Source organism: Roseibium sp. (assembly GCF_965276855.1).
In the GTDB taxonomy this organism is placed as follows: Bacteria; Pseudomonadota; Alphaproteobacteria; order Rhizobiales; family Stappiaceae; genus Roseibium.
The window spans coordinates 1,309,674-1,425,016 of record NZ_OZ255700.1 but is presented as its reverse complement, the minus strand read 5'-3'; the positions used below and the strand labels follow the sequence as shown (position 1 = coordinate 1,425,016).

The following is a 115,343-nucleotide window of genomic DNA, read 5'->3' as shown; positions in this document are numbered from 1 at the left end:
TCTTTGTTTTCGACGGCGATCATCTGCTCATCCAGAAGCGCGCTGCCGGGAAGTATCATTGTGGCGGCCAATGGGCGAACACATGTTGCAGTCATCCCCATTGGGATGAGAGCGTTGAAACCTGCGCAGAGCGCCGGCTGATGGACGAGCTCGGCTTCACGCTGCCACTGACGCGGCATCAAACGGTTGAATACGAAGCCAGCGTCGGTGAGGGCCTGAAAGAGCACGAGCGCGTCACGCTCTTTAGTGCACAAGTGGATCGCAATAAGCTCATCGTGGCGCCCAATCCGGACGAGGTGGAAGACGTGCGGTGGGTTACCGCGGCGGACCTTCATCGTGAAGTCCTGGAAAATCCGAATACCTTCACACCCTGGTTCCGAATTTATCTAGGTCGCTTTCCGGGGCTGAAGTTCCAAGCAGCAGCTTGAACTTCCCGCAAATCAAACTCCTACAGAGCCAACACGGAATTCAATGGCTGCGTGAATCGCGCTAGTTTGGCGCGGGACTCCGGCCTTCCCGGCCGCGGACTTTGGCCTCTGACCGGTTTCTACATTTACAAGTGAACCAAACGGCGTGAGGGCCTCTGTGACAGTGTTGCGGGTTTCGAAGTCCGCTGTCTAGTGTATGTCGCGTTTTATCGAACACGATGGTCCCCGGATTTTGCGTTGAAAATTTCGATATCGGGCAGCGAAAACCGGGTCCTGCTCAACGCGACTTGCTCCAATCACCGAACTCCAAAATGGTCACTCAGAGCTGCATTTCCGAGCAAAAAAGCAAAAAAATTGGGAGCCCGAGAGCTCCCAAAGTGTCCTCGGCGGATGCCGCGCTCATTGCTGAGTGGCAGCAACCGTCGTTTTCGCCGGGAGGGCGGAGGAGTTGGTCGGTCCGTCCGGCGCCATGGTCTGGGTCTCGCCGGGGACGTATTTCGAATAGTCAGGTACCGCAGTCGGTCCTTTCTTATCCAGAGCGTCTACGTAGTTTTGAAGCATGGAAACGCCGTAGAGCGGTTTTTGAACGCCTTGGTGGCAGGTCGAACAACCGATCTTGAAGACATCGCCTTCCGGTCCCTTACGGTTGTCCGGGAAGACTGGGGTCAATCCGACCATGTAGTCGTTGTTGAGGGCCCGTGTCATTTGAATGCCGTGCCAGGCGGTAACCCGTTGCGGCGGGCTCTGATCCCAGTCGTTAAAGGCCCGGGAGTTGTGACAAGTCACGCAGTTGACGCCAAGACCCTCTGACATGTGCATCATCAAGGCCCAGGTGCTTTCCGTTTCCTTCGTTCCCGCAGGGTTTGGATTTGCAGGGTCAGGCAAAGCGGTCAGGGAGTGTACGCGGATTTCCTTGTCGCCCAGCAGATACTCTGCCAACGCATTTTGCGGCATGGATGTGTTGCCGACAAACTGACCGACAACGTTCTGTCCGCCCCGGCCGGACGCACTGGCCGGTTTGGGCTCCTGATCGTCATACCAGTAGTAGGCGGGAACAGCCTGGCCGCGGTGGCAGGTGTAACAGGTGACCCCCACATCACCGACATGCGGTTCCCAGTCCACGTTGATGGTCTGGTTCATCTGGATCATGCGCCGGGAAACGACCTTGGTGTAGACCTCGTCAGAGGCAAGGTTCTCCAAATTGTGGCAATAGCCGCAGCCTTCTTCCGGTGCGATCCATTCCGTGATGGCCGCCATGAACAGGTTGAACTGGTCATCGGACAAATCACCCAAGACCTGAATGTTTTCATAGATCTCACCAGCGCGGTCACCTTCCGGGTCCGCTTCCCAGAGCGGTTCTGGAACCGCATTCAGGGCTTTCAGGGCCTCCACCTTGTCAGCGTCCTTGATGATATTCATGCCTGTGCCGCGATATCCCATCTGGGTTGTCTCGACAGGTGGAGCATCCCAATCGGCTCCAACGAAGCTCGCAATACCGAGAAGTGTTCCGGCGGCGGCTGCAAAAGGTATCCAAAGTTGCATTTTCCTTCTCCTTATTGCGCCGCCGGATCAACAACACCCGGCCAGACGTCCGGTGTCGGAGACACGATCCCGTGCTCGATGCCCCACAGGTACCAATTGTCGACGACAGTGCCTGTGAGAAGGATGCCGATCCCTCCGGTCAGAGGGGTCAAAATGGCGAACCACCACGCCCAGCGGTGAACCGATTCCATGGTGGCGTTGAAGCCCATGGTCCAGCGCCAGAAGAGCGCTGCACGTTCGGACGCGGTCCCGCGGTCGGTGATCTGCTCAAGCTCCCGCTCGCCGCCATACTTGCCGACAGCAAGGATTGTTGCGCCATGCATTGCAAACAGCAGAACCGAGCCATAGAGGAAGACGATCGAGAGACAGTGGAACGGGTTGTAGTAAAGGTTGCCGTAGCGGATGGAGAAGGCTGCGGTCCAGTCAAGGTGCGGGAAGATCCCGAAAGGGACGGCTTCAGAAAAATCGCCCATCAGGATCGGACGGATGAAGCCAAGCACCAGGAACAACCAGATTGCTGAGGCAAATGCCCAGGCAATATGGGTGCCGAGCTCCAACTGGCGTGCCCGCCGGTAGACGCGCACCCACCACAACAAGATGGAAGCTGTCAGAAAGAAGCCGGCAATTTGCCACCAGCCACCTTCATTGAGAGGTGCCATTGTCAGGCCGTATTCCGCTGGCGGCGGTTCCAGGCCAAGCCAGAACAGCTGCCGGACGAACTGGATCGGATCCCAACCCACAGAGGCCAGCATGTTCAAACCGATGATCTCGAATGCGATCAGTCCAAACACAAGGGACAAAGACCCGAGAAAGCCCAGGTAAATTGGCCCGATTTGCGCGTTCCCCAACCAACCGGCAAGACGCGACATGATTGGCGTGCCGACACGGTCACTGTCGCCTTTGGGAAGCGGCATGCCCTCTTCGGCCGGGCCGCTGACCTGAATGATGGTGAGGATGTTTTGATATTGGGTCATTGTCGTGTCCTCAGCTCCAGATCGGCAGGTTCAGCCACCAGTTCCACCATTGCGGCCAGCCCTGGTTCCAGAACGGCCCACTGATGACGATGCAGACAGCGCTCCAAAAACCGGCGTTCAGCGCAAGGATCAATCCCAGGCGGTGAATGCCGAGGGTCCCGATGGAGTAGCCGATGATGTCGCGGAAAAAGGTGTCTTCATATTCCGGCGTTTTCACTTCCGCCTGCTTGCCGCCACCTTCCATCGACACGCCCGGATTGGCTGCCGACAAAATCAGGCCACCGTGCAAGGACAGAGCGAGTGTCGTCGTAAAGAAGAACGTCACGGCGATCATGTGTGCGGGGTTGTAATGGAAGTGGAGATATTGGTAGCCGACGTTCGAGACCCAGTCGAGGTGACTGAAAATCCCGTATGGAAACCCATGTCCCCAAGCGCCCAGCAGTAGCGGGCGGAAGACGACCAGAGTGGCGTAGGCAAAGATCGCGAAGGAGAAAGCGAAGGGCACATGATAGCCCATGCCAAGCTTGCGGCAAATCTCGACTTCGCGCAAAGCCCAGGATCCGAAAGACCCGAGGGCGCAAATGGTTATGATCTGCCAGAGGCCGCCTTCTTTTAGCGGCGCCAAGGCAAGCCCGTAGGAGATATCAGGCGGAGCGATCGAGATCTGCCAGATGTTCCAGGTTGGGCCGATTGCAGCGCCGTAAACGACAAGTGCCGTTCCAACGAACATGAAAAACGCGCCGGTAATTCCAAAGAAACCGACATAAAATGGGCCCACCCAGAAATCGAACAAGTCACCGCCGATCAGTGTGCCCCCGCGTACGCGGTACTTCCTTTCGAAGCTGAGCAAAGCCATAGAGTCCTCCTTAGCCGCGTATTGCCAATGCGCGTGCTGCGGCTAACCATTGAAAGCAAGGCTTGGTGGCGGAGAGTGCTGACTGTCGTCCAGGCGTCGGCCAATATGCAGCCTCCGCCACCGATGATGTTGAACCGTAAGCGTCCGTCAGACCAAAGCTGACGGGCCGTCCGGTAGGAACATTTCGATATGCGCGTTGCCACCGCCCGACGTGTCTAACTGTGCAAGCCAGTTGAACTTTTCGGTGCTTAGCAGGATGAAGTGAATCAAGATTGCCAAGCTGAAAAGGAAGACCGTCAGGAGGACGAGCACCCGGCGCGGATCGAATATAAGCCACATTTTCCACATGTCTTTAGATCCTTGTCTGGTGTGAGCTCGTCAGAGCCACGGGTTGTAGAGCCACATCGAAATGTGTGCGAGGAAGGGTGCAAGCGACATTGCGATCGCAAACTTCACAAAGAGCCGGTGAAACTCTTGTGCTTCCTCACGAGAAAGACCGGTAAGGGTCTCCTTGTCCGAAGCCATTTGCATGACCTCCACTTCTTGCCTTTCGGCGGTTACCGCGCAGAACCCTCGCGGCGGGGTCCCAGTCAAGCCGGTTGGAAGGGCTCACTGAGCAATTGCCGATGCCAAAGCAGCAGCAAAAGGCGTTGGGATCACGCGTGAAACGCGTATCCCAATGCGGCGTATGCCGAGGCCTTGGCTTCGGCGTATGCAGATTGTGTCGTGCCTTCATGGGCGCCCAAGACGCGGCCGAGGCGGCCGAGGACGGTGGACATGAGGCAAAATGGAAACACCACGAGAAACAGACGCTTCATCAAGATCCGCTGGGATTCGCGTTCCTGATGGCGGCGGCTGCAGACCGCTTCGCTATGGGTGGTGGAAATCATCTGTCTTCCTCCCGGGTGGCCAGTGGGCTGTTGAAAAAGAAAAGGGTCATGCAGGCACGCCTTCCTTGCCGGAGACCTGCTCCAGGTCATCAAGGGTGACTTCCGAAGCTCCGGTCTGCCGGGCGCGCTGTTCGGCTGCTTCACGCAAACGTTTGGCTGCGGAAATACGAACGAGAACGGGCTCCTGATTGACGCGGCGTTCAAGCGCGGCTTGAGCATCTGGATGCCAGGGCATCTGAGAATGAGCCTTGGCCGCCGTCGCTTCGATCGCATCAAGCTCACTGGCCTTGGGCAGGATTTCGAACAGCATGTCGAATAGCGCGTTGCAGACCTCCTGGATCAACCAGCAAGCTCCGGAGTATCCCATGACGGGTGTGCCGGTATGACGGCGAACAATGGCGCCCGGATAGGAAAGCTGGATGAATTTTCCGCGCGCACCGGCTTCCGCCATGTACATGCGTTCGTTGAACGATCCGAACATCACCATGGGTGGGGTGCTGGCTGTCAGTTCCGCGACTTCGGCATTGTCGGTCTTCGACCCGGCCTTTCGCGCGACGGCGAAGGCACAGGGGAGGCCCATTTCCTCTTCGAGGAAGTTCTGGATCCCGCGGACATAGGTTTCATTGGCAACCACAGCGAAATTGGCAGTGGCGAAGAAGTCCTGCGTCACGGAGCGCCACAGATCCCAAAGCGGTTTCAGCGTCGTATGTTTTTCCCGCTCAATGAACGGCTCCGGATCGAGGTCCAGGATATCGCCCAGTTTGCGCAGGAAAGCGGTGGTGGAGTGAATGCCGATCGGGGCTTGGAGATAGGGCCGCTCGAGGGTTTCACACAACAACCGGCCGAACTCGCGGTAAAGGCAGATATTGGCGTCCGCATCAGCGAGCTTGCGGGTGTCTTCCACATGACTGCTGAGCGGGAAGATCATGTTGATCTCCGCTCCAAGACCTTCCACAAGGCGGCGGATTTCATGCAGGTCCGACGGCATGTTGTAGGTGCCGTAAATCGGACCGATGATGTTCACCCGGGGCTTGGCGCCATCTTTGCGCTTCCGGGGCTTTGGAACCCGTTTCGGGCCAAACTCCGTCCAGAGCCATTTCAAGGCGCGGTCTGCACTCTGCCATTGATCCTCATCGATCGTGCGCGGCAAAAAGCGTTTGATGTTGGAGCCTTCCGGCGTGACACCGCCGCCGATCATTTCCGCAATGGAGCCCGTCACGACAACAGCTGGAAGGTCCGGATCGAGTGCATCACGGGCACGTTTCATGGCACCTTCCGTGCCATGCTGGCCGAGTTCTTCTTCGGCAAGGCCGCTGACCACGATGGGCAGTTCGTGCGGGGGCAGGGCATCCGTATAGTGAAGAACGGAGGTCACCGGCAGGTTCTCGCAGCCCACAGGTCCGTCGATGATCACCTGCAAACCCTTGATGGCCGTGAAGGCATAGACGCTGCCCCAGTAGCCGCCGGCTCTATCGTGATCGAGGATCAGCATCCAACGCTCTCCCCGTTGTCGACCGCATTGCGGGATTTCGCGACAGACTTGGCATATTTCGCGCGGTACCCGCTGTGGTCCTTCGGAGTGTCCTGCCAGATCCCGGCGGTATCCCCCTGACCGACGCCGTCAAAGAAGTCCTGCATTTTCAGGAAGCGGTCCTTGTTGGCGATGGCCGTTGAAATCACGCTTGGGAGCGAAGCCGTTCCAGCGGGGCCCATCAACGGGCGGGCGGAAATCAGATTGGTGAAGTAAAGCGCGGGCGTTGCCCGCTCTTTGGCTTTCTGAACGACAGGGGTCGTACCGATCGCCAGATCAGGATCAAATTCTTCAAACGCTGCGAGGTCCTGCTCCAAAGAAGCGCGGAACTGGACCGTGACACCTTTGGACTCAAGCCATTCTGCATCCGCTGCGCTGTAGGGCGTTTTTGGACAAGCCGTCCCGACATACCGAAGGTCAGCTCCCAATTCGACCAGCAACCGGCCGACCAGAAGTTCAGAGCCCTCATATCCGGACAGGGTAATCCGGCCGTCGATCCGGTTCTCGCTCAACATGGCCGTAATGGCACCGCGCATCGCGTTCCGGCTGATATCTGTCTTGGCAGCAGCCACACCGCAGCTCTCGCCGATGGCTGTGAGCCAGGCATCGGTGCCTTCAAGTCCAACAGGTGCAGAGCCGACAATAGCGCGGCCCGCCGCCTGAAACTCCCGGAACGCGGAGGTATAGAAGGGGTGAATGGCTGCAACGGCGGCACAATCAAGCGCTGCATAGAGCTCACGCCATTCGCGCACAGGCACGGTTGGCCCGGCTGCCAAGCCCATTGGTTCCAAAATGTTGCCGATGACAACCGGATCGGCCGGGAACATTTCCCCAACGAGGGTCACAATCGGCTTGTCCTTGACGCCGTCGCGGGGCGCCAGAACCGGGCCCTCCAACGCTTCCTGGCGGGCATAGGCGAGCATTGCACCTGAGAGCACGTCCTTGGCTTCTGCGTGGGTCGGAACGCCAAACCCAGGAACATCGATGCCGACGATCCGGACACCGTTGATTTCCTTCGGCAGCATTTGAAGAGGGACGCCGGAGGCGGTCGGGACACAGAGGTTTGTGACCACGACGGCATCGTATTTCGCCGGATCCGCCATGGCATGAACCGCTTCAACGATGTCTTCAAAGAGTTTGCCGGTGACCAAAGTCTCGGAATTGAATGGCACATAGCCGACCGAGCGTTTTGCGCCATAAAAATGCGAAGTGAATGTCAGCCCGTAAACACAGCACGCGGACCCGGACAAAATGGTTGCTGTCCGGCGCATGCGCAGGCCGACGCGCAGTGAACCAAAGGCCGGACACATGGACTGCGGCTGGTCGTGAGGCCCTTTCGGATAGTCGGCTTCCAGCCGGTCCATCAAGGCGTCGTTTCCAGCGTTTCTGGCCGCAGCTTTTGAAAGCTCTTGTCCGCCATGGCAGCCGCCGCCGGCGGCGGGTTGGTCATCCGCCAAATCCATCACCGGCCGGTCGGAAACTGTGGCGCTTCCAACTGGGTCGGGATCATGAGATTTGGAGTAGCTGTCCATGTCGCGGATCGGTCCTCAAACGGTGTCGTAAATCACTTCCAGAGATGGTTTGTTAAGCGCGCCGGCGGCGCACATGTCTTCCGGGGTTGCCGGTGTCAGAACGAAGTCGGCACCGGTCTCGCTGGCGTCGAACAGGCCGAGCAGCCCATCCTGGTCGAGAGGTTTGGGAAGGACCGGTGGCGCTTCGGCGAGATTGATCGACAGGGCTTCAAAGAGCGGCGCCCAAACACCGCCCGGCTTGCCGATGATCTGGTAGTTCGCGCTTTTCCGCCGGATGTCTTCGTCTTGCGGTATTGAGGCCAGAACCGGAATGCCGACGGATTCTGCAAATGCCTGTGCTTCGCCGGTTCCGTCATCCTTGTTCACGACAAGTCCAGCAACGCCGACGTTACCGCCGAGTTTGCGGAAGTACTGGACGGCGGAACAAACGTTGTTTGCCACATAGAGGGATTGCAGGTCGTTGGATCCGACCACCACCACCTTCTGGCACATGTCACGCGCGATCGGCAGTCCGAAACCGCCGCACACCACATCTCCAAGGAAATCAAGAAGAACGTAGTCAAAATCCCAGTCGTGAAACCCGAGTTTTTCGAGTGTTTCAAAGCCGTGGATGATGCCCCGACCGCCGCAGCCCCGGCCAACTTCCGGCCCGCCGAGCTCCATGGCAAAAACACCATCACGTTTGAAGCAGACATCGGAGACGGTCACTTCGCTGCCGGCTTCCTTAGCCGCAGAGGCCGTCTGAATAATCGTTGGGCAGGCGCGTCCGCCGAACAATAAAGAGGTGGTGTCGCTCTTGGGATCGCAGCCGATCAGAAGCACTTTTTTGCCTAGCTGTGCCAGCATGTAGGAGAGGTTGGCGAGCGTGAAGCTCTTGCCAATGCCACCCTTGCCATAGATGGCAATGATCTGCGTTTCCTTGGTGACAGGCCCTGTGGCCGGCGCGTCAGGTTCAATGGCTGCCTCGTCCCTGAGGAAGTCCTGCATTTGGTAATGCCGGCCTGTTGGGTTTTCCAGGATCATGCAGCTTTCCTCCAGTCGATAACCATTTTCAGGCAGGCCGGATCATCGAAGGCGGTCCGATAGGCCGTTGCCGCGTCGGAGGGGGCTGCGTGATGTGTCACGAGCCCGCCAAGAGACAACCGGCCGGAATCCACAAGATCAACAACCGCCTGAAGGTCATCTGGTTTAAATTCAGCGGACAGCAGGACCGAGATTTCCCGCATAAAGGCGGCGGGGAATGCAAAACTCACCCGTTCACCGTAAAAGCCAGCAAGTACCAGTGTGCCGCCCTTTGTTAGCCGGCTGATGGCCGGATCAAGCGCGTCCTGATTGCCGCTGGCGTCGATGATTGTGTCAAACGGTTTCGACGCCCGTGCATCGTTGGGGTCAATAACGTCATAGTCATCGGCACCGTGCATTCGGTCCGGGCACGTTTCCGTGACAATCGGCGGCTCTTGGCCAAGTGCACAGGCGAGCCGTGCCATGAGCCGGCCAAGAACGCCATGGCCGATGATCAGGTCCACGGGGCTTTCCGCCCGAATCAAAGCGTGATGGGCGGTGGCGGCGAGGGCGAGCAATACGGCATCTTCGGAAAAGTCTTCCGAGATCCGGATGGTGCGGACACCTGGGAGGACCAGCCGGTTGGCGGTCGCGCCGAACAACCCGGCAGCACCTTCAAAACAGGATGCGCCTGGTATGAAGACCGTTTCGCCGACTGTGCGGCCAGACAAGGGGCCTGCGCCGACAACTCTGGCAACGGACTCATAGCCAGGGACCAACGGATATCTCATTCCGGGGAATGCCGGCATGGTGCCGTCGAACAGCATTTTTTCCGTGCCGGTGGAAACGCCACTCACCATGGTTTCGACAACCACATCAAAGTCGCTTGGTTCCGTGAGCCCAAGTCGTTTGACCTGGAGCTTGCCGGGATCCTCAAAGACGATTGCCGTGGTTTCCATGAGTGCCTCCCTCTCGTGGGTTTGGCGGCGTGTGAGTGTCATTGTAAATTGACGCATTTGAGTGTCAATTAAAATTTACACATTTGCTGACAAGGAGAGTGTTCAGGACGGCCTAATAAGCAGGCCTGCTCCGTTATCGTTCTGCAAAAACGAGTGTTGCCAGCAAAGGATTGGGCGTTGGTTTGGTGCGTGGATTTTTGAAACCTGCGCCCAAAAGAAGATCTTTAATGGCGGCATCGCTTCGGCAGCGGCCGGACCCCATAGCAAGGAAGTAAAGGCTGAAGTAGACAGCTGCGAGCTCAGCGCCTTCGCTGTTTCCCGCCATTGCCTCGGCTATCACGACTTTTGTGCCGGGCTTCAAGGAACGATGCAGATTCGCCAAAATCTGTTTCACACGCCCATCATCGTGGTCACACAGGATCCTGACCAGGCTGACGCACTCGGCATGGTCTGGGATTGGATCCCTTGCAAAGTCACCGCCGTGAACCTCGGCCCGGTCGGCAAGGTTTTCTCTTGCAAGATGCATTTTCGCAAGGTCCGTGACCGACGGCAGATCAAAGAGGTGTAGGCGTGTATCCGGACAGGCCTTGCCAATTGCCGCCAGGAATGCGCCTTCGCCGCCGCCAACATCCAGAACCGCCGGGTACTGAGAAAAATCATGAGCTGCGAGAATGCAGTCGGCGAGCATCTCCTGGCTGCTGCGCATCAGTTCAGAATAGGGCTGGGTTATGTCCGTCCCGATATCCGCAGGGTCCTGCGCGTGCGCATAGGCCCAGTATTTCTTGAGTTCGGTATCTTGAGAAGATGCCTTTAGAAGAGCGGTTGGATCTGCAAGGTCCCGGTAGAACAGGGCGTGATGCCGGATCATCGCCTGCAGTCCTGGGTCGGCTGCAACCACGGCGCCGGCATCGTCCAGAACCCAAGAATTCCCTTCAACATTTTTGACGAGCTGCAGACGTTCTGCCTGCTCCAGCAGCAATTGCATTCGGCCTGGCTCAAGTCCGCAGTCTTTTGCAAGGACTTCGGTACTTGCAAACCTGTCTGTGAGCCGTGCAAACACGCCAAGCGACACGCAGGAACTCAAAACCTGACTGAAGACAAAACCGTTGATCAGCTTGAAAAGATCATTCGATTTCTTCTGCGCGATCCATCGCGTCCCTGGAAACCGCGCGATTTTGCTGCGGAACGTTGCCGATCCGATCAACCGGTTGCGCCATAGGCGATAGCGCACACGAAGTGCATTCAAACTGGTCATAGACCGACTGGATGGTCTTCCCTGTTGTGGCGCGTTGGCCCCGGGCGCCGTCTCCGTCCAATCCGACATTGTCAGGCGGCGCTGGCGGCCAATTTGGCCGGCATGAGACGTTTCGCTTCCTTGTGGATCATGGCGCCGAGCAGATCAGCGCCCTCGCAGTCCGGAATGCTATCGGCTGCTGTTTCGACCAGTTCCTGCAGTTTTTTCAAAGCGCCTTGAACGCCGAGCTCGGCCACCAGGTTTGGGCGCCCGTTTTCGGCGTCCTGGCCTGCGGGTTTGCCCATGCTGTCCGTGTCGTCCATCGCGTCATAAAGATCGTCAGCCACCTGATAAGCCGCACCAAGGGCATCTGCCAGCGCATACCAGTCGAGCGGATTGCCGCTTGAGGACAGGGCACCGGCCGATACGGCGCCGGTAAACAGCGAGGCCGTTTTCGCGCGGTGATAGGCAGTGATGTTGATTTTCTCCTCGCTCTCCCAAGCCTGACCGGCAACGATCCCGTAAGGAGAGCCGACTGCATTGGCAATCGTGGCGACAAGGCGTGCTGTTAGTTCCGGCGCGTGAAGGGTCTCGCGGGCCAGAGTTTCAAAGGCCGTTACGATCAGACCGTCGCCGACCAGAAGGGCAATTTCCTCGCCATATTCCTTGTGGACGGAGGGCTTGCCACGCCGGGTTGCCGCGTTGTCGAAACAGGGCAGATCGTCGTGAACCAGAGACGCACAGTGCAAAAGTTCAATCGCCGTTGCGCAGGCATTGGCAACGCGTGGGTCCTTGTCGCCGCACGCCAGGGAGACGGCGAGGCAGAGCCGGGGCCTAATGCGGGCGCCGCCCGGAAAGACAGCATATTTGAGGGCGTTTCCAAGCTTTTGCGGGCATCCATTCGCAGTGGCGTAGCGGATGGCAGTTTGCATCCCTGTTTCGATGCGGTCCGACAGGTCCATGGAGCCATTCCTCTATTTAACGTGGATGTCCACAAAAATTGACGGTATAGTGTCAACTAAGAGTGACACATTAAGGGCGAATGTCAACTTGAAGGAACACGAATGGCCTCAGCCATAACCGAGCAGAGAGTGGTCGTTGTTGGCGCCGGCATGGGCGGTTTGGCTGCTGCGCTGCGCTTATCCGCTGCAGGCCGTCAGGTCACTGTTCTGGAAGCGGCCGCTGCGCCGGGCGGTAAAATGCGCCACGTTGCTGCAGGTGGCCGGACCTTCGATGCCGGTCCGACTGTTCTGACGATGAAATGGGCTTTTGACAGTTTGCTTGAGGCTTGCGGGACAACGCTGGACCGGGAAATCCCAATGGAAACGGCGGGTGTGATTGCCCGGCATTACTGGGACGGCGGCTCTTGCCTCGACCTCCATGCCGATGTTGCAGACAGCGTCCGGGCCATTAGGGATTTTGCGGGACAGCGCGACGCCGACGGATATCAGGCCTTCGCGCGGGACAGCCGCCGGGTCTTTGAACTGCTGAAAGACACGTTTATCGATGCGACACGCCCCAATCCGATCACCTTGTCCCGCCGGGTAGGTCTTTCAAAACCCGGTGCACTTTTTGCACTCAAGCCCTTTTCATCCCTTTGGTCTGTCCTCGGGGACTATTTTTCCGATGAACGGCTGCGGCAGCTGTTCGGACGGTACGCAACCTACTGCGGATCGTCACCCTATCTGGCGCCGGCAACGTTGATGCTCGTTGCGCATGTGGAACAGGAAGGTGTCTGGATCCCGGAAGGCGGCATGCACGCTGTTGCTCGCAAGTTCGCTGATCTTGCAGTGGGCCTCGGCGCCGAGTTCCGGTACGGCGCGAAGGTCGCCGAAATTGTCTCCAGTCCAGATGGCCGGTCCGTCTCAGGTGTTAAGCTGGAGAGCGATGAGTTTGTCCCGGCCGGTCAGGTTGTCTTCAACGGAGACGCCGCAGCGTTGCCCGGAATTTTGGGCCGCAGCAACACGAAAAGGCGGGCAGGGGCGAAGACCGCGCGATCCCAATCTGCACTTGTCGTTTGCGGCCTTGCAGAGCCCGACGGCGTGCCATTGGCCCATCACACCGTCTTCTTTTCCGAAAACTACAGGGCCGAATTCGACGCAGTTTTTGACCGCGGCGAAGCGCCCAAGGACCCGACGGTTTACGTGTGTGCCCAGGACCGGACTGCCGACGGGAACCGCAAAGGGAGCGCAACCTCGGATCCGGTTGAACGGATTTATTGTCTGACGAACCTGCCGCCGGATGGCGATCGGCATGACTACACCGAACAAGAGTTGAACCAATGTCTGACAGCGATGGACCGCCGTATGGCGGCGAATGGATTGGTGCTTCGGCGGGACCGGACGGCTCAAGTGGTCACGGCGCCGGACACGTTCGAGCAGCTGTTTCCAGCAACGGGGGGCGGGCTTTACGGTCAGCCATCCCACGGTTGGATGGCATCGTTTCAACGGCAGGGCGCGCGGAGCCCTCTGAAGGGACTTTATCTCGCAGGGGGCAGCGTGCATCCGGGCCCGGGCGTACCGATGGCGCTTCTGTCGGGCAAGATCGCGGCGGAAACTCTTCTCACAGACCATCCTTCGACCGGCAGGTCCCACCCGGTGGCTATTGCTGGTGGTATATCGACGCGACCAGCGACTGCGGGCGCTACGCCCTCACGGTAATTGCGTTTATCGGGTCTGTCTTCTCGCCCTATTACCATTGGTCCGGGCGGGGAAAACCACAAAACCACGTGGCCCTGAATGTTGCGCTCTACGGCAAGGACCGGAACAGCTGGTCCATGACGGAGCGGGGTGAGAACGACCTCGTCCGGACACAAAACAGCATGCAAATCGGCGGCAGTTCGATTGTTTACGTCGACGGTGGGCTTGAGATCGTGTTCGACGAAACTGCCCTGCCGTGGCCAGGGCATCGGCTCATGCCATCGCGTATGTCCGGCCGGATCCGCCTTGAGCCGCAAATCCAGAACAACCGCGTCTTCGATCTGGATCCGGAGGGCCATCACATCTGGTGGCCGGTGTTTCCGCGGGCACGTGTGACTGTTGAAAGCAACCATTTGCACGATGGCGGCTGGCAGGGAGAGGCCTACCACGATTTCAATTTTGGCGACCGTGTTCTGGAAGAGGATTTCGAGCACTGGGACTGGGCTCGCGGGCCGTCAGGCGATCAGGCGACGACAATCTTGTATGATGCGGTTTTGAGAAGCGGATCCCGCCGAACCCTTGGTCTTGTGTTTTCTAAAGAGGCGGAAGAACGTCATTTTGCGCCGCCAGACCGCCAAATGCTGCCTGTTGGTTCCTGGGGCGTGAAGGGCGGCATCGCGTGCGATCCCGGTGACGCACCGCGCTTGTCCATGAAGCTGGAGGACGCTCCCTTTTACCGCCGTTCCCTTGTTGAGACGATGGTCAACGGCGACCAGCTTGCGATGGTGCATGAGACTCTCGACTGCAATCGATTGGCAAATCCCGTTGTCAGGATGATGCTGCCGTTCCGGATGCCCCGCAGAACCAGTCGATAGAGCCGCAGTGCCCCGCTAGAAACGGTTCTGAGGCCGTCTTTGCATGGCCAGCTTCTGGGATCTGTGGTGCGCACGGCTTTCTGCTTGCAGCTTGATCATCACACCGAGGACCCACTCCATGTTGCTGTCATCAGCATCACTTGCGTGTGCAGCTTTCTGCAGTCTGGCATGTGTTTCGAACGCGTTTGCACAAGCAGAAACCAGGTGCGCGGCAGACGGGTCAGCCGGACGTTGCATATCGAAATGTGCCGTATTGGACTGTTCCAATTGGGTCCGCCGGGCCTTTAGCAGAAGACTGAGCTTTTTGATCTTCCGGGTGTGAGCGCGGCGTGTGACGCTGTCATAATTGTTGACTGCGATTTCAGTCCCGATTTCCTGATAAACCAGAGCCGCCGTCCGGATCGCATGGCGGCAGTTTTCCGGCAGTGCGCCAATCCCGGCATGGCCCAGTTCATAGTGATGGGCAGCTTCTGCCAACAGCCGCACAACGACTTCACGGAGCTCCGGCGAAAACTTCGGAGAGGCGAGAAAAGCCTCCGGATCAAGGCCAGCGTCGCGCATCCAATCTTCCGGAAGATACAAGCGTCCATTCCGGGCGTCTTCTCCGACATCTCGGGCAATGTTCGTCAATTGCATCGCAATCCCGAGATCGGCAGCCCTTGCAAGGGCGTCCTCGTCGCCAGTCCGCATGACAAGCGACATCATCAGGCCGACCGTTGCAGCAACACAGGTGGCGTAATCCTTGACTTCCGCGATGGTCTTGTAACGCCGGTCACCAAGATCCATGGCGAACCCGTCAAGCAAGGCATCCGGAACGCATTTCGGTATTCCATACCCCTGAACAGTTCTGGCAAACGCACGGTCACAGGCGTAGGGCGCGGGCGTTCCGCGATAGACAAGATCAAGGCGGTCTTTCAGCTGATCAAGGGCTGTTCGATCAGCACGTGGATCATCGATCAGATCGTCGGAGTGCCGGCAAAAGGCATACAACGACAGGGCTGCCTTTCGGGTTTCCGCAGGTAATATCAGGGAGGCGAGGTGAAACGATTTTGATCCTTTTCGGATCGCTGCGGCGCATTCCCTCAGATCCGCCTGATGACTTGCAGAAACGGATGCCTGTGCTGCTCTGGCCCTTTGTCTGCTGGTGCTGGTCGCGAACGGCACGAAACTCTCCAGATTATCGGGTGTAATGTCGCTCATACAGATGCCTCCGTCCCGGCATGCGCCGCCGTTAGGTTTGACGGATCCGGGGCAAGTTCAGCAACGATCTTGGCAGAACAAACAACTCCTGGAAGACCAGCGCCTGGATGTGTTCCGGCACCGCACAGGAAGAGGTTGTCCAGTTCCTCGCTTTTGTTGTGCGGCCGGAACCAGGCACTTTGGAAAAGGTTCGGTTGAAGCGAGAAGGCGGCGCCCTGCCAGGACAGAAGCCGGTCCCGGAAATCAAGCGGCGTCGAGATACGGGAGCTCACAATGTGCTTGGAAAGATCCGGAAGCAGCGTTGCCTCAAGTTCTGCGGCAATCTTGGCCCGGTACTGCTCAGCGACAGTTTCCCAATCCGCATCGCCTTTCAGATTTGGAACAGGGCTCAACACATAATAGGCGTCGCATCCGTCCGGCGCGACGGATGGATCGTTTGCAGAAGGGCGGTGCAGGTAAAGGCTGAAATCCTCTGCAAGCAAATTGTTCTTGAAAATGTCCTTCAGCAGCCCTTTGTAGCGGGGACCGAACAGCATGGTGTGGTGTCCGACATCGTCATACCGGCGATCGGTCCCGAAGTACCAGACGAACAAGCCCATTGAGTAGTCCTGCCGGCCAAGCTTCCCGTCGGACCAACGCCGGCGCGGTAGGTCCTTCAAAAGCCTTGAATAGGTCGTTGCCGGGTCGGAATTGGAAACGACAATGTCCGCTGGCACGGTTTCCCCAGAGGACAGGCGCACCCCTGTCGCGTGCCGTCCGGATGTCAGGATCGTATCGACCGTCTCCCCATACCGGATCTGTCCTCCGTTCCTGGTGACGAGACTTGCAATCCCGCGCGCCAGGGCATTGGTGCCGCCCATGGCGTAATGCACCCCATGTTTGCTCTCCAGGTGAGCAATGAGACAATAGAAGGAAGTGGTGGTGAACGGGTTCCCGCCGATAAGCAGCGGATGGAAGGAAAACACAGACCGCAGACGGTCATTCTTGAAGTGCTTGGACACCACATTATAGACGGACCGATAGCCGCCAAGCCGGATCAACTTTGCAAATGTGCTCAGTGTAAAGGGCAGGCTGTGAAACGGCTTGTCGGCGAGTTCTAGGAAAGCGTATTCGTAAATCTCCTTGCTTTCCGCCATGAAGGAGCGGTAGCCCTTGACATCATCCGGCTCAATCTTTGCGATTTCCGCTTCCATCGCGTCTTTATCGGCCGAGTATGTAAAGAATGTGCCGTCCGTGAACCGGATCTTGTAGAAGGGAATGTTCGGGCGGATGTCAACATCATCTGACAGTTTCCCGCCGCAGGCTTCCCAGAGCTGCTCGAACAGCCAAGGGGCGGTGATGATGGTTGGGCCGGCATCAAGAGTAAAACCGTCCTGCTCAAAGGCATAAGCCCGGCCACCCGGTTTATCGAGCGGATCGAAGATTGTAACCCTGTACCCCTTCGCACCAAGCAGAGCACCAGCCGCCAAACCGCCTATTCCTGCGCCAATAACGGCCGCATGCGGTCGTGTAGACCCGATTGGTTGCGGCTTTGGAAACCCAAATCCCTGGACAACATTCACGCCAGAACTCCCGTTCCTGCAACCCTCTCACCTGAAGGTCCGCTTTGGCTCTCCCTCCGGATCTCCGGGTGGTGAGCGTGTGTCTTGGCCACAGCTGATATGAAGGCTAGACCTTCACATGTGTCAAATTTAGTTTACACTTTTCTCCGCAAGAGAGAAGGGCCCTGGCGGATTATTCCGCTGCGTCGAGGTCCATGGACCGTCTTTGACGCGGTCTGGCTGTTCGTTGAGTGAAGCGCTGGGTAACTTTGTGCCGATGGTAGAAGATGAGAGCGAGACCCGTAACGAGTGGAATGGCCCAGAGCCCGGGTGCCAGGGCCAGTTCCGGCATCAGCCGGACGGCGCCGAAAGCGAAAAACGCGGTGTAGACCGAGATGCCGGTGCCAACGATTGCTTTGATATGTTCCAGCAGCCACTCGATCGGAGACGGGTCGGACTTCACAAGAAACCAGACATTCGTCGCGACGGTCGCAAATCCGACCATGGAAATCCCGATCATCATCGGCTGGGAAATCAAGACCCCTTGAATGGCGCAATTGGCGGATGCAGCAAGCAGGGCCGCCTGAAGACCCCAGTTGAGCGCAGTCTGGTTCTTCCGCTGATCCCGCTTGTTGACCGCACAGCGCCAGCCGTACCAGGTGAGGTTTACGGTCAAGAGCCCGAGATAAAACATCATCCAGCCAAATATGCCCTGCACCAGAACGGGATCGGAGAACTCCGGGTGATCAACGAGATGCGGATGCGTCGGCATGGGGTAAAGGAGGGTCAAGGTTGCCATCATCATGGCCACCGTGCCGGTGATCAGCATCAGGACCGAAAAGATCTTGCCCCACCACTTGTGACGCTCGCCGCCCTTTTGGGCCAAGACCGGGATCCAGAAGCCGATCAGTCCCGGCGCGCCGGTCGTGATGTGTATGGCGATCAATACGACAAAAAGATCATGTTCGGTCATGGGCTTGGCTCTTTGATCGAGGCATACGAAATGCGGAAGAAGGGACATGTTGATGGCAGCTGTTGAGACATACATTCCGCCGCGTCCGTCGCGGCTGCCACCGGTTCTGGCGCTGCTGCGCACCGTCTGGCACGGCGATGGAGATCTTCTCAGCCTGTTGCCGGGGGCAGCGTTTTCCATGGCTGCTGGAGAACTGGGCTACTCGCGCCGGTCCATCAAACTCTTCAACGACCCGGAGCTTGTCCGGCAGATCCTGCTCGACCCGGAAGGAATCTTTCCGAAAAGCGATCTGATGGTCGGTGCACTGGAGCCGCTCATTGGTGATTCCATCTTTGTCTCCGATGGAGCGAAATGGCGCCGCCAACGGGTCATGATCGATCCGGCGTTTTCCAAAATGCGTCTGACCCATGCCTTTGGCGCAATGGTCGGGGCGGTCGATGACTATGTCGCCCGTTTGAAGGAGAGCGCAGCCCGCGATGAGGTTCTGTCGCTTGACAGGATCATGAGTGAGCTCACAGCCGATATTATATGCAGAACGGTGTTTTCGACCTCGCTCGACACCGGGATTTCTCGGGATGTCTTTGACGACTTTGCCGTTTTTGAACGCGGTGTGGCACAGGTGAAAATCTGGCGATTGATCACCGATCCGGCCTGGGCCGATGTTCCGCAAAGCGAAGAGGTTCTGGCAGCTTGTAAGCGGATCCGGCACCACCTTGGGAGCTTGATCGATACGCATATGGGCCCGGATGCCGGGAAATATGATGATATTGCCAGCGCGGTTATTGCCGCGCGCGATAGCGAAACCGGCGAGCCGTTCACGCGCGATGAACTCATCGATCAGCTGGGGGTCTTTTTTCTTGCAGGTCATGAAACGACAGCGAGTGCCCTGACCTGGGCGTTTTATCTCTTGGCGATGTGTCCGGATGTCTTGCGCCGGCTGCGGGCGGAAGTCGACGAGACCACGGACGGTGATGCTCTCACCTTTGAGGCGACGCGTGCGCTGGGCTATACGCGTGCCGTCTTTCGTGAAACCTTGCGGCTTTACCCGCCAATCACGTTCTTGCCGCGGGTTGCGATGCAGGGCACCAGAATCGGCAAGTACAAAGTGCGCAAGGGCGCGCTTTTGATGATCTCGCCCTGGACCTTGCAGCGTCATGGAGAGTACTGGCCTGATCCGGACCGTTTCGACCCGGATCGCTTCCTGCCCCCGAGGGAGCAAGAGGTCGTGCAAGGGGCCTACATTCCCTTTGGAGCAGGACCACACACCTGTGTCGGGGCAGGGTTTGCGGCCGTTGAAAGCGCGCTCATTCTTGCCCGCCTGACACGTGAGTTCGATTTTCTGCCTGAGAACGCGGATGCCGTGCGACCGGTCGCGCGCCTCACGACGCGCCCTGCGGAGCAAATCTATGTGCGGCTCAAGTCTCATGGGCGTTGACCGGATTGGCGGTGCTGGCCGCCTGTTGCATGCTGACCGGCTGGGGAGCGCGGGCTTCTCCCACCGCGACGTCCTTGGTCATCCCGGCAGGCCAGGCAATGTCGAACGTTGCAGCTTCACCAAAGGTTTTCCTGCCAAACAGAACCTGTTTCAGCACGGGCCAGGACGAGAACGTCATCATCGGAAACGGTAAGGGATCGGAGCCCGACCAAAGCACATCCCGCGATGTGACCATGGCACCGGCGCGGCGTGCCATCTGTTTTGGCTCCAGAACACTGCCGTAGACTTGCAACAGCGTTGTGTGGCCTTCCTGAAAACGCTTCTTCGCCTTCAACCGAACCGGCGGTGCGTTGTCCGGATCGGACACCGCAGCGGCCAGATCCTCATGCTCCATAAAATGAATGCCGCTTGTCAGCCGCGGATTGCATTCCAGTGGCCAGGGCGTTCCATCCTGGTCGACTATAAAGTCGAACGCCAAAAAGTAAGAGTAGCGGTTTGCGGCAACGAAATCGGCGACCCATTGCGCCACTTGCGGCGCATCTTCGACACGTTGAAAACAAACCGCAACCGTGCCTGAGAAGACAAGGCCTTCATAGGTCACATGTGCCAGGATCTTGCCGTCCTGGCACAGGGTCAAGGTGCTGAGTTCGCGGCCAAAAACCCGCTTTTGAACGATGGCATCAGGATCGCTCAAAAGTTCTTCCGGAAGAGTGTCCGGTGTCAGCATTTGCATCTTCTGCCCGGAGCATCCGATGCGAGGTTTGAACACACACGGTGTGGTCCGCACCAGTCTGGCAGCCTCAGGATCGGTGGCAAGATGGGTCTCGGGGGCAGGCAAGCCTGCGGATTTCGCCAAGCGATTGAAGTGGTATTTGTCGTTGAGGTCCCACAGCACGCCATGCGGATTGGTGAAGAGCCGGGTTCTTTCCGGCAGCCGCGGCGCCAGCAGGCTGACATGAAGGGCTTCTTCGGAAACTGGAACGACCAGATCGACGTTTTCTGCCTTTATGATCGTAAGCAGGGCATCGAGATACCCGGATTGCTGCGTCGCAGGCGGTGGTGTCTGATAACATTTGTCGACCGCATTTGACGGTCGGCTCAAGTGCCACGCAAACGGATCAGCCACCAGAACCCGGCAGCCCGCACCTTTCAGGGCCCGGGCGAGTTCCAGCGACTTTGGAAGCCGCCCAAGTGTGAGCAACACGGTTTTTTGTTTCGTCTCCGTTGCCACCTCTCCATTCCCTGGTTGTCTACTAATCCTTGCTCATGCAGCATCTGCGCCGTTGGTCTTGGCGGTCTGCAGGGCCTCAGCCATCCAGCTTGCGACGCCCTCCGGATGGCATTCATGCACCAGATGGCCTCCGGTCGGCGTGAGCTGCAGATGTCCGTTTGGGGCGAGCGCTGCCGCTTTTTTCGAGCTGGACGGCGGCACCATCGGGTCGTCTTCAGCCGCATAAAGATGAAGCGGTACGTTCAATCGCTGCAGCATGGCGTTCAGATGCGACAGATCCCAGGAAGCCATCATTCCAAGAGCCCCGCGAACATGGCCGGAAGATCCAAGGAGGCGTTGGTAAATCGCATCACCCAGCGGATCGATCCGGGACCCGGTTGCGGTCAGTAGGTTGTTGCCAAGCGGCGTCGACTTTGCGAGCAAAGAAAACATGGACGCCGACAAGGGATTGGCGAACAACGCCTTGGCCATCGGCGAGAGGATCCGGTTGCCGCGGATCGGCTTCAAGGCTCCGTTGACGCTGAAAATTTGCGGCGTTGGGTCCTGCGTGTGTTTCGCATGACGCGTTGCGTTGACCAGCGATATCCCAATAACCGACCCGGCCGAATGCCCTAAGAAAAATTGCGGTTTCAAGTCTAGATGGTGCAACAATCCACGAATGGCAGTCGTCATGCCTTCAAGTGAGAGGTCCGGGCTTTCCGTCGGCCGGGTGAAGCCATGGCACGGCAAATCCACGACGATCAGCCGATAGTCGTTTTCTAGAAAGGGAATGAGATTACGCCACGAGAAAGAGGCTGCCCCGGTACCATGGATCAAAAGAAACGCCGGTGCCGCATCTTGACCTAACAACTGGACATGCCACCGGTAACCGCTTGCCTCTACAAACTGGCTGGCCTCTCTGTAAGGCCAGTCTTGCCCGTCCCGGTCCCAGTTGAGCCAATCACGATCCGCCATTAGCTGTGCGCCTCCTCAAGCGAAGCGTTGACGAGATCGGACATGGCACGAGAATCGGCATGCCGCATAATATGCAAATCTGCGCCCATGGTGCTGGCTAGAGTGGAAACGGATTCCCGCGGACGGCGGGCGATGTCGATACAAATTGCCCGGATCTCATGCACCCGGCACTGTTCAGCAAGGCCATGCACTTGTTCAGCTGCCCGGGTTCGGTCTGGCGTGCCATCCAGCGCAATGTTGCCCCGTCCGTCCGTCATGAGGACCAGTACCGGTGTGCTTCCTTGCCGCCGGACACTGAGCGCGAGCTCAAGTCCTCGTTCCAGACCGGCTGCCAGCGGGGTCGGACCTCCGCCTGGAAGACCGGCAAGTTTTCGCTTTGCCATGACCAGCGAGCGTGTCGGTGACAAAAGAGTTTCTGCCTGGGTGCCACGAAACGCAATCATCGCCACTTCATCTCGGCGCACATAACACCTGGAAAGCAACTGCTCGATGGCGCCTTTGGTTTCGCCAAGACGCTCCAAAGCCGTTGAGCCGGAGGCATCAACGACGAATATCGCAGTCGATGGCGTCTCGTGACGCAGGCGCTGATAACGGTAATCGTCGCGCGTGATCAACGTGCGCGGTTTGCGGCGCGGCGAAGCGGCGATCGAGCGTTCTAGTTTTGCTGCCAGAAAGTCCCGGTTGCGGGTCCGGATGAGTTGCCAGGGAGCTGCCGCACGCAAGGTCGCAAGAATGTTGGGACGGGCATCCGGACGGGGCGGCATGCGGGAGGTTGAAACCGGCCGGCCGCGGCGGGCGTCTTTGCGAACTGCACCGGACTTTCCGGACCGGGCACGGGGCGAGGATTTGGTTGTGTCGGCCAAAAACTCGGGAAGACCGTCGATTGTGCCGGCTTCGACAGCCGCCAAAAGTTCTGAAAGCGCGGAAAGGTCCTGCTCAGCAGTTGCGGGCGTGTCCTGATCCTGGTTTTCCCCGTCCAGTTTGGGCCCTTCATCCCGTTGGTCAGATTGACCATTGTCTTTAGGCTGTGCCTGGTTTTCTTCGACCGGATCGTTTGGTTGCGCGGCGAGGGACAGCCCAAGGCACAAGCGGACTGCGGTGAGGGCATCTGCCTCTGAAACAGTGCTTCGCTTCTCCAGCGCTGCAAGCGTTTGGCAGAGCCTTGAGAGGTGTTTCAAAGTGCGCAGCGAAGAAACGCCCGCGGCAAACGCCAGACGGGACAGAAGGCCGATCAGTTCGTCACTGATGATCACGTCGGCAGCAGTGACTGTAAGGGTACGCTCCGCGCCGGGTGAATGTGATGCGACCTCGCTCCAAGGGATTGCATTCAGGTCAATCATGAGCCCGAGCCGGTCTCCAAGCGCTTTGGGGAGATGTTCTTCGGGGTCTGCCCCTTCATCAACCGCGATCACCAGAAAGTCTGCGGTGTCCTCGGCAGCACTGCAGGCTGGGCGGCCGGCCCTTGGGCAGGCGCGGCGATCCATTGTCTCGCCGATCAGGGCCGCAACAGGGGCTTCCACACGTTCCGCCATCGGGATGAGAAGGACACCCTGATCAGCCTTTGCGAGAAGCCCGGGCTGGGTGATGACACGCCCGGCGAGGGCGGTTGCGGGAATGTCGACGCTGCCGGTCAGGCCTTGCAGGGAAACGGATGAGGGAACGCGGACCCAGGGTTTGTCCTGGCCCAGCAGCGCAGCAAGGTGATCGAGATATGCATCACGAACGCCTCCCGCGCGGGCCTTCAACCAAAGTCCGCCCAGTCTGGCACCGCCTGCTTTCAGGGCTTGTGCTGCAAGAAGGGCATCCTGCCACGTATTCGGGGCAAGTTCTGGTCTTGCGGCGTCAAAAGCCTGCATGGACCGGACATCATCCATGCGCTGCCTCTGTTGCGGCGGCGGCCTCGGCGCTCACGGCAGCGACGGCGCGTTCAATCCGCGGAGCGCTTCCGGAATCATCAAGCGGATCCCGCCGCAACCGGTGGCACAGAACCATTGGCGAAATGTCAGAAACATCCGCCCAGGTCACCGCCAGACGTCCGGCCAGCGCTGCGCTCGCCCGGCAGGCACGCATGAGGGTCAGCTCGCCGCGCATCCCGTCAATGCCAAGGCTCATGCAGAGTTGAGACATCCTTGAGAGGACATCATCCGGAATATCGACCTGCCGCAGGATCTTTCGGGCCTTGACCACTTTGTTCCGGATGGCGGCATCCTTGCGGGACCACTTCGCCACAAATGCAGCCGGGTCGGCTTCAAACGCATCGCGGCGGCGGATGACTTCGATGCGCTGTTGGAGATCGTTGATTGTGCGGATCTCGACACTGAGACCGAACCGGTCAAGCAGCTGTGGGCGCAAATCGCCTTCTTCCGGATTGCCGCTTCCGACCAGCGCGAAGCGGGCGGCGTGGCGAATGCTGAGGCCTTCCCGCTCGACCACATTGACGCCGGACGCTGCAGCATCAAGAAGAAGATCAACCAGATGATCTTCGAGAAGATTGACTTCATCAATGTAAAGGAAGCCCTGGTTGGCTGCTGCCAAAAGCCCCGGTTCAAAGTCCTTTTCACCGGCAACCAGCGCCTTTTCCAGATCCAGAGCGCCGCAAATCCGGTCTTCTGTCGCGCCGAGCGGCAAATCGATCATGGGGGTGCGGATCTGCACTTTTTTGGGCGGCTTCTTGCCATCAGCGGGAGTGCAAACCGGGCAGGCGGCCTGCGGGTGGTCCGGTGAACAATTGAACCGGCAGCCTGCGCGGGTGTCAATTTTGGGCAACAGTTCAGCGAGTGCGCGGACGGCTGTCGATTTGCCGGTGCCGCGATCACCAAAAATCAGGACACCACCCAAAAGTGGCTCCACGGCTGCCATCAGCAGGGCCTTTTTCATGTCCTCTTGGGCGACAATGGCTGAGAAGGGAAAGGGTGCTGACATCGGTATCCACCATATATGAGTGTCAATATAAGTTGACACATTTTGTTGGTGGAGAGAAGAGGCGGAGCGTTTTTTTGTTGGCTGTGGTGTGGGGTGCGCGCAGGTCGCTACTCTTCAGAAAGAAACCATTGCGGCACTATTTGTTTTCGCAAAGCGCCTTATCAGGCGCGACAAATCACGCATGCTTCTTTTTGACAGAAACGCATGTGGAGATCGCGGCAACAAAAAGAATATTCAGCCATGCACTTGTTAACGTATACACGAATACGCCTCTGAAATAATTGCCGGCATAAACCTTTGTGAGCCCGCGCCCTACGCGCGCTTCATCTGTTAATGTAAACACGGATATGTAGATACAAAGGAAATACAATAAGATGTATGTGAATAAATAAACCTTCTTTTTTCGTGTTTTGATTACGATTTGATACTGGGAATAGATAGACAGCACAGTAATCAAACCTAATACGATTATGATTGCGTTTTTGAAGTGGACGGCAGCGGCAAGGTTATAGAACCAAATACTTGAATTATCCACGATCAAAGACTTTCCGATGCTTATCAGAGGAGTAGTCAAGTATTGTGGAAATTCTATGTTCGGAAATGCCGCGAAAGTAGCAAAAATAGCGACAGATAAAACGATCGATACGGCCATCAAGAAAAAGCAGAAAACGGTGACGGCGATGCTCGGGTCGCTAAATCTATAGGAATAATTTCTAACAATATTCATATCTTAAATTATTGACCTAGCCTTGATTTTGTCTGGCTGGAGGTGTCTGCATTCGAACGTATCTGGGTTCAAGTGTTGGCAAGTTTAATACGGTGTACTTCGAGAATTTTGCATCAGATTTGAAAAGTACCGATCGACCCGACGGCGGATTGGCGCAAAGTCGGTTAGCGCTGGCCGGCTATGCATTCTTGAAGAGCTGGAGCGGGTGAAGGGAATCGAACCCTCGTCTTAAGCTTGGGAAGCTTCTGCTCTACCATTGAGCTACACCCGCTGATGCAGTCCTTAGTGCGCTCACTCCGGCAAGCTGTCAAGCGCCTGAATTGTTTTATCCCGTCCGCCGCCATCGTGCCGACTGCGATAACGATCGGCCGAAAAAGGGCATTCCGCCCACGGCATCTGCGTTTTGGCTGTCCGCCCGGTAAAGCATGGGGGTGTGAGGTGTATACCGCTTTCCAGCCCCCGGTTCAGAACCTGGGCTAGGACTGCCTGCTGACAGGTCACAAACAATTGGACCCGGACGGTCCACCGGGCCGCATCGGTTGCCATGCCGAAGATTTCGGGGACGGTGTCTGGTCAAGGTCCGAACTGCAATCGGCTGGATACGTTTGAAGACTTGATAAGTTGGTTAAGAAAACCAAACTCACGTTAGGGTGGTTTATTTTTTTCCTTGAATGTATTAATGAAATTATCATCTTATTTTGTAGGTTTTACGATCATGTATTAAGTGGATGACAATTTTGTATTGTAAAAAAATACGATAAAAGTCAGTCGCTATTAACGTTAATGTTTACAATTGGTTGCAAGATTTACGTTCCGCACGTACTCCCGGCGTCAAGAGCAAATGAGTACGGGTTTGATAATGACCAAAGCGACTGGTGCATGGGGCGACTTGCAAGCATGGCCTATCATTGGAATCCATTCAGTCGTCATGGACGACGGGCGTGTTTTGACTTTCGGGACAGACGCCAATGGCATGCAGGGCGGGCAGTTTATCTATGACATCTATGACCCGGTGACCGGGACCCACCAGACACTGGCAAACACGGTCGGGACCGACATCTTCTGTTCCGCAGCAATGATCATTCCCGGCACAGACAAGGTGCTGATTGCAGGCGGGGATGCCCGTCCGGACGGCCGCCCGAACACCGGCGTCAACGACGTCAACATACTCGACATGAAAACGGGCGAGTTGTATGCGGCTCCGGATGGCGACATGGTGAACCAGCGCTGGTATCCGACAATGGTCAGCCTCGAAGATGGCCGCATGGTCATGCTGGGGGGCTCCGATGGCGCAGGGCGCCATCAAGACACTGCAGAGGTCTATACCCCCGGTGTGGGCTGGAAAGCGCTGACAGGGGCAGTCGATGCCGATCTGGGGCGCGCCGGTCACTACCCCCGGGCGTTTTTGGATACAGACGGAAACGTAGTTTATTTTTCGACAGGCAGGGGTGCCGATGCTGATATCGAGGTCATGAGCCTCAACATCGATGCAAACGGCGGAACCGGGTCGATCACAGAGATTGGAAAACTGCCGTTCAACGCGACATGGGAAAACCCCGCCGTTCAATTCGACGTAGGGAAAATCCTGATACAGGACAGTGGGTCTGGCCTTTGGGTCATGGATATCTCCGGCAATGGCGTCCAGTTCGAAAAAGTCGCTGACATGGGCTCGGAACGCAATTGGTCGAACATGACTGTCCTGCCGGATGGGACAGTGCTCATCAATGGTGGCTCAGCCGTTGGCAACACGGAAGCGGCGGCAAACAAAACTGCGGCAATCTGGGATCCAGAGACAAATCAAGTCACTGAAATGGCAGCCGAGAATGCCCCTCGTCTCTATCACTCGACTGCAGTACTTCTGAATGACGGGTCTGTCCTTTCTGCGGGTGGTGGCGCGGCTGGCTTTGCGGAAAACAACTACCTTGATGCGCAGACCTATATGCCAACCTATCTGTATGACCAAAACGGTCAGCTGGCTCAGCGTCCGGTGATTGAAGCAGCTCCATCCGAAATCCGTTCCGGCCAGACATTCATTGTCAACATGGACAGCACAGACGACATTGCCCGTGTTACGTTTGTCAAAAACGGAGCCGCCACGCACGCGTTCAACATGGGGACCGCCTTCGTTGAAGCGCAATTCTCGACCGGCTTCGGCAACGGGAACTTGACTGTGACGGCGCCAACCACTGCTGAGGGCCTCTCCTCCGGTGACTGGATGATGTTTGTTTGGGACAAAAACGGCGTCCCGTCTATTGCGCCGAATGTCTCAGTCGTGCCGTCCAACTTGCCGATTGATCCGGGGGCAGAGCCGCAAAACCTGTTGGTGAATGGCTCGTTTGAAGTTCCGAACCCGACTGATACGACAACGTGGGTCACCAGTCTGGACGGCTGGCAGACGGACGGAAAATGGTTCGAGATCCATGGTGACAAGAACATTGATGCCAATGCCAGTCATGGCCAGACGGCGCTTGGGCTGGATGGCAGCTCGAAGCCGGTTTATCAGCAGGTCCAAACCGAAACCGGACAGACTTATGATCTGAGCTTCACGTATGAGACGGAAGCCTTGGCGTCAAATATATGGAACATTGGTCTTCAAGTGCTCTGGAATGACGAGGTCGTTGCGACGATCAAGCCGGGTGACGGCGAAATGCGCGCATATGACTTCAAGGTTGTTGGCACAGGCGGTGTTGACAAGCTGACGTTCCAGGCGACCCCCGGCACCAATGCCCTCTTGGGCGGGCTCCTCGACAACGTAGTCCTGAAATCAGATGGAACGGATCCAATACCAATGCCTGACCCGGATCCTGTTGATCCTGCCCCGGTTGATCCTGATCCGATAGACCCGGATCCTGTTGATCCGGCTCCGGTTGATCCCGATCCGGTAAACCCGAATCCTGCCGATCCAGACCCAAACGGAACAAATCTGCTTACCAATGGCAGTTTCGAGAACCCCAACCTTGGCCTGGCCAAGTGGGGTGTGACTGATCAGATGGAAGGCTGGACGTCTGAGAACAACCAGTTCGAAGTCTGGAATGATGGTTTTGAAGGTATTGCCGCCAAGGACGGTGTTCAGCAGGTTGAAATCGATTCCGAGCGTGGCGCGATTTATCAATCCATCCAGCTGGAAGAGAACCAGATCTACGAACTCAGTTTTCATTATGAGCTAAGGGACCATTACAACTACCGAGGTGGTATTGAAGTCCACTGGAATGATCAGCTTGTCGACACCATCGAACCGGGCAACGGTGAAGCTGGCATCTACACCTATGAAGTGGTGGGCACAGGCGGTAACGATACCGTTAAGTTCAAGGCAACCGATACCAGCCATTCCACAGTTGCAGGTATTCTCGACAAGGTGGAACTGACGGACACCGGAAAGGCCGTCGCAGCGCCTGTCGACCCGGCTCCGGTTGATCCAGACCCGGTGAGCCCAGACCCGGTTGACCCGGACCCTGTTGATCCAGACCCTGTTGATCCCGATCCAGTTGATCCGGCCCCGGTAGATCCGGATCCTGTCGATCCAGACCCTGTTGATCCCGATCCGGTAGACCCGGCACCAGTGGAAAACCTCGTTTACAACAAGCCAAATGAGGTCCAACACCTCAAAGGGTCGGATGGTCAGATCGACGTGTTTGTTGTCGGCGGCAACTCCAACGATTTCAATTGGGGTGATACTCAGGACGGCAAGGGAACTGTCATTTGGCAGGGGGCAGACTTCGATGTCATGCACGGTTTCGACGTGCTTCGATTTGATGACTTGGATGTGTCCATAACGAAGGGAGATGCACCAGCCCCTGACCCAGACAAGGGCGGCATTACGGTCAACGACATCAAGGGCCAGACACAACACCTTCAAGGCACAGACGATGTCGATACGTTTGTGGTTGATGCCGTCTCGACCGACTACGGCTGGGGCGTTGCCCAAGATGGCGAAGGCGCAGTTGTGTGGTCAGGGGCCGATTTCGACGTCCTGCATGATTTCGAGCAGATTCAGTTCGATGACATGTCAGTCACGCTCGACCACTAAAGGTCGATGCAACAATAAATTGCAATGTTACCCGCCTTATACATTTAAGGCGGGTATTTTGTTAACTTATTCCTATTATCGATAATTAAAAACACGCATAAATACGACTGATATTAATGACAGTAATCCGATTGCTGGTCCAAGATCGCCAAGGGTCCATTCTGCCCATTTTTGGACTGCTCGTTATTTTCCTTGTGGTTATCGGCGGGGCAGCCATTGATGTCAGCCGGGCCGTCAACGCCCGGGAAAAGCTTGCCTATGCCATAGACGCTTCTGCGCTCTCACTGGCCGTTGAGCTGGCTGGCCGCGAGATGAATGACGCGGATGTGAAACTCCATCTTGAAAACAGCTTTGAAGCCAATCTCAAAGACAGTGAATGGAAAACCCGGGCGATTGAGAACATTGCCTGGACGATCAACCAAGCCGAGGGCTGGGTTGAGGTGCGTTCGTCATCACGGCTTGAGGACTACTTTCTGGGTCGGCTCATGGGGTACGGCATGGACGCCATTGGACCAGAAAAACTCAATTTCGGAACCACGGGCCGGGCGGCGTATGGCGAGCAGGACATGGAAATCGCTCTTGCTCTCGACATCTCCGGATCTATGGATCGACAGGACATGGCCGAGCTTAAAAAAGCCGCGACCCGGCTTGTCAGTGAGCTGATACCAGAAGGCACGCCAGATCACTCCACCAAGGTCCGGATTGGCATTGCGCCATGGACCGACAGCATCAACGCTGAGAAGATTCCGGCGATACTGGACAGCAATGATGCGGATTATAGCTATTGGCCTAGCCGATGCATCTCCGGACGGCATACAGACCACCAGTTCGAACCATACCTGAGGTACGGTGATGGCCGGTCTTACTACATGCGCGGCGCCGAAGCAGTCCATTGGGTGGACTATGATCCGAACGACTGGAGAGAGAACGACCCGACCAACCTCGGGTGTCCGTGGTCCTCGCCGGTTACGCCAATCACGTCAGACCGGGACGATCTGCTAAAGCTGATCAAGGGGTTGCGCTCCGGTGGCGGTACATCTGTTCACCTTGGTATCGACATGGCATGGCGTCTCCTGTCTCCGGAGTGGGCGGAAGCATTCCCGGCGCGCAGCCGTCCAAGACAATACGGCGGGTCGGTCAAGATCGCTCTCCTGATGACGGACGGTGACAGCAACACGGCCTATTCCATGCGCTCCAGAAACAGCAAATGCACATGGCCAAACTACGAGCCCTGCAGGCTCGATACGAGGGAGCCTGAGTGGTATTGGACATACCACGGGTCGTTTAGCTACGACAGCCCGACGTATGCGCGTGCGCGCCGGTACTGTGACATTCTTCGGCAGAAAGACGTAATTGTCTGGACGGTTTTCTTCGATAACCGCGTGTGGTCAGACGCGCCTGAGAAGCTGATGGCGTACTGCGCAGCGAACGGCGGCGAGTATATCAAAGTTGACGACGCCGCCCGTATGACGCAGGCCTTTACCGGCATCGCCAAGAAAATCCAGAACGTTTATCTGGCACGTTGACGAGCAGTTCTTTTTAAGACGCTGAAGCAACGGAACTGAAAGAGCCTCGCAACCTTCAGCGTCGCTGCGGGGATCATATAAGCGACGACTATGAAAAACGGTTGTCTGGTCTGGGTCTGACCTCAAGGTATTGCATGATGCCGATCAGATTCAGTCCAATTAGGTAGCCGCATAATCGGCGGCTCATAGTCTTTTCAATAATAAATTGCATTGTAAAAAAATTCAATTTTTGCGCTAGGAGGTTTATTAATAATTTCCAATTATCGATAATTTCGGAAGTCTGTATAAATACGGTTGTAAATAATGTCACTTCTCCGATTGCTGTCTAAGGATCGGCAAGGCTCCGTTCTTCCGCTTTTTGGCCTGCTCGTCATTCTTCTTGTGGTTATCGGTGGCGCGGCCATCGATGTCAGCCGGGCAATCAACGCTCGTGAGAAACTGTCCTACGCCATCGACGCAGCGGCTCTTTCAGTTGCAACAGAGCTGTCCATACGCGAGATGTCAGACAGCCAGGTCCGGACACATCTCGAAAACAGCTTCAAGGCAAATCTTAAACAGTCAGAATGGCGTCAAGCGGCCATCGACAACATCAGTTTTGACATCAATACGGACAACGGGACGATTTCAATGTCCTCGTGGTCCAGCCTGCCCAACTACTTTGTTGACCTCGGTGGTTACGGTCAGAAGGCGTTCGGTCCGGAGGTGTTCCAGTTTGGAAACAGCGCCCAGACAACTTATAGCCGGTTCAATGTCGAGATCGCGGTCGCACTTGACGTAACCAATTCGATCTCCAGTGTGCCGGGCGGTCTACAGAGTGTAAAAAGCGCGGCACAGGACCTCATTGATATCCTAATCTCCGACCAAGCCACTCCCAGCACTGCGAAGGCCAAGATCGCGCTCATTCCATACAGCTGGGGGGTTAATGCGGGATCTTACACGTCTCAGCTGGCAGAAGGCAGGATTGACGGTTCCAGGTGCATTACCGACCGGGAAACGCTGAGCCGGTACAAGGAAGGGCCGTACTGGAATAACTTTGGCAATACAGGTTTTAATCAGGGCGCTGAGCGCTTCTATTACATCTCCTATGATCGCTGGTACGGCGCGCAGACAAACTGTCCCTACACTCCGGTTCAGCCACTGACTGCTGACAAGAGTGATCTTGATGGCACAATTCGAAATCTGTCCCTGATCGGTGGCACCGGCGGGCAAGCTGGTGTTGCATGGAGCTGGTACACGCTCTCACCCGAATGGGCGTCTATCTGGCCGCGTGAAAGCCAACCTCTGCCGTATGACAACAGTTCACGGCCAAAAAATCGCAAAATCGCAATCCTGATGACTGACGGCGAGTTTAACACTTGGTGGGATTGGGAACGCACAGAACGAAGGCGGTGTTGGTACAGCAGCAGTGAAAACAAGATCGTCTGCAGCGGTCAGGACAAATGGGAATGGACACAGCGCGGATATTACACTCTTCCAAGCTATCAGGAGCCTTCTGTACAGCGGTCTCTGGAGCTGTGCAGACTAATGAAAGGAAAAGGAATTCAGATCTACTCTGTGTTCTTTGAAACGGGTATGGGAAAAACACCGTTCGGGACCCGGATGCTGCAGGAATGCTCGTCCGGAGGTGATTTCTATTATGAAGCCGGGAACCGGGAAGAGCTGAAACAAGCCTTCCAGAACATCGCGAAGAAAATTCAGCAGATTTATCTGTCTCAGTAAATATGAGAGGTACAAGGCAAGACAGCTTTGACCGGCCTTTCTGAAAGCATCACGAGACCGTTCGAGCTGTTTGAAAGGACCGCAGGATAACTTGGCAGGGAAAGAAGCATAATCGTCCCCATGCCAGCGGAGGCTATTCACCCGCACGTTTGGTTCTGTTGACCACGGCTTTACAACCATCAAACCCGATCCAGCGTAGACAACCTTGAGGGTTCATTTTCCAGCGAACTGTCAAGCGCTTGAATTGTGTTTTCCCGTCCGCTGCCATCTTGCCAAGACCGGCCCGAACCTCCATGTTCCGCGCGGCGCAGCGCCGTTGGAATATTTCAGGCTCCGGAACAGACTATGCGGGAAAAAATCAAAGCCCTGGTTACCTCACGCACGTGGGAATACTGGATCATTGCGATCATCGTCGTGAATGCGATCACGCTCGGGCTGGAAACCAGCCCGTTTGTCATGGACCGGTTCGGGTCGGTTTTGATTGCAATCGATCAGACGATCCTCGGCATATTCGTGATCGAAATCGCGCTGCGTCTGTTTGCGCATGGCTTCCGCTTTTTCAAAGATCCCTGGAGCCTCTTTGATTTCTTCATTGTCGCAATCGCGCTGCTGCCATCCAGCGGAACTCTGTCCGTGCTGCGCTCGCTCCGGATCTTGCGTGTCCTGCGCCTGATTTCCGTTGTTCCGTCTCTGCGGCGGGTGATTGGCGGGTTGATTGCCGCCTTACCGGGCATGGGGTCCATCGTCGTCCTGATGGCGCTGGTATTCTATGTGTTCGGGGTAATGGCGACCAAACTCTTCGGCGCATCGTTTCCCGAATGGTTCGGTGATCTTGGCGCATCGCTCTATACGCTTTTCCAGATCATGACGCTGGAAAGCTGGTCCATGGGGATCGTCCGGCCGGTCATGGAAGTCTATCCGCTCTCCTGGATCTTCTTCGTGCCGTTCATCCTGTGTACGGCTTTCACGGTTTTGAACCTCTTCATCGGTATCATCGTGTCCGCCATGCAGGAGGAGCATGAAGCGGAAGCCGACGCCAACCGTCAGGCGATCCATGATGAAACGGGCCTCATTTTGGAAGAAGTGAAAGCCTTGCGGGCCGAGCTTAAGGAGCTGCGGGAGCAGACGTCAAAATCGTAGTTGCTGCGGCGTAGGAGTGTGGTGTGTTCTTCGGTCCAGGGCCCAGTCTTGCAGACTGCGGATCTGGCAAAACGCCCACCCGAAACCGGCGCAGGCGATGTTTTAGGGCGGCAACCCGGGCGGTGGACTGATCAATCTGTGTTTCACTGATCCGGCCATCCGAAACGGCGGCCACAATGGCGGCGTTGACCCGGTCACCGAGTTCCGGGTCGCTCCGGTCAAAACTGGAAAAGAGCACAATGTCATTTCCGGCGGCGATCGCTTGCACCGCTGCGTCTTCGATCGAAAACCGATCAGAGACTGCATCCATCTCCAGATCGTCCGTGATGATGATAACATCCTCACCGGCGAGGGTTCTGGCCTCCGCAATCCCCTTTTTCGAAAGAGAGGCTGGAGTTTCTGGCGTGTCGGAAAAGCGCGGGTGAACCAGATGGCCCATCATCACCATGTCCACCCGGTCCTGCCGGTGGAGTGCGCGATAAGGCTCCAGTTCATGCGCGTGCCAGGACTGGCTGATCACCGGCAAACTGGTGTGGCTGTCCGTCGTTGAAGATCCGTGTCCTGGAAAGTGCTTCAGCGCTGTTGCTATTCCAGCGGCCTGATGGGCGGCAATAAACCCCGCAGCACAATTGGTAACGGTGGCAGGGTCAGCGGAAAAACTCCGCTTTTTCTTGCCAATAATCGGATTGTCCGGGTTGATGTCCACATCGACGACGGGCCCGAAATTGACGTTGATATTGTAGGCGCCAAGCTGGGCCGCTCTGCGGGCATAATAGGCGCGGACCTTGCGCGGCGTGCAATTGTCTGTGGCGGCCGGAAGATCCTTCGCCGTGCTCCAGGTCACGGGATCGCCCAGAGGGGGCAGGCGCTGAACCAGGCCGCCCTCTTGATCAACGGCGATCAACACCGAAGACCCGGAACCTTGATCGGCAAGGTGGCGGGTCAAGGTGGTCAACTGGTCGGGTGTTTGAATGTTGCGGCCAAGCAGCATCACGCCGCCGACGCGGCCACTTGCGAGTTGGCCGCTGACGGCCATGACACCTGGATCCGTCGGGCGGGTGCCGTTAAAACCAACCATGATGAGCTGGCCGACTTTCCGCTCCAATGCGCTGGCTTCAGGCCCGCCGGAAATGAGCCGGTTGGGTCCGGCTTGAAAGAGGATTATCCAAAGCGCAGCAAAGAGAAAAGGGACGGATAGCAGCGTGGCAGCTAAGGCAAGGGATCGTTTCGTCACTGAAAACAAGCCTTTTACTCCACGCCGCAAAATGGATGCCGATCCTCGGTTCTTGCCAAGGTAGCGCGGCCGACGTGAGAAAGCGATCTTATCGATCTTCGGGCGATGAACATCGTGGCAGCAGACTGCGGCTTGGGCTTGGAGTTCTAACCGTCCGTGCTGCCGTCAAGGGCATCCAGGAGATCCTCCGGCCCTTCCACTATCAGAACGACACCTGTTTCGGTGTAGTCGCGTGAGACCACGTCCAGACCGAGGCCAGTGATTTTCCGTTCCAACTCGGAACTCGATGCAAAGTCTGCGCTGAACCTTTTCCGGGAGAGTTTCTGGAACGGCACCAAATCGGCATTTGCAATCGCGTCTTGGGCAGCGCCTGAATAGGCGCGGGCAAGGCCTCCGCCGCCCAGCTTTGTTCCACCGAAATACCTTACGATCAGCACCGCACAATTGATCAGGTCTGCGCCCTGCAGAACGCGCAAGGTCGGCATGCCGGACGTGCCGGCTGGTTCGCCATCGTCCTTTCCGCTCTCTTCTACCCGGTCATCCTCCAAAAGCCGCCGGTGCGCGGTTACGATATGATTGGCCTTGCGGTGTTCCTTGCGCAGTTCTTCCAGACGGGTGTCGAACTGCTCAATGGGCACCAAAAAGGCCAGGAACCGGGACTTCCGGTCTTCCAGAAAGCCTTCGTATTCGCGGGTGATGGTTTTCAAGGACATTCAGTGTTCAGGCAGATGCCTTGAAATGCTTGGAGAGCTTCAAGGCCTGGCCCTGATAGTTGGACCCGATGCCCTCGCCATAAAGTGTCGCCGGCCGTTCGGCCATGTGTTCATAGACAAGGCGGCCGATGGTCTGCCCGTGTTCCACGATAAAGGGCACGTCGTGCGACCGGACTTCCAGAACCGCGCGTGAGCCAATACCGCCGGCACCGGCATGGCCGAAGCCGGGATCGAAGAAACCAGCATAATGCACCCGAAACTCCCCGACCAGTGGATCGAAGGGCACCATCTCGGCGGCATAGTCTGGCGGGACGTGAACGGCTTCCTGGCTGACAAGTATGTAGAAAGCGTCCGGATCAAGGATCAATTCAGCATTCTGCCGGCGGTAGATCGGTTCCCAGAAATCAAGCGGGTCTTGAGCGCCGACCAGATCAACGTCAATCAGCCCGGAGTGATGTTTGGCACGGTAACCGATCAGGCTGCCGGGGCCTTCGCCTTCCAGATCAATGGACAGCTGGACACCGCCGCCGATCCGCTCATTGCCGCCGCTCATCAGGGTTTCTGATTTGTGGATGCCTTCAAGATCAGCATCTCGGATGAGCGATTGCCCCCGCCGGAACCGGATCTGGCTGAGGCGGGAACCCGACCGGACCAGGATCGGGAACGTGAGCGGCGAAATTTCCGCATAAAGCGGTCCGGTGTACCCAGCTGGAATGGTGTCGAACGCCTGTCCGTTGTCGGTGATCACGCGGGTGAAAACATCAAGACGCCCGGTGGAGCTTTTTGGGTTGGCGGTTGCGGAAATGTCGGGCCGCAGCGCCAGGCTTTCCTGCAATGGAACGATGTAGACGCACCCCGTTTCCAAAACAGCGCCGTCCTGGAGATCGATGGTATGCAGTTTCAACTGCTCCAAGCGGTCGGCCACTTTGATGTCCGGACCTGGCAGAAAACTTGCGCGCACCCGGTAAGCAACTGTTCCAAGGCGTAGATCGAGGCTCGCAGGCTGAATTTGACCTTTGACCGGCGGCTGTGCGGCGGAAATTTCCTGCGCTGCGAACATGGCCTGAATGACGCGTTCGGGCAAAATCCCGTTCGCTCCGATCAATGCGCTGCCTGTGGTGCTTTGGTTCGCTGATACGTTCATCAATTCATCCTGCAATCGTCGTCTAACGTCCTTAACGGATGCGGCTGGCCCCGCCAACTCTCTTTCTGGCCAATCTCAGGAAAACGGGGAGGTAGATTGACCGAAAGCCCATTTTCGCTTAAGTGAAAGCCACCTCGTGGTGATTTGGGCCGGCCGGCTTGCAGCCACGTTAAACAAGTCGCTAAAAAGGCCGGAGGTGCAAACCCCGGTCTTGAGGCTGGGGTTTTTTCGTTTGGAGCGAACATCGACATGACTGACACCAAGAACACCGCTGGAACCAACTGGCGCCCTGCAACCGCACTCGTTCATGGCGGCACTACCCGCTCACCGTTCGGCGAGACGTCCGAGGCAATGTTCCTGACACAGGGTTTTGTGTACGACAGCGCGGAAGCAGCCGAAGCACGGTTCAATGGTGAAGATCCGGGGTTTGTCTATTCGCGGTATGCCAACCCAACCGTCGCGATGTTCGAAGACCGTATCAAGATGCTGGAAGGCGCGGAAGCTGCGCGGGCAACGGCCAGCGGTATGGCTGCAGTCAATCTTGCCCTGATGGCGTCGGTCAAGGCCGGGGATCATGTGGTTGCGGCGAAGGCCCTTTTCGGCTCGTGCCGGTACATCTGCGAGACCCTGCTGCCGCGCTTTGGCGTTGAGAGCACGCTTGTCGATGGAACGGATATTGAGCAGTGGAAAGCGGCCGTGAAGCCGAACACCAAGGCGCTGTTTCTGGAAAGCCCAACCAATCCGACCCTGGAAGTCATTGACATTGCCGCAGTCGCGGAAATTGCAAAGTCGGTTGGCGCCCGCTTGATTGTCGATAACGTCTTCGCAACGCCGATGTACCAGTCTCCTCTGAGCCTGGGTGCGGATGTGGTCATCTATTCCGCCACCAAACACATTGACGGGCAGGGGCGGTGTCTGGGTGGCGTGGTTCTTTCAGATGAAGAGTGGATCACCGAAGAGGTGATGCCCTTCGTCAAACACACTGGCCCACACATGAGCCCGTTCAGTGCCTGGGTGCTCTTGAAGGGGCTCGAGACACTGCCGTTGCGCGTGGCGCAGCAGACCAATAGCGCTGGCCAGATTGCGGACTTCCTGGCAGGTCAGTCCAAGGTGAAACGCCTGATTTACCCGGGGAGGGACGATCACCCGCAAGCCGAGATCGCCAAGCGCCAGATGCGCGGTGGTTCGACGATGGTGGCGCTTGAAATCGACGGCGGCAAGGAGGCTGCATTCCGGTTCGTGAATGCGCTGGACCTGATCCGGATCTCCAACAATCTCGGCGATGCCAAAAGCCTGATCACGCATCCGGCAACAACCACCCACCAATCGATTGGCGAGGAGGCCCGTGCCGAACTCGGCATCACCGATGGCATCCTGCGCCTCTCTGTTGGATTGGAAGACCCGCAAGATCTTTTGGAAGACGTTGAGAAGGCCCTGGCGGCGATTTAGGCCGCCCAGCCTGGTTCACTTCGATACCACCAGCAGCCCCGCCGCCGTCAGCAATGTGCCGCCTGCGGTCCGGTTCAATAGCCTTGGATGTTGTCTCAAGAAACCAAGGCACTGTTTGGCACCGGCCGCATAAAGCATCACAAACGCAAAATCGAGTGCGGCCATGGTCGGGCACATGATGAACAATTGGGTCAGGACAGGGGCTGTCGGATCTATGAATAGCGGAAAGAAGGCGGTGAAGAAGACCAGTGCCTTCGGGTTGCCGAACGCAACAGCAAAGCCGCTCGCATAAAGCCGCGCCGGATGTGACGATCGATCCGGTGTTGCTGCGTCAGGTAGAGTTGGTGCTGACCGCCACATTTTGATGGCCATAAAGATCAGCACACCGACACCTGCCCATTTGATAGCCTGAAACGCGACTGCCGAGTTGGCGATGATGATGCCCAGACCCGCCGTGACCAGCAGCATCTGGATCATGTTGGCGGAGATGTCTCCGAGGGCAGTATAGAGCGTGCGTTTCGTCCCGAAGTGCAAGGCATGAACCATACCCAATAGGATGCTGGGACCAGGTGTCATGGTCAGGATGAGAGAGGCGGCGACGAAGGCGAGCCAGGTTTCCAGGGGCATGATGTTGTCCAGACGGCAATTGTGCTGGAGGGTCGAATAGAGATATATATCGATATAAGAAAATAACTTGAGGTTATATTTTGACGTCAGATTCTCAGGACCTTCCTCTCGCAATGGTCCGGGCTCTTCGGATCATCGAGGAAACGGGAAGTGTTTCCGAAGCCGCTCGGGCCCTTGGCATATCTCAACCGGCTGTCAGCAAGGGCATCGCCCAGCTGGAAAAGCGGTTTGGACTGGATTTGCTCATTCGCGGGGCCCGGCCACTCGGGTTGACTGAAGAAGGGCAGGCGTTGGCGGCATTTGCCCGTCAGGCCGATCTACTTCAAGACAAGACCCTGCGCCAATTGCAGGATGTTCAGCGGGACAAGATCGGGACAGTCCGTCTCGGTTCCTTTGGTTCTTCCGCCTCGTTTCATATCCTCCCACGGCTACTTGACGCGTTTGGCCGAAGGTTTCCCGGTATTGAGGTTGAGATATATGAATTTCCGGACGCGGAACTTGAGACGATTTTGCGCAACGGCGGCGTGGATGCCGCGATCTTGTCGGATCCGCATAAGGAGGACCTGGACAGTCTTCCGCTCGCATCGGACGAGCTGGTCGCCCTGGTCCGCGAAGATCATCCGTTGGCGGCAAGGTCACATGTGAGAGCAGCGGACCTTTGCGGCGATCCCTTCATCCTGACCAAGGGCGGGAGCGCGCCGTTGGTTGAGAAATGGTTCGCGGCTGCCGGACAGACGCCGAAGGTAGCACACACCATTTTGCAGGTGAATTCGATCCTGGCTTTGGTTGCAGCAGGCCTTGGTGTGTCCATCATTGCAAAACTGGCTGTGCCTTCCGAGCCGGATGGTGTGAAAGTCTTGCCGCTCACCCCAACTGCGCCAAGGTCGATTATCTTGGCTCGGATCGACAAGGCTCCGCGGTCCCGCGCCGCGCAAACATTCTGGCAATTCTGCGAGAGTACTTGGATCTGAATGGCCGGACCTGAGTGGTATGGCAGGGTAATCAGCGATCTTTCAAGGCGCGGAGGCCGATCAGGACGCGTGCACTGGCTGACACAAGGCAAACGCCGGCAAACGCCCAGGCAAGGACAGGGAACCAGGCTGGCAGAAGAGCCATCAGCAAGAAGAGGCCGATCGTTTCTGTGCCTTCCGCCAGGCCGCCGATGTAGTAGAGCGACTTGGCACCCTGGTGGCTGGTCGAAAGGTTGCGTTTTTCCGCCATGATGGCAAAGGCCAGAAACGCCGAGCCGTTGGCATAAAAACTTGCAAGCAGAGCCGCTGCCGGCAGGGCATTGGTCTCTGGAGCCTGAATTGCAAAGGCGAGTGGAATTGCACCGTAGAAAAAGAAGTCGAGCGTGATGTCCAGATAGCCGCCAAGATCCGTTTTCTGGCTGGCGCGCGCAACCGCACCATCCAATCCGTCAAACAGCCGGTTGAGGGCGATCAGAACAAACCCGGCCAAGAAATATCCAAAAGCAATTGAGCCGGCAGCCAATAATCCCAAGCAAAAACCGGACACTGTCACCATATTGGCGCTGATGCCGGCATTCGCCAGCCGCACCCCGATTGCATTCAGGGGAGGATCGATCATTGGTCGAAGGCGGGCATCAAACATGTAGAAGCGGCTTTACGAAGGATTGTTTGGGCGTTAATGCGAAATCCGGTCCGATTTCACAAGCCACACTCTTTCACGGTTGCGTCAATCGCCCTATAAGCCACATGCAACTCGGCCACTCGGCCGGAATGATAAAAGGAACAATCGTGTCTGGCAGTTACCGCGCCATAACCGACAATATCGAAGTCTCCGTGGAGCCCTATTATCTGGACGATGAGTCGAAGCCGGAAGACCAGGAGTTTATCTGGGCCTATCTTGTTGAGATCCACAATGGTGGTGACAAGCCTGTACAGCTCAAGAGCCGGTATTGGATGATCACGGACGCGCTCGGCCGTCTGGAAGAGGTGCGGGGTGAAGGTGTGGTTGGTGAGCAGCCGGTGATCGAGCCGGGGGAGACCTACGAGTATTCCTCCTATTGCCCGCTTGCGACCGATTCTGGGATTATGGCCGGATCATACGAAATGGAGCGTCCAGACGGCACGACCTTCCAGGTTGAAGTGCCAGCCTTCTCGCTGGATCTGCCCGATACGATCCGCAGCCTCAACTAGGTTGGGCTCCGACGTTTTCAGACGCTGTAGAGGCCGCCCGCAAACCCGATCAGGACCCACAAGATCCATTTCCGGCGGTTGAACGCGGTGAGCAGGGCAACGGCCAGGATCGCCATGACAGCATAGATCGCATGTCCGGCAAAACCGGTGCCAAGGACGAGCGCAAAAAGATCCGGGTCCCGGTTTTTGGCCAGCGGATAATGATACTCGGCAAACATCACCAACGACACTGCGGTGACGCCAACGATCCAGCCAACAAAGGCGATCAGCATCCGCACACCCCAGTGGGCTTTCTTCTGAGCTTTGTTGCGGGAAATCTGCCGATTGGGGCGATGAGCTTGAGCGGGGTGCCTAAGAGCGACTTGCTGCTGATGGCGCCTTAACGGATAGCGCACAGTCGCCTGATAGCCTTGTGAAGGCTTGTTCATCCCCATCTCCGCATGATGCCCCTTGGCCTTTTCGGCTCTGATCGGGTCTTAGCGGCCTCCCGGTTAGGGACGGGTAAAGCTATTAATTCAATTTGGAACGATTTGGGCCGCCAGGCGGAGTTTGTTTAATGCACCCTGAACCTTGACCCAAACTAGCGCACCGTCACGCTTGCAGAATGCGACTGGTCATGGACCCAATTGGCGATGAGGTCGAGTGCTCCCGGCGTAAAGGCCTCACGCCCCAAAGCCAAAAAGGCCCACTCGACCCAAAAAGGCATTTGGTCCGGGCGCTGGTAGTTGAACAAGTCAGAGCGCAACAAGCCATGACTGGCACTGTCGATGATCTCGAACCGATTGGCTGGGTGCTGGTTTTCCAGAATTTGCCGGTAAGTCTGAGAATTATAGTCGGGATCAACGTTCAGGTCGTCGCTGCCATGAATGATGAACATCGGTTTTCTGGCCGTCATCAGCGTTTCTGTGGAGTTTGAACGCCAGTTCCTTTTGACGAAGTGAAACCGATCCTCCGGCATCGGATTGGTTGTGTCTTGAGCGGCAAGGTAATCGGCGTAAGCCGCCTCTGGGCCCAGATACTGTTCGTTCTGAGAGGCTTGGCGATTCAGTTCGCTTTTGATTGCCTGTTCAGAAACGCCCTCGGCGGCCAGTCTTTGCCGTGTGTAATATTGCCCCTGGCGCTGCCAATCGACGGCACCTCCAACGAGCACCAGAAAAACAGTTGGTTCGCTTTCCTGAGCGAGGTGAGGCAGCACCCATCCGGCCTGAGAGAACCCCAGAAAGCCAAATGAAGACAGTGACAGGTTGGGAAGTGTTTTCAACCGGAGGAGGGCCGCCTTCGCAAGGTCAGCCCTGTCACTCATGGAATGGTCCAGCCAATTGCCTTGACTGTCGCCAACGCCTGGCTTGTCCCAAGAGTAAACGGCAATGCCACTTTCAAGTAACACCTTTATGAGGGGCAGGTATCCCCCGCCCGAGTACCGGTCTTGCGGTCCGTCGCCATGGACCAGCAGTAGGACAGGAGCGCCCTGCACGCCGGGCAGGTGCAGGGTCCCGGAGATTTGTGTGTCCTGATGGCGAAACGAAACCGACCTGGCCTCGTAAGCCGAAAGGTCAAAATCATCGAGACCCGATAAGACCTGCAGGCCGAGGACCAGCATGACCGCGCCAAAGACCGATCCGGTCAGCCAGTAGAACCAGCGCCGTGCCATTGCACGCAAGGATCAATACCCTCCGATCAGGCCGTGCGGTGGCGGGCGATGGCACCGCGCTCGATTGCTGCGACGGTCAGTTTGTCCAGGCTGAAACGATCGCGCAGCAACTGGAGGATCCGCAACTCTTCCTTTTCGACGTGCAGATCGGCTGCGGCAACTTCAACGGCCAGCGCATAGGCGGTGTCATAGAGTTTTGACGGCAGAATGTCGCCGACCAGTTCAAGAACCAGCGACAGGCCATTTTCATCCTGCAGAATGTCGCCGCAGCGCTGCGCTGCCGGAATGACATTGTTCGGGTTGTAATCCTTGAAGACGGGCAGTGTCTTGATCATGTCGCCGATCGTTGCCAGTTCATTGTCGGTCATGGAATTGTCCGAGGCGGCGACAATCACCATCACGTAGATGAGAGCTTCCTCGATGCTGATCGGGTCTTGTCCTGACACTTTTCAATTCTCCTTGGCCACCAACGGGCATTTCTGTTGCCCCGATGTAACTGCTCAAACCCGCTGCTTCAAGCATGTTCCCTTTGACAATTGATTGACGGCGGCCCCGCTGTTTTCTAGTGTCGCGCCGCATCAAGCTGGCCAACCCCGGGGAATGACCCGTTTCGCCAGCTTTTCCCTCAAGAACAACTGAAACGACCTTAAGAACATGACCGATCAATCCCTGCCTCCGCTTGACCTTTCGCAAGAGTTTGTCGAGGCGGCCACCAAGTCCAAAGCGTGGCCGTTCGAAGAAGCGCGAAAACTGGTCAAACGGATCGAGAAGCGGGATCCGCAAAAACCGGTTTTGTTCGAAACAGGTTACGGCCCGTCCGGGCTGCCGCATATCGGTACTTTCGGCGAAGTTGCCCGCACGACGATGGTGCGCACCGCGTTCCGTCTGTTGACCGAAGACAAGATCCCGACACGGTTGATCTGCTTCTCCGATGATATGGACGGCATGCGGAAAATTCCTGAAAACGTGCCGGACCGAGCCGCGCTTGAGCCTTATTTGCAGATGCCACTCACTGTCGTGCCAAACCCGTTCGGCGGCGACTATGAGAGTTTTGGACATCATAACAATGCCATGCTGCGGCGGTTCCTCGACACTTTTGGCTTTGATTATGAGTTCGCGAGTGCGACCGACTACTACAAGTCGGGCAAGTTTGACGACATTCTTCTGCGGGCTGCAGAACGCTATCAAAAGCTGATGGATGTGATGTTGCCGACGCTTGGCGAAGAACGCCGGGCGACCTACTCGCCGTTCCTTCCGATCTCGCCGACCTCTGGCCGGGTTCTTTATGTCCCGATGAAAGAGGTCAATGCCAAGGACGGCACCATCACTTTTGAGGATGAAGACGGCCAGGACGTGACCGTACCGGTCACTGGTGGCAACGTGAAGCTTCAGTGGAAGCCGGATTTTGGCGCGCGCTGGGCAGCGCTTGACGTCGACTTTGAAATGTTCGGTAAGGACCACGGTCCGAACATGGCGGTCTACGACAAGATCTGTAAGGTCCTCGGCGGAACGCCGCCGGAGCATTACGTCTATGAGCTGTTTTTGGACGACAAGGGCGAGAAGATCTCCAAGTCGAAAGGCAATGGCCTTTCCATTGACGAGTGGCTCACCTACGCCCCGACGGAAAGCCTTGCGCTTTACATGTTCCAGAAACCGCGGACGGCGAAGCGGATGTATTTCGATGTGATCCCGAAGGCAGTCGACGAATACTATACGTTCGCGCAGAAATACGAACAGATGCCAGTTGAGCAGAAACTGCAAAACCCGGCATGGCACATTCACTCCGGCGACATCCCTAAGATCGACATGCCGGTGCCGTTTGCCATGTTGCTCAACCTGGTATCCGCATCCAATGCAGACAGCAAGGATGTGCTTTGGGCCTTCATTTCCCGCTATGCGCCAGGCGTAACAGCTGAGACACATCCGGAGCTCGACGCGCTGGTCGGCTACGCAATTCGTTACTTCGACGATTTTGTGAAACCGAGCAAGTCCTTCAAGACACCGGATGAAACTGAGCGTCAGGCACTTGAGCAACTGGATGCGAAACTTGCAGCTCTACCGGCTGATGCCGACGGCGCAACGATCCAGGACGCGGTTCTGGATGTAGCAAGGGCGATCGAGCGCTACCAAGATCACAACAAAAAAGGACCTGATGGTGGACCGGGCGTGTCCGTTGCCTGGTTCTCAGCGCTTTATCAGCTTCTGTTGGGACAGGAAAAAGGCCCGCGTTTTGGATCTTTTGTCGCGCTCTACGGGATTTCCGAAACCCGCGACATGATCTCAAAAGCGCTCGCCGGAACGATCGCGGACTAGAGCGCCAGACTTATGAAGACAAAGCCGATGACCGTGTGCGGTCATCGGCTTTTTTGTTTTCAAGACACACAGGCGTTCATTTTGACGCTCGCCATTGCATTCGGCCCGAAAACAGCCTCTGACCGTTGGCCGTCCCGGAGCGCAACAACTTTTGCGCCGGTGATTTCAGCATCTGACACCGTGATCTCGCGGTTTTGCACGGTGTCGTCGACGTCGATCGTGAAGGAAATTTTCTGGGATTTTCCAAGGCTGTTGACCGTCAGTTGGATGCTGTTGTCGCCGTCTTTTACGGACGGAATTGCAGTAAGATGCTCTCGGCCATCCGTGATTTCGAACGGCTGAAATACCTGAACACCAGCGCCGCTTGACGTCGTGTCAAAGATGAGACCGAACGGGGAGGGCTGAAGGTCGATCGTCACGGTCATCGGGCCAAGGTCGCAGCCGCCAGCCGCAGAAATTGTGAACCGGTCTTTTGGCGCCCCCTCATCGAACCGGACATCGAGGTCCGCAAGAGCCGGGCTCGACAGCGCCAACGCCATCCCACATATCACAATCATCCGCATGCTGGTCTCCTTCATCTGGTGACCAGCTTACGTTGCCGTCGTTCGGTTGGTTTATTTGAACTCAGTCCGCATCGTCAAAGAATTGAATCCCGGTCATCCCGGCATCAGTCCAGACAACATGTCCAAGGCGTTCCTGATCATCGATCATCACGCTCACAGTCATGCCCTTTTCAGCGCCGATCAGTCCCTTCAGTGCCGCGCCTGTGCGGGAGATATTTTCAATTTCGATAGTCTGTGTTTTGCCATCGACCTGGGCTTGGGTAACCGCAGTCGTATCCTTTCGTGGAGATCGCCTGGCTTCGGCATCCTGGAGCTCATTTTCCATTGCTTTGGCCAGCAGAACCAACTTGTCCAACACAGCGTTACTGGCTGTGTCCAGATCTTTCAGCGCATTAAACGCATCCTGCCTGCGTCCTTCCTCCGCGGCCAGAAGCGCCCTATGCCCTGCGTCGTGAACGTCCTTGTGCGGAGTTACAAGAGCCTTGAATGCCGGGTGGTTGCGGACGCGGTCATTCTTGATGCCGTCATACCATTTGCCCAGCCGGCAATGATGGTGATCCGGCATCACAGAAGATCCCCAATCATCATGTCCGGTGACGGTATCGACGACCCGTTTTTTGAACAGAACATGGTCAATCCGGGCCATTTCAACCAAGGACCGGTCACTGTCTGCGTCGAAGAAACGTTTGGCATTGTCACTGAAGTGGGTGTTGCAATGTTGAAGCGTGGTTTGCATCTCGCCGAGCTGCATGTCGGTGTTGCGATTGGATTCAGCGACGTTTGATACGTTCCTTGCGATCTCGTGGCTAGCTTCCTTTTGCTGACGCAAAATATCCGTGATCTGGGTCGCACGCTCGGAAACATTGCCGACCATTGTGTCAATCGATTGCATAATTTCGTTGGCAGATGCGATCGCGCTTTCACCGTTTTGAACGGCGCCTTCTGATCCCTGGATCGCGGTTTGGATCGTTGCCATGCCTGCAGTGAGCGCTTCGATGCGCTGTGCAATGTCCTCGGTTGCCTTGCCTGTCTGCGCAGCAAGCGTCTTGACCTCAGAGGCGACCACGGCAAAACCCTTGCCTGCCTCGCCTGCACGCGCAGCTTCAATCGTCGCATTGAGTGCAAGCAAATTCGTTTGGTCAGCAATGGATTGGATGACCGAGAGGAACTCGCTGATCTGATTTGCTGCGGTGTTGAGGTCTGAGAGGCTTTGCGAGGTTTCGCGCGAAGTCCGGGAGATGTCACCAATCGCTTGGGATACCGCAGACATCTTGTTGAGACCGTCTTTGGCTGCATCGTTTGTCTGTGCAGCTTCCTGTGCTGCGCCTTCACTGTTTTCCGAGATCTGCTCGATGGAAGCAACCAGCTGATCGGCCGCTGCCGAAATGGACTCCCCGTTCACGTTCGCTTCTTGTGTGTTTCGGGACAAAAGAGCCATCGCCATCACGATTTCGTTGAGCTCAACGATGTTATCAGCCGTTATCTGCAGATTGCGGAGACCGGTGGTTTCCCGTTCTTCAATGCCATCCAGCCGATGTTTTTCGGTTTCAAAGGCGCGTTGGGCGAGGATCATGTCCAGAAAAAAACGGGTTACGAGTTCCTGGATGGATGAGGTCATCGCGCTTTGCGAGAAGCGGTGTTTGCGAATGAGCACCGGGATGGCTTCATTCAACATACGGCCGAAGGCCGACATCAACCATTCTGCTTCCAAGCCGATCCGCACATGAGCCTGACCGATGCGCGCTGCCTGACCAATGAATTCAAGATCGGGATCATTGTTGAAAATATAGTCCCAATGCTTGCTTTGGGCGTTTTTCAAGGGCTTTGTGTTGGCTGCGTTCGATCCCATTTTCGCCCGCAGCTCGTCGTTCGCGAGCATGTCATTGTAGAACCGGTCCAGCATATCGGGCATGGCAGGTTGGAGATCTTTCCAGACCTTCTTCGACGCATGCGTGTTGCTGCCCTTCGGTGTCATAAAGTCGATGAACTTGCTGAGATTGGTTGTTTCGGGAGGCTTTACGGGCTTCGGCATCGACATTTTTGCTAAGTCTTTCGCGCTGCTAGATAATCAACGTCGTTAACCTAGCGTGAGCTGCGTAAAAGAATTTCTAATAATCGAATATGTGAACATTAGGTCAAATACCTATCGTCCAATGTCTAAGAGTTATTAAGGTATATTCTTGCGGCTCACTCAACCTGAGGCTGAGTATCTGTGTTGCCAGAGTTCGTTGTCGTGCCGTCTGTGAGGGGCCGCAGGCTCCAATCAACAACGTCAGGCGCGAGTTGTTGCAGATCGATTTCGTTGAGGGCGCTGGGTTCAGCCCAATCTGCTTGCGGAAGATCTGTCAGCCACTCGGTCTGCCACTGGCCGATCTCCTTGGCTTTGGCCGCTTCTGCGAGTTCCTTGAATTCATCCGGGGCAGTTTCCAGCGGCGTTGCCCAGCCAAAGCGGACCAATTGCGAACTTAGATCGATTGCGCCTCGGGTGCAGACTGCCGAGATTTCCTGAGGAGCCAGGTCTTCTTGTTTGACACAGCTGACTTTCAAGCGCCGGATGAGGCCTCGTAGAAAGGTTCTGGCCCGCATGCCGCAAGGCCACGAGGCACCCAGTTCTGTCTTGCAGGTGGCTTCCAGATCCAGCGATTCAATATGGGCAAGGCGCACTGTCAGGCGCCCGGACTTCAAATGTCCTGCATCCGGGACTTCAACGCGGACCAGTTCCAGCGGACCATCCGGGACTGGTTCGACCGGCGGGTTCAGGAGTTCTAACAGCCGTTCCGACGGCCCGACACGGGTAAGTTTGCCGGTGACCTGAGGTGCCGATACACCGTCCGGCGATACGTCCCGAACTGCATCTGGCGGGGACGCGGTAGCTTGTTCTTCCTGCGGTGGCACACTCGGGGCAAGCGGAGCTGCATCATTTTCAGGTTTGGCCGCCACAACCGGTTCGGTTTGAGAAGAGACGATCTCCGGCTCAGGTATAGCGGGCGGTTCTGCGATAATGAGCCACGCCACCGCGCCGGCGAAAGCACCGACGACTGCAAGTGGGACGACCAGTGAGCGGATTTTCATATCCGGATCTCAACCCTGTTATTGGCTCGCCCAGATGATACGGGCTGTCCACTCAATTGCCGAGTGGAGAAGCGCCGCCTTCTCCGGATTGTCCCCGATTGTCTGGACCTGCAAGGTTTTCGGTGTCCGTTTCAAAAGCGTGTAGACGGCAAGACCGCCTTCTGAGGGTTTTAACACAATCCGGTCACCGCGCCGGACCGCAGCGGACGGCGCAACAACAATCAGGTCACCTTCACGATAAAGCGGCAGCAAGGCGTCACCAGACACCTCAAGGGCAAAAATGTTCTGGGTGTGGTCTGTCGGAAAAACGATTGTTTCCCAGTGTTCTCCCGTCGGGCGGCCGGTGGTGTCGAACGCGTTTTCCTCATGCGCATTGGAAAAGCCGACAACCGGCAGCGCAGAAAGGGTCGTCGACGGCCTTTGTTCTGGGGCTTCCACCCGCCCGGCAAAGCTTTTCAGGCTTTCGCCTGTGGCCTCAAGGATCTTTGCAAGGGATTCGGTCGATGGCCACCGGGGACGCCCATCACCGGCAAAGCGTTTCGAGCGGTTGAAGGTGGTCGGATCCAGTCCGGCTCTCTTCGCCAGGCCTGACGGCGTCATCTCGTTGTAAGAGGCCAACGCATCAATGGCAGCCCATACTTTTTCGTGCGACAGCATCAGGGCCCGTCTCCCACCACCAATCAAACAGGAATAAATACCTTTTTTCCGAGTATGGTGAGTGCAGTTTTTTCTGTCAAAAAGCAAGAATGGCAGCACAGACAAGAGTGCACTGCTTGTCTGTCCCGACGAGCATGAGTAGTGTCCGCCGAAATTATCCCGGACAACGGACTTTTATTACTCCGATGGACCCAACCCCGCATGGAGCGAAACCAGCGCATGACAGCGATCTTCAAAATTGTGCCCAAAACCATGTGGCAGGCAGCCGAACAATCTGGCGTGTTTAAAGGAGCTCCTGTGGATCTGGCTGATGGTTTCATTCATTTCTCCAGCGCTGAGCAGGTCCGGGAAACTGCTGCCAAGCATTTCGCCGGCCAGAACGATTTGCTCATCGTCGCGTTCGACGACACAAGCTTTGGTGACACCCTGAAATGGGAACCGTCGCGAGGCGGAGCCTTGTTTCCGCATCTTTACTCCGACCTCGATCCAGCTTCGGCGGTTTGGGTAAAGGATCTTCCCCTCGGTGATGATGGGGCGCACGTGTTTCCGGAGCTGGCGGTATGAGCGGCAACGTGTTTGAAACGGCAATCCAAAAGGGCCTTCAGTTGCTGGACGCGGAAGCAGCCCACCGCGTGACAATTTTAGGCCTGAAATCCGGTTTGGTGCCGTCGAGGACAAGCCCAGTGGATGCCCGGCTCGCCGTCAACCTTTGGGATCTGACTTTCCCGAACCCTCTTGGCATGGCAGCCGGCTTTGACAAGAACGGTGAAGTACCGGATGCCCTGCTGAAGCTCGGGTTTGGGTACACGGAAGCAGGTTCGGTTACGCCGCGCGCTCAACCCGGGAACCCAAAACCACGCGTGTTCCGTTTGCCGAACGATCTTGGGGTCATCAACCGGTATGGATTCAACAACGATGGCCACGCTGCTCTGCGGGACCGTCTAAAAGCTCGGAACGGAACTCCTGGCGTGGTCGGCATCAATGTCGGTGCAAACAAGGATTCTGAAGACCGGAACGCGGATTACGTTGCCGGTATCCACGAATTCGCGGAGTTTGCCTCATACTTCACGGTGAATATTTCTTCGCCGAATACGCCCGGACTGAGAGACCTGCAGGCACGATCCGCGCTTGCAGACCTGCTGACCCGCGTCATGGCTGCGCGCGATGACGCAACTGTGAAAATCGGCCGGCAGGTGCCGGTTCTCTTGAAGATTGCGCCGGACGTTGTCGAGGGCGACCTTCAGGACATCGTCGAAGAAGTCTTGGACAAAAAGGTTGATGGTCTGATTGTTTCCAACACCACCATTTCGCGGGAAGGCTTGAGCGGCGAAGGGCCTTTCCAGGAGACCGGGGGCCTTTCCGGCCGTCCGTTATTCCAAAGATCAACCATTATGCTGGCAAAGGCACGCAAGATGGCGGGACCGGATCTCCCGATTATTGGTGTTGGCGGTATCGACAGCGCAGAAACTGCCTGGGAGAAGATCCGCGCCGGAGCCGATCTGCTCCAGCTCTATTCCGCTCTTGTTTTCAAGGGGGCGTCGCTGATCGACGAAATCCTCAAAGGCCTTGCTGTCAAACTTGACGAAAAAGGATTGGCGTCATTGCGGGCAGCCCGCGATGCCAGCGTTGATGACTGGGCATCCAAAGAGCCGTAAACGCAATAACCGCTAGCCGAAGGTTTCAGCAGCGCGGCGCTGGCAAACCGCCAAAAGTGTCAGGCCGCGCAGTCCGAGAAACATCGAAATTGCTAGCCAGAGACCATGGTTTCCCATCAGCGGAAACAGCGCATAATAGGCGGCGATATAGACGGCGAGCGACACCAGCATCATGTTGCGCATGGTTCCGGACCAGGTTGCGCCGATGTAAACGCCGTCCATCTGATAAGCGAGAACCCCGAGAAGCGGCGCGACCACCACCCAGATCAGGTAAGTCCTGGACAGAGCCCGGACGTCTTCATTGGTGGTGAGAAGATCAATGATCATGTGGCCGAACAGGGCAAAAAACACGGACAGAAGCGCTGCCATGGCAAAGCTCCACAGCGCCGTCAGTTTCAACGCCCGGTCAAAGGCCTTGCGTTTCCGAGCGCCAACGGCCCATCCAGCCAGCTGTTCTGCGGCTGTCGCCAGGCCGTCGAGGAAATAGGCCGCGATCATGGTGAATTTTTGCAAGACGGCATTGGCGGCAAGCACCGCGTCCCCTTGATCGGCAGAGCGGGCCATGAAGAAGGCGAATGCATAAAGCAGCGCAAAGGACCGGATCATGATGTCCCGGTTCAGTGCCATCATCCGCAACAAGAGACGTTTGTCGAACACAATCTGCGCGCTCGGCCAAGTGCCTGGTCGCGGGCGCGCCAGGATGATGGTCAGGCCGAAAACAGTGGTCGCAACTTCGCTGAGAACCGTTGCGAGCGCGGCGCCTTCGACACTCCAACCCAGCCCCATGACGAACCAGATGCTGAGTGCAATGTTGAGGCAGTTCAAAAACAGCTGCACCATCAGCCCGGTGCCAGCGCGTCCAAGGCCGATGAACCAGCCCAGGATCGCATAGTTGGCAAGAAGGAACGGCGCGCTGTAAATGCGAATGTCGAAGTAGCGTGTCGTCGCCGCCTGAACGTCCTCGCTGCCGCCAAGAAACCATTGCCCCGCCATCAACAGCGGTATCTGGCATATGATCACCAGCGCACCGCCGATCCCGGCAATCGCCAAAGCCCGCAGGAGAGTCGCCCGAATTTCGGCCTCGTCGCGTGCGCCAAGCGCCTGGGCCGTCAGGCCAGTGGTACCAGAGCGCAGAAAGTTGAAGGTGGTGAAAACCAGATCGAAGATGATGCCGCCGAGCGCGATGCCGCCAATCAGGGCAGCGTCTCCGAGCCGGCCGATTACAGCCATATCGACAACACCAAGAAGCGGCGTCGACAGATAGGCAAGCGTCATCGGCACCGCGATGGCCAGGACACCGCGATGGGTCACGGTCAGGTCAGCCGCTGGGGCGACGTTTTCGGTGGAAGCTGGGGAGGACATGCAAACACTTTCGATTCAATCTGCAGTCATCGCCTTGGAGCGGGGGCGCGTCAAGGGCACGCACGCGCATGGCGGTCATGTGGCTTTTCGGACAAGCGGTTTTGTCTATATTTGAGCAAATGACACTTCCGATCGTGCATCACCCTGCCTATTGTGCCGACCTTCCTGCAAACCACCGGTTTCCGATGGACAAGTTCCGCGCTGTCGCCGAACTTATCCGGGCGGAAGGTTTGCTTGGAAGTGCCGACTTTTACCGTCCTCGTCCTGCGCCGTTCGAGTGGGTCGCGCTTGCACATGATCCAGTCTATGTCGACCAGGTTTTCAATGCGGAAGTACCGGAAAAGATCGCCCGGGAAATCGGCTTTCCCATGCGCGCGGATATCGCGCTGCGGGCCCGGTGTGCAACCGGAGGCTCGGTTTTAACCGGCTATCTTGCCCTGGAGCACGGCCTTGCTTGCAACACGGCGGGCGGCAGCCACCACGCCCGGCGCGCACATGGTGCCGGCTTTTGTGTCTTCAATGACGTCGCAGTTGCCTTGAAAGTCCTGCAGGCTGATGGTGCAATCCGAAAGGCATTGGTGATTGATCTCGACGTGCATCAGGGTGACGGGACCGCCGATATCTTTTCAGGTGATCCGGATATCTTCACGTTTTCAATGCATTCGGCCAAAAACTATCCGGTTCGAAAGGTGCCGTCGCATCTTGACCTTGCCCTACCGGATGCAATGGAAGATGCCGCCTACCTGACGGCTCTCCAAGAAGTTCTGCCTGATCTGCTGCGCCAAGAGGCTTGGGACCTAGTTTTCTATAATGCGGGTGTTGATCCATATTTTGAAGACAGGCTAGGCCGTTTGGCCCTGTCTCGAGATGGCCTGAAAGCGCGCGACCGCTATGTCATCGAAACTGTCCGCAGCTATGGGATCCCGCTGGCCGGTGTTCTTGGCGGTGGATACTCAACCGACATTGCGGAATTGGCCGATCGTCATGTGACTTTACACAGAACGGCGCTATCGATTTGGGAATCCGAAAGGCGGTCCAAAAGAACTAGTGTTTTGGGGTGATGTCAGACCACAATGTTCGCTTGGACCACGGGCGTTGTGACGCCGATTCTGGACCCGGTGACAGCTGTTTCTTGAAACTGACTTGCGCTCGTTCCGAATTCAGTGACCTTGGATCTTAATGTTTCTACGAGCTCAGGATCATTCAGGTCATCCCGGCCAGCTTTCAATTCATCCCGGATGTCGTCGAGGTCGTCTTTGGTATCGTCATCTTTTTCAGCAAGCGCTTCCAGCCATTTGGCCAGCATTTCGATATCCTCGCCCACCTTGCGCAACCGATCTTTTTCATCGCGCATCCCGGCGATGCGGCTGTCCTTGTGAGCAGTTTCCGATTTGGCCTGCTGTTCAGCATATGCGAAGACGCCGGCTTTCAACACTTCGGTCTGTTCTTCCCGGGTTTTGGATTCGCGCCCAGTGGCGGTCCCGCCCTTTATCCCAGTGTGCTCAGATGGCGTGCCAGTATCCGGATTGGAGACGGCGGGTTCTGAGAGGTGCTTTGCGGTTGCGACCTGGGCAGCGCTCGAACCGACGGCAACCTGATTAGACGCTGTGGGAGGCTGTGATGCGCTGCCGAGTGTACTGGAAATCACGGAGCTGACAGCGTTGGCCGTCGCGCTCAGGGAGCTGCCTGAACCACCTCCCAATTCTCCGGCGGCCTTTTTGAGCCCGTTGGCAGCACTGCTGAATTCCTTCGAAATCTGCTTGAGCTCTTTGAGCAGGCGTTTGGCCTGTTCCGGTGTTGCAAACCGCAGCAGCTCTTTCAGTTGCTCAATCCGCGCTTCGATGCGGGCCAGACGTTCTTCCCGGAGCGCGTCTTCGTTGTCTTTCAAGGCACGTGACATGCCCGCGCTGGTCGCAACCGCGTTTTTGAAATCCTTGATGAGATCCTGCGCTGCCTTTTGTTCCTCTTCAGAGAGGGGAGAGCTTACCATGCCGATCTGGTCGGCAAGCGTTTCAGCTGTCTCGACCGACTTCTGGAGGTTTGCTGCATTGCCATGAAGCCGGAAGGCAAATTGTTGCTGGCTGGAATGCGTGATGATTGAAAGAACAGACATGAAACAATCCGAAATGAAACAATCGTTAATATCCATTCGGATTGGTTAATGCTTGGTTAAAACTCCCGCATAGAGTGTGATGCGTTTCTATCTGCCTCTGCCGACGGCCATCAAGCGCAGGAGAATCCAAATCGGAATGACGACGACGGCTCCTGCTGCAAGGTATCCCCCTAGGCGGCCAAGTGCATGAAAGCCCATATTCCAAAGCCGTTCGACAAACTCAATGGCCATATGGACAAGATCGATTGGGTTCAGATTCAGGGCGGCGAGAATGATACCAACAACAAATGACAGGAAAATGAGACGCAACAAAACCTGCCCGGGAGAGCCCCCCATAAAACGGTTCAAGTTATTGTCGGACATCTGATTCTCCGGTGATGCATTTTCTGGTGTTAGACGTAAGCACCTGAGCCAAGTGTTTCAATGTAAACATTTTTGCTGGAATGAAACAAAAGAGCGAAAAACGCGAAACGGCATTCGAAAACTAAACATTGTTAACTATACTTGGTGTCGTAAATCGCAAAAATGTGTACGTAACAAGCTAATGACAAAAGGTCCGTTTTGCTCTAACAATGACCCTGGAAGACTTACTTGGGCGTGTACAACCCACCCACACTCGTACGCGGTCAGCTTCCACGCCGGTTTGTGAAAGACAATAATCGCAGCTGTGTTTTAACGGGACTGCAGAGCCCAACAGGCAAGACGGCGTAGCTGGGGATTGACGATGCACTTCAATCGGAGACGATTGGCGTCGATCCGCACCAGTGCCGGGATCTCCATTAGGCGTTTCCAGGTAAGGGAAGTTTTAGCGCGGTATGCAGGAGCCCGACCTGCTGCCGCGCTCTATTCTCCGATAGTATCCTTACTCTCTCCAATAGATTGCAATCTGCCGCTCAAAGCGGACCGCAATTCGTATGGGTCTCTGCAGCCGACTACCATCGTTTGTTGCGGCATATCCTGGGGGTTTGAAGTCACGTGGGTTTGATTAGATCCTGAGGGGGAGCAGCAGATGATCCAGACACATCGTAGTCGTCGATTGTTCGCGCTGTTTCTGTCCGGCATGCCGCCAGTTTCTCGCGAACTTTTCTGGGGCTTTCACCGAACCATAATTTGACGGCCCGCGAGAAGGTGCTGAGTTCGGAAAACCCGAGGAGATAAGCAATCTCCTTCATCGGAAGATCTGTTGAGCGCAGGTAACGTTCTGCTGCAGATTTCCTGATTTCTTCGTTCAACTGACGGTATGTCGTCCCCTCTTTTGCCAGAAGGCGCTGGATTGCCCGTTGTGACATCCCGATTTTCGCCGCGATCTTTGGCAACGCAGCCCCACCTTCAGACAGGCTGGCAGCGATCTCGTTTGCCAGGCGTGAGATCGGAGAGACCATCTGCCCGAATTCATCCAGTTCCTGAAGCGCTGATTTTAAAATGATCTGGTAGAGATGCGGATCCTGACGCCGCAAAGGCCTGTTGAGCAACGCCTTTGGTAAGCTGATCCGGTTCGTCGGCGCACGAAACTGGATGCGGCCTTGATATTTCTTTTGAAAGGCGGACGTCTTTTCTGGCGGGTAGGTTGCGATTTCAATGAGGATTGGCGGGACTTTCATGTCGAGCGCATGTTCCAGCTGCCGGGCTGCCCAGCCTATCCGGGCAAACATGTTTTGCCGCCACTCCCCGCGTCCCTCCAGGCTGGGCCATTCGATAAAGGCACCGGTCTCTGTTTCTTCGAACCTTATTCTATAGGCGTTCGTACGGATCTGGATGAAACGGACCCAGGCCTGACACGCATCACGCAAAGACGGCGCGCAGGCAAAAACGTAGTCGAATATGGAAAAGCTGCCGACATCCAGCTTGTTGAACATGTCGAACATGATCGCGTCATCATTCAGAGAACTCGCGACATATTCAAAGGTGCCATGCCAAGCTGTTATGGGAACGATACCCTGCGGATCATCCAGAGCCTGAAGGTCAAAGTTATACACTTTGGCGATATGAGCCCAGTCCAACCTGTCGTTTGGACAAACATCCCGCAAGACACGCAGCACATCCGCGCGCGCCCACTCTCCGTCAAGCGGCATTTCCCCTCCACGCAAACCTTAAGGTCTTTTTCTTACCTCCACTTTGCATGAGGCGGCAGTTGGGATCAAGTCGCGTCGTATTTTGCAAACACTAAAGTGATGGGAAAAGAAAACGCCGCTTTCCGAAGAAAGCGGCGTCAAAGGCTAAAGCGGTTCTGCTTGTTATCAAGCGGCGTCTTTGACAGCGACTTCGCCTTTTGGCGGGAACCGGCCGTAGAAGGTTTCGTTGGTCTTGGCCATGTCACGCAGCAGCTTGTTTGGCTTGAAGCGTGGTCCCCACTTGCGCGTGAACTTCTTGCAAAGTTCCACAAACTCGGTCGTGCCCATCATGTCGATGTAGCTGAGCGTGCCGCCAGTGTAGGGCGCAAACCCGAATCCGAGGATCGAGCCGACATCGGCCTCGCGCACGTCGGTGAGGCAGTTTTCTTCAAAGATCCGAGCAGATTCCAGGGCCTGCATCACGAGCAAGCGTTGCTTCAGCTCTTCGATGTTGAAACTGTCTGCCGATTTCGGCTGGCCAACGACGTCCGGAATGCCCGGCCACAGGCTTTTGTCCTTGCCGTTGTAGTCGTAGAAGCCCTTGCCGTTCTTGCGGCCAAAGCGCTCCCGCTTGACGACCATCTCTTCCAGGATGTTGTCGAGTGGACCTTCAACGTATTTGACGCCAAGATCCTTGCGGGTTGCCGATACGATTTTCCACGCAAGATCAAGCGCGACTTCGTCCCCGAGGGACAGCGGACCAACCGGCATGCCGGCCATCTTGCCCGCGTTTTCGATCATTGGTGCCGGAATGCTGTCCGCCAGCATCATCAGGCCTTCGCGGATGTAGGTCATGACAACGCGTGATGTGTAGAAACCGCGGCTGTCGTTGACGACGATCGGGGTCTTCTTGATGGCCTTGATGTAATCGAGAGCCATGGCAAGGGCCCGGTCGGACGTCCGTTTGCCCATGATCACTTCCACCAGCATCATCTTGTCGACTGGCGAGAAGAAGTGAATGCCGATGAAGTTCTTCGGACGTTTGGAGGCTTGGGCCAGAGACGTGATCGGCAAGGTCGAGGTGTTGGACGCGTAGATCGCCCGTGACTTCATCACCGCTTCGGCCTTTTCGGTCACTGTTTTCTTGATCTCGCGATCTTCAAAAACGGCCTCAATCACAAGATCACAATCGGCGAGTTCTTCGTAATCCGCGGTCGCCTGAATGCGGGACAGAACCTTGGCCTTTTGATCTTCAGTTGAGCGGCCGCGCTTGACCGCCTTGGTCAGCAGGTCGTCCGTGTGGGCCTTGCCCTTGTCAGCAGCTTCTTGGTCGCGGTCAATTAGCACCACGTTGATGCCAGCTTGCGCGGTGACATAGGCAATGCCCGCTCCCATAAAGCCCGCGCCGAGAATGCCAACTTTTTTGATGTTGTTCGGACGTTGGTCGATGGGGCGGCGTGCGCCTTTGTTCAGCTCCTGCATGGAGACGAACAGGGAGCGGATCATGTTGGCGGCTTCCGGGGTCTGCAGCACCTTCGCGAAGTAGCGGCTTTCAACCTGAAGGGCGAGATCCATCGGCAACTGCAGACCTTCCACAACCGCATGAAGCAGGTAGCGGGCGCCCGGGTAGTTGTCGAAGGTTTCCCGGCGGTATATCGCGTTTGCGGCCGGCCAGAACTGGAAGCCCGCCGGAGAGTAGACCTTGCCATTGGGGAGCTTGAAGCCCTTCTTGTCCCAAGGCTTGACCGGATCAACACCGGCCTTCAGCATTTTCTTGGCCGCGGCAACCAGCTTCTTGGATTGGGTCACCTCATCAACAAGCTTCAGCTGTTTGGCTTGCGGCGCACGGAGCGTCTTGCCCTGCAAGAGGAACTGCATCCCCTGCTGGCCGTCGGCCATGCGCATCACGCGCTGTGTGCCACCAGCACCCGGGAACAGGCCAACTTTCACTTCCGGCAGACCCATTTTCAGGTCTTCGTCGACAACCCGCGCATGACAAGCGAGCGCCAACTCGGTGCCACCGCCCATGGACGTGCTGTTCACGGCTGCAACAAACGGTTTGCCGCAGGTTTCCAGCTTCCGGTAAACTAGAGTGAGTTTGCGGGAGCCTTCGAAAAGCGCTTTTGCGGCAGCTTCTGGATCTTTCGCGCGCTGCACGTGGAAGTCTTTCAAGAGACCTTCCAGCATGGTCAGGTCTGCGCCGCCGGAAAACGCGCTCTTACCGGATGTGATGACCGCGCCCTTGATGGCCTCATCGCCGACAACCTGGTCAACTACAGCATCGAGTTCTTCCATGACGCTGAGATCGATGACGTTCATCGATTTCTCCGGCATGTCCCATGTGATCAGTGCAATGCCGTCTTCGTCGGTTTCGATCGTGAAGTTTTTGTAAGTCATTATATATCCTCCACATTACCCTTAAACGCGTTCGATGATGGTTGCCGTGCCCATGCCGGCACCAATGCAGAGCGTGACCAGCGCTGTGTTGAGATCACGGCGTTCCAGCTCGTCCAGGACGGTTCCAAGGATCATCGCACCGGTCGCGCCGAGCGGGTGGCCAAGTGCGATGGCTCCACCGTTGACGTTGACCGTCTCGGGGTCGAGATCGAATGCCTGCTGGTAGCGCAGAACGACGGAGGCAAAGGCTTCGTTGATCTCGATGAGATCGATGTCCTTCATCTCCATTTTGGCGTTCTTCAGAAGCTTCTCGGTTACGTCAACCGGGCCGGTCAGCATCAGTGCCGGTTCGGAGCCGATGTTGGCAAATGCCTTGATGCGCGCGCGCGGCTTCATGCCGATGGAACGACCGGCGGTCGAGGAGCCGATCAGGACCGCCGCTGCGCCATCAACGATCCCGGAGGAGTTGCCAGCGTGGTGAACGTGTTTGACGGTTTCCACTTCCGGATGGGCCTGAATGCCAACCGCATTGAAGCCACCCATGGCGCCCATCATTTCAAAGGACGGGTTCAGCGAGGCGAGGGACTGCATGTCCGTCTCCGGGCGCATGTGCTCGTCCTTGGCCAGGATCGTGATGCCGTTGATGTCCTTGACTGGAACGACAGACTTGTCGAACTTGCCGTCTTCCCAGGACTTGCCCGCACGCTTCTGGCTCTCCACCGCATAGGCATCGCAGTCATCACGGCTAAAGCCGTATTTCGTTGCGATCAGGTCTGCGGAAACGCCCTGCGGCATGAAGTAGGAGGGAATGGCAACCTGCGGCTCGATCGGCCATGCCCCACCAGATGCGCCAAGCCCGACACGGCTCATGCTTTCCACACCACCGGCGATCACGAGCTTGTGCTGGCCGGCCATGACCTGAGCGGAGGCCATGTTGACGGCATCAAGGCCTGATGCACAGAACCGGTTGATCTGCATGCCTGGAACCGAGGTGTCATAATCCGCTGCGAACACGGCTGCACGGGCGATGTCACCGCCGGCTTCACCGACCGGATCGACGCAGCCGAGAACCACGTCATCAACCTTTTTCGTGTCGATACCGTTGCGGTCGCGGATTGCTTCCAGCGCGGTGGCCGCCAGGCGGACGGCTGGCACTTCGTGCAGGGCACCGTCCTTTTTGCCACGGCCGCGCGGGGTGCGCACGTGGTCGTAAATATAGGCTTCAGGCATCAAATCCTCCTCTAGATCAGGCGGGCCTCACGCGGCACTTGGCAAAGGGTGGCCGGGCATGAGGTCGTAAGGATGTTTCCAGCCGGGTTGGGACTTTATGCGGTCCAGCCAGGCGGTCACGTTTTGGTATTCGCTGAGGTCAATGCCGAGTTCGCCCTCGTAAAACAGATAGCTGCAGAGGGAAAAATCGGCTGCCGTCAGTTTGGAGCCGATAGCGAAATCGTTTTTCGCCAAGTGCTTGTCCAGAATGGCCAGCGCGCTTTTGGCCCGCCCATCCAGAAACTTCACAACATCGGTTTCACCGGTCTTGATAAGCGTGCGCATGAACCGCAGCGGGCCGAGCATGCCGGACACTTTCTGATTGTCGAAAATGGTCCAGCGTAGAATTTCGCGGCGCTCTGCGTCGGTGTCCCAGCCAAAGCTTCCGAACTTCTCAACGAGATAGTCCATGATGACTGCGGACTGGGTCAGCGTCTCATTGCCATGAACAAGTACCGGGACTTCCCCCATTTCATTCAGTGACGAGCGGAACTCTTCGCTGCGCGTTTCGCCGTTGAAGAAATCGACCCAGGACGCTTCCCAGTCCGCGCCGCACAGCTCCAGCATGAGTGCGACTTTGTAGGAATGCCCGGACTGGGCCATGCAATGAAGAACGAATTCAGCCATAACGATGTTATCTCCCTGACAAATATGCTTATGGCGGGACTATACCGCCCCAAACAGATTTTGCGCGGGTGAATGATCGGCCCGGCGATCACCGGGCCGTTCGGCTTAAAATGCTTCGGCGCTGACCGACATCATGGTGTCTGAACCTGTTGAAATCCGGGCAAGGTGCGCCGCGGTCTCGGGCATGGTCCGTTCCATGTAGAAGGTGCCGAAGGCCAACTTGTCGGAGAGCCACTGCTCCTTGCCGTTGGCGCCGTTGTTCAACGTTTCCTTTGCCGTCTTGGCGATCTTTGCCCACATGTAACCGAGTGCAACGAGGCCGAAGAGGTGCATGTAGTCAGTTGAGCCAGCCCCGGCATTGTCCGGGTTCTTCATTGCGTTGTTCATGAACCACATGGTAGCCGCTTGCAGATCGTCGACACCTTTCTTCAGCGGGCCGGTAAATGCGACCAGGTCTTCGTTGTCCTTGTTTTCCTTCAAGAACGTGTTGACTTCATTGAAGAAGCTCATGACCGCGCGGCCGCCATTCGCCGGAAGCTTGCGGCCCACGAGATCCAGCGCCTGGATGCCGTTCGCGCCCTCGTAGATCATGGCGATACGAGCGTCGCGGACGAACTGCTCCATACCCCACTCGCCGATATAGCCGTGGCCACCATACATCTGCTGGGCATTGACCGCGTTTTCGAAGCCGATGTCGGTCAGAACACCTTTGAGAACCGGTGTCATGAGGCCCATCATGTCGTCGGAGAACTGCTTGTCCTTGTCGTCTTCAGAGCGATGGGACACGTCGCCGTGCAACGCGGTCCAGATGACCAACGCCCGGGCTGCTTCGTTGAAAGCCCGGATGGACATCAAGGTGCGGCGGACGTCCGGATGAACGATGATCGGATCGGCGGCCTTGTCAGGGCTTTTCGGCCCTGTGAGTGCGCGGCCCTGAATGCGGTCTTTCGCGTATGTCACGGCGTTCTGGTAGGCAACTTCCGACTGCGACAGACCTTGAACGGCCACACCGAGGCGGGCTTCGTTCATCATGACGAACATGGCGCGCAGGCCCTTGTTTTCTTCGCCAACGAGCCAGCCGGTCGCATCGTCATAGTTCATGACGCAGGTCGCGTTGCCGTGGATTCCCATCTTGTGCTCGATGGAGCCGCAAGACACACCGTTGCGCGCACCGCTTGTGCCATCCTCGTCAATCTCGTTCCGCGGAACGACAAACAGCGAGATGCCTTTGTTGCCTTCCGGGGCACCTTCGATGCGGGCCAGAACCAGGTGAATGATGTTGTCCGACATTTCGTGTTCACCGGCCGAAATGAAGATCTTGGTGCCGGAAATCTTGTAGGAACCGTCGGCTTGCGGGACGGCTTTGGTGCGGATGAGGCCGAGATCCGTGCCGCAATGAGGCTCGGTAAGGTTCATCGTGCCGGTCCATTTGCCGGCGATCATCTTCGGCAGATAAGTCTGCTTCTGTTCATCCGTTCCATGGATGGTCAGCGCAGCAATCGCACCTGCGGTCAGGCCCGGATACATGGAGAAGGCCATGTTGGCGGAGGAGGCGAACTCGTTGAAGATCGTTGCCAGCGTGTGCGGCAAACCTTGTCCGCCGTAATCCGCATCAGCCGAGAGGGTGCCCCAACCGCCTTCGCAAAAAGCGTCATAAGCTTCCTTGAAGCCTTTCGGAACGGAGACCGTGCCGTCGTCGTTCCGGGTGCAACCTTCCTGATCGCCAGACTGGTTGATTGGCTGGAGGACTTCCTCAGTAAACTTGGCGCCTTCCTTTAGGATGGCTTCCACGAGGTCCAATGGAGCGTCGGAAAAACCCGGCAGGTTGGAATAGCGCTCGTATCCGAACACGTCTTTCAAAAGGAAAAGGGTATCATCAACCGGTGCGGAGTATGTCGGCATGGAAATCCTCCCAGATTTGCCGTCAGATGTTTTTTGCATGACGTTTCCGTAAACGTCACCTTGAACATCTATATACGCGCGAAATTCTAGGGCGACAAGGGGTGTCGTAACGGAATCATAGCCCAAAAAACGAGCTGAAAAACATCAAAAGTGAGGTTTTTGTGGTGGTGCACGCACTGAAACAGTGCGTGACGCTACGTTTTTCAACCTGTTAGATAATGGTCGAAAATGCGCCTAATGCGATTAAAAATTGTGTGAGCGTACATAAGTTGCATGAAAAAAGCCCGGCATTCCGTTTGAGAATGCCGGGCTTGATCTGCCGGTAGGAAAGACGGTTGGCCAAATCAGGCTTCTTCAGCTTCCTTTTGCTTCAGCATGCCAGAAACGATCTCGACGGTGCGTGAGAGCTCTTCAATGGCTGTTTCGATGTCCTTGCGCTGGTTCTCAAGAACCGCGATCTGCTCGTTGAAGCGGGAAAGTGCGACCCGCAGCTGAGTGACCTGTCCATCGCGCAGGTCATATAGGTCCAGCATGTCCCGAATTTCAGAGAGTGAAAAGCCAACCTGCTTGCCCATAAGAACCAGTTTCAGGCGTGCCCGGTCGCGGCGGTTATAGACCCGGTTCATGCCATCGCGCTTCGGATTGATCAGGCCCTTGTCTTCATAAAAGCGCAGTGTCCGCAGCGTGCAGCCAAATTCCTTCGCCAGATCGCCGATCGTGAATTGCGTCTTCTTGCTGCCGTCGTCGGAGGCTGCAACCACATCGACCAGCTCATCGTTGTTGTTCAAAATCGAAAGCGCTTCGCTCATTTTGCTTGTTCTCTTGCTTTGCTCCGCTGCCAGCGGGCTGCCGTTTCAACTTGAAAAGACCCAATGCAGACCGCGAGTTCACTCGCAAAAAGGACTGACATGCGCGTTTTCCGGCGCGGGTTCTTCTTGAATTCTTGTGCACTGTTTAGCTTACGTTTGCGTCACCGTCTAGTCCGCGGCACTACGTGCTGTCAAATTTGCGGAAGGCACGGCGCACGATTCGATATTGTTTGTGCATATCCTGAACGATTGGCCGCCGCTCAATGCGCAGAATCGCATTTGGCGAGGCGAATTAACGGCCTGTTTACCCTAAGTGGACAAAGTCTTGGAAAATGCTGGCTCGTACTCCGGTCTTCGTCGGACACTGTTTTTAGCCAGCTCCTTTAGGTGGTCTCAAGACCAATAGCCCAGGGTCAGGATATGCCGGCTAGAAACAAACACGAGGCAGGACGCCGCGGCCGAGATGTGTATGACAGTCTAGATCGGAACGATTTGCCTCACCGCGAACCCGCGCGCGCTCGAATTGAACGACTTACCCGAACGGCGACAGCGCTCGGTGGATACGACCGGACATATGCTGGTGGGCGAGGGCCGGAAGAGGACTTGGATGCGGTGGCGGACGAACTCGACCGCCTGCTCTCAGAAAAAGCGGAACGCGAAGCGCCGCAACGCAATCGCGGCCGGTCCTCCCGGTCAGCCCCACGGCGGGTGCGCGAGCGCGCGCCCGACGCTGGTATCGATGATGTCATGGGGGCGCTTGACCGGCTTGACCGGCAGGTCCAGGGGCTGGCAGGTGACGAAGACTACGTGGACGAATACGAGCGCGCACCGTCCCGCAGCCACCGCGCCGGCCGCTACGCCATCGACGCCCTCGATGATCATGATGATTATGGCGATGACGACGGGTACTACGAAGACGACCCATATGATGATGCAGGTTACGGCGGAGAGGACGATGCTTACCACCAGCGCGCTCCGCGCCGCAGCTCGATCGCCAGCCGGAATGCGTCCATGCATGCCTACAAGGACCTGGGACGGCGCATCGATGCTCTGAGAAAGCCGCAAGAACAAGCTCTGGCGCATGTTCGCGAGGAACTGGGTTCGCTGCGCGATGCACTCGGGGGAATGGCACGCGGCACCAATGAGACTGTGAGCCGTCAGAATGCCGAGTTGCGGCGGTTGGCCGACATGGTGGACCGGCTGCGCAACGATAAGAAGAACGACCAGCTTGCAAAGGAAATCCGCAAAGAGGTTTCTGAACTGAAGTCCCTGGTTGGCCGAACCAATGTTGAAGGGGCGCTTCAGACGCTGGAGCACGGGTACGCACATATCTTGCAGCGGCTTGACGAACTGTCCCGAGCTTCAGTGGATCCCCGCATCCTTCGCGGTGTGACTGTCAGGCTGAACGAAATTGAGGACGCCTTCGCGGCTTTGCCGCGTTCGGAGCACATGATGGTCCTTGAAGACCGTGTCGTGTCGATCGCCGAACGGATGGAAGATCTGCTCCAGCGGAAGGATCATGCAGAAATTGAACCTTTGCGTGCGGAACTCCGTGAAGTGCGCGGGTTTGTGCAACAGATCGATGTGAAAGGCCTCGTTGAAGGCATCGACGACCGGATGAAGTTCGTCTCCAACCGGTTGGATGATCTGGAAACCTTGGCGAAGGAACAGCGTGGTCTCGACAGCAGGTTGTCTGCCATGGAGCAGCGCATGCCCGAGCCGGAGACTATCACGCGGCTTCAGGGGCGGCTTGAAGACATTGTCGGCATGATGGCCGACGACCGGTCTGCTCCTGCAGATCAGGCGCACCTGGAACAGCTGGACAATCGTCTCAACGAGATTGTGGACCGCCTCGAGCGGATGGAGCATGCAAAACCACTTCAATCCGGAGATCCCAGCGCATTCGACGCTTTGGGCAAACGGCTTGAGGCAATCTCAGGCAAGATTGATGCTATCGAAAAAAGGGCGGCCCGTCCGGTTGTGGCACCAGCCGCCGCAGCTCAAGGGTCGTCCGGACCAGATTCAAAGTTCCTTGCGCAGATCCAGGACCGCTTGAATGATCTGACGACCCGGCTTGATCAACCGAAAGATACGGTGACGACATCGGATCTCGACAAGCTGCGTTCGGAGATCACTGCAATGCGCGAGCGGGTCGCGCAGCCAGCGTCCACCGATGCCCTTGAGCAACGGATTTCCGATCTGGCGCAACTGGTAACCAACAGCGGGGAAAAGGTCGACGACAAAGGCCTTGAAATGCTGGGTGCCAAGGTCGCCGCTCTTGCTGAGCAGATTGAGACATCCTCCTCCAATGCTCAAAACTCGGACCAGATCTCTTCTGTTCTTGAGCGTATTGAGGCTGGGCTTGCTGAAACACGCACTGATGTTGCCAGTATCGCCAGGAAGGCTGCCCAGGAAGCCGTTGCCAATGCGCCGAAAGCCAAAAACAGCGAGTATGACACCGCGATCTCGTCGTTGCAGAACGACCTCAAGCGACTTTTGGATGCGGCTGAAGGCAGCGAGGAGCGGACCCGCAATACCTTTGACGGTGTAAAATCCGTCCTGGGGTCCATCACAGAGCGGTTGGACACCCTAGAGCGTGCCGAACCCGCAGCGCTGCAAATGAACGAACCGGCGCCAGAACCAACAGGCAGCTTGTTCTCTCCGATTAAGGTTGCTGAACGGCCACCGCTTTTTGCAAAGGCCCAGCCCGATGTGGCTGAGAGCCAAGCCAAGGCAGATCCGGCTCCAGAAGTTGCTGAAGAAACACCTGAAACGCCAAGGGACCGGAAGGCCGACTTCATCGCCGCGGCGCGCCGGGCTGCACAGGCCGCATCTGCGGAAGCTGCGCAACTCGAAAAGAAAAAGCCCGCAAAGGATGACGTTGAGGGGGCGGATGATGAGCGCGGCAAGGCGCGTGTTGGCTGGCTGCGGAACGTTCTCAAACGGTCTTCGTCCGAAAAGGATGAGGCGACCGACGAGGCGCTCGATCTGAAAACCGCGGACATGAGCCCGGTGGACGCAGACCACTCTGACGAGCAAACAACCGTTCTGGCAGGTGATCGGGTCGCCCCGGAACCCGCCCAAGCCTCCGGCGGTCGCCGCCGTGCAATCCTTTATACAGCGGCCGCGGTTGTCTTGTTGATGGCCGGCTTCTACGTCACGCGTGGTGTTCTGTCGCCATCTGATACGTCCCCGCAAGTAGCCGCTGTTCCGCAAGATGAAATGGTCGTGGGCGAGGCGGCACCTGCCAACCCGGCTGAGGATGCGGCTTCGAGTGTTGCCGCTACCGATCCTGAAACGGTTTCCGAAGGTGCCGTTGTGTCGGACAGTCCACCACCGATCGCAGCGAGTGATCCAATGCCGGCGATTGAAGGCTCTGTAGCGTTGGCGCCGCCTGTAACAAGCCAGCCACCGTCGGCTGTCATGGATCCTGCGCCGACACCAGCTGCTGTGTCCCAGTCCTTGGAAGCCGAACCAAGCGTCGCGTTTGCGCCGCCGGCCGGCGTTGAAAACAGCTTTGGCGCAGATCCGGCGGGTGTACCGGGCGGGTTTACTGCAGCCGGACAAACCGAATCCACTTCCGGTTCGGCAGGGTCTGCATTGCTGGCGAGCCTGCCGCCGGAAGGTGTTGGACCGATGGCGCTGCGCAGTGCGGCAGCCAGTGGAGACGCGGCTGCAGAATTCCTGATCGGTGTAAAATACACCGAAGGTGACGGTGTACCTGCCGATCTTGCCAAGGCAGCTGCATGGTATCAAAAGGCTGCCGACAAGGGCCTTGCTCCGGCGCAGTACCGGCTTGCCAGCCTTTACGAAAAGGGCCGTGGGGTCCAAAAGGATCTGCCGAAGGCAAAGGCTTGGTACACGCAATCCGCTGAAGCGGGCAATGCCAAGGCTATGCACAACCTTGCAGTTCTTTTTGCGGAAGGCGGTGGCGGACAGCCCGATTATGCATCGGCAGCCAAGTGGTTTGAAGACGCTGCCAACTATGGCGTCAAAGACAGCCTATTTAATCTCGGTATCCTTTATGCCGGTGGCATCGGCGTCGATAAGGATCTGATCGCCAGCTACAAGTGGTTTGCGATTGCTGCTGACCAAGGTGACCCGGAGGCTGCAAAGCGGCGCGACGATGTTGCCAACATGATGGATCAGGAAACCTTGGCGAGTGCCCGCCTTGCCGTTGAAGGGTTTAAACTGAAAACCCCGGATCCTGTTGCAAATAAAGTGACGCTGCAGCCAAGCTGGACGGAAGGGGCAGCCCTTCCGGCGAGCAATGCGTCTGTGACCGCCGTCGACAACTCGGCGATGATCCGCGAGGCGCAGGACAAGTTGAACTATCTGGGTTTTGACACCGGTACTCCGGACGGCCAGATGGGCCCGCGCACACGTAGCGCGATCCGGGCTTTCCAGCGCAGCCTCGGTCTGCCGGAGACGGGTCAAGTGGACAACCGGTTGATGGATGAGTTGAAAAGCCAGGCCATCTGACAAACCGCCTCGGACTGAACCCAATGAAGTTTGCAATGAGCCGGAGACGCAATGCGTTTCCGGCTTTTATGTTTCGCGGCTTGCAGATAACTGGCACTAATCACTCGGGGTAAGTGATAAGTCCAGTTGTGCGGAATTAAATTGCTGTGTTGACAGAGCAGCTGCCACAGGTTTTTAACCATTATACATGTAAGTTTATGCAGTCTTGTCTGCAGTTTTCCGGCGAAGCCCTGTGCAATTATACCTTCCGATAGCCGAGATACCGGTCAATATCTTCGTGATATTTGGCATGGGCGGGGCTGTGGGGTTCTTGTCCGGATTGTTCGGCATCGGCGGCGGCTTCCTTCTGACCCCGCTTCTGATTTTTTCCGGGATCCCGCCAGCGGTCTCTGTCGCGACGGTCACAACACAGGTCGTGGCGTCCTCCGCCTCTGCAGTTGTCACCTATTGGCGGCGCAAGGCAATTGACCTGAAGCTGGCCAGCGTCCTGCTTGCTGGCGGTGTTTCCGGGTCACTGCTCGGCGTTATTCTGTTCGATGTTTTGCAGGCGATCGGTCAGCTCGATGTGGTGATCTCCCTGTCTTATGTGACGTTTTTGGGGACAATCGGCGGGTTGATGCTGGTGGAATCGGTGCGGGCCATGCGCCGCCGCCGGTCGGGGGAACCGCCTCGGGCGCGAAAACCCGGTCAGCACAATTGGGTGCATGGGCTGCCGCTAAAGGTCCGGTTCCGGAGATCCAAGCTGTATGTCAGCGTGATACCTGTCGTCGGACTGGGCGCGGCCATCGGCTTTCTTGGCACCGTCCTTGGCATCGGCGGCGGCTTCATGATGGTACCGGCGCTGATTTATCTGTTGCGCGTTCCAACGAGCATCGTGATCGGGACATCCCTGTTCCAGATCCTTTTCACTATGGCGGCAGCGACGATCTTCCATGCCATGGGCACCAAGACCGTCGACATCGTTTTGGCGATGACCCTCATGGTCGGTGGTGTGATCGGCGCGCAATTTGGTGCACGAATGGGTCAGAACTTGCGCGGTGATCAGCTGCGACTGCTCTTGGCTTTGCTGGTTCTGGGGGTTGGCTTGCGTTTCGCGGTCGATCTCCTGCTGGTCCCCGAAGACCTCTACTCCATCGCGATCCAGAAGGGGGCCGGGCTATGATCCGCGCGGCCGCCATCGCTGCGATAACACTGTTCTTCGGCACGCTCGAAGGCTTTGCGAAAAGCGATGAGAGCCTGGTGACGGAGTTGTCGTCACAAACGGTTTCGATCCAGTCGAACTTCACCGGCACCGAGATCGTTATTTTCGGACAAGCGCAGGAAATTCAGTACCGCCCGGATACGGATCTCGACTACGATCTGGTGATTGTCGTCGAAGGTCCCCCGCAAGACATCACGACACGGCGCAAGGGACGTCTCCTTGGCGTCTGGGTCAACCGGGAAGCGGAAACCTTCCGAAACGTTCCGTCGTTTTATGCTGTGGCGAGTACAGCCGATATTTCTGAAATCGCCGGCAGGACGCTGTTGGACGAACATGCCATTGGCCTGAACCACATCAATCTCGCAGTGTCGGGCGAGTCGAATGTGTCACTCTCCGACCGGGATGATTTCCGCAGGGCCTTCGTTCGCCTGCGTCAGGATATGGGGCTCTATTCTGAGCGGGAGACATCCATTAGGTTTTTGACCGAAACGATGTTCCGGACCAACATTCCGTTGCCCGCCAACATTCCGGTTGGGGACTACGTCGTCAAAAGCTTCCTCTTTCATGAAGGCGACTTGATCGCAAACACCAACGATCACCTTCGTGTCGCAAAGACCGGCTTTGAGCAGATCACCTTCGAGTTGGCGCGGGAACATTCGTTCGTCTACGGCGTGCTTGCGGTCATTCTCGCGATCTTTACCGGTTGGCTCGCTGGCGTGATCTTCCGCAAGGATTGATCGGAGCAATACCGCTTTCTCTTAGATCCTCAAACGCCCGATCAGGTCGATTTCGCCGTTGTTAATCTCAACGACAATGCCTTCGCCGGATTGCGGAAAGATATCAGTCAGCGCGGTGATGTTAACCTGATGTGTGATGATGACCAGGGCACCATCACCTGGCCATTGCTCGAGTATGCGCTGACCTGCTCGGGTCTGCTCAGGCCCGGCGGAGCGGTTCTGAAAAAATGAGTTGAAGACCGGCTCTTCCTCGACTTGCCCCGGAAATGCGAGTTCCGCTGTTTCGACGCACCGGCACCATTGCGACGTCAACACGCGTCCGACCTTGATGCCCTTGTCCTGGAACGCCTGCCCAATCGCACGGGAGTCTGCGCGGCCCTGGTCATTTAGGTTCCGCTGTGTGGAGCAATCGCCAAGCGTGAAGTTGGCCGGATCTCCGGTTCCGGGCGCCAATGCGTGGCGGAAGAGAACAATGCCGCCGTTTTCCAGCGCCTGCCACGCAGCGTCATCTGCGCGCGCATGTGGCATTGTCAGAAGCATTGCCCAAGCAAAAACCAATGCCAGGGCAATACGTTGAAGCGAGAAACGGGGTCCAATTGGTGTGAATGTCATGTAGGCTGCCGTTGCGAGAGTTCGTATGAGATTCGCCACTTACTACGGCAGGGGCAGCATGACCGATCAGTCTCAATCAGAACCATCCGGTTCTTCTCAATCTAAGCCGGAACCAACCGTTGATGCCCGGGTGATCGACATCGCTATCAGGCTGGGTGTCCTCGGCGTGTTTGCTTATTTTTCCCTACAGCTTGTGGCGCCGTTTTTTGCGTTTCTGCTTTGGGCCGTCGTGCTGACAGTTGCGCTTTATCCCGCCTATGCCTGGCTAACGGGCAAGCTCGGCGGGCGGAAGGTGCTGTCCGCAACCATTCTGACTCTCATCGGCTTAGGCATTGTGATCGGACCGGTGGCGGTGCTGGTGGTCAGTCTCGTCGAAACGCTTCAACGGCTCTACGAGGGTGTGACGTCAGGTGCCATGGCAGTCCCGCCTTTGCCGCCCAAATTGGCAGAGGTGCCCATAGTTGGAGAAAAGATCGCCGAATTTTGGCAGCTCGCGAGCCGGAGCCTGGAGCAGTTTCTTACAAAGATCGGCCCGATGGTGGCGCCGGCCGGCACCAAGATTCTCTCGGTTCTGGCATCCTTGAGCGGCAGCGTTCTCTTTTTCATTGTGTCGATCATCCTGTCCGGATGTCTATTCGTACCGGGGCCTGCGTTGGCCTCTGGCGCCAAACGGTTTGCCGACCGTATCATCGCGCCGCGTGGTGGCGAATTCGTCGATTTGGCAGGCGCTACCATTCGCAACGTCTCGCGCGGCGTGATCGGTGTCGCGGTTATTCAGGGGCTGCTGACGGGCGTCATCCTGATCGCATTTGCGGTGCCTTTGGCCGGACTACTCACCTTTGCGGCGCTTATCCTTTGCATCATCCAGATCGGCCCGGCTCTGGTGATCCTGCCGACAATCATCTGGGCCTGGAGTTCATGGGAGTTGTTGCCAGCGCTTCTCTTCACCGTCTTGATCGTTCCGGTCATGCTGGTCGACAATGTGCTGCGGCCGATCCTGATGTCCCGCGGCCTCGATGTGCCGATGCTGGTGATCCTGATCGGCGTTCTCGGCGGTACACTGGCCTACGGCCTCATCGGCCTGTTCCTCGGGCCGGTGATCCTGTCGGTATTCTATGAGCTGGTCATTGCTTGGGTCAAAGCGGGGGAGGAGGCTTAATCCCCGACAAGTCGCGTGGCTGTGAAGGGGAACAGGCGGTCGTTGCCGAGCATGAACACGGAGTATTTCCGGCGCTGGAAGATCATGCTGAAGGCCTCGTGGGTGACGTTGAGCCCGCCGGTGAGAGCCCCAAAGGCCGGCAAAACCAAGCGGCTGCCATCGGTTACAAAACACGCGCGGCGGATGGAACGGCCGAACCGGCGGACGCGGGCGGCCGGATGAAGGTGCCCGCAAACTTCGCCAAGCGCCGCCGAGGCGCCAATCTTCTCAACCGGTTCATGGCGGAAGGTGAGGGGGCCGATCTGAATTTCATCTACAGTCTCACCGCACAAGCGCACAGGCGCCACCGGGTCGTGGTTGCCGGTCACCCAGATCCATTCCCGGTTCAGCTGCAAGGTTGTGAGCATTGCCCGGTAGGGCGCGGGCAGGCGGTCAGAACCGTCCGCATCGTGAAAACTGTCGCCGAGGCAAATGACCCGCGCAGGGTCGAAGGCATCCATGACGGCGGCCAGCTTCTCCAGTGTGGTTGCCGTATCATAGGGCGGCAGCATGATGCCACGGCGGGCAAAACTGGAGCCTTTTTCAAGGTGAAGATCGGCAACGATAAGCGTTGCTTCGTCCGGCCACCACAGAACACCGCTGTCATGAAGGCCGACCAGCTGACCATTGATCTGAATGTCATGACACACGGGCGCAGCGGTATATTTGCGCAGGTGTGACGTGAGTGCACTCATTCCATGGCCTCCAGCAGCAGTTCCGACGCGGCCTCCTCCAAAAGGGAATCCATTGCCTCGCCATAGACAGGTTCCTTACCGATTTCAAGAAGGACCGGCACGGCGAGTGGAGACACGTGCTCCAAAGCAGTATGCGTGATTCGTCCGCGGATTCTGGCGAGAAGATCGCCCAATCTAGAGATATCCAAAAGTCCTTCGGCGGCATCGTTCCAGGTTGCCTGCAACAGAATGTGATCCGGTTCGTGACTTCGAAGAACATCGTAGATGAGATCCGTCGAAACGGTCACTTGCCGTCCGGATTTCTCCTGACCCGGATGGCGGCGTTCAATCAAACCGGCAATCACGGCGCAGTTTCGGAAAGTCCGCTTCATCAGGCTGGACTCGGCGAGCCAGGCATCAAGGTCATCCCCGAGGATGTCTTGATCAAAAAGCTCCTGTAGCGGGATTTTTCCGGAGGAAAACAGAAGTGACAGATCGCCAAGCCCCCATATGGCCAGGGCATAGTCGTTGGCGACAAACCCCATTGGCCGGGCGCCCATCCGCTCCAGCCGTTTGGTGAGCAGCATGCCGAGGGTTTGGTGCGCGAGCCGTCCCTCGAACGGATAACAGATCAGGTAATGTTTGTTGGACCGTGGGAAGGTCTCCACCAGAAGACCATCGCGGCTTGGCAGGACGGACTTGTCCTGTTGGATTTCAAGCCAGTCACGGACTTGACCGGGCAAGGCTTTCCAGGTGTCCGGAGCAGCAAGCATCGCACGCACGCTCTCCGCCAGATAGGTCGAGAGCGGGAATTTTCCGCCCATGTAGGATGGGATCATCGGATTGTCGGTCTGCGCGCGGGAGACATAGGCTTCATTCTCCCGAAGCCCTTCGAACCTCAGAACTTCCCCGCCGAAGATGAAGGTATCGCCCGGGGCCATTTGCTCGATGAAATACTCTTCGATCTCGCCAAGCACCCGTCCCCCGCGGCCAATTGGTGTCCGCCGGCCGGCCGCCTTTGATTTGACGAGCCGCACTTTCAGCATCGGGGCTTCGACGATAGTGCCGACATTCAGCCGATATTGCTGGGCAATCTTCGGATGAGCGATCCGCCACAGACCATCCTTGCCCTTCCGAAGCTTGGCGTACTGCTCATAAGATTTCAGCGCATAGCCGCCGGTCGCAACGAAATCGAGGACCTTTTCAAAGGTTTCCCACTCCAGCCACCGGTAGGTTTCCGACGAGCGGATTTCATCAAAGGCCTGTGCCGGATCAAGGGGATCGGCGCAGGCCAAGCCAAGCAAGTGCTGGGCCAGCACATCCAGAGCGCCTTTTCGGAGCGGCGGTGTGTCCTGATCGCCTTTTTTGGACGCTGCGAGTGCTGCCTGGCACTCCAGAACTTCGAACCGGTTGGCCGGGATGAGGACGGCCTTGGACGGCTCGTCCATGCGGTGATTGGCCCGGCCGATCCGTTGGGCGAGACGGCTGGCGCCCTTGGGCGCGCCGATGTTGATCACGAGATCGATGTCGCCCCAGTCAATCCCCATGTCGAGAGAGGAGGTGGCCACCACCGCCCGCAACTGGCCGGAGGCCATGGCCGCCTCGACCTTGCGCCGCTGACCGACATCCAGGGATCCATGATGAAGGGCAATCGGCAGCGTGTCTTCGTTGATCCGCCAAAGCTCCTGAAAGACGGCTTCCGCCTGGCTGCGGGTGTTGACGAAGAGCAACGAGACGCTGTGCTGTTTGATCAGCTGATAGATGTCGCCCATGGCATAGCGGCACGAGTGACCCGACCAGGGCAAGCGTTCTTCAGATTCCAAGATGGAGATATCCGGCTCAGCGCCGCCCTTGACCTCCACCAAGGAGGACAGGGCCCGGGTGCCGTCCAGCGGCTGTCCGACCAGATAAGCGCGCAGGTCATTGGGTTCTGCGACGGTCGCCGACAGACCGATCGTCCGCATCTCAGGCGCCAGTTGCCGCAGGCGTGCAAGGCCAAGCGCCAAGAGATCGCCGCGCTTGGACGTCACGAGTGCGTGGAGTTCGTCGAGGATGACCGTCCTCAGCGATGAGAACAGCTTTTCAGAAGCTGGATCTGACAAGAGCAGTGCGATCTGCTCCGGGGTGGTTAGCAGGATATCCGGCGGGTTTGTCTTTTGCCGCTGCCGCTTGTGGGACGGGGTGTCGCCGGTCCGGGTCTCAATGCGAAACGGCAGGCCCATCTCGGTGACCGGTGCTTCTAGGTTCCGCGCGATATCGACGGCAAGTGCCTTCAGCGGAGAGATGTAGAGGGTGTGTATGCCGCCGGCCTGACCGGGTTTGCGCTTGCCGCGGTCTTCCAGTTCCACAAGGCTTGGCAGGAACCCGGCGAGCGTTTTGCCTGCCCCGGTCGGGGCAATCAGCAAGGTGGACTGTCCACGGCGCAGATGCTCAACCAGCTGCAGCTGGTGCGCCCTTGGGCTCCAGCCGCGGGATAAAAACCAGGTCTGAAATCGGTTGGGAAGAAGCGCTGCGTCCATATCGACCGTTTTAGGGAGTGTCGCATGAAATTGCGAGGGCGCTGGTCTTTCAAAATACGCGGCCTATAGTCCCGTTCATGAGCGAGCTCCTGACCCTCACGCCCGAAGGCCTTTATTGCCCGGAGGCGAAAGCGCATATCGATCCGGTCCGTCCGGTCGAAAAGGCGATTATCACACATGGTCATGCCGATCATGCACGGGCCGGGCATGGTGGGGTGCTTGCAACCGGGCAAACCCTGGACATCATGGCGATCCGCTACGGCAGTGACTTTTGCGGTCAGGCGCAGGCCATCGGATATGGCGAGCAACTTACCGTCGGCGGCGTCAACGTCTCACTGCATCCGGCAGGCCACGTGCTCGGGTCAGCACAGGTGCTGTTGTCTGCACAGGGGGAGCGCACGGTGGTGTCCGGTGATTATAAACGGCAGGCGGATCTGACATGCGCGCCGTTCGAGCTGGTGCCATGCGATACATTCGTAACTGAAGCCACCTTTGGCTTGCCGGTTTTCCGCCATCCACCTGCACAACAGGAAGTCGCCAAGCTTCTGACGTCTCTGGAACTGTTTTCATGCCAGACCCATCTGGTCGGGGCTTACGCCCTCGGAAAAGCCCAACGGGTGATCGCGGAACTCCGAGCAGCTGGATATTCAAAGACCATCTATCTGCATGGCGCGCTGGAAAAGCTTTGCGCCTATTACAAAACCCAGGGTGTGGATCTTGGGCCCTTGGAACTTGTCGGACGCCGCGGCAAGGAGCTGCAAGGCGAAATTGTCATGTGCCCACCGGGGCAGTTGAGTGATCGCTGGTCCCGGCGGTTTGGCGATCCGGTTGCCGCGATGGCGTCAGGCTGGATGCGGGTGCGTGCAAGAGCACGCCAGCGAGGGGCGGAGCTGCCTTTGATCCTGTCGGACCATGCGGACTGGGACGATCTCTGCCGGACCATCTTGGAAACAGGCGCCGAGCGGATCTGGGTGACACATGGAGCGGAAGAAGCTCTTGTGCATTGGTGCGAATTGAATGGACGAAAGGCCCGTCCCCTCAATATGATAGGCTATGATGACGGCGAGGGGGCAGACGATACCCAACTGGATGCAGTTGCGGATGCCTCCTGATCCGTAAAGGGCCGGAGTGCAGGAGGCAGGCATGGCAGACAATAGCGACTTCCATCAGGCCGGCGACGAAGACGGCACGAGCCAAAACGGCAATGGTGAAGCCGAAGAGGCCATCGCACAGCTGTTCGATGACTATCAGGCCGGGTTCAACGATTACGACATGGAACGGATCTGCGACTGTTTCGCGCTGCCGGCTATCATCTGGCAGCATGAAAAGGGCCATGTCTTCAACGATGACGAAGAACTTATCGAGAACATCGAAGCGCTCTTGAAAGCTCTTGAAAAAGAAGGTGTCAGCCATTCCGATTTCCAGGTGGTCTCCAGCCATGTTAGCGGACCGACGGCGCTCGTGACCCTCGACTGGTCCCAAGAGAGTGCCGATGGAGAGGCCGTTTTTGAATTCACGTGCCACTACCAGCTGATTCAGGACGGCCAGGACTGGATGATTGCCGGGATCGTCAACGAATAACCCCGCGCACCACTTTGCAGTCGATGGATACAGGTTCGCGGTCCCAGTCTTGAGCGGGGACCAACCAGTCGCCATTACCTGATTGATTGACCAAGAAGCCCAGGCGCGAAGGTTCGGGGGCTTTGGGCGATCTGATATACGCTGAGATGAAAGACTAGTATGGCAAAGATGATCCACTCGATGATCCGGGTGAGCGATGAAACCCGGTCGGTCGATTTCTACAAAAGAGCCTTTGGACTGAAGGTTGCCGGGCGCTATCCGTTCGACGGCTTTACCCTGATTTACCTTGCAAATGCGGAAACAGGGTTTGAGCTTGAACTCACCACCAATGCATCCCGCACGGAGCCTTATGATCATGGCGACGCTTACGGTCATCTGGCCTTTTCGGTCGCGGATATTGACGCCGAACACCAGCGTCTTGCGGGACTTGGATTGGCGGTCGGTGACGTCAAGGACTTTGCATTTGAGGGCGAGCCCTTCGCGCGGTTCTTTTTCCTGGAAGATCCGGACGGCTACAAGATCGAAGTTCTGCAGCGCTTCGGCCGGTTTCAGTAGGGCCTGGGGTCGGAACCTGCAGCGGTTTTGTTGCGTAATAAGGCCCATCAAATACAACCTTTAAAACCTATCATAGGTAGTGGCTCGGGGCGTGAATAAGTTCGGCTTGCGGATAAAGTAGCGGGAAATACTAAATGTAAGCGCTTGCATAATACATCTTTGGGTATATGCTGGGTCAAAAGAACAGGAGCCGGCATTCCGGGGAGGACATGCTCTTTCGCAAACAGGCAATCGAAGCCAAGCGAACAAGACTGTATGGTGATGTGCTGATCGTCACGCCAGTCGCGTTCAAGGTTATTGCCGTCTTCCTGTTCGCAATCCTGGTCGTCGTTGGCCTATTCCTTGGCTTTGGGAACTTTGCCCGATTGGAGACCGTGCGCGGCGCAGTCATTCCGTCCAACGGTATGATCCATGTGAGGCCCGCCAGCTCGGGCTACATCACCGATTTTGCTGCCCAAGAGGGAGAATTTGTCAGAGAGGGGCAGGAGCTGGGCAGGCTGGTGGTTGCGGACGCTGCCACAGATGATGGCTCCGAAACGGCGGCCCGGCTTGCAGCTCATGAGCGGCAGATCTCCAATCTCGATGATGAGATCATAAAGATGAACCAGCTGAATCAGGTGAAACTTGAAGACCTGAGGGTTCGGACAAGCGACGCACAAATCGCGCTGGAAAACATCAAAAATCAAATCGCCATTCAAGAGACCTTGGTTGTTGAGCTCAAAGGCTCCTTCCAGCGCGCGTCCGATCTCTCTGCGCGCGGGCATGTTAGCGGTGAGACGCGGGATGTTCGCAACATCCGCTTGTTGTCCGGAAAACAGGACCTGCAGCGCCTGTTGAGTGATCAAAATGATCTGGAAGCGGAACTGCGGAAATTTGGACGGGCGCGTTCGGAATTGATTGCGCAAAACGCCCTCGATATTGCACGGCTAGAGGCGCAGAAGGAAAAACTGCTCGCCGAAAAAGACATCTTTAAATCGAAGAAGGTTTTCAAGATTGTCGCGCCGATCAGCGGACATGTGACAACGGTTTTGGCCTCTAGAGGCGCTGCGGTCCGCAGTGAGCATCCGCTATTTTCCATTCTGCCGGAAAACAGTGTCTTGCAGGTGGAACTGTACGTGCCAAGCCGAGCAATTGGTTTTGTCGAAGAAGGACAGGCAGTCCGGATCCAGTTCGATTCATTCCCTTTTGAACGCTTTGGTGCGCAGGCGGGAACGGTCCGGTTGGTCACACAATCGGTTCTGTCAAAGAACGATCCGAGTGTCCTCGTTCAAACGGGCGAGCCTGTCTATCGGGTGAATGTCGATCTCGCCTCAAGTGAAGTGTCCGCTTACGGCCGATCCTATGCCATCCAACCGGGAATGCTTCTGAGCGCCAATATCATTCTTGAAGATCGTTCGATCCTCTCATGGCTTCTTGAACCAATGATAGCTGTTGCGAGGAGAAGCTGATGGCAAGCGAGGCCCTATCAAATCTCCAGTTTATTGGCGGGCGCTCCTTGCCGCTGATCCGGCAAAATGAGGCGGCAGAATGCGGCAATGCATGCCTTGCAATGGTTGCGAGCTATTACGGATTCAAGACAGATATAGCGTCCCTTCGCCGGCGGTTTCCGACGACAGCGCAAGGCATGACGCTTCGGACGCTGGCCGACATGTCAAACAAAATCGGCTTGGCAACTCGGGCTCTGAAAGCGGAAGTTCCGGACCTCAAACGTGTGCATTTGCCGGCGATTTTGCATTGGGATTTGAACCACTTTGTCGTCTTGAAAAAACTTACAAAGAACCGGGCGGTCATTCATGATCCGGCGCGCGGCGACCTGACACTCGGCCTTGAAGAGTTTGGCAATCATTTCACCGGGATCGTCTTGGAGCTGATGCCTGCAACCGGGTTTCAGCGAGCCGATGAGAGAAACAAACTCGCATTTACATCTCTGTGGAGCAGTATGCAGGGGTTGGGCGGTGCCCTGACGCAGGTTTTGCTTCTGTCTCTTGTTCTGCTCGCCTATACGATTGCCGCCCCGCAATACATGCAAATTACAATCGACACTGTGCTCCCCAGTCTCGATAAGGACTTGTTGATCACCCTGGCCTTGGGATTCGGGCTATTCCTTGTGATCAACGTTGTTGCAAGCGTGCTGCGTGATTTGGTCATCCTCTATGCGGGCAGCAAGCTGGCGTACCAGATTTCCATCAATCTGTTTCAACACCTAATACGCCTTCCCTTGCCCTTTTTCGAGCGCAGGCACATTGGAGATATTGTCTCCCGGTTTTCTTCGATCGAACCAATTCGGCAGTTTTTGACCAACGGTGTTGTCGGGGGCGTGGTGGATGGACTTATGGCGCTTGTCACCCTTGGCCTGATGTTCGCCTACAGCCCCAAGCTGGCGGTCATCTCTCTGGTTTCCCTTGCGCTCTACGTGGCCTTGCGTCTCGCGATGTTCCGGCCATTTCGGACCGCATCGGAGCGTGAAATTGTTTCAAGAGCTGCAGAGCATACGAATTTCATTGAAACCGTCCGCGGCATTCTCAGCATAAAGGTTTTTTCTCAGGAAGATCAGCGACAGCAACGCTGGCATAATCTGCTCGCAGATGCGGTCAATCAGAGTGTGCGCGTTCAATTCCTGACGATAGCTTTCAATTCATCGGCAGTTTTGATCCGCGGCCTGGAGCAGGTCATAATCATCTACCTTGCAGCGATGATGGCGATCGATGCGGCCATTACGGTTGGGATGATTTTCGCTTTCATGGCCTATCGCGGCCAGTTTGCGGACAACACAGCAAGGCTTGTCGAACTCATCATCGATTTTCGGATGCTCGATCTGCATCTTGAACGCCTTGCGGATATCGCGCTTGAAGAAGGGGGCGAAAGCGGGCATGGCACGTTCAAAATAAAACAAGGAAAATGCGAAGCGTCGAATTTGTCGTTTGCTTACGACAACAGTGCGCCTCTGTTGTTTCAGAATGCTTCATTTGTCATCGAGCCGGGCGAGAGTGTTGCCGTGGTCGGGCCATCCGGTTGCGGCAAGACAACGCTTCTGAAAATCCTCATGGGCCTGTTTCAACCAGTGTCCGGTGACTTCAAAGTTGATGGAAAAACAATTCAACAGATCGGAAATGCAAATTACCGGAGCCAGATCGCTGCGGTGATGCAAGACGATCAGCTGTTTTCAGGAACTGTGGCCGAAAACATCGCCTTTTTCAGCAGCGAAATTGACATGGGGCATGTGCAGGACTGCGCGAAAAAGGCGTGCATCCATGAAGACATAGCTCGGTTGCCCATGGGCTATGAAACCTTTATCGGAGACATGGGGGCCGTGTTTTCGGCGGGACAGCTTCAAAGATTGATGCTCGCCAGGGCCCTCTATCAGGAGCCCAAAATTCTGTTCATGGACGAGGGGACAGCCCATCTGGATGTGGAAACAGAAAGAGCAGTCAACAACTCTATAAGAGATTTAGGCATGACGCGGATCATTGTCGCACATCGTCCCGAAACAATCGAAATGGCGGATCGTGTATTAATGATTGCAAGTGAAACAATTATTGAAGTTGTAACTGAAAAACAGAAATAAAATTCCGAATAATGTGAATGAATTCAGCTAAAAGTGGCGTCTCGGACATTGACAATCAGGCAGGAAATTGCAAAATGTAAGCGCTTGCATGCGCGCCAATATTTCACCTGGAGTGAACAAATGACCGAAGTATCTACAATGAGAGAGCTTACCCTAGAAGAGTGCGATCAGGTTTCTGGCGGTGTCGTTCTGCTTGGTGTGTCAGTCGCAATAAGCAGCCTTGTGGCCCTGAAAATTGGGATCAACACGGCAACTGCGATGGCTGGCATTATTGCAATATTGGACAATAACGGGCTCTACAATAGGGACTCTCTTGAGCAGATCGCAGGCAGCACGCAACACGCGCACAGCAATGGCGGCGGCTTCGGGTCCGACCGCCGGATTAAGACAGACGTCCAACTGATCGGTCATCTCGACCCTCTCGATTTAGATGTCTATTCCTGGGAATACACGAACGAACCAGGTACCCGCTATGTTGGTGTAATGGCACAGGATCTTCTGGCGCGCGAAGATCTCAGCCATGCAGTGTTCGTTTTCGAAGACGGCCCGCACAAGGGTTTCTACGGAGTTGATTACTCAGCACTCGGAATGACCTGTGTCCGGGAAAGCGAATTCGACGGTAACGTCGATACCCTGTTGGTGACCGCGATCGCAGCCTAACGCGCAGCAAGCAGCGATTACAGTCGCCGACGGCCCCGCCGAGCAGCCCGAAAAGGACTTGGCGGGGTTTGCGGTGTTGATCAAGCTTTTTGCGGTGTGAAGACGTTGGGTGTGGGCCCATTAGGACGTAAACAGCCCATGATGCTGCCGGCCAAATGGGTCTTCACAAGGTCCGGATCCTGAACAACCTGACCATCTTTGATTGCGGCGTGCAGCACAGCCGGTATGAGGTTGCGGATCACAAATCCGGCGGTCTTCAGATCTGGCGCGCTGATTTCGCTTTTTCGGATTTCCAGGAACTTGGTCGCAGCCAGATCAATCTTTTGATGAAAGCCGTCGGGATCTTCTGAAAGCGTTTGGGCCGGTGTCTGTTCGTCAAAAGCCGCGTTGAGCCGGGGCGCGTTCAGGTGCACCTGGAAATTTGCGTCGACGATTTTCCGGATGGCGTCAGGCAGGGACAGGTGATCCGATGTTGCCATGGCCGTTTCAACGGTTTTGAGGACGTGCGCACGATGCGCAAATCTCAGTTCTAAAATGAGCGCGGCCTTGTTTGGAAAGTACTGGTAGAGTGATCCGATGCTGATCCCGGCGCGCTCGGCGATCATGTTTGTGGTCGCGCCATTATAGCCCTCTTCACCGAAGACTTGCGATGCAGCCTCCAGGATAAAGTCGACCATGAGGCGTGAACGTTGCTGCTTGGGGCGCCGCCTGCGCGTGCGTTCCAAATCCATCCGTAAAATACCCCGTTGTATAACCGGCGGACAATAAGAGGTCCGGTTGAGTCAAAAGTGTGACCGAAACGCGAGCTGGTCTGATGCATAATCCGTCGACAGTTTAGGTGGTCCGGAAAAAGATCTAAAATTCATATAGTTAATTAGGTTGATCTTGCGGGGTCGGGCCAATTCCAAATCCGAAAACGCGAGTTTTTCAACAAGCTCCAACGCGTCACCTTCCACGTGCCAGCCGATCCAGAACGGCGGCTCAATGGAGGTTGTGATAGTGCGAATTTGCTTTGGACGCTCCCCGGGAGCGGTTGTCATTGTTGCGATGGTGTGTTGCGCGCCGGCAGTTGCCTATGCGGATGAACGTGGACGTGGTCGCTTCGATGAGCAGACCGCGAAAGCTCAAAGTGGCATTCATGGTATTTTGGCGGTTGGAGTGGCCGCAGAACCTGAATTTGAGGGCGCTGCCGAGTACCTTCCTATCCCCCAGGCCTATGCCCACATCACCGCCTTTGGATTGGGTCTTGAAATTGAGGGGCCGGATGCCCGGCTAAACCTGCTGCCACACGCGGCTTTTCAGTTTGGTCCGGCCGTTGAGTACCGGATGGGCCGGGACGATGTGGCAAATGACGTGATCGACCGTTTGGAGGCAATCGACGGCGCCTTCGAAGCAGGTGGTTTTGTCACCTATCAATTCAAGTCCTTGATGGCGCAATCGGATGTTTTTGAAATCTCGGCCGAGTTGATGGCAGATGTTTCTGGCGTTCATGAAGGCGTGATCGGCAAGGTGCGGGCTGGGTACTGGTTCGCGCCCAGAGAGCGGCTGCGGGTTGGGCTTGAGACCGAAGTCGGTTTTGCGACTGACAATTACATGAACACCTATTTTGGGGTGTCAGAAGCGGGTTCGGCCCGCTCTGCACTGGCCGCCTACACCGCTGAAGGCGGGGTCAAGGACATTGGTGTCCAGGCGACCATGACCTATCAGCTCACAGATCGCTGGGGGCTGGTCGGCCGGGCGTCCTATACGCGCCTTCTGGGGGACGCGGCGGACAGTCCCATCGTTAAGGACGAAGGGTCGGCAGACCAGTTCCGAGGTGGCGTCGGCTTGTCGTTCAGGTTTTAATTTTTTGGTTTGATCGTAGGAGAAAAGAAAAGGCCCGCTGATGCAGCGGGCCTTTGGTCTTACTTTGTCCGGTCCGCTTTGCGTTGGGCGCGGGACGGCTTGTTTTTCTTCGGAGCTTTTTTCTTCGCTCCAGATGGTTTGGCGGACGCTTTTGGCTTGCCCTTGCGCGGCCCATCGCCGTCGGCATCGCGGGGTTTGCGAGCTTTGCGCGGTGCGTCGCCGTCATTGGCGAGGGCTTTCATATCCAGCGGTTCGTAGGCTGGATGATGAGGGGCTGCATCGTCATCGTCGCGGCGGCGTTTCTTGCCGCGCGGGGCGTCGAAGTCACGCTTCGGACCGCGCTTTGGCTTCAACGTGTCTTCACGGCCCATGTCCTCGTAGTCGGGCGCATCGCCGCGGCGCGGGCGCCGGTTTTGATAGCCGCCCCGATCACCGCGGTCCCCTCTGTCGCCGCGGTCCCTGGGGCCACGATCCCGGTCACCGCGCCCACGATTGCCGCCACCGCGGAAGTTGTCTTCCTTCGGTGGTTGCGGCATCTGGCCGCCGCGGGCGTCCAGCAACTTGATGGTGACGTTTTCCTCGCCCGTGCCTTCACGCTTGACGGTGCTGTTAAAGCGTTCGCCATGCTTGCCGGAGATCTCGAAATAGAGCTCGTTCTGGAAAATCTTGATCGCGCCGACTTCCTTCTTGGTCACATGACCAGCCCGGCAAATCAGCGGCAGGATCCACCGTGGTTCGGCGCGCTGGCGGTGGCCGAGCGACAGCGAGAACCAGACACCATCGTCGAAGTTGTTTTTGATCTCGGCGCTGCGCCCACCGCGGGACCCGGCATCGCGGCCCTGCAAAGCGGTCTCATTCAACTCCGAAACATCTTCAGGCGCCGGCAGGCGCGACTGGCGGAGCTTGACGAAGGCGGCTGCCAGTTGCTCTGGGCTGTGCAGCGCCAGAAGTTCCGTGGCGATGACGCGCTGTTCGTCTTCCAGCTCTGTGGTCAAAACAGGATCTGCCAGAAGGCGTTCCTTGTCCTTCGCCCAGATCTCGTCGGCGGTCGGTGCGCCCGTCCAGGTCGCTTTGATGCCGGCAAAGTGCATCGTGCGTTCGGCCTGGCGGCGGCGGGGGAAGGGAACCATCAGCACACAGGTGCCTTTGCGCCCGGCGCGGCCGGTCCGGCCCGAACGGTGCAAGAGTGCTGCCTTGCCGGTCGGCAGGTCCGCGTGGATCACCAGGTCAAGGTTCGGCAAGTCGATGCCGCGCGCGGCAACGTCGGTTGCAACACACACGCGGGCCGTGCCGTTCTTCATCGCCGTCAAGGCGGCTGTACGCTGCTCTTGGCTCAGTTCGCCGGAAAGCGACACGATCGCAAAACCCCTGTTGGCAAGGCGCGCGGTCAAACGGCTGACGCCCTCACGGGTGGCGCAGAAAACGATCGCCTTTTCCGCTTCATGCAGCCGCAGCACATTGATGATCGCGTTTTCGCGCTCATTTGGTGCAACCGGATGGGCAACATAATCGATGTCGCCGTGCTGTTCGCGGGCATTGATTGTCGACAGGCGGACTGCATCTTTTTGAAAGCGTTTTGCAAGTTCGGCAATCGGTTTCGGTACCGTGGCCGAGAACATGAGCGTGCGTCGGCTTTCCGGTGCGGCATCCAGAATGAATTCCAGATCCTCGCGGAAGCCCATGTCGAGCATCTCGTCGGCTTCATCAAGCACAACAGCGCGGAGTTCGGAAAGGTCCAACGCGCCCCGTTCAATGTGGTCGCGCAAGCGGCCGGGCGTTCCGACAACAATGTGGGCACCGCGGTCCAGTGTGCGCCGCTCCATGCGCGGATCCATGCCACCCACACAAGAGGCGGTCACGGCGCCGGCTTCGCCATAAAGCCAGGTCAGCTCTTCCTTGACCTGAAGCGCGAGTTCGCGGGTCGGGGCGATGGCGAGTGCGATTGGGGCACCAGGTTTTCCAAGCGTTTCTTCTTCGCCCAAAATGGTTGAGGCGAGCGCGAGGCCGAAAGCTACGGTCTTGCCGGAGCCGGTCTGTGCGGACACAAGTAGGTCGGCGTCAGCAGGCGCTTCGGTCAGAACACTTTCTTGAACGGGAGTAAGGCTTTCATAGCCACGTTTCGCCAGCGCGGCTTTCAGCGCCGGGGCGAGCGACATCAATTCGGTCATTGGATTCTTTCGACTGCTCCGGATCACCTGCGTGCCAATCAGCAGTCTACCGGACCGGGCCATCACCATGCAGGCCCTTGTGGATCGCGGCTTATACAGGCTTATCGCAGGGACGTCCACCAGAAAGAAATGCACATATTTTGAGCGATATTGTCAGTATTGGCCCTATTACGAAAATCCATTCTTTCGCATCCATGTAAGTAATACTGATAGTATAAAGGTGTAGGGAATAACATCTTTGGGTATATGTAAATTTTTAACCTGCCTCTGCGTTAAATTTGCGTGACAGAATTTCGCTGGGGTTTGGGATGTTCAAATCAATTCGCGCGCAAATTGCGCTTCTCGCCATTGTACCGTTGGTGGCGTTTATGATTGCCAGTGGGCTGGCCCTGAATGAGGCCATGATCGAAAGTCGGAAGGCGTCAGAAATCCTTCCGACCGCACTGATTTCAGAACGCTCAGAAGCGGTTTTGCACGAGTTGCAAAAGGAACGTGGTCGAACCGCGGTGCTTATGGCGTCCGGTTATGCCGCCAAGCCACGCGAACTGCTCGACAATCAACGCAAGGCAACTGACACCGCAGTGGCAGAAATGCAGGCTGCGGTAGCCGGCTTTGATATCAGCAACGAAAAGCTACTGGAGCGTGTTCGCTCGACCAGCGCTGAACTCGATCAGATCACCCAACACCGCGCGGGTGTCGACGCGAAGTCGGTTAAAGGTGCGGACAATCTGGCTTTTTACTCCGGCAAAGTGCGCAAGCTGATCACGATCGTGAATTCCGCGGTTCAGGCGAGTTCGGACAACGAATACGCCCAGCATATGACGCCATTTCTTCTGTTGACCGAAGCGATTGAGGCAGGTGGTCTGGAGCGGGCAATCGGTGGACAGTTGTTCGCAATCGTTGGCAAAGACGGCGAAGTCCCCTCAGCGCGATTCCTGGCGTATTTCGACCGTCTGTCAGTTGAAACAGCCTTCTTGAAGAATTTCCAGCAAATCGCATCTCCGCAACAACTGGCGATGTTTGAACAAACTGTCTCCGGCCCAGCCGTGGACCAGGTGATGGAGTGGCGCAAGGTGTTGCGCACACTGCCTGAAACAAATGACGGGCAAGGCATTGAAGGCTCCGTCTGGTTCGGCAAAGCAACCGAGCGCTTAAACATGATCCGCGCAGCTTCGATTGAAATGCTGAAAGCCGGTGAGGCACGCGCGGCACAAATCTCCGAGGCTGCGAACGGGCATCTGATGCTGGTTCTTGGCGAAACCATCGCGGTCGTTCTCGTAACCTTGGCTCTGGTCGCGTGGCAGCTGCGCAATGTCACCCAAACGCTCGGCCGTCTGACGAGTAGTCTGGTCCGGATTGCTGATGGCGATATCGACTTCAAGATGCCGTTCAGTGACCGCACGGACGCGATTGGCGAACTGGCCAAGGCTGGTGAAGTGTTCCAGGAGAATGCGCGGGTGCGCGGTGTTCTGGAAACAGAAGCTGCCAAGGAACGTGACCGCGAGCGGATGCGCCAGAACCAGATGGAAAGCCTCATCGAGAAGTTCCGCAATCTGATGGCCAGCGTCACTGGAGACGTGAACGAAAAAACCGGTCAGATGACCGACATTGCCGCGCGCGTCCGCGATATCTCGCAAGGGGCGTCCAGCGCTGCAACCGAGGCCAAGAATGCCTCCTCCTCGTCGTCTGACAACGTGCAAACCGTGGCGGCGGCAGCCGAGGAAATGTCCGCAGCGATCCAGGAAATTCTCAGCCAGGCAGATCGGGCCAGCAACGTCATTGAAGATGCGACTGGAGTGGCCCAGCAAACAGACGGCAATGTTTCCAGCTTGGCGGAAGCGGTTGAAAAAATTGGCACTGTTGTTGAGATGATCCGCGCCATTGCCGAACAGACAAACCTCCTGGCGCTTAACGCGACCATTGAGGCCGCCCGGGCGGGAGATGCCGGTAAGGGCTTTGCGGTTGTTGCCGCTGAGGTCAAGGAACTCTCGACCCAAACCGCCAAGGCAACTGAAGAAATCTCAAGTCAGATTTCGTCGGTCCAAGGTCTGACGAGCGAAGCGGTTGAGTCCATTCGCAAGATCTCCGGTTCCATCGAGATGATCAGTGAAGTGGCTGGTGCGATCACCGCAGCTGTCGGCGAGCAAAGCATTGCAACACAGGAAATCTCGCAAAGCATCACCATGGCAGCCAGCGAGACGGCAAACGCGGTCAACAGTGCGGAGAGCGTGGATCAGGCCATCCAGGCAACCGCAGGTGAAGCCGAGACCGTGGATCACATTGCTGTGGCGGTGAAAAACGTTGCTGATGAAATGTCTCAAGGCATTGAAGGCTTCCTCAATGAGATGGCGCGTGATGTTGAAGAACGCCGCCGCGCAAACCGGAAGCAAGAGCGCGGTCAGCAAATTCATCTGATCACCGAAAGCGGCGAACACATCCGGACACGCCTGATGAACAGCTCGGAAGGTGGTATCGGGGTGATGAATTTTGCCGGCGCGACCGAAGGCCTCCATCTCACCTATGAAGACACAAGCGGAAAACAGTATCCGATGGCGGTCAAATGGGTGCATGGTGATACTGTCGGACTGCAGTACTTGACCGCAGAACGGTCAGAGGAAATTGCCGCCTAACTCCATCGGCTTGACCTTCATTGTCTGAACCGCATCTAACCGGGATAGAGTTGCCTTCGCCCCTCTTTCCCGGTTTTTTGTGTTCATGTATGTTTTTTCCCAATTACTTGACCGACTGTCGTTAGAACCAAGGCGCCTTGCAAAAGAAGCGCTTCTTGTTCGCTATTTTCAGGAAACACCTGACCCGGAGCGGGGCTATGCGCTGGCAGCGTTGACCGGAGACCTAAAATTCAAACACGCAAAACCAGCTGTCTTGAAAGCGCTGATCGCAGAGCGTTCGGACGAAACGCTGTTTGCCTTGTCCTATGATTTTGTTGGCGATCTGTCCGAGACAATCGCACTCATGTGGCCTGCGCTTCCCGACGAGCGCGCGGGCGCTGAGCGTCAACGCATCGAACTCACGGGTGTTGTCGACGCGCTTGAAACCGCGGGCAAAACGGATGCGCCGCGCTTGATCTCGACATGGCTGGATCAATTGGATGAAACCGGCCGGTGGGCTCTGCTGAAGCTGGTTACAGGCGGGCTTCGTGTCGGCGTGTCTGCGCGCCTTGCGAAAACCGCTGTGGCACACCTGGGTGATCTCAGTGTTTCGGACATTGAGGAGGTTTGGTTCGGGCTGAAGCCACCCTTTGAAAGCCTGTTTGCCTGGGCCGAGGGCAAAGGGGAACGCCCGGACAATTTGGACCCGGCCCCCTTCAGGCCCGTCATGCTGGCCCACCCGCTTCATGCGGACAGGGATCCCGCTCAGCTTGATGCAGCCGAGTTTGCCGTGGAATGGAAATGGGATGGCATTCGGATTCAAGCAGCGGCTGGAGAAACGCGGGATGGACAAAAGGTCCGTCGTCTCTTCAGCCGCACGGGTGAAGACATCTCGCGGGCATTCCCGGATGTTCTCGACGCACTTAATTTCAATGGCTGTATCGATGGTGAGTTGCTTGTCATGGAGGGTGGCAAGGTCCGTCCATTCGGTGACCTGCAAAAACGCCTCAACAGAAAAACAGCCGGTCCGAAGCTTTTGAAGGAGTTTCCGGCGGCCATTCGGGCGTATGATCTTTTGTCGCTCAACGGTGAGGATTTGAGACCGCTTCCCTTTGAAGAGCGCCGCCGCCGCCTTGAAGGGTTTGTGGCTGACTTCAGTCATCCGCGGATCGACCTGTCACCGCTTGTACCTGTGACCAGCTGGCAGGACATAACAGAGGCGCGAAACACGCCGGAAAGCCGGCTGGACAAAGAAGATGCGGTTGCCGTTGAGGGGCTGATGCTGAAGCGCTGGGACACGGCCTACACCGGAGGGCGGCCAAAGGGCCTCTGGTACAAATGGAAGCGGGAACCGCACCTGATTGATGCCGTGTTGATGTATGCCCAACGGGGCCACGGCAAGCGCTCCTCCTTTTACTCCGACTATACGTTCGGGCTGTGGCGGGCAGCAGAGACCGGCGATGAACTGGTGCCGGTAGGCAAGGCCTATTTTGGTTTTACAGACGAAGAACTGCAGCAGATCGACAAGTTTGTCCGAGGAAATACGACCAACCGTTTCGGTCCTGTCCGGGAGGTTGCCTACAGCAAGGACCATGGCCTGGTTCTTGAGGTGGCATTTGAGGGGCTAAACAGATCCAGCCGCCACAAATCCGGTGTTGCCATGCGCTTTCCACGCATTTCACGATTGCGCTGGGACAAGCCGGCAGGAGAGGCGGACCGATTGGAAACGCTGGAGAAGCTGTTGGATCCTGCAAGAGGGGCATCCAACTAATCGGCAATCTGCGGTGACAAGTCCGAAAGAGGCCGTGCTTTGGCCATGGATTTGTGGCAACGGTTATTCCAACGTGTTCATCAGAGTGTCCGACTTCACGCAGCCAGGAGAACCGGCGTCATGATCCGCAAGGGTATTTCAGCAGCATTTGGTCTATTGGTGTTTCTGAGTGTTTCGGGGAACAGCGCGGCGGTTGCTGAAGAGGCTGTGTCGGAAGAAGCCGCAACAGCCGTGACCGATGGCGCGCCGGATAGATATTCTCTGGTCGCCGCAGATGGAGATGTCTTGCGGATCGACCGGCAGAACGGAACAGTTTCCATCTGCAAACAGAAGAACGAGGCTTGGCGATGCAATCCGGTGCCGTTGGCTGAAGAGGCCTATCTGGCGGAAATCAATGCACTTGCCGGCGAAGTTGAAAAACTAACTGCCCGCGTGGAAGAGCTGGAAGGCGGTAACGCGGACAGTCAGTCTCAATTGCCGCCTGGCTCTGCCTTGGATCGCCCTGATACGGATGCGTCTCCCGGAGATCAAACGTCTGGTTTGACATCTGAAGACGAGGAAGAGCTCGATCGTGTCCTCGATTTTACCGAAACTGCGATGCGCCGGTTTTTTGGCATGGTCCGCGAACTTCAACAAGACCTCGACGGCTCCGGAAACTGACCGGAACCGCCGACTGGTTGAAGGCGTGTTTAACCGTTAAGCCATCACCATCTTGGCAATGGCGGTGCGGGCCTCTTCCGGCAATTCAACCGCCCGACGGGCCTCAAGATCCATCGTAAGTGCGACCACATCGAGTGTTGCGGCCAGCCGGTTGGTCCGGCTTTCAAATACATGATGGCGCATGCCAAAGGTTTTGTTCTGGCTCCCTGTGAAACCGGAGGCCACCAAGACCATGTCGCCGGATTTCAACGGCGAATGCCAAATCAACTTCATTTCGATGGCGACCCGGCCAAGATTGTGCTGGGTCAGATAAGCTTGGGTAAGAGGGCTGCGCTCCCATACATGCGGAACGCCGTCCGTGCAGCAAGACAAAGCGAATTGATCATCTGCTTTTCCGTCCGCATTGACGTGTCTGGGCATCACGGTCCCACGGAAGCAGAGCGCTCCGTTGCCCTGCAGGAGTTTGTCCAATGCCGGGCGGGCGCTGGCTGGGCTGGCCGATAGACCGCGCGGTGTCGCGTCCGCATTCATAGGTGTTTGATAGTCCGAAAATTTCTGCCGCAGTGATTTGACCGTGCTGGGGCTCGGCTCGTATCCGTCAATCGCAGTCGCGCTCAACGCGCCTGTCCCGGCATTTCGCATCTCGTGCACCACGGTCAGCAGATGCGGGCCATCGAAAGCGATCCCGGAGTGCACGGTGATGAGGTCTCCGGTCCGCAGCTCCTTATGATAGCGCACATGGCGTACACGGCGGGTCCCGGCCACGCTGTCGCTGAGACCAGATATCAGCCGGAATTGATGATCTGCCTCATCAAAGCGGCCAAAGTAGAACTGTACATTCAGGTGATCGTTTTCATCGCATTCCCACCTGTTGGTGAAGGAATAAAGTGTAGGTGAAAGCGCCATTTTTAAGAAACTTTGACTAGAGAAAAGAGCATTCAGTGACGTGAAGTTATTGTAATTAGGGATTTTTTTGAAGTTCTTATTTGTGAGTTTGTTAATCTGTGGAAAACATGGGATGTATAGTCGTCAATTAGCTGGCGAATGAACGTGAGTTAAACTGGATTGTGAAGATTGTACAGCTGCGTTCAGTCCAGAAGTTTCGAGACGTGGAAAGTATATCCCGAATTTAGATCCGTGGCTGCATGTTTCGTTCTTCGTAAGCCAGCCCGTCGTCTCCTTGGCATAAGCCCGGCGGCGGCAAAGGGTTTGACTTGCCAAGGCACCTTGAGGCACATACTTTCAAACATTACGAACCACATTCGCGCAGGTGTGCGATAGCTAAACCAAACCTGTAGGCTGTCGGGGAAGAGGACGCAGATGCCGGTTCGATAAAACGGCCTGAACAATTGGGCTGATCTGGGAGGGAAATGTGTCAGCGCCATCGTATCGTTTTGTCATTGCAGATGATCATCCGCTGTTCCGTGGAGCTTTGCGTCAAACGCTGGAAGCTCAGTATCCGCAAGCGTCCATCGTTGAGGCTGGCGCACTTGAGGATGTGACCTCATGTCTGGAGAAAGATGGCGATATTGACCTAGTCTTGCTGGATCTGACCATGCCGGGCATGCGTGGCTTTTCCGGCTTAATGTATTTGCGCGCCCAGCATGCAGGCGTTCCCGTTGTCGTTGTGTCGGCCAACGAGGACCCGCAGGCAATCCGAAAGGCGATGGAGTTTGGCTCTTCGGGCTTTATTCCAAAGTCACACGGGATTGAAGTTATCCGGGAGGCCATTGCCGAGGTCATGCTGGGGAACGTCTGGACGCCGCCGGATGTCGACCTGTCGGCTGATGATGGCAGTGGCGATCTGGTACAGCGGCTGTCCACGCTTACCCCGCAACAGGTTCGCGTACTTATGATGTTGTCGGAGGGGCTTCTCAACAAGCAGATCGCTTATGAGCTGTCTGTGTCGGAGGCAACGGTGAAGGCCCACGTTTCGGCCATTCTTCAGAAACTGGGTGTTGAGAGCCGAACCCAAGCGGTGATTGCTGCCTCAAAGATCGAGGCAGGTCAGTGGCAGATGAATGGTGATACCGTTGCTGTGCCTGACGCATAGGTATCGCCGTTGGTGGTCTGTTCTATGACGGCCGCCAATGCAAATCATCGGTTTGCAGAAATGGTGCCGCAGCTGACCATTGCGGCATTATTTGTTGATTACTGACAATAATTTTTTGAATCCCGTTCCTTTACCGTAATTTCATGTGGGGGCAGTTAGGCTCTGTGTGCGCGAAGATAGTAGCGCGTGCATCTCGTTGCGTAGTATTGGAGTAAGCATGCGGCTGTCCGCGCACTGGAAAACGATGCTCCAGGTCATATTTCTGGCGTTCGTTCTCCCAGGAAGACAGATCTGGGCGTCTAAACGCCACAGTGCCACTGGCAAGTCACGGCAAAGCCTGAAAAACTCAATGCAGCCTTTCCTGCTGGCATTTGGTTATCCGGTGGCTGATGAAGATGTCATGCGCAGGGTTCGGGCGGCGCAGATTTCGCATGTTTTGCGTCTGACCCCCGTCATGATTGTGGGCAATCTGATTAACGCGGCGGCTCTTACTGCAGTCGGGTTGACGATTGTGCCGCCAGCTTACGTGCTTGGATGGGCGTTGTTGGTTGTCGCTGTTATGGCTCAAATGGGCCTGAGATGGCACAAGAGTGGCAGATATCCAATCGAACAGGCTTCCCCAAAAGTCATCGCGCGCGCCGTTCATCATGCCACCATTTTGAGCGCGCTATGGGCCGTCGTGCCTGTTGCGGCGCTGGCTATCGGAGATGCTCAAGGCATTTGGATTGCTTCCATTGTAACCATCGGAATGGTCTGCGGCGGTGCATTTGCTTTGGCGACCGTTCCGCAAGCCGCGTTTCGATGGCTGTTGGTTTTATACAGTGTTTCGGCAGTTTCCTTGGCGGTTGCGGATGTTAATCAGTCCTGGATCCTGATCACTTTGCTCACCAGCTTTGCCGTTATCATTGTCGGCAGTTCCACTTCGACCAGTTGGCTGTTCACATCTCATTTCCTCTCGGAGGGAGAGTTGCGCCAGCGGGGTGATCTCATCGCGCTCATGATGAACGACATCGAAGACAAGGACAGCGACTGGTTCTGGGAGACCGATACAAGCGGAAGTCTTCAAAACGTATCTTCTCGGTTTGCATCGGTGAGCGGGCGGGACCCAAACAGTCTTCATGCAATGCGGTTGACCGATCTGGCCTATTCGCTGTCCCATCCGGACGCGCAGGATGGGTACAAAGCCCTGGACGATGCAATCACAGAAATCACGGCGTTCCGGGACCTTGAGATCGGCGTTGATGTCGATGGCGAAGCGCGGTGGTGGGCGGTTTCAGGAACACCCGCTTTCGACGAGCGGGGTTATTTTACCGGTTATCGGGGCGTTGCGTCGGACATAACCGAGATGAAGGTCGCCAACGCTTTGGTCACGCAGCTGGCCGAGCAAGATGCGCTGACCGGCATTGGAAACCGCAACTGGTTCTTGAAACAAGCAGACCTAAAGCTCGCGGCACAACTTGAAAAACGCGCGAGCACTTTGACCCTGTTTTTGATCGATCTCGATAACTTCAAGGTCGTCAACGATACCAGTGGGCACGCAGCCGGGGATGACCTCCTGATCCAGGTCGCTGAACGGTTCCGTTCAATCAGCGAAGGCCGCACCTTACTTGCCAGGTTTGGTGGCGACGAATTCGCAGCTGTTGGGGAATTCGTCAGCGATCAGGCAGCTGAGGTTTTCGCGAATGAACTTGTGAAAGTAACTCGCAAGCCGTTCAAGGTTGGAAAGCGTGAATTTGCGATCGGAGCGACCGTTGGTTTTTCCCGGCTCCGTCAGACAAACACAAGCGTGAATGATCTCATGCGCGAGGCTGACATCGCGCTTTACAAGGCCAAAGAGGGGGGGCGCGGGCAGGCGCTTGCCTTTGCCGAGGAGATGGAGCGGGAAGTTCGGGAGCGCCGCGAACTTGAATCCGATCTGCGTGAAGCTTTTGAAACTGACGGCTTGACCATCGAATTTCAGCCGATTGTTGAGGCCCGCAGCGGCCGTGTCGTTTCAAGTGAAGTTCTGGTGCGTTGGCAGCATCCAACCCGTGGGGAAATTGTTCCTGATGTGTTTATCCCGATCGCGGAGCACGCCGGGCTCATATTGCCAATGGGGATGTGGGTTTTGAAAAAGGCCTGCAAGGTTGCCGCGCAATGGCCGGACCTTGAGACGGTCGCGGTAAACCTGTCTGCGGTTCAGTTCATGGATCCAAACTTGGTTGAAACCGTTTCCGACGTCCTGATGGAGACTGGCTTCCCGGGCGAGCGGCTCGTGCTTGAAATTACGGAATCGGTCTTCTTGAAAGACATTGGCTCTGCTTCCGAGAAGCTGGACGGCCTTCGGGATATGGGGATCAAAATCGCGCTGGACGATTTTGGGACCGGCTATTCCTCGCTGCTTTACTTGCGCAATTACAATTTCGACAAGATCAAAATTGACAAGTCATTCGTTGATGAAATCGGTGAGCAAAGCGAGGGGCTTGCAATCATTGCCGCCATCATAGCCCTTGCCCACAACCTTGGACTGGAAGTGACTGCCGAAGGGGTTGAGCGACAGTTTCAGGTTGATGCGTTGCGGACGCTCGGGTGTGACACATTGCAGGGCTACTATTTCGGCAGACCGGACCCCAATCCGATGCTGATCGGCGAGATCCGAAATGAGGATTGGGATGAACGGGCGCCCAGCACGGCTCCGGACAAACGCAGTGCCGTAGAAGCTTTCCGCGACTGATCGGTCTTAGCTTTCCGCGACAGTCGATCTTTTGCCACCGTCAATAACTGGGCCCTATCGCCTCGCGACTGTTATTCCGCGGCAGATTGATCTGTCCGGCATCGTCCGAGAGCAGCCCGGAGGGCCGCCGGCTTCAGTGGCTTGTTAAAGAATGCGATGTCCTTGTCGGCGGCTTCTGTACGCACCGGGCGGCTGCGATCCGCCGTGATTAGGATGGCCGGTATGTGGCTGCCGAATTTCCAGCGCAGTTTCACGATCGCTTCGATCCCTGTGCCGTTGTCCAGGTGGTAATCCGCCAGGATCACGTCGGGCGTCAGGTTTTCATGGTTGAGCAGAGCGGCAGCCTGCGTGTCATCGCAAGCCGTTATGACTTTGCAGTTCCAATTTGTCAGCAGATGGCGCATGCCGGACAGGATGTCGGGTTCGTTGTCGATCGCTACAACGCAGAGGCCATCAAGCTGGCCAACGATCGCTGCCGGTTGCGGCACCGGTTCGATATCAGGCACGGGCGCGCTGCGCGGTAGTTCGACCGAAAAACAAGACCCTTTTCCCAGCGTAGAGCGCAGGTTTACTTTGTGATTGAGAACGTGGCTGATCCGCTCAACGATTGACAATCCAAGACCCAAACCCTTGGCAACGCGCATGCCGTCGTCAAGGCGATGAAACTCCTGGAAAATGGCTTTCTGCTTGGTTTCAGCGATTCCGAGGCCCGTATCATGCACTTCCACGAACACCCGGTTCTCCCGGACACGGCAGCCGACCAGCACTTTGCCTTCTCCGGTGTATTTAATTGCATTGGAAACGAGATTTTGCAGCAACCGCCGCAAGAGGCGTCGGTCGGACCGGATCGACATTGTGGTGTGTACGATCCGAAGCTCCAATCCCTTTTCGGCAGCGATCGGTGTGAATTCGAGTTCCAGGCCGCGGATCAGTTCGTCCAGCCGGAAGACGGTCGGCTCCGGTTTCAAGGCTCCCGTATCGAGCCTTGAGATATCCATGACAGCCCCGAGAATGTCCTCTACCGACTCCAGCGCCGACTCCACGTTCTTTACGAGTTTTCCGTTGTCACCCTCTTGGAGCTTGTCGACCAGAACAGAGGAATAGAGCCGGGCCGCATTCAGCGGCTGCATGATGTCGTGACCTGCGGCAGCCAGGAAACGGGTTTTACCGATGTTTGCTTCTTCTGCGGCGCGCGTTGCCTCCACAAGGCGGTCATTAACGTGTGTCAGTTCCTCGGTGCGTTCTCGGACCCGCCGTTCAAGCGTTTCATTGGCTTTTGCCAAAGCCTCTTCCGCCATCACGCGTTCCGTAATGTCGGTGTAAGTGGTCACGATGCCGCCATCAGGCATCGGGCTGATCCGCACTTCCAGAACCGTGCCGCTTTCAAACAGGCGCTCCTGATAGGTCTCCTGGATGATGACCAGCTTCTCGATCCGGTCCTGCACAATGACCTCAACGGGTCCGGAGCCATGTTCACCGCGTTCCGCGTTGTACCGGAGGATTGCATCGAGGGTCGTGCCGACCTGTCCATATTCGGCTGGAAGGCCCAAAAGATCACGGAACTGCCGGTTCCAGCAGATCAGCCTGAAATCCCGGTCAAACACGCCAATGCCCTGTCGCACCTGATTGAGCGCTGTCTGTAGGAGATCCCGATTGTGCTGGATCGCCATGGACGCATCGTCCAGCAGTTTCACCGCGCCCTTGGTCGACGGATCATGCCGTTTCAGCATCAAGGTAAGGACGAGACGGGCAGAGGCGGCACCAATTGCGCTTGCCAGCAGTTGCTCGGAGAACCTTAGAAGGTTCGCATCTGCGATTGTGTTTGGTTCGATCGAGATGCCGCGCTCACGTGCAAATCTCTGAAATGAGCGCTCTGTTCTTTCTTCACCGAGGTAGCGGGCGACGGTGGCCTGGAGATCTCCTGCGGTAACTGACGTCCGCCAGTACAGGAAGTTGGTCGGGTTGCGGAGTTCTGACGGTACAAAGACGTTTGCCTGCAGCGTTTCTGAAGGCTGAGGCTTGCGGATGAGCGATCCGGCGATGAACAGAACAACATTTGCCGCAAGGCTCCAGAGCGTGCCGTGAATAAATGGATCTGCCTCAATACCGAACAAGGATTCCGGCTTAAGCAGGTCAATGCCAAATGGCCCTGTGCTCATAATGGTGTCGGAGATCAACCCGGACTGGGCAAAAGTTGGCAGCAACAGCGTGTAGGCCCATAGGAACAGGCCGCCACTCAGACCAGCAATCGCTCCGGTTGCTGTTGCCCGCCGCCAGTAAAGACCGCCGAAGAAGGCCGGCGCGAATTGGGCAATCGCGGCGAACGACAACAGACCGATGGAAACGAGGGCAGCTGTATCTCCCGCAGCCCGATAATAGGCGTAGGCGAGAAGTAAGATACCGAAGATGGCCAGGCGGCGAATGGTGATCAGACGCCGGCTCAAGTCACGTCCGTCGGTGTTTACGATGTCCTCTTCGCGATGCCCTCTCAACATTAGCGGGATGACGATGTCATTTGAGATCATAATCGCAAGGGCAACCGCAGCCACAATCACCATTGCTGTTGCGGCAGACAAGCCGCCGAGAAAGACGAAGATCGTCAGCCAGTGCTGACCTGCATCCATTGGCAGTGCAAGAACATAGGTGTCCGGATTGACGTCCTGCCCGAACCGAAGGAGCCCCGCCGCTGCGATCGGAATAACGAAAAGATTGATCAGGATCAGATAGGCCGGAAACAACCAGGTTGCGCGTTTCAGCTCCGCATCGGAGTTGTTCTCCGTCACGGTCACATGGAACTGGCGCGGCAGCAAAAGAACCGCAAATGCCGACAAGGTCGACATGACAACCCAGTTGCTGATCTTGATGGGCTGATCGAAGACCGCGGCAACTTCAGGCGCCTCGGATATTGCCCGGATCAAGTCGAAGGGGCCGCCGAAAAGTCCATATGTGACCCAGAACCCGACAGCCATGAACGCGATCAGCTTGACCACCGCTTCTGCGGCAATTGCCAGCATCAGGCCTTCCTGATGTTCGGTCGCATCAATGTGCCGGGTGCCAAAAGCCGAGCTGAAAATCGCCATGCCCAAGGCAACCAGGAGTGTTAGATCGGCAAAACCTGGATAGAGGAATTCCGGCGGCGAAAAGATGGGGCCGACCATCGTTGTGATCGATAGAGAAACGGCCTTCAACTGCAAGGCGATGTAGGGGATGACGCCGATCACGGCAATCAGGGTCGCTAATGCTGCGACGGACTGGCTCTTGCCATACCGCGCACCAATGAAATCGGCGATCGACGTAATGCTTTCCGTTTTGGAGATATGGATAATCCGGCGCAGCAGTGGATAGCCAAGAGCAAACACCAATAAGGGACCGATATAGATGGTCAAAAACTCGGCACCGTTCCGGCTTGCGTTGCCGACCGAACCAAAAAACGTCCACGACGTGCAATAGACCGACAAGGACAAGGCATAGATCATTGGACGGCCGCCACCGCGCAGGCGCTTGGACCGCCTGGCCATCCGGTCGCCATAACTTGCTATGGCAAACAGCAGCAGGATGTACACTGCTGCCGCCAGTATCACGATCCAGCCATGCAGCATCGTCTTGCGGTTATCCTCCCGGGCAGTTTTTTGGGGTCAGTTTCAAAGTGTGCCGAATCTCAGCACATCCCCGTGTTTATTCCGCCATTTTCGCGATCCGATCACAGCTTGCAGCAGATGTCTATTCGCCATGCGGCGAAGACAGATCTGTCGCTGAAACACTCTAGGCAGTCCCGCTATTGATCAGCACCTGTGAAGCAGAGTTCAAATTGTTTCATGAAAACATCGGAAGAATTGCAGGTATGTTGACGGCGGATAGGGCTACTAAGGACCACACATTTGGCTGCGCTGATTGATACATTGAGCCACGAGGCACGCATGGCGCCGGAGAGCGGCATCGTTGAAGTCTTCAATGCCGGACAAGGACGTGATGACGTAATTCCTTTGTGGGCGGGGGAAGGGGACCTGCCGACACCCCAGTTCATCTGTGATGCTGCGAAGCGATCCCTCGACAATGGTGAAACCTTTTACACCTACCAGCGCGGCATTCCGGAACTGAGGACCGCACTAGCCGGATATCATCAAAGAGTTTTCGGCAAGGCCTTTGCACCTGAGAGGTTTTTTGTCACCGGGTCCGGCATGCAATCCATTCAACTCGCCATCCAGGCTATTGCATCCTCCGGCGAAGAAGTGTTGGTGCCAACACCAACATGGCCAAACATCGAGGCAGCTCTTGGGATCAGAGGCGTAAAACCGGTCTCAGTCCCAATGCGCGAAGTGCCCGAAGGATGGGAATTGGACGTGGATGATCTGGAAACGTCGATTACGCCAAAGACCGCTGCGATATTCCTTAATTCCCCCAGCAATCCGACAGGGTGGGTCGCGTCAGAAGATGTGTTGAGACAAGTGCTTGGTCTTGCCCGAAAGCACGGACTTTGGATCATAGCGGATGAGATCTACGCACTGTTCTATTATGGCGAGGCAAACCGCGCCCCGTCCTTTTACGACATTGCGGACGAGGATGATCAGATCATCTATGTGAACTCCATGTCCAAGAACTGGGCAATGACGGGATGGCGTGTTGGCTGGATTTCGGCACCTGAGGCGCTCGGCCAGGTCTTGGAGAACCTTATTCAATATTCAACGTCCGGCGTTCCGATGTTCAGCCAACGTGCGGCTGTCTCAGCTTTGAATGACGGCCATACGTTTCTCGAGCAGCAAGTTGCGCTTGCCAAAGAAGGGCGGAACTGTGTGGTTCATGGGCTAGGAGCATTGAATCGCGTCCGGATCGCGGCCCCTCAAGGCGCGTTTTACTTGTTCTTTTCCATCGACGGTGTGGACGACACCCGGAAGTTTGCGATGGATTGTGTTCGGGACACCGGTGTGGGTCTTGCACCTGGAACGGCGTTCGGAAACGGCGGAGAAAACTACATTCGCTTGTGCTTTGCGCGTCAGCGCGCCCATTTGGAAGAAGCTATCCAAAGAATTAGCGTTTGGTTGCCAGAGATTTAGAACAAAGACGGGTTGCTGGAGTACGTGAAAATCCGTAAGTCTTGATGGAAGGGCGAGTTCCATCGGGGTGCGGCATGGCGGATGACAGTGTGATTGAAAGCGGAGAAGTTGCCGCGACGATCTCTGACGCCCGTTTGGACAGTGTCTTTAACACCGCTGTTGACGGCATCATCGTCATCAACGCGAAATGCCAAATCTTGGCATTCAACAAGGCCTGCGAAAAACTCTTCGGGTATACCGCAACAGATCTGCTTGGCGAGAATGTCAATCGGATCATGCCGCCCGACTATGCGCACCATCACGATTCCTACGTTCAAAACTATCTGGATACGGGTCACAAGAAGATCATTGGCATCGGCCGGGAGGTCAAAGGCCAACACAAGGACGGGACGGTTTTCCCGTTGGAACTGTCGGTTGGCGAGGCGGCGACGTCTGAAGGCCGCCAGTTCATCGGTATCTTGCGGGACTTAAGGCCGCGCAAGCAGATCGAAGAGCGTTTGAGCAAAGCGCAGTCTCAACTGTTGCACATGACGCGGTTAAGTGCGCTCGACGAGATGGGTGCTGCCATTGCTCATGAATTAAACCAGCCGCTCACAGCCATTCTGCTCTATCTGCAGTCCGTTTCCCGTAAAGCCTCCGCGGACGAACGTTTGACACCGGTTATGTTGGACGTCATCTCAAAGGCGGTGAAGGAAGCTGAGCGTGCCAGCGAAATTATTCAACGCATGCGCCAACTGGTGGAGCGCAAGGATCCGGAGCGCAAAGAAGTCGACGTCGATGAGTTGGTTGCCACCTGTCTAGAAATGGCAGATCTGGGGGCGATCGACGAACCGTCCATCATGGTCGCCAAGGTTGATAAGAACCTCCCCCCCTTGATGGCCGACCCGGTGCAAATTCGGCAAATTCTGATCAACCTTCTTCGCAACGCTCGAGAAGCCGTCGCCGGCCAGGCGGAAAGAAAAGTGACCTTGGCGGTGTGCCTTGGTGAGGATTCGCTTGAGTTTCGCGTTCAAGACAACGGACCGGGTGTTTCTGACGAAGTTGCAGACAGTCTTTTCAGGGCATTCAGCGGCGCAAAGCACAAGGGCGTCGGCTTGGGGTTGGCAATTTCCAGATCAATCGCGCAAAATCACGGCGGTGACTTGCGCCTCGAACAATCAGCACCGGGTGCAGGAGCGTCGTTTCTTCTGACGCTGCCCGTCACAATTGAAGATACCGGGACGGAATGAACGCGGACGGTCCCGGCTCAGGACAAGGAAGTATATCGATGAAAGCGAACGCTGATGCCATCTATATCGTAGACGATGATGCCGCTGTGCGTGACGCCCTATCCGTTTTGTTCAACATGGAGGGCTTTATCGTTGAAACCTTTACCGATGGAGACGCGTTCGTGCAGTCGGCTAGCAAAGCCGTTCCTGCCTGTATCATGCTGGATGTTCATATGCCGGGGCGGTCCGGTATCGAAGTTCTAAAGGCGCTTAACGCGGAAAACTATCCTGCGCCCATCTTTATCATCTCCGGCCAGGGGGACATTCCGTTGGCGGTGGAGGCCATTCGCAACGGCGCGCACGACTTCATTGAAAAGCCTTTCTCAGCTGAGTCGGTTCTGGAGCGGGTCCGCGAAGGCATCAACGCCATGAAGCAGCGCCAATCTTCCGATGGCGGGATGCAGTTTGAGGGCGTAGACCTTCTGACCCGCCGGGAGCTGGAAGTGCTGAAAGAGATCACCGATGGCGCCTCCAACAAGGAAGCTGGCCGGACACTCGGTATCAGCCCGCGCACGGTCGAAGTTCACCGCGCTCGAATCATGGAAAAGCTCGGGGCCCGCAATGCGGCCGAGTTAGTCCGTATTGTCCTCGGCCACGGTGCGTCAGGATGATAAAAGCGCTTGAAGGCATCATCAGATAAGTAATCACGCGAAAACGTAGTACTGCGTACATCTGATACGGTTTTTTTAGCGTAATTTCTCCGAAGGTTTGGCAAAACCGACCAAACCGTGAGGACATTGCCGAGTGATTGTTCACATTGTCGAAGACGATCGGGCTGTTGCCGACGCACTTTATATAGTGCTTGGTGAGCTGGGTTATCTTCCGACCGTTTACAGTGATGGTGAAACTTTTCTGGCCGAAGCGACCGTTTCGGCCAACGATATTGTCTTGCTTGACCTGGGACTTCCGGGAATGAGCGGTGTGGATGTTGCCCATCAACTGAATTCGCGGGCGAGCGCTCCCCGCATCATCGCGATCTCCGGCAAGACCCGCGCCGGCTTGAACAGACATCTCAGGGATTTGCCCGATATGCCGCTGTTGAGAAAGCCGCTGTCGATGGAAGCTTTGGCAGAGGCTGTGGCATAATCTCCTGCGTCCGAATATCTCATATGTAGTTCTTCTTACGCAGACACCCTAATTTCTCCTGCAACATCTGATAGATACAGTTTCTTCTGCGGTTGGCCGAACGTCGGACGGGACGTTTTGCAGCAACAGTCGAACCACGGCCCTCTCATAAGAGCGGTCGCCAATTCAACAGTTGCCATGACCGGACTACGCCGCACAGGTCTGTGCGCAGGAGGGATTTAAATGGCTTACTATGAAGCAGATACTTTCGGGCATGCGGTTGGAACCGGTCGTCCGGTCGCCGAGATGTGTGCATCCAAAGAGACTTCTTTTGAACATTTTGGGGCCAAACAGGCCCACTACGATACCCACGCTGTGATATATTACGAGGGGGATCCGGCGAAGCGGCTCTATGAGTTGGCGAGCGGTACGGTGATGCTTTACAAGCTGCTGCCGGACGGACGCCGTCAGGTTGTTGAAGTTTTGCGCCCGGGCGATCTGTTTGGACTGTCTGGAGCTGAAGAGAACGATTGCACCGCGGAAACGCTGACGGATGCGAAGGTCAATGAGATCGATCTGCGCCACGTTGAGAAATCGGCGGATTTGCAGCGGCACCTGACCAAATGCCTGACCAAGCAAATGCGTCTGCTTCATGAACATGCCGTCCTGCTTGGCCGGAAATCTGCAGTTGAGCGTGTCGCTAGCTTTCTGATGCATCTGGTGCCGAACCGCGGCGGCCTTGGCTGCACCGGTCCGGTAGACGAAAGCGAGGACGGTTACGACCTCCAGCTCCACATGACGCGGCAGGAAATCGCAGATTATCTCGGACTAACCATTGAAACCGTCAGCCGTGTGGTCTCGGATATGAAGCGCCGCGGGATCATCCGTGTGGACCGCTCTGACAAAATCCACCTCAATAAGGTCTGCGGCCTGTGCCAAATGACAGGCATGCACTGAACACAGTGCGCTAGTCCAATTAACAGCCGCGGATCCGTCTGCGGCTTTTTCTTTTAAGGTTGGCGAAATAAACGCATTTTGCCCCTTGAGTCGGACCTATGGTCATACCTTACAGCGACGCTCAGGAGGTTCTCATGGACAAGAAAATCCAGAACGACGTTCTTTTGACGGCTGCCGAATGTGCTGCGAGGACCGGGCTGTCGGTTAAGACGCTCCGGGTCTATGAAGCTCAGGGCCTGATAACGCCAAAGCGCACGGAGAAGAACTGGCGCCTGTACGGCACAAATGAGATTGTTCGGTTAAATGAGGTCATCATCCTCAAACAGTTGGGTCTCAGTCTTTCCAAGATCAGCGAGCTCCTCTCTGGTCAGCCGGCGAATTTGGAACGGCTTCTGGAAATCCAGGCTGCAACACTGCGCACCCGCAGTGCGCAGATCGAGGCCAGTTTGCGGCTGGTCGGGCAGCTGCAGCTCAAAGCTCAGAACGGCCTGTCCATGGAGGATCTCCTTTCGCTCGCAAAGGAGACCCATATGCATGAAGCAACAGACGATATCGCATGGCGCCGGTATGAGCAGGCACGCCCGCGGACCCAGGTTGAAATCGACCCAAAGAGTTTGAAGGATTATGTCGGCGACTACAGGTTTGAAGACGGGCTGACTGGCAAAGTAAGGGCGGACGATGGAAAATTGTTTGGTGGGCTCTTGGGGCAGCCTGAGTTCGAATTATTCGCCGAGGCGCCGGACAAATTCTTTCTGAAGATCACGCCTGCTCAGGTGACGTTTGATCGGGACCAGACGGGGCTTGTCCAAGGTTTGGTTCTTCATCAGGAGGGGTTTGAACTCAAGGCAAGCCGATGCGAACCTGGAACCTTTCAAAAAGCTGAAGACGCTCTGCAGGATCGTGTCAACGCCAATGAGCCCTATCCCGGTAGCGCGGACAAATTGCGGACGATCATTGCCGAGTGTGCTGCTGGAACGGTCAACTATGATGACTATACACCGCAGCTCGCCAGCGTCATCCGTGAGCAACATCAGATGGTCCGTCAGGAGCTGGAGCAGCTCGGAGCGCTCAAGACCCTGGACTTCCGGGGCGTAGGTGCCGGTGGCTACGACCTTTATACAGTCGATTTTGACAATGGACGGCTGGAATGGGGGCTTTCCAAAGCAGCAGATGGCCGTTTGAACGGGCTTTTCATGCGCCCCGCACCCTGTGACATTGTCTAGAAACAAAGCGGATCGCCGGGTTCCTTCGGCGATCCGCTTGGTTGTTGTGTGGTTGATTGGCCTTAGACAGCCGCAGAATGCCGGGCTTTGCCCGCCGCCTGACTGTCGGCCAGATAGGCGTCAAACGCTGCAGCCGCGAGGCGTACATACGGGCGGCCTTCATCTGTTACCCGAACCACGGTGCTGTTGTTTTGCTTGCGGTTGATCTGCACAAGACCGTCAGCGGCAAGTTCATCAAGAGCGTCCATGGAGGATTGCAGATGATGAATGCCGGTATGGTAAGCTGAACACACCTCATCGAGGTCGCAGGCGTAGTTGGTCATCAGCTCTTCAATGATGCGGCCACGCAGCCTGTCATCAATGGACAACGGTAACCCTTTGGAAACCGGCAATTTACCGGCTTCAATGCTGCGTTGCCAGTTGCCGACATCCGGCAGGTTTTGAACGAATCCCTTGCTGAGCTTGCCAATCGAGGAAACGCCGAACCCGATCAGCTGTTCTCCCTGGTCGGTCGTATAACCCTGGAAGTTGCGTTTGAGCGAGCCATCGTTGAGCGCAACGGCCATGCTGTCGTCCGGCCGTGCAAAGTGATCAAGGCCGATCGCCACATAGCCCGCCTTCAGCAACTCGCTGCGCGCAAGGTCCGCCATGGCCAGCCGTTCTGCGGCGGAGGGCAGGGAGGTCTCGTCAATCAACCGCTGATGCTTCCGCATCCAGGGAACATGTGCGTAGCCGAACAGTGCAATCCGGCCAGGATTCAAAAACAGGGTCTTTTCAACGGTGTCCAGAATGGACTGTTCCGATTGACCCGGCAGTCCGTACATCAGATCGAAATTCAACGCATCAAGCCCGGCCTTTCGCAAGTACCCGGTCGTCTGCTCAACCACTTCAAAAGGCTGGACACGGCCAATTGCCTTTTGAACGTCCAGATCGAAGTCCTGAACTCCAAGGCTTGCCCGGTTGATGCCGACCTGAACCAGAGTGTCCGCCAGTTCCTGTGTCACAAGGCGCGGGTCCAGTTCGATCGCGTGCTCCAGATCCGGGTCGAAATCGAACAGAACCCGCATTAGTCCGGTGAGTTCCACAAGGCTCTGCCGCGGCAGCAAGCTTGGCGTACCACCACCCCAATGAATGTGTTTGACGGGGCCAGCTTTTTGCAGGTGAGCCGCAGTCAACTCAAGTTCCCTGCACATTGTGTCGGCATAGGCCTTCAGCGGCGCATCCTTGCGCGTTGCCTTGGTATGGCATCCACAATAGTGGCAGATCTCCCGGCAATAGGGGACATGGAGATAGAGAGATAACGTGTCCTGCGGACCTATTGATTGCAGCCAATCAACATAAACATCTGCCGACACCCCATCATGGAAGTGAGGAGCGGTCGGATAGCTGGTGTAGCGCGGTACATTGCGCATCGCATAGGAGAGCGTTTTCGTCATCATGAGGCAACTATTGGCCGCCAGTCCGCGTGCCGCCTTGATATCGCTCAACCAGGTCGGACCATTTTGGTAATTTCCAGCCGCAATCAAACCGAAGTCACGCTTTAGGCTGACGAATGCTCCTTTATGATTGAAGATACATCGTCTTCGACGATCAGAATGTATCGAAAAAATGATTACATTGATCAATGTGATCAATCATGATTCAGCTGGTCGTTGAGGTTATAAGGTGTCACCCCAAGACAACCAGGTGACGTAGAATATGAACGAACTCCGGTTTGAGACACTCTGGAAGTTTCCGGCGACGCTGGCGATTGCCGTGGCGGGCGGGGCTATGTTTCATCTTGCCGGTTTGCCGGCGGCATGGTTGTCCGGTGCCATGATTCTCGTTGCCGCTGCGACCCTGGCGGGCGTCCCGACTGTGATGCCGAACAAATTCCGCGACGGCCTGTTTGTTCTTCTTGGCATTTCCATGGGGGCAGGCGTCCAGCCGGAAGTTGTCGAACGGGTATCCGAATGGCCGCTGTCCATGGCGATGTTGTTGCTCGTTGTCGTTGGGGTCACCATTGCTGGATACTGCGTTTTGAGATACGCAGCCCATTGGCAAAAGGAGACGGCATTTTTTGGCGCAATCCCTGGCACTCTGGCTTATGTTATCGTGCTTGCGTCTGAAAGACGTGCAGATCTTCCCAGAATTGCCTCCACGCAATCGGTCCGGTTGTTCTTCCTGATTGCGTTTCTGCCATTTGCGGTCGTTTCCACAACGGACACCGATGCCAGTGTCACGGTCAGCCGGTATGCGTCCGATCTGTGGGATTACGCCATCGGGGTGCCGTTCTGCATTCTGGGCAGCCTTCTTGCCGTGAAAGTGCGGTTTCCAGGTGGATGGATGACAGGTGCCTTTTTCACGAGTGCCGCTCTGAACGCGTCCGGTGCCATTCATCTTGTATTGCCGGAAAGTATCGTCCTCACCTGTATGGTCGCGATGGGAGCTGTGATTGGTTGCCGGTTTAATGAGATGACCTTTCGCGAATTTGTAAGCGTCTTGAGCGCTTCGGTTGCCGCATTTGCTGCGGCTTTCTCCGTTTCCGTTGCAGGGGCAGGATTTGTCTCGTGGATGATAGACATCCCCTTTGGGCAGGCGCTTCTGGCTTTTGCGCCGGGCGGACTTGAGGTCATGACCCTGATGGCGTTTGTGCTCGATCTGGATCCGGCGTTCGTTGCGGCTCACCAGATTGTTCGCTTCACGGGAATGGTCCTGCTGTTGCCCGCAATCACATTGATCACCATCGGCAGGGCACCCCAGTCATCCGGTACCGCCCGACACTCCTCCACGATTGCAACGTCTGACAAACCAATGACCTGATTTCTCAAGACCGTCATGTCTTTAAGAGGGAGCCTGGCGCCTCCTGAAAGCCACCTTTTTCCTACCTGCGATAATCTGTCCCAAGCTTCACCGGGGGTGGGTTTCTGATTCTTGACATGAATCAACGCATCCATTCCGGAACCGTGCGCACTGTCTTGCCATCGTTGGCACCTTGTAACGATTTTAAAGACTGGGGCGCTAAATATGGCACAACAAAAGACCGGATTGGTCTCGCTCGAGGAAGGCGGCTTCGCCATCTTCCTTGTGCTCCTTGCATTTGCCTGCCTTATCGTGGCGGGCAAGACCTTTGATCAGGTTATGGCATTTCACGCTAGCGTCGGCGCATTGTTCGCCGCACTCGGCGTGTTTTACATCTTCAAGAATTTCTTCGACGACGGCGGGCAAGCGATTCCGCAAGAAATCGATGGAAAACCCAACTACAACATTGGCCCCGTCAAGTTTGGCGCAATCGCGGCCATGTTCTGGGGCATCGCCGGCTTCACAGTCGGTCTTGTGATCGCGCTTCAGCTGGCTTGGCCCGCGTTGAACTTTGATCTGCCCTGGACCAACTTCGGCCGCCTGCGCCCGTTGCACACCTCCGCGGTGATTTTTGCATTTGGCGGCAACGTTCTTCTGGCAACATCGATGTATGTCGTGCAGCGGACCTGCCGCGCGCGGATGCCAGGCAAGATCCTGCCCTGGTTCGTAATCCTGGGCTACAACGCCTTTATCGTCATTGCCGGAACCGGTTACTTGCTGGGTGCCACTCAGGGCAAGGAATATGCCGAGCCGGAATGGTACGCTGACCTTTGGCTGACCATCGTTTGGGTGTTCTACCTGCTCCTCTTCCTTGGAACCCTGTGGAAGCGGAAAGAGCCGCACATCTATGTCGCGAACTGGTTCTATCTTGCGTTCATCGTGACCATCGCGGTGCTGCACATCACCAACAACCTGACCATCCCTGTGTCGATCTATTCGACCCAGTCCGTGATCGTCTGGGCCGGTGTCCAAGATGCGATGGTTCAGTGGTGGTATGGCCACAACGCGGTAGGCTTCTTCCTGACAGCTGGCTTCCTCGCCATCATGTACTACTTCATCCCGAAGCGGGCTGAACGGCCGGTCTATTCCTACCGCCTGTCGATCGTTCACTTCTGGGCGCTGATCTTCATCTACATCTGGGCTGGCCCGCACCACTTGCACTACACGGCTCTGCCGCAATGGGCATCAACACTTGGTGCGACCTTCTCCATCATCCTGTGGATGCCGTCCTGGGGTGGCATGATCAACGGCCTGATGACCCTGTCGGGTGCATGGGACAAGCTGCGGACCGATCCGGTTCTGCGCATGATGGTGGTTTCCGTTGCCTTCTATGGCATGTCCACCTTCGAAGGGCCTTTGATGTCCCTGCGGGCTGTTAACTCCCTGTCGCACTACACCGACTGGACCATTGGTCACGTTCACTCCGGTGCGCTTGGTTGGGTTGGCTACATCTCCTTCGGCGCGATCTACTGCCTCGTTCCGTGGCTGTGGAACAAGAAGGGCCTGTATTCCCTGAAACTGGTGAACTGGCACTTCTGGCTGTCGACGCTCGGTATCGTTCTCTACATCACCGCGATGTGGGTGTCCGGCATCATGCAAGGCCTGATGTGGCGCGCATACGACAGCCTCGGCTTCCTGGAGTACTCCTTCGTGGAAACCGTTGAAGCGATGCATCCCTTCTACATCATCCGTGCTCTCGGCGGTGCGCTCTTCGTGGTCGGCGCCCTGATCATGGCCTACAATCTCTGGATGACTGTCCGTCACGGCGAGGCTGAAGAAGCCGACGCTCTACCGGCAGGCTCCCTGGCTGCGGCCGAATAAGGGGAGGGACAAAAATGTCTGCATGGAAAAAACACGAAATATTTGAGAAGAACTCGATCATCCTTGTGATCGGTATTCTCGTGGCCATCTCTGTCGGTGGCCTGGTTGAGATCGCTCCACTCTTCTATCTGAAGAGCACGATCGAAAAGACGGAAGGAATGCGGCCCTATACGCCGCTGGAGCTCGCAGGCCGCGAAATCTACATTCGGGAGGGGTGCTATACGTGCCACTCCCAGATGATCCGTCCGATGCGCGATGAGTTGGAGCGCTACGGCCACTTCTCACTGGCAGCGGAGTCGATGTACGACCATCCGTTCCAGTGGGGGTCAAAACGGACCGGTCCGGACCTTGCCCGTGTTGGCGGCAAGTACTCCGATGACTGGCACGTTGAGCACTTGATCGATCCGCGCTCGCTGGTTCCGGCCTCGATCATGCCTGGCTATCCGTTCCTTGCCGAGACCGAGCTGTTCACCCGTGACATTCAGGGTCACGTCAGCGCCAATATGGTGGTGGGTGTTCCCTACACGGATGCACAACTCGAGTTCGCTGTTGCCGATGCCATCGGTCAGGCGTCTCCGGACACCGACGGGGCTTATGACTTCGAAGAGCGTTGGCCGAATTCGGCGGTCCGCGACTTCGACGGCAACCCGCGTAAGGTCACCGAGATGGATGCGCTCGTCGCCTATCTTCAGGTGCTCGGAACCATGGTCGACTTCTCGATCTACGACAACAAAGCCAACCTGAGGTAAGTGCGATGAACGAGACATACTCTGCCCTCGCGGCCTTCGCGCAAACCGGTGGCCTTATCTACTTCATGATCCTGTTTGGCATCGTTCTGGCCTACGCCTTGTGGCCGAAGAACCGTGAAAAGTTCGATGATGCCGCCCAGATCCCGTTTCGGGAGGACTGATCCATGTCTGATACACATCCAAAGGAAGTCGACCAGGTATCCGGGGTCGAAACCACAGGCCATGAGTGGGATGGCCTGAAGGAACTGAACAATCCGTTGCCGAAATGGTGGCTATACCTGTTCTACGTCACCATCGTCTGGGCTGTGATTTATTGGGTGCTTTACCCATCATGGCCGCTGATTTCCAGCTACACCACCGGTGTTCTGGGATCCAGCCAGCGGGCTGAAGCCCTTGCAGCCCTTGAAGAAGGCGTTGCCGGTCGCTCCCAGTTCGCTGACCAGATCGTTGCGACCCCGTTGGCAGACATCTCCAACGACCAGCAGCTCCTGCAATTTGCGATGGCCAATGGCCGGGCTGCATTCGGCGACAACTGTGCACCGTGTCACGGGGCCGGCGGGACCGGATTTGAAGGCTATCCGAACCTTCAGGACGACACCTGGATCTGGGGCGGTACGCTGGATGACATCCACACCACGCTGCTTCACGGCATTCGTGTCGACAATGACAACGCACGCTTTGGCGAGATGCCGGCTTATGGGCGCGATGAACTCTTGAGTAAAGAGGAAATCAGCCAGGTTGCCAATTACGTCGCCTCCCGCACAGGCTTGGAAACCGATGAGGGTGTAGATCTTACGGCGGGTGAAACCCTCTACGTAGACAACTGCGCAGCGTGTCACGGTGACAATCTGGAAGGTATTCAGGATGTCGGCGCACCAAGCCTGATGTCGGCGAACTACCTCTATGGCAAGTCGCTGGACGCTATCAAGGCTCAGATCACCAACCCGCGCAATGGCGTCATGCCCGCCTGGGAAGATCGTCTTGATCCGGCAACGATCAAGTCGCTGACAGTTTATGTCCATGCCTTCGGTGGCGGCCAGTAAACTGTTCAAAATGGTGCGACAAAAACGCCAGACTTGGCTTTGATTTGATCCGGCGCAAAGAGGATATCTTTGCGCCGGATTATCTTATGCGCATGGTGGAACTCCACCAGATCAGCGGCAGGTCAACCGGGCCCGGTTGTGCCGCCAAAGCTGATCGTTTTTGAAGCTAAAGAGCATCTTTTTGCGTTCACCAGAACAAACGATGCTCTGGGCATTTGGTTGAAGATCCTATTGGGGCAGGATCGGGCAAAGAGGACGGACGGTATGTCTACCGACACCGAAACGCACGAGGGCGGCCACGACGACGAGTGGTTTGCGTCTGCCAAGAAAATTTATCCCATGGCAACCCATGGTCTGTTCCGGCGGATCAAATGGGCGCTGCTATTTATTACCCTGGGCATCTACTATTTCCTGCCCTTCATAAGATACGACCGCGGCCCGAATGCACCGAACCAGGCTGTGCTCGTGGATATGGACAATGCCCGCGGTTACTTCTTCTTTATCGAAATTTGGCCGCAGGAAGTCTATTACTTGACCGGCCTGTTGATCATTGCGGCTGTGACCCTTTTTCTCATGAACGCAGTCGCTGGCCGAATTTGGTGCGGATACCTGTGTCCGCAAACGGTTTGGACTGACCTGTTCCTCTGGGTAGAGCGCAAGGTTGAGGGCGACCGCCGCGAGCGGATTGCGCTCGACAAGGAGCCTTGGTCCGCCTCGAAGGTTGGCAAACGGGCAACAAAACACTTTTTCTGGCTGATGATCGCCTGGTGGACGGGCGGCGCTTGGGTGCTTTATTTCAACGACGCGCCGACGCTGGTTTGGCAGCTACTGACGTTCCAGGCTCCGATGGTTGCCTATATGTGGATCGGCATCTTGACCGCGACCACATATCTGCTGGCCGGGTTCATGCGGGAACAGGTTTGCATTTATATGTGCCCTTGGCCGCGGATTCAGGCGGCCCTGACCGACGAAAAAGCGCTCAACGTCACCTATCGCTGGGATCGCGGTGAGCCGCGCGGGTCACTCAAGCATAACAAGGAACTCGAAGCGCAGGGCCTCCCGGCAGGTGACTGCATCGACTGCTACCAGTGCTTCCAGGTTTGTCCGACCGGCGTTGATATTCGCAAAGGTCCTCAGCTTGATTGTATTCAATGTGGTCTGTGCATTGATGCCTGCGACAACATCATGACGAAGGTTGGCAAGCCCACCGGCCTGATTGCCTATGATACCGACGAAAACATTGAGCGCCGGATCGAGGGCAAGGAACCGGTCTATGAGATCGTCCGGGTTCGGACTGTCATCTATGCGGCTGTCATTGCTGTAGTCGGCATTATCATGCTGGCAGCGCTTTTGACCCGAGACTTTGCCGACATCAGCGTTCTGCATGACCGGAACCCGGTTTACGTGGAACAGTCCGACGGCTCGGTCCGCAACGGCTACACCGTGCGTCTGTCCAACAAACGCCGCCATGATCGGCACTTCATGCTGCACGTCGAAGGCATGCCACCGAACACACAGGTCGAAGCTGTTGGTGTGACTGAGACCTTTGCTGGTCGGCCGATCATCCAAGTTGGACCAGACACGACACGGGAAATCCGCGTTCTTGTGACCTCACCACCTTGGGAAAAGATGCCGCACTCAACTCCGGTGACGTTCCGGATCACCGAAAGTGTGATGGGGGAAGTCATTACCGCGAAGGACACATTCAAAGCGCCGGATCCGGACTAAGCCGGAGCTCTGGACGCTGAGAGACAACCAAACACCTCGCCCTTTTGGCGAGCTCCTGAAAGGGGCGGGGTGATGATCAGACAAACGCTCTTTTGCTGAAGAGGGGCCCTCAGCAAAAGACCACGCCGAGGAGACGGATATGGCGATGGCTGAGACAAACGGAAGAGATCCTAAAGCAATCACTGGCAAGACAGTCCTGCTGTGGCTGGTCGGGTTCTTCGGTGTGATCTTCCTGACCAACGGGATCTTTCTTTACTACGCGCTTGGGACCTTTCCGGGTGTCGCCGTAGAGAGTTCTTATGAAGCCGGTCAGGCCTACAATCACGAAATTGCAGCGGCGAAAGCACAGGAGCAACTGAACTGGACCATATCCAGTGAATTGACGCGTCAGGCCGATGGCAGCGGCAAGCTCCTGGTCCTTGCGAAGGATGCCGCAGATGCACCGCTTTACGGGATCAATGTCGAGGCGACCCTGAAGCACCCGGCACAGGTCAATGCCGACATCGCTTTGATCCTGACAGCGGACGGCGGCGGCCGGTATATCTCCGAGGTTGACGCATTGCCGGCCGGAAACTGGACGCTGCATCTTGAAGTAACCGAGAACGGCGAACGCAAGTTCAAGTCCGAAAATCGCATATTCATCAAGGAATGAGGCGGCAGAAGTGACGGTTCATCAGCGCGATTGGCAGGCTTTTGTAGTTCCAGCAGATGACGGCGCGGTTCATATGGACTTGGCCGTTGACGGCATTACCTGTGCGGCATGTATGGGCGAAATCGAGCGCGGCCTGAAGCGGCTCCCGGGCATCCGCAAGGCCCGCGTCAATCTGACATCTCAGCGGCTGGCGGTTGACTGGGTCGAAGACCAGACCGGAGCTGATGAAATCGTCGCTGAACTGGAACGGTTGGGATATGCGGCTCACCCGTTTGATCCGGCAAGTCAGAAAGAACGGCAGGACAAGACCGGCAAGCAATTGCTGCGCTGCCTGGCAGTCTCCGGGTTTGCTGGCATGAACATCATGCTGTTGTCCGTTTCCGTGTGGTCGGGAAACGCGAGCGATATCACCCCGGAAACCCGGGACTTCTTTCACTGGCTCTCGGCTCTGATCGCCTTGCCGACCGTTGCCTATTCCGGTCAGCCGTTTGTCAAAAGCGCGTTCCGTGCCTTGTCCGCCGGCCGTCTGAATATGGACGTGCCGATTGTCATTGGTGTTGGTTTGGCCGTCGCGCTGTCGGTCGTCCAAACCATCCAGCATCATCACCATGCCTATTTTGAATCGGCTGTGATGCTGCTCTTTTTCCTGCTTGTCGGGCGGTATCTTGACCACAACATGCGCGGGCGCACGCGCTCGTTTGCCGAAAATATTGCAGCTTTGAAAGCCGAGGTGGCAGCCAGGATCAACCCGGATGGGTCGGTTCGAGAAGTTCCCTTGTCCAAGATTGCGGCTGGAGACCTTGTACTGGTCGCAGGCGGTGAGCGCGTGCCGGTGGACGGCGTGGTCTCAAGCGGCATTTCCGAAATCGACCAAAGCCTTGTGACAGGAGAGAGCGTTCTTGTCCCCGTCAAGCCGGGCCAGCGGGTTTATGCCGGCACTCTCAACGGGGCCGGGGCGTTGCAGATCCGCGTAGAAGCGGCCTCAGGCGCGACGCTTCTCGATGAAGTCAACCGGTTGCTTGAGACGGCGTCACAAGCCAAATCGAAATATGTCCGCATTGCCGACCGCGCTGCCCAGCTTTACGCGCCGCTCGTTCATGGAGCCGCTGGCCTCACCTTCCTGGGCTGGCTTTTGGCGGGCATGGAGTGGCAGCCGGCACTTGTGATCGCCATCTCGGTCCTGATCATTACCTGCCCGTGTGCGCTTGGATTGGCGGTTCCTGCCGTCCAGGTCGTTGCCTCAGGACAATTGTTCAAGTCCGGTGTCTTGCTGAACTCCGCTGACGCGATTGAACGTATGGCCGATATCGACACGATCCTGTTCGACAAAACCGGAACGCTGACCCTGGCTGAACCGGAGCTGGTCGGAGAGCTTGATCGGCAAGATCCCGTGCTGGCTTTGGCCGGTCAGTTGGCATTGGCAAGCCGCCATCCCCTGTCCATGGCCCTGGTGAAGGCCACCGGCGCGCTTGTCCCGCTTGCCAATGTACAGGAAGTATCTGGTGCTGGCCTTGAAACTCATGTCGATGGGCAGCGGCTGCGGCTCGGAAGTCCGTTGTTCTGCGGTGCAACCACAGAAGCAATTGAAGAACGCCTGTTGGCAGTGCCAGGGGCGTCGCTGCTGGCTATTCAATATGGCGAAGAGCCCGTGCGCTTGTTGGCAGTTCGCCAGAAGCTCCGCTCCGATGCGCGAGATGTCGTCGATCAATTGAAAG

At 56.6% G+C, this 115,343-nt stretch carries 93 protein-coding genes, 1 tRNA gene and 1 riboswitch (2 of these 95 cut by a window edge); of the genes, 45 read left to right on the top strand and 49 right to left on the bottom strand.

What is annotated here, in order from left to right:
- A protein-coding gene (gene idi, locus ACQY4Z_RS06500; protein WP_209172904.1) for an isopentenyl-diphosphate delta-isomerase crosses the window boundary here: on the top strand, positions 1-428 show its 3' portion. The gene continues 106 nt to the left of window position 1, outside the view; the window shows 428 of its 534 coding nt (coding positions 107-534); the start codon falls outside the window, past its left edge; it ends in the stop codon at positions 426-428.
- A gap of 399 nt (positions 429-827) precedes the next feature.
- Here the strand turns inward: idi and pufC are convergent, their stop codons facing one another.
- The 12 genes from pufC to ACQY4Z_RS06440 all read right to left on the bottom strand — a co-directional run bounded on the left by pufC (position 828) and on the right by ACQY4Z_RS06440 (position 11,910).
- On the bottom strand, positions 828-1,970 hold the full coding sequence (gene pufC, locus ACQY4Z_RS06495; RefSeq protein WP_428527722.1) for a photosynthetic reaction center cytochrome PufC: 1,143 nt from the start codon (positions 1,968-1,970) through the stop codon (positions 828-830).
- An 11-nt stretch (positions 1,971-1,981) separates the two neighbouring features.
- Positions 1,982-2,944: a photosynthetic reaction center subunit M gene (pufM, locus tag ACQY4Z_RS06490; RefSeq protein WP_209172906.1), complete on the bottom strand. Its 963-nt coding sequence runs from the start codon at positions 2,942-2,944 to the stop codon at positions 1,982-1,984.
- 10 nt (positions 2,945-2,954) lie between these two features.
- Positions 2,955-3,800, bottom strand: coding sequence for a photosynthetic reaction center subunit L (gene pufL, locus ACQY4Z_RS06485; protein WP_409689643.1), 846 nt, complete (start codon positions 3,798-3,800; stop codon positions 2,955-2,957).
- A 147-nt stretch (positions 3,801-3,947) separates the two neighbouring features.
- Positions 3,948-4,148 (bottom strand): light-harvesting antenna LH1, alpha subunit, encoded by a 201-nt coding sequence (gene pufA / locus ACQY4Z_RS06480; RefSeq protein WP_428527720.1) that lies wholly within the window; start codon positions 4,146-4,148, stop codon positions 3,948-3,950.
- Between the two features lie 30 nt (positions 4,149-4,178).
- Positions 4,179-4,325: a light-harvesting protein gene (locus tag ACQY4Z_RS06475; protein WP_428527718.1), complete on the bottom strand. Its 147-nt coding sequence runs from the start codon at positions 4,323-4,325 to the stop codon at positions 4,179-4,181.
- 131 nt (positions 4,326-4,456) lie between these two features.
- Positions 4,457-4,690 carry a hypothetical protein gene (locus ACQY4Z_RS06470; RefSeq protein WP_428527716.1) on the bottom strand — a complete coding sequence of 78 codons (234 nt, stop codon included), beginning with the start codon at positions 4,688-4,690 and terminating at the stop codon, positions 4,457-4,459.
- Between the two features lie 46 nt (positions 4,691-4,736).
- Positions 4,737-6,182: a chlorophyllide a reductase subunit Z gene (gene bchZ / locus ACQY4Z_RS06465; protein WP_428527714.1), complete on the bottom strand. Its 1,446-nt coding sequence runs from the start codon at positions 6,180-6,182 to the stop codon at positions 4,737-4,739.
- On the bottom strand, positions 6,176-7,684 hold the full coding sequence (gene bchY / locus ACQY4Z_RS06460) for a chlorophyllide a reductase subunit Y (RefSeq protein WP_428529735.1): 1,509 nt from the start codon (positions 7,682-7,684) through the stop codon (positions 6,176-6,178). Before bchY ends, bchZ begins: the two co-directional genes overlap by 7 nt.
- Positions 7,685-7,768: 84 nt before the next feature.
- Positions 7,769-8,776, bottom strand: a complete 1,008-nt coding sequence (locus ACQY4Z_RS06455; RefSeq protein ID WP_208326692.1) for a chlorophyllide a reductase iron protein subunit X — start codon at positions 8,774-8,776, stop codon at positions 7,769-7,771.
- Positions 8,773-9,714, bottom strand: a complete 942-nt coding sequence (gene bchC, locus ACQY4Z_RS06450; protein ID WP_428527711.1) for a chlorophyll synthesis pathway protein BchC — start codon at positions 9,712-9,714, stop codon at positions 8,773-8,775. The genes ACQY4Z_RS06455 and bchC overlap by 4 nt, the downstream gene beginning before the upstream one ends.
- Before the next feature lie 133 nt (positions 9,715-9,847).
- Positions 9,848-10,969, bottom strand: coding sequence for a methyltransferase (locus tag ACQY4Z_RS06445; RefSeq protein ID WP_428527709.1), 1,122 nt, complete (start codon positions 10,967-10,969; stop codon positions 9,848-9,850).
- A 71-nt stretch (positions 10,970-11,040) separates the two neighbouring features.
- Positions 11,041-11,910 carry a polyprenyl synthetase family protein gene (locus ACQY4Z_RS06440; RefSeq protein ID WP_428527707.1) on the bottom strand — a complete coding sequence of 290 codons (870 nt, stop codon included), beginning with the start codon at positions 11,908-11,910 and terminating at the stop codon, positions 11,041-11,043.
- A 102-nt stretch (positions 11,911-12,012) separates the two neighbouring features.
- Here ACQY4Z_RS06440 and crtD point away from each other — a divergent pair, with 102 nt between their 5' ends.
- Entirely contained in the window at positions 12,013-13,608 is a 1,596-nt protein-coding gene (crtD, locus tag ACQY4Z_RS06435) for a 1-hydroxycarotenoid 3,4-desaturase CrtD (RefSeq protein ID WP_428527705.1), read from the top strand.
- Between the two features lie 68 nt (positions 13,609-13,676).
- Entirely contained in the window at positions 13,677-14,462 is a 786-nt protein-coding gene (locus tag ACQY4Z_RS06430; protein ID WP_428527703.1) for a carotenoid 1,2-hydratase, read from the top strand.
- A gap of 15 nt (positions 14,463-14,477) precedes the next feature.
- Here the strand turns inward: ACQY4Z_RS06430 and ACQY4Z_RS06425 are convergent, their stop codons facing one another.
- From ACQY4Z_RS06425 to ACQY4Z_RS06415, 3 genes are all read right to left on the bottom strand, one after another.
- The gene (locus ACQY4Z_RS06425) at positions 14,478-15,662 is read right to left on the bottom strand and encodes a phytoene/squalene synthase family protein (protein ID WP_428527701.1); all 1,185 of its coding nucleotides are present in this window, start codon (positions 15,660-15,662) and stop codon (positions 14,478-14,480) included.
- The gene (crtI, locus tag ACQY4Z_RS06420) at positions 15,659-17,224 is read right to left on the bottom strand and encodes a phytoene desaturase family protein (protein WP_428527699.1); all 1,566 of its coding nucleotides are present in this window, start codon (positions 17,222-17,224) and stop codon (positions 15,659-15,661) included. The genes ACQY4Z_RS06425 and crtI overlap by 4 nt, the downstream gene beginning before the upstream one ends.
- A gap of 172 nt (positions 17,225-17,396) precedes the next feature.
- Complete coding sequence (locus ACQY4Z_RS06415) at positions 17,397-18,176, bottom strand: hypothetical protein (protein WP_306149463.1); 780 nt, start codon at positions 18,174-18,176, stop codon at positions 17,397-17,399.
- Between the two features lie 46 nt (positions 18,177-18,222).
- Between ACQY4Z_RS06415 and ACQY4Z_RS06410 the strand changes: the two genes are divergently transcribed.
- Positions 18,223-19,611: a cytochrome P450 gene (locus ACQY4Z_RS06410; RefSeq protein ID WP_428527696.1), complete on the top strand. Its 1,389-nt coding sequence runs from the start codon at positions 18,223-18,225 to the stop codon at positions 19,609-19,611.
- Here ACQY4Z_RS06410 and ACQY4Z_RS06405 read toward each other — a convergent pair.
- From ACQY4Z_RS06405 to ACQY4Z_RS06385, 5 genes are all read right to left on the bottom strand, one after another.
- Positions 19,592-20,842, bottom strand: coding sequence for an ATP-grasp domain-containing protein (locus ACQY4Z_RS06405; RefSeq protein ID WP_428527694.1), 1,251 nt, complete (start codon positions 20,840-20,842; stop codon positions 19,592-19,594). The two genes, ACQY4Z_RS06410 and ACQY4Z_RS06405, sit on opposite strands and share 20 nt — an antisense overlap.
- A 33-nt stretch (positions 20,843-20,875) precedes the next feature.
- Positions 20,876-21,796: an alpha/beta fold hydrolase BchO gene (bchO, locus tag ACQY4Z_RS06400; protein ID WP_428527692.1), complete on the bottom strand. Its 921-nt coding sequence runs from the start codon at positions 21,794-21,796 to the stop codon at positions 20,876-20,878.
- Entirely contained in the window at positions 21,796-23,670 is a 1,875-nt protein-coding gene (locus ACQY4Z_RS06395) for a VWA domain-containing protein (protein WP_428527690.1), read from the bottom strand. Before ACQY4Z_RS06395 ends, bchO begins: the two co-directional genes overlap by 1 nt.
- Complete coding sequence (gene bchI / locus ACQY4Z_RS06390) at positions 23,663-24,718, bottom strand: magnesium chelatase ATPase subunit I (protein WP_428527688.1); 1,056 nt, start codon at positions 24,716-24,718, stop codon at positions 23,663-23,665. The genes ACQY4Z_RS06395 and bchI overlap by 8 nt, the downstream gene beginning before the upstream one ends.
- A gap of 924 nt (positions 24,719-25,642) precedes the next feature.
- A tRNA-Gly gene (locus tag ACQY4Z_RS06385) sits at positions 25,643-25,716 on the bottom strand.
- A gap of 588 nt (positions 25,717-26,304) precedes the next feature.
- Here ACQY4Z_RS06385 and ACQY4Z_RS06380 point away from each other — a divergent pair.
- The 4 genes from ACQY4Z_RS06380 to ACQY4Z_RS06365 all read left to right on the top strand — a co-directional run bounded on the left by ACQY4Z_RS06380 (position 26,305) and on the right by ACQY4Z_RS06365 (position 33,857).
- Positions 26,305-29,472, top strand: coding sequence for a galactose oxidase-like domain-containing protein (locus tag ACQY4Z_RS06380; protein WP_428527686.1), 3,168 nt, complete (start codon positions 26,305-26,307; stop codon positions 29,470-29,472).
- 116 nt (positions 29,473-29,588) lie between these two features.
- Positions 29,589-30,998 carry a pilus assembly protein TadG-related protein gene (locus tag ACQY4Z_RS06375; protein ID WP_428527684.1) on the top strand — a complete coding sequence of 470 codons (1,410 nt, stop codon included), beginning with the start codon at positions 29,589-29,591 and terminating at the stop codon, positions 30,996-30,998.
- A 303-nt stretch (positions 30,999-31,301) separates the two neighbouring features.
- The gene (locus ACQY4Z_RS06370; RefSeq protein WP_428527682.1) at positions 31,302-32,717 is read left to right on the top strand and encodes a pilus assembly protein TadG-related protein; all 1,416 of its coding nucleotides are present in this window, start codon (positions 31,302-31,304) and stop codon (positions 32,715-32,717) included.
- A 345-nt stretch (positions 32,718-33,062) separates the two neighbouring features.
- Entirely contained in the window at positions 33,063-33,857 is a 795-nt protein-coding gene (locus ACQY4Z_RS06365) for an ion transporter (RefSeq protein ID WP_428527680.1), read from the top strand.
- On the opposite strand, the gene ACQY4Z_RS06360 is transcribed toward ACQY4Z_RS06365, so the two are convergent.
- The 3 genes from ACQY4Z_RS06360 to ACQY4Z_RS06350 all read right to left on the bottom strand — a co-directional run bounded on the left by ACQY4Z_RS06360 (position 33,823) and on the right by ACQY4Z_RS06350 (position 36,948).
- Positions 33,823-35,091: a glycoside hydrolase family 3 N-terminal domain-containing protein gene (locus tag ACQY4Z_RS06360; protein ID WP_428529733.1), complete on the bottom strand. Its 1,269-nt coding sequence runs from the start codon at positions 35,089-35,091 to the stop codon at positions 33,823-33,825. The genes ACQY4Z_RS06365 and ACQY4Z_RS06360 overlap by 35 nt on opposite strands.
- Before the next feature lie 146 nt (positions 35,092-35,237).
- On the bottom strand, positions 35,238-35,804 hold the full coding sequence (locus ACQY4Z_RS06355; protein WP_428527678.1) for an IMPACT family protein: 567 nt from the start codon (positions 35,802-35,804) through the stop codon (positions 35,238-35,240).
- Positions 35,805-35,811: 7 nt separating this feature from the next.
- A complete protein-coding gene (locus ACQY4Z_RS06350) occupies positions 35,812-36,948 on the bottom strand; it encodes a 2'-deoxycytidine 5'-triphosphate deaminase (RefSeq protein WP_428527676.1) in 1,137 nt (378 codons plus the stop codon).
- 126 nt (positions 36,949-37,074) lie between these two features.
- Positions 37,075-37,154, top strand: a riboswitch (SAM riboswitch).
- 43 nt (positions 37,155-37,197) lie between these two features.
- Here ACQY4Z_RS06350 and ACQY4Z_RS06345 point away from each other — a divergent pair.
- Positions 37,198-38,397 (top strand): O-succinylhomoserine sulfhydrylase, encoded by a 1,200-nt coding sequence (locus ACQY4Z_RS06345; protein ID WP_428527674.1) that lies wholly within the window; start codon positions 37,198-37,200, stop codon positions 38,395-38,397.
- 15 nt (positions 38,398-38,412) lie between these two features.
- Here ACQY4Z_RS06345 and ACQY4Z_RS06340 read toward each other — a convergent pair whose 3' ends face one another.
- Positions 38,413-39,024 (bottom strand): LysE family translocator, encoded by a 612-nt coding sequence (locus tag ACQY4Z_RS06340; protein ID WP_428527672.1) that lies wholly within the window; start codon positions 39,022-39,024, stop codon positions 38,413-38,415.
- An 80-nt stretch (positions 39,025-39,104) separates the two neighbouring features.
- Between ACQY4Z_RS06340 and ACQY4Z_RS06335 the strand changes: the two genes are divergently transcribed.
- Entirely contained in the window at positions 39,105-39,995 is an 891-nt protein-coding gene (locus ACQY4Z_RS06335; protein WP_428527670.1) for a LysR family transcriptional regulator, read from the top strand.
- A gap of 31 nt (positions 39,996-40,026) precedes the next feature.
- Here the strand turns inward: ACQY4Z_RS06335 and ACQY4Z_RS06330 are convergent, their stop codons facing one another.
- Entirely contained in the window at positions 40,027-40,638 is a 612-nt protein-coding gene (locus ACQY4Z_RS06330; RefSeq protein ID WP_428527668.1) for a CDP-alcohol phosphatidyltransferase family protein, read from the bottom strand.
- Between the two features lie 128 nt (positions 40,639-40,766).
- On the opposite strand from ACQY4Z_RS06330, the gene apaG reads away from it, so the two are divergent.
- Positions 40,767-41,186, top strand: a complete 420-nt coding sequence (apaG, locus tag ACQY4Z_RS06325; RefSeq protein WP_209172933.1) for a Co2+/Mg2+ efflux protein ApaG — start codon at positions 40,767-40,769, stop codon at positions 41,184-41,186.
- Positions 41,187-41,203: 17 nt separating this feature from the next.
- Here apaG and ACQY4Z_RS06320 read toward each other — a convergent pair whose 3' ends face one another.
- The 3 genes from ACQY4Z_RS06320 to ACQY4Z_RS06310 form a co-directional block, all read right to left on the bottom strand.
- A complete protein-coding gene (locus tag ACQY4Z_RS06320; protein ID WP_428527666.1) occupies positions 41,204-41,614 on the bottom strand; it encodes a hypothetical protein in 411 nt (136 codons plus the stop codon).
- A gap of 152 nt (positions 41,615-41,766) precedes the next feature.
- Positions 41,767-42,837 carry an alpha/beta hydrolase family protein gene (locus tag ACQY4Z_RS06315; protein WP_428529731.1) on the bottom strand — a complete coding sequence of 357 codons (1,071 nt, stop codon included), beginning with the start codon at positions 42,835-42,837 and terminating at the stop codon, positions 41,767-41,769.
- Positions 42,838-42,863: 26 nt separating this feature from the next.
- On the bottom strand, positions 42,864-43,235 hold the full coding sequence (locus ACQY4Z_RS06310) for a tellurite resistance TerB family protein (RefSeq protein WP_209177786.1): 372 nt from the start codon (positions 43,233-43,235) through the stop codon (positions 42,864-42,866).
- Between the two features lie 256 nt (positions 43,236-43,491).
- Here ACQY4Z_RS06310 and ACQY4Z_RS06305 point away from each other — a divergent pair, with 256 nt between their 5' ends.
- Positions 43,492-45,150 (top strand): lysine--tRNA ligase, encoded by a 1,659-nt coding sequence (locus ACQY4Z_RS06305; protein WP_428527664.1) that lies wholly within the window; start codon positions 43,492-43,494, stop codon positions 45,148-45,150.
- A 59-nt stretch (positions 45,151-45,209) separates the two neighbouring features.
- On the opposite strand, the gene ACQY4Z_RS06300 is transcribed toward ACQY4Z_RS06305, so the two are convergent.
- The 4 genes from ACQY4Z_RS06300 to ACQY4Z_RS06285 form a co-directional block, all read right to left on the bottom strand.
- Positions 45,210-45,713, bottom strand: coding sequence for an aggregation factor core (locus ACQY4Z_RS06300; RefSeq protein WP_428527662.1), 504 nt, complete (start codon positions 45,711-45,713; stop codon positions 45,210-45,212).
- A 61-nt stretch (positions 45,714-45,774) separates the two neighbouring features.
- A complete protein-coding gene (locus ACQY4Z_RS06295; protein ID WP_428527660.1) occupies positions 45,775-47,745 on the bottom strand; it encodes a methyl-accepting chemotaxis protein in 1,971 nt (656 codons plus the stop codon).
- 155 nt (positions 47,746-47,900) lie between these two features.
- A complete protein-coding gene (locus ACQY4Z_RS06290) occupies positions 47,901-48,785 on the bottom strand; it encodes a thermonuclease family protein (RefSeq protein WP_428527658.1) in 885 nt (294 codons plus the stop codon).
- Between the two features lie 18 nt (positions 48,786-48,803).
- Positions 48,804-49,442, bottom strand: a complete 639-nt coding sequence (locus ACQY4Z_RS06285) for a S24 family peptidase (RefSeq protein ID WP_428527656.1) — start codon at positions 49,440-49,442, stop codon at positions 48,804-48,806.
- Between the two features lie 219 nt (positions 49,443-49,661).
- Between ACQY4Z_RS06285 and ACQY4Z_RS06280 the strand changes: the two genes are divergently transcribed.
- The gene (locus ACQY4Z_RS06280) at positions 49,662-50,006 is read left to right on the top strand and encodes a DUF952 domain-containing protein (protein WP_428527654.1); all 345 of its coding nucleotides are present in this window, start codon (positions 49,662-49,664) and stop codon (positions 50,004-50,006) included.
- Complete coding sequence (locus ACQY4Z_RS06275) at positions 50,003-51,097, top strand: quinone-dependent dihydroorotate dehydrogenase (protein WP_428527652.1); 1,095 nt, start codon at positions 50,003-50,005, stop codon at positions 51,095-51,097. The genes ACQY4Z_RS06280 and ACQY4Z_RS06275 overlap by 4 nt, the downstream gene beginning before the upstream one ends.
- Positions 51,098-51,109: 12 nt before the next feature.
- Here the strand turns inward: ACQY4Z_RS06275 and ACQY4Z_RS06270 are convergent, their stop codons facing one another.
- Positions 51,110-52,459 (bottom strand): MATE family efflux transporter, encoded by a 1,350-nt coding sequence (locus tag ACQY4Z_RS06270; protein WP_428527650.1) that lies wholly within the window; start codon positions 52,457-52,459, stop codon positions 51,110-51,112.
- A gap of 119 nt (positions 52,460-52,578) precedes the next feature.
- Between ACQY4Z_RS06270 and ACQY4Z_RS06265 the strand changes: the two genes are divergently transcribed.
- Positions 52,579-53,520 carry a histone deacetylase family protein gene (locus ACQY4Z_RS06265; RefSeq protein WP_428529728.1) on the top strand — a complete coding sequence of 314 codons (942 nt, stop codon included), beginning with the start codon at positions 52,579-52,581 and terminating at the stop codon, positions 53,518-53,520.
- A 2-nt stretch (positions 53,521-53,522) separates the two neighbouring features.
- Here ACQY4Z_RS06265 and ACQY4Z_RS06260 read toward each other — a convergent pair whose 3' ends face one another.
- The 8 genes from ACQY4Z_RS06260 to ACQY4Z_RS06225 all read right to left on the bottom strand — a co-directional run bounded on the left by ACQY4Z_RS06260 (position 53,523) and on the right by ACQY4Z_RS06225 (position 63,627).
- Positions 53,523-54,572: a hypothetical protein gene (locus ACQY4Z_RS06260; protein WP_428527648.1), complete on the bottom strand. Its 1,050-nt coding sequence runs from the start codon at positions 54,570-54,572 to the stop codon at positions 53,523-53,525.
- Between the two features lie 87 nt (positions 54,573-54,659).
- Complete coding sequence (locus ACQY4Z_RS06255; RefSeq protein WP_428527646.1) at positions 54,660-54,935, bottom strand: DUF6460 domain-containing protein; 276 nt, start codon at positions 54,933-54,935, stop codon at positions 54,660-54,662.
- A 608-nt stretch (positions 54,936-55,543) separates the two neighbouring features.
- Positions 55,544-56,644 (bottom strand): AraC family transcriptional regulator ligand-binding domain-containing protein, encoded by a 1,101-nt coding sequence (locus ACQY4Z_RS06250; protein ID WP_428527644.1) that lies wholly within the window; start codon positions 56,642-56,644, stop codon positions 55,544-55,546.
- A gap of 165 nt (positions 56,645-56,809) precedes the next feature.
- The gene (locus tag ACQY4Z_RS06245) at positions 56,810-59,020 is read right to left on the bottom strand and encodes a 3-hydroxyacyl-CoA dehydrogenase NAD-binding domain-containing protein (protein WP_428527642.1); all 2,211 of its coding nucleotides are present in this window, start codon (positions 59,018-59,020) and stop codon (positions 56,810-56,812) included.
- A 21-nt stretch (positions 59,021-59,041) separates the two neighbouring features.
- Positions 59,042-60,250: an acetyl-CoA C-acetyltransferase gene (locus ACQY4Z_RS06240; RefSeq protein ID WP_428527640.1), complete on the bottom strand. Its 1,209-nt coding sequence runs from the start codon at positions 60,248-60,250 to the stop codon at positions 59,042-59,044.
- A 27-nt stretch (positions 60,251-60,277) separates the two neighbouring features.
- Positions 60,278-60,916, bottom strand: a complete 639-nt coding sequence (locus ACQY4Z_RS06235) for a glutathione S-transferase family protein (protein WP_428527638.1) — start codon at positions 60,914-60,916, stop codon at positions 60,278-60,280.
- Positions 60,917-61,021: 105 nt separating this feature from the next.
- Positions 61,022-62,818, bottom strand: a complete 1,797-nt coding sequence (locus ACQY4Z_RS06230; protein WP_428527636.1) for an acyl-CoA dehydrogenase C-terminal domain-containing protein — start codon at positions 62,816-62,818, stop codon at positions 61,022-61,024.
- Between the two features lie 344 nt (positions 62,819-63,162).
- Positions 63,163-63,627 carry a MerR family transcriptional regulator gene (locus ACQY4Z_RS06225; RefSeq protein WP_008192637.1) on the bottom strand — a complete coding sequence of 155 codons (465 nt, stop codon included), beginning with the start codon at positions 63,625-63,627 and terminating at the stop codon, positions 63,163-63,165.
- Positions 63,628-64,047: 420 nt separating this feature from the next.
- On the opposite strand from ACQY4Z_RS06225, the gene ACQY4Z_RS06220 reads away from it, so the two are divergent.
- From ACQY4Z_RS06220 to ACQY4Z_RS06210, 3 genes are all read left to right on the top strand, one after another.
- On the top strand, positions 64,048-68,109 hold the full coding sequence (locus ACQY4Z_RS06220; protein ID WP_428527633.1) for a peptidoglycan-binding protein: 4,062 nt from the start codon (positions 64,048-64,050) through the stop codon (positions 68,107-68,109).
- A gap of 232 nt (positions 68,110-68,341) precedes the next feature.
- Positions 68,342-69,271 carry a sulfite exporter TauE/SafE family protein gene (locus ACQY4Z_RS06215; protein ID WP_428527631.1) on the top strand — a complete coding sequence of 310 codons (930 nt, stop codon included), beginning with the start codon at positions 68,342-68,344 and terminating at the stop codon, positions 69,269-69,271.
- On the top strand, positions 69,268-70,047 hold the full coding sequence (locus ACQY4Z_RS06210; RefSeq protein ID WP_428527629.1) for a TIGR02186 family protein: 780 nt from the start codon (positions 69,268-69,270) through the stop codon (positions 70,045-70,047). Before ACQY4Z_RS06215 ends, ACQY4Z_RS06210 begins: the two co-directional genes overlap by 4 nt.
- A gap of 21 nt (positions 70,048-70,068) precedes the next feature.
- Here ACQY4Z_RS06210 and ACQY4Z_RS06205 read toward each other — a convergent pair whose 3' ends face one another.
- Positions 70,069-70,659, bottom strand: a complete 591-nt coding sequence (locus tag ACQY4Z_RS06205; protein WP_428527627.1) for a histidine phosphatase family protein — start codon at positions 70,657-70,659, stop codon at positions 70,069-70,071.
- Positions 70,660-70,684: 25 nt separating this feature from the next.
- On the opposite strand from ACQY4Z_RS06205, the gene ACQY4Z_RS06200 reads away from it, so the two are divergent.
- Entirely contained in the window at positions 70,685-71,818 is a 1,134-nt protein-coding gene (locus tag ACQY4Z_RS06200) for an AI-2E family transporter (RefSeq protein ID WP_428527625.1), read from the top strand.
- On the opposite strand, the gene pdeM is transcribed toward ACQY4Z_RS06200, so the two are convergent.
- Positions 71,815-72,552 (bottom strand): ligase-associated DNA damage response endonuclease PdeM, encoded by a 738-nt coding sequence (gene pdeM, locus ACQY4Z_RS06195; protein WP_428527623.1) that lies wholly within the window; start codon positions 72,550-72,552, stop codon positions 71,815-71,817. The genes ACQY4Z_RS06200 and pdeM overlap by 4 nt on opposite strands.
- Positions 72,549-75,050, bottom strand: coding sequence for a ligase-associated DNA damage response DEXH box helicase (locus ACQY4Z_RS06190; RefSeq protein ID WP_428527621.1), 2,502 nt, complete (start codon positions 75,048-75,050; stop codon positions 72,549-72,551). Before ACQY4Z_RS06190 ends, pdeM begins: the two co-directional genes overlap by 4 nt.
- Positions 75,051-75,127: 77 nt before the next feature.
- Between ACQY4Z_RS06190 and ACQY4Z_RS06185 the strand changes: the two genes are divergently transcribed.
- The 6 genes from ACQY4Z_RS06185 to ACQY4Z_RS06160 all read left to right on the top strand — a co-directional run bounded on the left by ACQY4Z_RS06185 (position 75,128) and on the right by ACQY4Z_RS06160 (position 81,411).
- Positions 75,128-76,162 carry a ligase-associated DNA damage response exonuclease gene (locus tag ACQY4Z_RS06185; protein WP_428527619.1) on the top strand — a complete coding sequence of 345 codons (1,035 nt, stop codon included), beginning with the start codon at positions 75,128-75,130 and terminating at the stop codon, positions 76,160-76,162.
- A 31-nt stretch (positions 76,163-76,193) separates the two neighbouring features.
- Complete coding sequence (locus ACQY4Z_RS06180; RefSeq protein ID WP_306149424.1) at positions 76,194-76,631, top strand: DUF4440 domain-containing protein; 438 nt, start codon at positions 76,194-76,196, stop codon at positions 76,629-76,631.
- A gap of 159 nt (positions 76,632-76,790) precedes the next feature.
- Complete coding sequence (locus ACQY4Z_RS06175; protein ID WP_428527616.1) at positions 76,791-77,186, top strand: VOC family protein; 396 nt, start codon at positions 76,791-76,793, stop codon at positions 77,184-77,186.
- Between the two features lie 209 nt (positions 77,187-77,395).
- Positions 77,396-78,634, top strand: coding sequence for an HlyD family secretion protein (locus ACQY4Z_RS06170; protein WP_428527614.1), 1,239 nt, complete (start codon positions 77,396-77,398; stop codon positions 78,632-78,634).
- The gene (locus ACQY4Z_RS06165; RefSeq protein WP_428527612.1) at positions 78,634-80,751 is read left to right on the top strand and encodes a peptidase domain-containing ABC transporter; all 2,118 of its coding nucleotides are present in this window, start codon (positions 78,634-78,636) and stop codon (positions 80,749-80,751) included. The genes ACQY4Z_RS06170 and ACQY4Z_RS06165 overlap by 1 nt, the downstream gene beginning before the upstream one ends.
- A 120-nt stretch (positions 80,752-80,871) precedes the next feature.
- Complete coding sequence (locus tag ACQY4Z_RS06160) at positions 80,872-81,411, top strand: tail fiber domain-containing protein (protein WP_428527610.1); 540 nt, start codon at positions 80,872-80,874, stop codon at positions 81,409-81,411.
- 80 nt (positions 81,412-81,491) lie between these two features.
- Here the strand turns inward: ACQY4Z_RS06160 and ACQY4Z_RS06155 are convergent, their stop codons facing one another.
- Positions 81,492-82,142, bottom strand: a complete 651-nt coding sequence (locus tag ACQY4Z_RS06155) for a TetR/AcrR family transcriptional regulator (protein ID WP_428527608.1) — start codon at positions 82,140-82,142, stop codon at positions 81,492-81,494.
- 268 nt (positions 82,143-82,410) lie between these two features.
- Between ACQY4Z_RS06155 and ACQY4Z_RS06150 the strand changes: the two genes are divergently transcribed.
- The gene (locus ACQY4Z_RS06150) at positions 82,411-83,256 is read left to right on the top strand and encodes a MipA/OmpV family protein (protein ID WP_428527606.1); all 846 of its coding nucleotides are present in this window, start codon (positions 82,411-82,413) and stop codon (positions 83,254-83,256) included.
- A gap of 59 nt (positions 83,257-83,315) precedes the next feature.
- Here ACQY4Z_RS06150 and ACQY4Z_RS06145 read toward each other — a convergent pair whose 3' ends face one another.
- Positions 83,316-85,424: a DEAD/DEAH box helicase gene (locus ACQY4Z_RS06145; protein ID WP_428527604.1), complete on the bottom strand. Its 2,109-nt coding sequence runs from the start codon at positions 85,422-85,424 to the stop codon at positions 83,316-83,318.
- Positions 85,425-85,732: 308 nt separating this feature from the next.
- On the opposite strand from ACQY4Z_RS06145, the gene ACQY4Z_RS06140 reads away from it, so the two are divergent.
- The 3 genes from ACQY4Z_RS06140 (at position 85,733) to ACQY4Z_RS06130 (ending at position 90,464) form a co-directional block, all read left to right on the top strand.
- Positions 85,733-88,054 (top strand): methyl-accepting chemotaxis protein, encoded by a 2,322-nt coding sequence (locus ACQY4Z_RS06140; RefSeq protein ID WP_428527602.1) that lies wholly within the window; start codon positions 85,733-85,735, stop codon positions 88,052-88,054.
- Between the two features lie 85 nt (positions 88,055-88,139).
- Positions 88,140-89,804, top strand: coding sequence for a cisplatin damage response ATP-dependent DNA ligase (locus tag ACQY4Z_RS06135; protein ID WP_428527600.1), 1,665 nt, complete (start codon positions 88,140-88,142; stop codon positions 89,802-89,804).
- Between the two features lie 120 nt (positions 89,805-89,924).
- Positions 89,925-90,464, top strand: coding sequence for a hypothetical protein (locus tag ACQY4Z_RS06130; RefSeq protein WP_428527598.1), 540 nt, complete (start codon positions 89,925-89,927; stop codon positions 90,462-90,464).
- A 36-nt stretch (positions 90,465-90,500) separates the two neighbouring features.
- Here ACQY4Z_RS06130 and ACQY4Z_RS06125 read toward each other — a convergent pair whose 3' ends face one another.
- On the bottom strand, positions 90,501-91,370 hold the full coding sequence (locus tag ACQY4Z_RS06125; protein WP_428527596.1) for an acyl-CoA thioesterase: 870 nt from the start codon (positions 91,368-91,370) through the stop codon (positions 90,501-90,503).
- Positions 91,371-91,836: 466 nt separating this feature from the next.
- On the opposite strand from ACQY4Z_RS06125, the gene ACQY4Z_RS06120 reads away from it, so the two are divergent.
- Positions 91,837-92,517, top strand: a complete 681-nt coding sequence (locus ACQY4Z_RS06120) for a response regulator (protein WP_428527594.1) — start codon at positions 91,837-91,839, stop codon at positions 92,515-92,517.
- Between the two features lie 145 nt (positions 92,518-92,662).
- Complete coding sequence (locus ACQY4Z_RS06115) at positions 92,663-95,230, top strand: putative bifunctional diguanylate cyclase/phosphodiesterase (protein ID WP_428527592.1); 2,568 nt, start codon at positions 92,663-92,665, stop codon at positions 95,228-95,230.
- Between the two features lie 71 nt (positions 95,231-95,301).
- On the opposite strand, the gene ACQY4Z_RS06110 is transcribed toward ACQY4Z_RS06115, so the two are convergent.
- A complete protein-coding gene (locus ACQY4Z_RS06110) occupies positions 95,302-98,829 on the bottom strand; it encodes a PAS domain-containing hybrid sensor histidine kinase/response regulator (RefSeq protein ID WP_428527590.1) in 3,528 nt (1,175 codons plus the stop codon).
- Between the two features lie 279 nt (positions 98,830-99,108).
- On the opposite strand from ACQY4Z_RS06110, the gene ACQY4Z_RS06105 reads away from it, so the two are divergent.
- The 6 genes from ACQY4Z_RS06105 (at position 99,109) to ACQY4Z_RS06080 (ending at position 104,794) form a co-directional block, all read left to right on the top strand.
- Entirely contained in the window at positions 99,109-100,281 is a 1,173-nt protein-coding gene (locus ACQY4Z_RS06105) for a pyridoxal phosphate-dependent aminotransferase (RefSeq protein ID WP_428527588.1), read from the top strand.
- A gap of 74 nt (positions 100,282-100,355) precedes the next feature.
- Positions 100,356-101,510, top strand: coding sequence for a two-component system sensor histidine kinase NtrB (locus ACQY4Z_RS06100; protein WP_428527586.1), 1,155 nt, complete (start codon positions 100,356-100,358; stop codon positions 101,508-101,510).
- A 38-nt stretch (positions 101,511-101,548) separates the two neighbouring features.
- Positions 101,549-102,160, top strand: coding sequence for a response regulator transcription factor (locus ACQY4Z_RS06095; RefSeq protein ID WP_133947866.1), 612 nt, complete (start codon positions 101,549-101,551; stop codon positions 102,158-102,160).
- Positions 102,161-102,293: 133 nt separating this feature from the next.
- Complete coding sequence (locus tag ACQY4Z_RS06090; protein ID WP_209177115.1) at positions 102,294-102,635, top strand: response regulator; 342 nt, start codon at positions 102,294-102,296, stop codon at positions 102,633-102,635.
- A gap of 222 nt (positions 102,636-102,857) precedes the next feature.
- The gene (locus ACQY4Z_RS06085; protein WP_428527583.1) at positions 102,858-103,571 is read left to right on the top strand and encodes a Crp/Fnr family transcriptional regulator; all 714 of its coding nucleotides are present in this window, start codon (positions 102,858-102,860) and stop codon (positions 103,569-103,571) included.
- Positions 103,572-103,705: 134 nt separating this feature from the next.
- Positions 103,706-104,794 (top strand): MerR family transcriptional regulator, encoded by a 1,089-nt coding sequence (locus tag ACQY4Z_RS06080; protein ID WP_428527581.1) that lies wholly within the window; start codon positions 103,706-103,708, stop codon positions 104,792-104,794.
- A gap of 62 nt (positions 104,795-104,856) precedes the next feature.
- Here ACQY4Z_RS06080 and hemN read toward each other — a convergent pair whose 3' ends face one another.
- On the bottom strand, positions 104,857-106,233 hold the full coding sequence (gene hemN, locus ACQY4Z_RS06075; protein ID WP_428527579.1) for an oxygen-independent coproporphyrinogen III oxidase: 1,377 nt from the start codon (positions 106,231-106,233) through the stop codon (positions 104,857-104,859).
- A gap of 259 nt (positions 106,234-106,492) precedes the next feature.
- On the opposite strand from hemN, the gene ACQY4Z_RS06070 reads away from it, so the two are divergent.
- The 8 genes from ACQY4Z_RS06070 to ACQY4Z_RS06035 all read left to right on the top strand — a co-directional run.
- Positions 106,493-107,596: an AbrB family transcriptional regulator gene (locus ACQY4Z_RS06070; RefSeq protein ID WP_428527577.1), complete on the top strand. Its 1,104-nt coding sequence runs from the start codon at positions 106,493-106,495 to the stop codon at positions 107,594-107,596.
- A gap of 204 nt (positions 107,597-107,800) precedes the next feature.
- Positions 107,801-109,456 (top strand): cytochrome-c oxidase, cbb3-type subunit I, encoded by a 1,656-nt coding sequence (ccoN, locus tag ACQY4Z_RS06065; RefSeq protein WP_428527575.1) that lies wholly within the window; start codon positions 107,801-107,803, stop codon positions 109,454-109,456.
- Between the two features lie 14 nt (positions 109,457-109,470).
- Complete coding sequence (gene ccoO, locus ACQY4Z_RS06060) at positions 109,471-110,205, top strand: cytochrome-c oxidase, cbb3-type subunit II (RefSeq protein ID WP_133947855.1); 735 nt, start codon at positions 109,471-109,473, stop codon at positions 110,203-110,205.
- A gap of 5 nt (positions 110,206-110,210) precedes the next feature.
- Positions 110,211-110,366, top strand: a complete 156-nt coding sequence (locus tag ACQY4Z_RS06055) for a cbb3-type cytochrome c oxidase subunit 3 (protein ID WP_133947853.1) — start codon at positions 110,211-110,213, stop codon at positions 110,364-110,366.
- A gap of 3 nt (positions 110,367-110,369) precedes the next feature.
- On the top strand, positions 110,370-111,248 hold the full coding sequence (gene ccoP / locus ACQY4Z_RS06050; protein WP_409689845.1) for a cytochrome-c oxidase, cbb3-type subunit III: 879 nt from the start codon (positions 110,370-110,372) through the stop codon (positions 111,246-111,248).
- A gap of 264 nt (positions 111,249-111,512) precedes the next feature.
- On the top strand, positions 111,513-112,976 hold the full coding sequence (ccoG, locus tag ACQY4Z_RS06045; RefSeq protein WP_209002271.1) for a cytochrome c oxidase accessory protein CcoG: 1,464 nt from the start codon (positions 111,513-111,515) through the stop codon (positions 112,974-112,976).
- A 139-nt stretch (positions 112,977-113,115) separates the two neighbouring features.
- The gene (locus ACQY4Z_RS06040) at positions 113,116-113,628 is read left to right on the top strand and encodes a FixH family protein (RefSeq protein WP_209172980.1); all 513 of its coding nucleotides are present in this window, start codon (positions 113,116-113,118) and stop codon (positions 113,626-113,628) included.
- A gap of 10 nt (positions 113,629-113,638) precedes the next feature.
- Positions 113,639-115,343: the 5' portion of a heavy metal translocating P-type ATPase gene (locus tag ACQY4Z_RS06035; protein WP_428527571.1), read on the top strand. 548 nt of this gene lie beyond the right edge of the window; only the first 1,705 of its 2,253 coding nucleotides appear in the window; the start codon lies at positions 113,639-113,641; the stop codon falls past the right edge of the window.

Coding starts and splice junctions, on each gene's coding strand:
- pufC (WP_428527722.1), bottom strand. CDS start 1,970: ATGCAACTTTGGATACCTTTTGCAGCCGCCGCCGGAACACTTCTCGGT.
- pufM (WP_209172906.1), bottom strand. CDS start 2,944: ATGACCCAATATCAAAACATCCTCACCATCATTCAGGTCAGCGGCCCG.
- pufL (WP_409689643.1), bottom strand. CDS start 3,800: ATGGCTTTGCTCAGCTTCGAAAGGAAGTACCGCGTACGCGGGGGCACA.
- pufA (WP_428527720.1), bottom strand. CDS start 4,148: ATGTGGAAAATGTGGCTTATATTCGATCCGCGCCGGGTGCTCGTCCTC.
- ACQY4Z_RS06475 (WP_428527718.1), bottom strand. CDS start 4,325: ATGGCTTCGGACAAGGAGACCCTTACCGGTCTTTCTCGTGAGGAAGCA.
- ACQY4Z_RS06470 (WP_428527716.1), bottom strand. CDS start 4,690: ATGATTTCCACCACCCATAGCGAAGCGGTCTGCAGCCGCCGCCATCAG.
- bchZ (WP_428527714.1), bottom strand. CDS start 6,182: ATGCTGATCCTCGATCACGATAGAGCCGGCGGCTACTGGGGCAGCGTC.
- bchY (WP_428529735.1), bottom strand. CDS start 7,684: ATGGATTTGGCGGATGACCAACCCGCCGCCGGCGGCGGCTGCCATGGC.
- ACQY4Z_RS06455 (WP_208326692.1), bottom strand. CDS start 8,776: ATGATCCTGGAAAACCCAACAGGCCGGCATTACCAAATGCAGGACTTC.
- bchC (WP_428527711.1), bottom strand. CDS start 9,714: ATGGAAACCACGGCAATCGTCTTTGAGGATCCCGGCAAGCTCCAGGTC.
- ACQY4Z_RS06445 (WP_428527709.1), bottom strand. CDS start 10,969: ATGACCAGTTTGAATGCACTTCGTGTGCGCTATCGCCTATGGCGCAAC.
- ACQY4Z_RS06440 (WP_428527707.1), bottom strand. CDS start 11,910: ATGGACCTGTCGGACCGCATCGAAACAGGGATGCAAACTGCCATCCGC.
- crtD (WP_428527705.1), top strand. CDS start 12,013: ATGGCCTCAGCCATAACCGAGCAGAGAGTGGTCGTTGTTGGCGCCGGC.
- ACQY4Z_RS06425 (WP_428527701.1), bottom strand. CDS start 15,662: ATGAGCGACATTACACCCGATAATCTGGAGAGTTTCGTGCCGTTCGCG.
- ACQY4Z_RS06415 (WP_306149463.1), bottom strand. CDS start 18,176: ATGACCGAACATGATCTTTTTGTCGTATTGATCGCCATACACATCACG.
- ACQY4Z_RS06410 (WP_428527696.1), top strand. CDS start 18,223: ATGTTGATGGCAGCTGTTGAGACATACATTCCGCCGCGTCCGTCGCGG.
- bchO (WP_428527692.1), bottom strand. CDS start 21,796: ATGGCGGATCGTGATTGGCTCAACTGGGACCGGGACGGGCAAGACTGG.
- ACQY4Z_RS06395 (WP_428527690.1), bottom strand. CDS start 23,670: ATGGATGATGTCCGGTCCATGCAGGCTTTTGACGCCGCAAGACCAGAA.
- bchI (WP_428527688.1), bottom strand. CDS start 24,718: ATGTCAGCACCCTTTCCCTTCTCAGCCATTGTCGCCCAAGAGGACATG.
- ACQY4Z_RS06380 (WP_428527686.1), top strand. CDS start 26,305: ATGACCAAAGCGACTGGTGCATGGGGCGACTTGCAAGCATGGCCTATC.
- ACQY4Z_RS06375 (WP_428527684.1), top strand. CDS start 29,589: ATGACAGTAATCCGATTGCTGGTCCAAGATCGCCAAGGGTCCATTCTG.
- ACQY4Z_RS06370 (WP_428527682.1), top strand. CDS start 31,302: ATGTCACTTCTCCGATTGCTGTCTAAGGATCGGCAAGGCTCCGTTCTT.
- ACQY4Z_RS06365 (WP_428527680.1), top strand. CDS start 33,063: ATGCGGGAAAAAATCAAAGCCCTGGTTACCTCACGCACGTGGGAATAC.
- ACQY4Z_RS06355 (WP_428527678.1), bottom strand. CDS start 35,804: ATGTCCTTGAAAACCATCACCCGCGAATACGAAGGCTTTCTGGAAGAC.
- ACQY4Z_RS06350 (WP_428527676.1), bottom strand. CDS start 36,948: ATGAACGTATCAGCGAACCAAAGCACCACAGGCAGCGCATTGATCGGA.
- ACQY4Z_RS06345 (WP_428527674.1), top strand. CDS start 37,198: ATGACTGACACCAAGAACACCGCTGGAACCAACTGGCGCCCTGCAACC.
- ACQY4Z_RS06340 (WP_428527672.1), bottom strand. CDS start 39,024: ATGCCCCTGGAAACCTGGCTCGCCTTCGTCGCCGCCTCTCTCATCCTG.
- ACQY4Z_RS06330 (WP_428527668.1), bottom strand. CDS start 40,638: ATGTTTGATGCCCGCCTTCGACCAATGATCGATCCTCCCCTGAATGCA.
- apaG (WP_209172933.1), top strand. CDS start 40,767: ATGATAAAAGGAACAATCGTGTCTGGCAGTTACCGCGCCATAACCGAC.
- ACQY4Z_RS06320 (WP_428527666.1), bottom strand. CDS start 41,614: ATGAACAAGCCTTCACAAGGCTATCAGGCGACTGTGCGCTATCCGTTA.
- ACQY4Z_RS06315 (WP_428529731.1), bottom strand. CDS start 42,837: ATGGCACGGCGCTGGTTCTACTGGCTGACCGGATCGGTCTTTGGCGCG.
- ACQY4Z_RS06310 (WP_209177786.1), bottom strand. CDS start 43,235: ATGGTGATTGTCGCCGCCTCGGACAATTCCATGACCGACAATGAACTG.
- ACQY4Z_RS06305 (WP_428527664.1), top strand. CDS start 43,492: ATGACCGATCAATCCCTGCCTCCGCTTGACCTTTCGCAAGAGTTTGTC.
- ACQY4Z_RS06300 (WP_428527662.1), bottom strand. CDS start 45,713: ATGCGGATGATTGTGATATGTGGGATGGCGTTGGCGCTGTCGAGCCCG.
- ACQY4Z_RS06295 (WP_428527660.1), bottom strand. CDS start 47,745: ATGCCGAAGCCCGTAAAGCCTCCCGAAACAACCAATCTCAGCAAGTTC.
- ACQY4Z_RS06290 (WP_428527658.1), bottom strand. CDS start 48,785: ATGAAAATCCGCTCACTGGTCGTCCCACTTGCAGTCGTCGGTGCTTTC.
- ACQY4Z_RS06285 (WP_428527656.1), bottom strand. CDS start 49,442: ATGCTGTCGCACGAAAAAGTATGGGCTGCCATTGATGCGTTGGCCTCT.
- ACQY4Z_RS06280 (WP_428527654.1), top strand. CDS start 49,662: ATGACAGCGATCTTCAAAATTGTGCCCAAAACCATGTGGCAGGCAGCC.
- ACQY4Z_RS06275 (WP_428527652.1), top strand. CDS start 50,003: ATGAGCGGCAACGTGTTTGAAACGGCAATCCAAAAGGGCCTTCAGTTG.
- ACQY4Z_RS06270 (WP_428527650.1), bottom strand. CDS start 52,459: ATGTCCTCCCCAGCTTCCACCGAAAACGTCGCCCCAGCGGCTGACCTG.
- ACQY4Z_RS06265 (WP_428529728.1), top strand. CDS start 52,579: ATGACACTTCCGATCGTGCATCACCCTGCCTATTGTGCCGACCTTCCT.
- ACQY4Z_RS06260 (WP_428527648.1), bottom strand. CDS start 54,572: ATGTCTGTTCTTTCAATCATCACGCATTCCAGCCAGCAACAATTTGCC.
- ACQY4Z_RS06255 (WP_428527646.1), bottom strand. CDS start 54,935: ATGTCCGACAATAACTTGAACCGTTTTATGGGGGGCTCTCCCGGGCAG.
- ACQY4Z_RS06250 (WP_428527644.1), bottom strand. CDS start 56,644: ATGCCGCTTGACGGAGAGTGGGCGCGCGCGGATGTGCTGCGTGTCTTG.
- ACQY4Z_RS06245 (WP_428527642.1), bottom strand. CDS start 59,020: ATGACTTACAAAAACTTCACGATCGAAACCGACGAAGACGGCATTGCA.
- ACQY4Z_RS06240 (WP_428527640.1), bottom strand. CDS start 60,250: ATGCCTGAAGCCTATATTTACGACCACGTGCGCACCCCGCGCGGCCGT.
- ACQY4Z_RS06235 (WP_428527638.1), bottom strand. CDS start 60,916: ATGGCTGAATTCGTTCTTCATTGCATGGCCCAGTCCGGGCATTCCTAC.
- ACQY4Z_RS06230 (WP_428527636.1), bottom strand. CDS start 62,818: ATGCCGACATACTCCGCACCGGTTGATGATACCCTTTTCCTTTTGAAA.
- ACQY4Z_RS06225 (WP_008192637.1), bottom strand. CDS start 63,627: ATGAGCGAAGCGCTTTCGATTTTGAACAACAACGATGAGCTGGTCGAT.
- ACQY4Z_RS06220 (WP_428527633.1), top strand. CDS start 64,048: ATGCCGGCTAGAAACAAACACGAGGCAGGACGCCGCGGCCGAGATGTG.
- ACQY4Z_RS06210 (WP_428527629.1), top strand. CDS start 69,268: ATGATCCGCGCGGCCGCCATCGCTGCGATAACACTGTTCTTCGGCACG.
- ACQY4Z_RS06205 (WP_428527627.1), bottom strand. CDS start 70,659: ATGACATTCACACCAATTGGACCCCGTTTCTCGCTTCAACGTATTGCC.
- ACQY4Z_RS06200 (WP_428527625.1), top strand. CDS start 70,685: ATGAGATTCGCCACTTACTACGGCAGGGGCAGCATGACCGATCAGTCT.
- pdeM (WP_428527623.1), bottom strand. CDS start 72,552: ATGAGTGCACTCACGTCACACCTGCGCAAATATACCGCTGCGCCCGTG.
- ACQY4Z_RS06190 (WP_428527621.1), bottom strand. CDS start 75,050: ATGGACGCAGCGCTTCTTCCCAACCGATTTCAGACCTGGTTTTTATCC.
- ACQY4Z_RS06185 (WP_428527619.1), top strand. CDS start 75,128: ATGAGCGAGCTCCTGACCCTCACGCCCGAAGGCCTTTATTGCCCGGAG.
- ACQY4Z_RS06180 (WP_306149424.1), top strand. CDS start 76,194: ATGGCAGACAATAGCGACTTCCATCAGGCCGGCGACGAAGACGGCACG.
- ACQY4Z_RS06175 (WP_428527616.1), top strand. CDS start 76,791: ATGGCAAAGATGATCCACTCGATGATCCGGGTGAGCGATGAAACCCGG.
- ACQY4Z_RS06170 (WP_428527614.1), top strand. CDS start 77,396: ATGCTCTTTCGCAAACAGGCAATCGAAGCCAAGCGAACAAGACTGTAT.
- ACQY4Z_RS06165 (WP_428527612.1), top strand. CDS start 78,634: ATGGCAAGCGAGGCCCTATCAAATCTCCAGTTTATTGGCGGGCGCTCC.
- ACQY4Z_RS06160 (WP_428527610.1), top strand. CDS start 80,872: ATGACCGAAGTATCTACAATGAGAGAGCTTACCCTAGAAGAGTGCGAT.
- ACQY4Z_RS06155 (WP_428527608.1), bottom strand. CDS start 82,142: ATGGATTTGGAACGCACGCGCAGGCGGCGCCCCAAGCAGCAACGTTCA.
- ACQY4Z_RS06145 (WP_428527604.1), bottom strand. CDS start 85,424: ATGACCGAATTGATGTCGCTCGCCCCGGCGCTGAAAGCCGCGCTGGCG.
- ACQY4Z_RS06140 (WP_428527602.1), top strand. CDS start 85,733: ATGTTCAAATCAATTCGCGCGCAAATTGCGCTTCTCGCCATTGTACCG.
- ACQY4Z_RS06135 (WP_428527600.1), top strand. CDS start 88,140: ATGTATGTTTTTTCCCAATTACTTGACCGACTGTCGTTAGAACCAAGG.
- ACQY4Z_RS06130 (WP_428527598.1), top strand. CDS start 89,925: ATGATCCGCAAGGGTATTTCAGCAGCATTTGGTCTATTGGTGTTTCTG.
- ACQY4Z_RS06125 (WP_428527596.1), bottom strand. CDS start 91,370: ATGGCGCTTTCACCTACACTTTATTCCTTCACCAACAGGTGGGAATGC.
- ACQY4Z_RS06110 (WP_428527590.1), bottom strand. CDS start 98,829: ATGCTGCATGGCTGGATCGTGATACTGGCGGCAGCAGTGTACATCCTG.
- ACQY4Z_RS06100 (WP_428527586.1), top strand. CDS start 100,356: ATGGCGGATGACAGTGTGATTGAAAGCGGAGAAGTTGCCGCGACGATC.
- ACQY4Z_RS06095 (WP_133947866.1), top strand. CDS start 101,549: ATGAAAGCGAACGCTGATGCCATCTATATCGTAGACGATGATGCCGCT.
- ACQY4Z_RS06085 (WP_428527583.1), top strand. CDS start 102,858: ATGGCTTACTATGAAGCAGATACTTTCGGGCATGCGGTTGGAACCGGT.
- ACQY4Z_RS06080 (WP_428527581.1), top strand. CDS start 103,706: ATGGACAAGAAAATCCAGAACGACGTTCTTTTGACGGCTGCCGAATGT.
- hemN (WP_428527579.1), bottom strand. CDS start 106,233: ATGATGACGAAAACGCTCTCCTATGCGATGCGCAATGTACCGCGCTAC.
- ACQY4Z_RS06070 (WP_428527577.1), top strand. CDS start 106,493: ATGAACGAACTCCGGTTTGAGACACTCTGGAAGTTTCCGGCGACGCTG.
- ccoN (WP_428527575.1), top strand. CDS start 107,801: ATGGCACAACAAAAGACCGGATTGGTCTCGCTCGAGGAAGGCGGCTTC.
- ccoO (WP_133947855.1), top strand. CDS start 109,471: ATGTCTGCATGGAAAAAACACGAAATATTTGAGAAGAACTCGATCATC.
- ACQY4Z_RS06055 (WP_133947853.1), top strand. CDS start 110,211: ATGAACGAGACATACTCTGCCCTCGCGGCCTTCGCGCAAACCGGTGGC.
- ccoP (WP_409689845.1), top strand. CDS start 110,370: ATGTCTGATACACATCCAAAGGAAGTCGACCAGGTATCCGGGGTCGAA.
- ccoG (WP_209002271.1), top strand. CDS start 111,513: ATGTCTACCGACACCGAAACGCACGAGGGCGGCCACGACGACGAGTGG.
- ACQY4Z_RS06040 (WP_209172980.1), top strand. CDS start 113,116: ATGGCGATGGCTGAGACAAACGGAAGAGATCCTAAAGCAATCACTGGC.